This is a genomic window from Amycolatopsis oliviviridis (assembly GCF_014654365.1).
Lineage (GTDB): Bacteria > Actinomycetota > Actinomycetes > Mycobacteriales > Pseudonocardiaceae > Amycolatopsis > Amycolatopsis oliviviridis.
In genome coordinates this window covers 993728-1106630 of the sequence record NZ_BNAY01000002.1, presented here as the reverse complement: position 1 = coordinate 1106630, position 112903 = coordinate 993728, and the positions used below count along the sequence as shown (strand labels likewise).

The 112903-nt window shown below is 70.3% G+C and carries 108 protein-coding genes and 1 pseudogene (1 of these 109 only partly in view); 72 read left to right on the top strand and 37 right to left on the bottom strand.

All coding sequences use genetic code 11. The annotated features are described in order from the left end of the window. From IE302_RS12370 to IE302_RS12325, 10 genes are all read left to right on the top strand, one after another. Positions 1-1119, top strand: partial view of an MFS transporter gene (locus IE302_RS12370; RefSeq protein WP_191254593.1) — the 3' portion only. The gene continues 192 nt to the left of window position 1, outside the view; the window shows 1119 of its 1311 coding nt (coding positions 193-1311); its start codon lies off the left edge, out of view; it ends in the stop codon at positions 1117-1119. 29 nt (positions 1120-1148) lie between these two features. Next, on the top strand, positions 1149-2072 hold the full coding sequence (truB, locus tag IE302_RS12365) for a tRNA pseudouridine(55) synthase TruB (RefSeq protein WP_191254592.1): 924 nt from the start codon (positions 1149-1151) through the stop codon (positions 2070-2072). 40 nt (positions 2073-2112) lie between these two features. After that, a complete protein-coding gene (locus tag IE302_RS12360) occupies positions 2113-3075 on the top strand; it encodes a bifunctional riboflavin kinase/FAD synthetase (protein WP_191254591.1) in 963 nt (320 codons plus the stop codon). 113 nt (positions 3076-3188) lie between these two features. After that, on the top strand, positions 3189-3668 hold the full coding sequence (locus IE302_RS12355; protein ID WP_191254590.1) for a helix-turn-helix domain-containing protein: 480 nt from the start codon (positions 3189-3191) through the stop codon (positions 3666-3668). A 4-nt stretch (positions 3669-3672) separates the two neighbouring features. Next, a complete protein-coding gene (thpR, locus tag IE302_RS12350) occupies positions 3673-4182 on the top strand; it encodes an RNA 2',3'-cyclic phosphodiesterase (RefSeq protein ID WP_191254589.1) in 510 nt (169 codons plus the stop codon). Positions 4183-4310: 128 nt separating this feature from the next. Then, positions 4311-4580, top strand: a complete 270-nt coding sequence (gene rpsO / locus IE302_RS12345; RefSeq protein WP_003084034.1) for a 30S ribosomal protein S15 — start codon at positions 4311-4313, stop codon at positions 4578-4580. A 231-nt stretch (positions 4581-4811) separates the two neighbouring features. Continuing rightward, positions 4812-7061 (top strand): polyribonucleotide nucleotidyltransferase, encoded by a 2250-nt coding sequence (locus IE302_RS12340; RefSeq protein WP_191254588.1) that lies wholly within the window; start codon positions 4812-4814, stop codon positions 7059-7061. A gap of 97 nt (positions 7062-7158) precedes the next feature. After that, entirely contained in the window at positions 7159-8523 is a 1365-nt protein-coding gene (locus IE302_RS12335) for a M16 family metallopeptidase (RefSeq protein WP_191254587.1), read from the top strand. After that, positions 8520-9266: a 4-hydroxy-tetrahydrodipicolinate reductase gene (dapB, locus tag IE302_RS12330; protein ID WP_191254586.1), complete on the top strand. Its 747-nt coding sequence runs from the start codon at positions 8520-8522 to the stop codon at positions 9264-9266. Before IE302_RS12335 ends, dapB begins: the two co-directional genes overlap by 4 nt. After that, complete coding sequence (locus IE302_RS12325) at positions 9263-9712, top strand: tetratricopeptide repeat protein (protein ID WP_191254585.1); 450 nt, start codon at positions 9263-9265, stop codon at positions 9710-9712. The genes dapB and IE302_RS12325 overlap by 4 nt, the downstream gene beginning before the upstream one ends. A gap of 105 nt (positions 9713-9817) precedes the next feature. Here IE302_RS12325 and IE302_RS12320 read toward each other — a convergent pair whose 3' ends face one another. After that, complete coding sequence (locus tag IE302_RS12320; RefSeq protein ID WP_191254584.1) at positions 9818-10339, bottom strand: YqaA family protein; 522 nt, start codon at positions 10337-10339, stop codon at positions 9818-9820. Between the two features lie 149 nt (positions 10340-10488). On the opposite strand from IE302_RS12320, the pseudogene IE302_RS42715 reads away from it, so the two are divergent. Next, a pseudogene (locus IE302_RS42715) lies at positions 10489-10896 on the top strand (GtrA family protein); the annotation flags it as partial. A 66-nt stretch (positions 10897-10962) separates the two neighbouring features. Here the strand turns inward: IE302_RS42715 and IE302_RS12310 are convergent. After that, on the bottom strand, positions 10963-11523 hold the full coding sequence (locus tag IE302_RS12310) for a GNAT family N-acetyltransferase (protein ID WP_229907716.1): 561 nt from the start codon (positions 11521-11523) through the stop codon (positions 10963-10965). Positions 11524-11582: 59 nt separating this feature from the next. Here IE302_RS12310 and IE302_RS12305 point away from each other — a divergent pair, with 59 nt between their 5' ends. Next, positions 11583-12803: a winged helix-turn-helix domain-containing protein gene (locus IE302_RS12305; protein WP_373307956.1), complete on the top strand. Its 1221-nt coding sequence runs from the start codon at positions 11583-11585 to the stop codon at positions 12801-12803. Between the two features lie 240 nt (positions 12804-13043). Here the strand turns inward: IE302_RS12305 and IE302_RS12300 are convergent, their stop codons facing one another. Both IE302_RS12300 and IE302_RS12295 read right to left on the bottom strand, forming a co-directional pair. Continuing rightward, entirely contained in the window at positions 13044-13952 is a 909-nt protein-coding gene (locus IE302_RS12300; RefSeq protein WP_191254581.1) for a DUF4097 family beta strand repeat-containing protein, read from the bottom strand. Positions 13953-13963: 11 nt separating this feature from the next. Next, a complete protein-coding gene (locus IE302_RS12295) occupies positions 13964-14494 on the bottom strand; it encodes a toxin-antitoxin system HicB family antitoxin (RefSeq protein ID WP_191254580.1) in 531 nt (176 codons plus the stop codon). A 133-nt stretch (positions 14495-14627) separates the two neighbouring features. Here IE302_RS12295 and thyX point away from each other — a divergent pair, with 133 nt between their 5' ends. From thyX to IE302_RS12260, 7 genes are all read left to right on the top strand, one after another. Then, a complete protein-coding gene (gene thyX, locus IE302_RS12290) occupies positions 14628-15380 on the top strand; it encodes an FAD-dependent thymidylate synthase (protein WP_005156312.1) in 753 nt (250 codons plus the stop codon). Continuing rightward, positions 15380-15772 (top strand): ACT domain-containing protein, encoded by a 393-nt coding sequence (locus tag IE302_RS12285; RefSeq protein WP_191254579.1) that lies wholly within the window; start codon positions 15380-15382, stop codon positions 15770-15772. Before thyX ends, IE302_RS12285 begins: the two co-directional genes overlap by 1 nt. 83 nt (positions 15773-15855) lie before the next feature. Beyond that, positions 15856-17355 (top strand): serine/threonine-protein kinase, encoded by a 1500-nt coding sequence (locus IE302_RS12280; protein ID WP_191254578.1) that lies wholly within the window; start codon positions 15856-15858, stop codon positions 17353-17355. Between the two features lie 111 nt (positions 17356-17466). After that, positions 17467-18480, top strand: a complete 1014-nt coding sequence (gene dapA / locus IE302_RS12275) for a 4-hydroxy-tetrahydrodipicolinate synthase (protein WP_191254577.1) — start codon at positions 17467-17469, stop codon at positions 18478-18480. Next, complete coding sequence (locus tag IE302_RS12270; protein WP_191254576.1) at positions 18477-20174, top strand: ribonuclease J; 1698 nt, start codon at positions 18477-18479, stop codon at positions 20172-20174. The genes dapA and IE302_RS12270 overlap by 4 nt, the downstream gene beginning before the upstream one ends. A 498-nt stretch (positions 20175-20672) precedes the next feature. Beyond that, positions 20673-21248 carry a pentapeptide repeat-containing protein gene (locus IE302_RS12265; protein WP_229907715.1) on the top strand — a complete coding sequence of 192 codons (576 nt, stop codon included), beginning with the start codon at positions 20673-20675 and terminating at the stop codon, positions 21246-21248. A gap of 234 nt (positions 21249-21482) precedes the next feature. Beyond that, complete coding sequence (locus IE302_RS12260) at positions 21483-23042, top strand: VWA domain-containing protein (protein WP_191254575.1); 1560 nt, start codon at positions 21483-21485, stop codon at positions 23040-23042. Here the strand turns inward: IE302_RS12260 and IE302_RS12255 are convergent. Continuing rightward, the gene (locus tag IE302_RS12255) at positions 22972-24393 is read right to left on the bottom strand and encodes an amino acid permease (protein WP_191254574.1); all 1422 of its coding nucleotides are present in this window, start codon (positions 24391-24393) and stop codon (positions 22972-22974) included. The two genes, IE302_RS12260 and IE302_RS12255, sit on opposite strands and share 71 nt — an antisense overlap. A 153-nt stretch (positions 24394-24546) precedes the next feature. Between IE302_RS12255 and IE302_RS12250 the strand changes: the two genes are divergently transcribed. Beyond that, the gene (locus IE302_RS12250) at positions 24547-25134 is read left to right on the top strand and encodes a DUF305 domain-containing protein (protein ID WP_191254573.1); all 588 of its coding nucleotides are present in this window, start codon (positions 24547-24549) and stop codon (positions 25132-25134) included. On the opposite strand, the gene IE302_RS12245 is transcribed toward IE302_RS12250, so the two are convergent. The 6 genes from IE302_RS12245 to IE302_RS12220 form a co-directional block, all read right to left on the bottom strand. Then, positions 25111-26082 carry an EamA family transporter gene (locus IE302_RS12245; protein WP_191254572.1) on the bottom strand — a complete coding sequence of 324 codons (972 nt, stop codon included), beginning with the start codon at positions 26080-26082 and terminating at the stop codon, positions 25111-25113. The two genes, IE302_RS12250 and IE302_RS12245, sit on opposite strands and share 24 nt — an antisense overlap. Before the next feature lie 138 nt (positions 26083-26220). Continuing rightward, positions 26221-26775, bottom strand: coding sequence for a hypothetical protein (locus tag IE302_RS12240; RefSeq protein WP_191254571.1), 555 nt, complete (start codon positions 26773-26775; stop codon positions 26221-26223). A 68-nt stretch (positions 26776-26843) separates the two neighbouring features. Further along, positions 26844-28382, bottom strand: coding sequence for an alpha/beta hydrolase (locus tag IE302_RS12235; protein WP_191254570.1), 1539 nt, complete (start codon positions 28380-28382; stop codon positions 26844-26846). Then, positions 28382-28687, bottom strand: a complete 306-nt coding sequence (locus IE302_RS12230; protein WP_191254569.1) for a hypothetical protein — start codon at positions 28685-28687, stop codon at positions 28382-28384. The genes IE302_RS12235 and IE302_RS12230 overlap by 1 nt, the downstream gene beginning before the upstream one ends. A 70-nt stretch (positions 28688-28757) precedes the next feature. Continuing rightward, positions 28758-29372, bottom strand: coding sequence for an NAD(P)H:quinone oxidoreductase (wrbA, locus tag IE302_RS12225; protein WP_191254568.1), 615 nt, complete (start codon positions 29370-29372; stop codon positions 28758-28760). A 49-nt stretch (positions 29373-29421) separates the two neighbouring features. Next, complete coding sequence (locus tag IE302_RS12220; protein WP_191254567.1) at positions 29422-30231, bottom strand: lysophospholipid acyltransferase family protein; 810 nt, start codon at positions 30229-30231, stop codon at positions 29422-29424. A gap of 298 nt (positions 30232-30529) precedes the next feature. Here IE302_RS12220 and IE302_RS12215 point away from each other — a divergent pair, with 298 nt between their 5' ends. The 4 genes from IE302_RS12215 to IE302_RS12200 all read left to right on the top strand — a co-directional run bounded on the left by IE302_RS12215 (position 30530) and on the right by IE302_RS12200 (position 35278). After that, positions 30530-32857 carry an FtsK/SpoIIIE family DNA translocase gene (locus IE302_RS12215; protein WP_191254566.1) on the top strand — a complete coding sequence of 776 codons (2328 nt, stop codon included), beginning with the start codon at positions 30530-30532 and terminating at the stop codon, positions 32855-32857. 84 nt (positions 32858-32941) lie between these two features. After that, on the top strand, positions 32942-34171 hold the full coding sequence (locus IE302_RS12210; protein ID WP_191254565.1) for an AAA family ATPase: 1230 nt from the start codon (positions 32942-32944) through the stop codon (positions 34169-34171). Then, positions 34168-34743, top strand: coding sequence for an RloB family protein (locus IE302_RS12205; protein WP_191254564.1), 576 nt, complete (start codon positions 34168-34170; stop codon positions 34741-34743). The genes IE302_RS12210 and IE302_RS12205 overlap by 4 nt, the downstream gene beginning before the upstream one ends. A gap of 43 nt (positions 34744-34786) precedes the next feature. After that, complete coding sequence (locus tag IE302_RS12200; protein ID WP_191254563.1) at positions 34787-35278, top strand: hypothetical protein; 492 nt, start codon at positions 34787-34789, stop codon at positions 35276-35278. Here the strand turns inward: IE302_RS12200 and IE302_RS12195 are convergent. Both IE302_RS12195 and IE302_RS12190 read right to left on the bottom strand, forming a co-directional pair. Next, positions 35275-35916 (bottom strand): nitroreductase family protein, encoded by a 642-nt coding sequence (locus tag IE302_RS12195; protein ID WP_191254562.1) that lies wholly within the window; start codon positions 35914-35916, stop codon positions 35275-35277. The genes IE302_RS12200 and IE302_RS12195 overlap by 4 nt on opposite strands. Before the next feature lie 10 nt (positions 35917-35926). Next, entirely contained in the window at positions 35927-36772 is an 846-nt protein-coding gene (locus tag IE302_RS12190) for an alpha/beta fold hydrolase (protein WP_191254561.1), read from the bottom strand. Between the two features lie 57 nt (positions 36773-36829). Here IE302_RS12190 and IE302_RS12185 point away from each other — a divergent pair, with 57 nt between their 5' ends. Further along, on the top strand, positions 36830-37366 hold the full coding sequence (locus IE302_RS12185) for a CGNR zinc finger domain-containing protein (protein WP_191254560.1): 537 nt from the start codon (positions 36830-36832) through the stop codon (positions 37364-37366). Here IE302_RS12185 and IE302_RS12180 read toward each other — a convergent pair. Beyond that, positions 37363-37890: an amino-acid N-acetyltransferase gene (locus IE302_RS12180; RefSeq protein ID WP_191254559.1), complete on the bottom strand. Its 528-nt coding sequence runs from the start codon at positions 37888-37890 to the stop codon at positions 37363-37365. The two genes, IE302_RS12185 and IE302_RS12180, sit on opposite strands and share 4 nt — an antisense overlap. An 88-nt stretch (positions 37891-37978) precedes the next feature. On the opposite strand from IE302_RS12180, the gene rimO reads away from it, so the two are divergent. From rimO to IE302_RS12160, 4 genes are all read left to right on the top strand, one after another. After that, the gene (gene rimO, locus IE302_RS12175; protein WP_191254558.1) at positions 37979-39427 is read left to right on the top strand and encodes a 30S ribosomal protein S12 methylthiotransferase RimO; all 1449 of its coding nucleotides are present in this window, start codon (positions 37979-37981) and stop codon (positions 39425-39427) included. Beyond that, positions 39424-40065: a CDP-diacylglycerol--glycerol-3-phosphate 3-phosphatidyltransferase gene (gene pgsA, locus IE302_RS12170; protein ID WP_191254557.1), complete on the top strand. Its 642-nt coding sequence runs from the start codon at positions 39424-39426 to the stop codon at positions 40063-40065. The genes rimO and pgsA overlap by 4 nt, the downstream gene beginning before the upstream one ends. Further along, positions 40062-40523 (top strand): CinA family protein, encoded by a 462-nt coding sequence (locus IE302_RS12165; protein WP_191254556.1) that lies wholly within the window; start codon positions 40062-40064, stop codon positions 40521-40523. The genes pgsA and IE302_RS12165 overlap by 4 nt, the downstream gene beginning before the upstream one ends. A 101-nt stretch (positions 40524-40624) precedes the next feature. Then, the gene (locus tag IE302_RS12160; RefSeq protein ID WP_007029354.1) at positions 40625-41071 is read left to right on the top strand and encodes a helix-turn-helix domain-containing protein; all 447 of its coding nucleotides are present in this window, start codon (positions 40625-40627) and stop codon (positions 41069-41071) included. A 60-nt stretch (positions 41072-41131) separates the two neighbouring features. On the opposite strand, the gene IE302_RS12155 is transcribed toward IE302_RS12160, so the two are convergent. Then, entirely contained in the window at positions 41132-41578 is a 447-nt protein-coding gene (locus IE302_RS12155; RefSeq protein ID WP_229907713.1) for a carboxymuconolactone decarboxylase family protein, read from the bottom strand. A gap of 106 nt (positions 41579-41684) precedes the next feature. Between IE302_RS12155 and IE302_RS12150 the strand changes: the two genes are divergently transcribed. The 4 genes from IE302_RS12150 (at position 41685) to IE302_RS12135 (ending at position 46819) form a co-directional block, all read left to right on the top strand. After that, a complete protein-coding gene (locus IE302_RS12150; RefSeq protein ID WP_191254555.1) occupies positions 41685-42575 on the top strand; it encodes an RNA polymerase sigma-70 factor in 891 nt (296 codons plus the stop codon). A 220-nt stretch (positions 42576-42795) separates the two neighbouring features. Further along, positions 42796-43638 (top strand): PspA/IM30 family protein, encoded by an 843-nt coding sequence (locus tag IE302_RS12145; RefSeq protein WP_007029352.1) that lies wholly within the window; start codon positions 42796-42798, stop codon positions 43636-43638. A 70-nt stretch (positions 43639-43708) separates the two neighbouring features. Beyond that, positions 43709-44704: a phage shock envelope stress response protein PspM gene (gene pspM / locus IE302_RS12140; protein WP_191254554.1), complete on the top strand. Its 996-nt coding sequence runs from the start codon at positions 43709-43711 to the stop codon at positions 44702-44704. Positions 44705-45184: 480 nt separating this feature from the next. After that, positions 45185-46819 (top strand): amidase family protein, encoded by a 1635-nt coding sequence (locus tag IE302_RS12135; RefSeq protein ID WP_191254553.1) that lies wholly within the window; start codon positions 45185-45187, stop codon positions 46817-46819. Here IE302_RS12135 and IE302_RS12130 read toward each other — a convergent pair. The 5 genes from IE302_RS12130 to IE302_RS12110 form a co-directional block, all read right to left on the bottom strand. Then, positions 46779-47828, bottom strand: coding sequence for a quinone-dependent dihydroorotate dehydrogenase (locus IE302_RS12130; protein WP_191254552.1), 1050 nt, complete (start codon positions 47826-47828; stop codon positions 46779-46781). The two genes, IE302_RS12135 and IE302_RS12130, sit on opposite strands and share 41 nt — an antisense overlap. Before the next feature lie 23 nt (positions 47829-47851). Continuing rightward, positions 47852-48412 (bottom strand): GNAT family N-acetyltransferase, encoded by a 561-nt coding sequence (locus IE302_RS12125; protein ID WP_191254551.1) that lies wholly within the window; start codon positions 48410-48412, stop codon positions 47852-47854. Positions 48413-48805: 393 nt separating this feature from the next. Next, a complete protein-coding gene (gene add / locus IE302_RS12120; protein WP_191254550.1) occupies positions 48806-49855 on the bottom strand; it encodes an adenosine deaminase in 1050 nt (349 codons plus the stop codon). A gap of 129 nt (positions 49856-49984) precedes the next feature. Continuing rightward, complete coding sequence (locus IE302_RS12115; RefSeq protein WP_191254549.1) at positions 49985-50788, bottom strand: DNA-formamidopyrimidine glycosylase family protein; 804 nt, start codon at positions 50786-50788, stop codon at positions 49985-49987. Between the two features lie 6 nt (positions 50789-50794). Next, positions 50795-51664 (bottom strand): ParA family protein, encoded by an 870-nt coding sequence (locus IE302_RS12110; RefSeq protein ID WP_191254548.1) that lies wholly within the window; start codon positions 51662-51664, stop codon positions 50795-50797. 109 nt (positions 51665-51773) lie between these two features. On the opposite strand from IE302_RS12110, the gene IE302_RS12105 reads away from it, so the two are divergent. The 3 genes from IE302_RS12105 to IE302_RS12095 all read left to right on the top strand — a co-directional run bounded on the left by IE302_RS12105 (position 51774) and on the right by IE302_RS12095 (position 54717). Further along, the gene (locus tag IE302_RS12105) at positions 51774-52508 is read left to right on the top strand and encodes a methyltransferase domain-containing protein (protein ID WP_191254547.1); all 735 of its coding nucleotides are present in this window, start codon (positions 51774-51776) and stop codon (positions 52506-52508) included. A gap of 377 nt (positions 52509-52885) precedes the next feature. Beyond that, positions 52886-54103 carry a DNA polymerase IV gene (dinB, locus tag IE302_RS12100; protein WP_191254771.1) on the top strand — a complete coding sequence of 406 codons (1218 nt, stop codon included), beginning with the start codon at positions 52886-52888 and terminating at the stop codon, positions 54101-54103. A 197-nt stretch (positions 54104-54300) separates the two neighbouring features. Continuing rightward, positions 54301-54717 carry an SCO2097 family morphological protein gene (locus IE302_RS12095; RefSeq protein WP_093935927.1) on the top strand — a complete coding sequence of 139 codons (417 nt, stop codon included), beginning with the start codon at positions 54301-54303 and terminating at the stop codon, positions 54715-54717. A 180-nt stretch (positions 54718-54897) separates the two neighbouring features. Here IE302_RS12095 and IE302_RS12090 read toward each other — a convergent pair whose 3' ends face one another. The 3 genes from IE302_RS12090 to IE302_RS12080 are packed head-to-tail and all read right to left on the bottom strand — an operon-like array spanning position 54898 to position 59784. Beyond that, complete coding sequence (locus IE302_RS12090; RefSeq protein WP_229907712.1) at positions 54898-57408, bottom strand: transglutaminase TgpA family protein; 2511 nt, start codon at positions 57406-57408, stop codon at positions 54898-54900. Then, positions 57405-58679: a DUF58 domain-containing protein gene (locus tag IE302_RS12085; protein WP_191254546.1), complete on the bottom strand. Its 1275-nt coding sequence runs from the start codon at positions 58677-58679 to the stop codon at positions 57405-57407. The genes IE302_RS12090 and IE302_RS12085 overlap by 4 nt, the downstream gene beginning before the upstream one ends. 16 nt (positions 58680-58695) lie before the next feature. Further along, positions 58696-59784 carry an AAA family ATPase gene (locus IE302_RS12080; RefSeq protein ID WP_191254545.1) on the bottom strand — a complete coding sequence of 363 codons (1089 nt, stop codon included), beginning with the start codon at positions 59782-59784 and terminating at the stop codon, positions 58696-58698. 273 nt (positions 59785-60057) lie between these two features. Here IE302_RS12080 and IE302_RS12075 point away from each other — a divergent pair, with 273 nt between their 5' ends. The 20 genes from IE302_RS12075 to IE302_RS11980 all read left to right on the top strand — a co-directional run bounded on the left by IE302_RS12075 (position 60058) and on the right by IE302_RS11980 (position 80587). Beyond that, positions 60058-60411, top strand: coding sequence for a hypothetical protein (locus IE302_RS12075; protein WP_016332663.1), 354 nt, complete (start codon positions 60058-60060; stop codon positions 60409-60411). Positions 60412-60415: 4 nt separating this feature from the next. Next, a complete protein-coding gene (locus IE302_RS12070; RefSeq protein WP_191254544.1) occupies positions 60416-60961 on the top strand; it encodes a DUF3558 domain-containing protein in 546 nt (181 codons plus the stop codon). Between the two features lie 184 nt (positions 60962-61145). After that, positions 61146-61724, top strand: coding sequence for a PE-PGRS family protein (locus IE302_RS12065; RefSeq protein ID WP_191254543.1), 579 nt, complete (start codon positions 61146-61148; stop codon positions 61722-61724). Then, the gene (locus IE302_RS12060) at positions 61721-62473 is read left to right on the top strand and encodes an ESX secretion-associated protein EspG (protein WP_191254542.1); all 753 of its coding nucleotides are present in this window, start codon (positions 61721-61723) and stop codon (positions 62471-62473) included. The genes IE302_RS12065 and IE302_RS12060 overlap by 4 nt, the downstream gene beginning before the upstream one ends. 44 nt (positions 62474-62517) lie before the next feature. Next, complete coding sequence (locus IE302_RS12055; RefSeq protein ID WP_191254541.1) at positions 62518-63045, top strand: YbaB/EbfC family nucleoid-associated protein; 528 nt, start codon at positions 62518-62520, stop codon at positions 63043-63045. After that, a complete protein-coding gene (locus tag IE302_RS12050; protein WP_191254540.1) occupies positions 63042-63365 on the top strand; it encodes a type VII secretion target in 324 nt (107 codons plus the stop codon). The genes IE302_RS12055 and IE302_RS12050 overlap by 4 nt, the downstream gene beginning before the upstream one ends. Beyond that, the gene (locus IE302_RS12045) at positions 63362-64420 is read left to right on the top strand and encodes a WXG100 family type VII secretion target (RefSeq protein ID WP_191254539.1); all 1059 of its coding nucleotides are present in this window, start codon (positions 63362-63364) and stop codon (positions 64418-64420) included. Before IE302_RS12050 ends, IE302_RS12045 begins: the two co-directional genes overlap by 4 nt. After that, positions 64413-64994, top strand: coding sequence for a hypothetical protein (locus IE302_RS12040; protein WP_229907711.1), 582 nt, complete (start codon positions 64413-64415; stop codon positions 64992-64994). Before IE302_RS12045 ends, IE302_RS12040 begins: the two co-directional genes overlap by 8 nt. Before the next feature lie 533 nt (positions 64995-65527). Beyond that, complete coding sequence (gene mraZ, locus IE302_RS12035) at positions 65528-65959, top strand: division/cell wall cluster transcriptional repressor MraZ (RefSeq protein WP_005156436.1); 432 nt, start codon at positions 65528-65530, stop codon at positions 65957-65959. Between the two features lie 204 nt (positions 65960-66163). Further along, entirely contained in the window at positions 66164-67123 is a 960-nt protein-coding gene (gene rsmH, locus IE302_RS12030; RefSeq protein ID WP_191254538.1) for a 16S rRNA (cytosine(1402)-N(4))-methyltransferase RsmH, read from the top strand. Further along, entirely contained in the window at positions 67120-67827 is a 708-nt protein-coding gene (ftsL, locus tag IE302_RS12025; protein WP_191254537.1) for a cell division protein FtsL, read from the top strand. The genes rsmH and ftsL overlap by 4 nt, the downstream gene beginning before the upstream one ends. Continuing rightward, on the top strand, positions 67827-69755 hold the full coding sequence (locus IE302_RS12020; protein WP_191254536.1) for a peptidoglycan D,D-transpeptidase FtsI family protein: 1929 nt from the start codon (positions 67827-67829) through the stop codon (positions 69753-69755). The genes ftsL and IE302_RS12020 overlap by 1 nt, the downstream gene beginning before the upstream one ends. 447 nt (positions 69756-70202) lie before the next feature. Further along, positions 70203-71708: a UDP-N-acetylmuramoyl-L-alanyl-D-glutamate--2,6-diaminopimelate ligase gene (locus IE302_RS12015; RefSeq protein ID WP_191254768.1), complete on the top strand. Its 1506-nt coding sequence runs from the start codon at positions 70203-70205 to the stop codon at positions 71706-71708. After that, positions 71705-73237, top strand: a complete 1533-nt coding sequence (locus IE302_RS12010) for a UDP-N-acetylmuramoyl-tripeptide--D-alanyl-D-alanine ligase (protein ID WP_191254535.1) — start codon at positions 71705-71707, stop codon at positions 73235-73237. Before IE302_RS12015 ends, IE302_RS12010 begins: the two co-directional genes overlap by 4 nt. Continuing rightward, entirely contained in the window at positions 73234-74319 is a 1086-nt protein-coding gene (gene mraY, locus IE302_RS12005) for a phospho-N-acetylmuramoyl-pentapeptide-transferase (protein ID WP_007029326.1), read from the top strand. Before IE302_RS12010 ends, mraY begins: the two co-directional genes overlap by 4 nt. A gap of 3 nt (positions 74320-74322) precedes the next feature. Next, the gene (gene murD / locus IE302_RS12000; RefSeq protein WP_191254534.1) at positions 74323-75726 is read left to right on the top strand and encodes a UDP-N-acetylmuramoyl-L-alanine--D-glutamate ligase; all 1404 of its coding nucleotides are present in this window, start codon (positions 74323-74325) and stop codon (positions 75724-75726) included. Then, a complete protein-coding gene (gene ftsW, locus IE302_RS11995) occupies positions 75713-77212 on the top strand; it encodes a putative lipid II flippase FtsW (protein ID WP_191254533.1) in 1500 nt (499 codons plus the stop codon). Before murD ends, ftsW begins: the two co-directional genes overlap by 14 nt. Further along, positions 77209-78336 carry an undecaprenyldiphospho-muramoylpentapeptide beta-N-acetylglucosaminyltransferase gene (murG, locus tag IE302_RS11990; protein ID WP_191254532.1) on the top strand — a complete coding sequence of 376 codons (1128 nt, stop codon included), beginning with the start codon at positions 77209-77211 and terminating at the stop codon, positions 78334-78336. The genes ftsW and murG overlap by 4 nt, the downstream gene beginning before the upstream one ends. Continuing rightward, a complete protein-coding gene (gene murC / locus IE302_RS11985) occupies positions 78329-79738 on the top strand; it encodes a UDP-N-acetylmuramate--L-alanine ligase (protein WP_191254531.1) in 1410 nt (469 codons plus the stop codon). The genes murG and murC overlap by 8 nt, the downstream gene beginning before the upstream one ends. A gap of 3 nt (positions 79739-79741) precedes the next feature. After that, positions 79742-80587, top strand: coding sequence for a cell division protein FtsQ/DivIB (locus IE302_RS11980; protein ID WP_191254530.1), 846 nt, complete (start codon positions 79742-79744; stop codon positions 80585-80587). 71 nt (positions 80588-80658) lie between these two features. Here IE302_RS11980 and IE302_RS11975 read toward each other — a convergent pair whose 3' ends face one another. Beyond that, the gene (locus IE302_RS11975) at positions 80659-81408 is read right to left on the bottom strand and encodes a TetR/AcrR family transcriptional regulator (protein WP_191254529.1); all 750 of its coding nucleotides are present in this window, start codon (positions 81406-81408) and stop codon (positions 80659-80661) included. 95 nt (positions 81409-81503) lie between these two features. On the opposite strand from IE302_RS11975, the gene IE302_RS11970 reads away from it, so the two are divergent. Continuing rightward, positions 81504-82337 carry an NAD(P)H-binding protein gene (locus tag IE302_RS11970; RefSeq protein ID WP_191254528.1) on the top strand — a complete coding sequence of 278 codons (834 nt, stop codon included), beginning with the start codon at positions 81504-81506 and terminating at the stop codon, positions 82335-82337. Between the two features lie 78 nt (positions 82338-82415). On the opposite strand, the gene IE302_RS11965 is transcribed toward IE302_RS11970, so the two are convergent. Both IE302_RS11965 and IE302_RS11960 read right to left on the bottom strand, forming a co-directional pair. Further along, positions 82416-83231, bottom strand: a complete 816-nt coding sequence (locus IE302_RS11965; protein WP_191254527.1) for a hypothetical protein — start codon at positions 83229-83231, stop codon at positions 82416-82418. Positions 83232-83361: 130 nt separating this feature from the next. After that, entirely contained in the window at positions 83362-85413 is a 2052-nt protein-coding gene (locus IE302_RS11960) for a Stk1 family PASTA domain-containing Ser/Thr kinase (protein ID WP_191254526.1), read from the bottom strand. A gap of 184 nt (positions 85414-85597) precedes the next feature. Here IE302_RS11960 and IE302_RS11955 point away from each other — a divergent pair, with 184 nt between their 5' ends. Beyond that, a complete protein-coding gene (locus tag IE302_RS11955; RefSeq protein WP_191254525.1) occupies positions 85598-85966 on the top strand; it encodes an Rv2175c family DNA-binding protein in 369 nt (122 codons plus the stop codon). Here IE302_RS11955 and IE302_RS11950 read toward each other — a convergent pair. After that, complete coding sequence (locus IE302_RS11950; protein ID WP_191254524.1) at positions 85935-87113, bottom strand: MFS transporter; 1179 nt, start codon at positions 87111-87113, stop codon at positions 85935-85937. The two genes, IE302_RS11955 and IE302_RS11950, sit on opposite strands and share 32 nt — an antisense overlap. 22 nt (positions 87114-87135) lie before the next feature. On the opposite strand from IE302_RS11950, the gene IE302_RS11945 reads away from it, so the two are divergent. Beyond that, positions 87136-87696: a CGNR zinc finger domain-containing protein gene (locus IE302_RS11945; protein WP_191254523.1), complete on the top strand. Its 561-nt coding sequence runs from the start codon at positions 87136-87138 to the stop codon at positions 87694-87696. 59 nt (positions 87697-87755) lie between these two features. Here the strand turns inward: IE302_RS11945 and IE302_RS11940 are convergent, their stop codons facing one another. The 5 genes from IE302_RS11940 to IE302_RS11920 all read right to left on the bottom strand — a co-directional run bounded on the left by IE302_RS11940 (position 87756) and on the right by IE302_RS11920 (position 92730). Further along, entirely contained in the window at positions 87756-88544 is a 789-nt protein-coding gene (locus IE302_RS11940; RefSeq protein ID WP_191254522.1) for an LLM class F420-dependent oxidoreductase, read from the bottom strand. Beyond that, the gene (locus IE302_RS11935) at positions 88541-89470 is read right to left on the bottom strand and encodes a phytoene/squalene synthase family protein (protein WP_191254521.1); all 930 of its coding nucleotides are present in this window, start codon (positions 89468-89470) and stop codon (positions 88541-88543) included. The genes IE302_RS11940 and IE302_RS11935 overlap by 4 nt, the downstream gene beginning before the upstream one ends. Continuing rightward, entirely contained in the window at positions 89467-90942 is a 1476-nt protein-coding gene (crtI, locus tag IE302_RS11930; protein ID WP_191254520.1) for a phytoene desaturase family protein, read from the bottom strand. The genes IE302_RS11935 and crtI overlap by 4 nt, the downstream gene beginning before the upstream one ends. Next, positions 90942-92033 (bottom strand): polyprenyl synthetase family protein, encoded by a 1092-nt coding sequence (locus tag IE302_RS11925; protein WP_191254519.1) that lies wholly within the window; start codon positions 92031-92033, stop codon positions 90942-90944. The genes crtI and IE302_RS11925 overlap by 1 nt, the downstream gene beginning before the upstream one ends. A gap of 133 nt (positions 92034-92166) precedes the next feature. Next, the gene (locus IE302_RS11920; RefSeq protein ID WP_191254518.1) at positions 92167-92730 is read right to left on the bottom strand and encodes a CGNR zinc finger domain-containing protein; all 564 of its coding nucleotides are present in this window, start codon (positions 92728-92730) and stop codon (positions 92167-92169) included. A gap of 48 nt (positions 92731-92778) precedes the next feature. Between IE302_RS11920 and IE302_RS11915 the strand changes: the two genes are divergently transcribed. Both IE302_RS11915 and IE302_RS11910 read left to right on the top strand, forming a co-directional pair. Next, complete coding sequence (locus tag IE302_RS11915) at positions 92779-93447, top strand: AzlC family ABC transporter permease (protein WP_191254517.1); 669 nt, start codon at positions 92779-92781, stop codon at positions 93445-93447. Further along, complete coding sequence (locus IE302_RS11910) at positions 93444-93749, top strand: AzlD domain-containing protein (protein ID WP_191254516.1); 306 nt, start codon at positions 93444-93446, stop codon at positions 93747-93749. The genes IE302_RS11915 and IE302_RS11910 overlap by 4 nt, the downstream gene beginning before the upstream one ends. On the opposite strand, the gene merB is transcribed toward IE302_RS11910, so the two are convergent. Next, positions 93746-94423 (bottom strand): organomercurial lyase, encoded by a 678-nt coding sequence (gene merB / locus IE302_RS11905; RefSeq protein WP_191254515.1) that lies wholly within the window; start codon positions 94421-94423, stop codon positions 93746-93748. The two genes, IE302_RS11910 and merB, sit on opposite strands and share 4 nt — an antisense overlap. A gap of 137 nt (positions 94424-94560) precedes the next feature. Between merB and metF the strand changes: the two genes are divergently transcribed. From metF to IE302_RS11890, 3 genes are all read left to right on the top strand, one after another. Next, entirely contained in the window at positions 94561-95445 is an 885-nt protein-coding gene (metF, locus tag IE302_RS11900) for a methylenetetrahydrofolate reductase [NAD(P)H] (RefSeq protein ID WP_191254514.1), read from the top strand. Positions 95446-95487: 42 nt separating this feature from the next. Continuing rightward, positions 95488-97173 carry a DUF885 domain-containing protein gene (locus tag IE302_RS11895; RefSeq protein WP_191254513.1) on the top strand — a complete coding sequence of 562 codons (1686 nt, stop codon included), beginning with the start codon at positions 95488-95490 and terminating at the stop codon, positions 97171-97173. A gap of 409 nt (positions 97174-97582) precedes the next feature. Beyond that, positions 97583-98464: a DMT family transporter gene (locus IE302_RS11890; protein ID WP_191254512.1), complete on the top strand. Its 882-nt coding sequence runs from the start codon at positions 97583-97585 to the stop codon at positions 98462-98464. Here the strand turns inward: IE302_RS11890 and IE302_RS11885 are convergent. Then, positions 98461-99024 (bottom strand): GNAT family N-acetyltransferase, encoded by a 564-nt coding sequence (locus tag IE302_RS11885; protein ID WP_191254511.1) that lies wholly within the window; start codon positions 99022-99024, stop codon positions 98461-98463. The two genes, IE302_RS11890 and IE302_RS11885, sit on opposite strands and share 4 nt — an antisense overlap. After that, positions 99021-99551: a YbaK/EbsC family protein gene (locus tag IE302_RS11880; RefSeq protein ID WP_191254510.1), complete on the bottom strand. Its 531-nt coding sequence runs from the start codon at positions 99549-99551 to the stop codon at positions 99021-99023. Before IE302_RS11880 ends, IE302_RS11885 begins: the two co-directional genes overlap by 4 nt. A gap of 221 nt (positions 99552-99772) precedes the next feature. Between IE302_RS11880 and IE302_RS11875 the strand changes: the two genes are divergently transcribed. The 4 genes from IE302_RS11875 (at position 99773) to IE302_RS11860 (ending at position 103037) form a co-directional block, all read left to right on the top strand. Further along, on the top strand, positions 99773-100255 hold the full coding sequence (locus tag IE302_RS11875) for an SAV_6107 family HEPN domain-containing protein (RefSeq protein WP_191254509.1): 483 nt from the start codon (positions 99773-99775) through the stop codon (positions 100253-100255). 24 nt (positions 100256-100279) lie between these two features. Next, positions 100280-101044, top strand: a complete 765-nt coding sequence (locus IE302_RS11870; protein ID WP_191254508.1) for a maleylpyruvate isomerase family mycothiol-dependent enzyme — start codon at positions 100280-100282, stop codon at positions 101042-101044. A gap of 127 nt (positions 101045-101171) precedes the next feature. Then, positions 101172-101855, top strand: coding sequence for a VOC family protein (locus tag IE302_RS11865; RefSeq protein ID WP_191254507.1), 684 nt, complete (start codon positions 101172-101174; stop codon positions 101853-101855). Positions 101856-101951: 96 nt separating this feature from the next. After that, positions 101952-103037, top strand: coding sequence for a GNAT family N-acetyltransferase (locus tag IE302_RS11860; protein WP_191254506.1), 1086 nt, complete (start codon positions 101952-101954; stop codon positions 103035-103037). A 65-nt stretch (positions 103038-103102) separates the two neighbouring features. Here IE302_RS11860 and def read toward each other — a convergent pair whose 3' ends face one another. Beyond that, positions 103103-103603, bottom strand: a complete 501-nt coding sequence (gene def, locus IE302_RS11855) for a peptide deformylase (RefSeq protein ID WP_037343240.1) — start codon at positions 103601-103603, stop codon at positions 103103-103105. A 37-nt stretch (positions 103604-103640) separates the two neighbouring features. Beyond that, a complete protein-coding gene (locus IE302_RS11850; RefSeq protein ID WP_191254767.1) occupies positions 103641-108263 on the bottom strand; it encodes an ATP-dependent helicase in 4623 nt (1540 codons plus the stop codon). A gap of 173 nt (positions 108264-108436) precedes the next feature. Here IE302_RS11850 and IE302_RS11845 point away from each other — a divergent pair, with 173 nt between their 5' ends. From IE302_RS11845 to IE302_RS11830, 4 genes are all read left to right on the top strand, one after another. Continuing rightward, the gene (locus tag IE302_RS11845; protein WP_191254505.1) at positions 108437-110341 is read left to right on the top strand and encodes an Hsp70 family protein; all 1905 of its coding nucleotides are present in this window, start codon (positions 108437-108439) and stop codon (positions 110339-110341) included. Positions 110342-110437: 96 nt separating this feature from the next. Further along, a complete protein-coding gene (locus IE302_RS11840; protein WP_016332706.1) occupies positions 110438-110632 on the top strand; it encodes a DUF3046 domain-containing protein in 195 nt (64 codons plus the stop codon). Between the two features lie 206 nt (positions 110633-110838). Then, positions 110839-111879 (top strand): recombinase RecA, encoded by a 1041-nt coding sequence (recA, locus tag IE302_RS11835; protein WP_016332707.1) that lies wholly within the window; start codon positions 110839-110841, stop codon positions 111877-111879. Positions 111880-111958: 79 nt separating this feature from the next. Beyond that, positions 111959-112486, top strand: coding sequence for a regulatory protein RecX (locus tag IE302_RS11830; protein WP_191254766.1), 528 nt, complete (start codon positions 111959-111961; stop codon positions 112484-112486). Positions 112487-112903: the final 417 nt, after the last annotated feature.

Sequence of the window (112903 nt, the reverse complement as noted above, 5' to 3'; positions counted from 1 at the left end):
CCCACCGGCGTCCTCGTCGACCGCTACGGCCCGCGCCGGGTGCTCACCGCCGCCGTCCTCTTCCTCGGGCTCGGCCAGATCCTGCTCGCGATCGCCGATTCGTACCCGCTGGGCCTGCTCGCCCGCGCCGTCGTCGGCTTCGGGGACGCGCTGACGTTCGTGAGCATCATGCGGCTGATCGCCGCGCATTTCCCCGGCCGCCAGTACGCCCTGCTCGCCGCGCTGACCGGGGCCATCGGATACGTCGGCAACCTCGCCGCGACCGTCCCGCTCGGCCTGCTGCTCGACGGACCCGGCTGGACCCCGACGTTCCTCGCCGTCGGCCTGGTGACGGCGCTGTACTCCGCCGTCGTCGCCCTCCGGGTCAAGGACAACCCGGTCGGCGAGCCGGAGCCCGTGCGCGAAAAGGTGCATCCGAAACTGCTCGGCCGCCAGGTCGCCGACGCGTGGCGCACCCCGGGCACCCGGCTGGGATTCTGGGTCCACTTCAGCACGATGTTCGCGCCCAACGTGCTGACCATGCTGTGGGGCGTCCCGTTCCTGGTGCAGGGACAGGGTTTCCCGAAGTCCACCGCGAGTTCACTGCTGATCGTCTTCGTGTTCGGCTCGATGCTCGGCGGCCCGGTGATCGGCGGTCTGATCGGACGGCGCCCGTCGCTGCGGATGCCGCTCGTCGGCGGGTACATCGGCGGCGCCGCGGTGATGTGGGCGATCCTGCTCGGCTGGAGCGGGACGACCCCGATCGCGGTCCTGGTCCCCGTGTTCGCGTTCCTTTCCCTCGGCGGACCCGCGTCGATGATCGGCTTCGCGCTGGCGCGGGACTACAACCCGCTCTCGCGCGTCGGCACCGCGACCGGGGTGGTGAACGTCGGCGGGTTCGTCGCCACGACGATCTCCGCGCTCGCCGTCGGCGTGCTGCTGGAGTGGACGGGCGGCGCGTTCCGCCTGGCGCTGCTGTCGGTCATCGCGGTGCTCGCGTTCGGCACCTTCCGGATGCTCGTGTGGTGGCGGCGCACCCGCGCCGCGCTGTTCGAGGCCGAGGCCCGCGGCGAGCGGATCCCGGTACAGATCCGGCGCCGCCGCTGGGACGCCGAAGCGCCGCTGCCCGTCTCGTCCTAGGCGAAGGCCCGAAAGATAGGGTTCGGCCCGTGTCGCGCCCCAATCAGGCTCAAGCCAAGAAACGTCCCGCCCCGCCGCCCGGTCTCGTCATCGTCGACAAGCCGTCCGGCATGACCTCCCACGACGTCGTCGCCAGGGCGCGGCGCTTCATGGGCACCCGCAAGGTCGGGCATGCCGGCACCCTCGACCCGATGGCCACCGGTGTCCTGGTGCTCGGCATCGAACGCGCGACGAAACTCCTCGGCCATCTCGCCCTGGACCGCAAGACCTACCTCGCGACCCTCTCTTTGGGACTGTCGACGACGACCGACGACGCCGAGGGCGAACCGATCGCCGAAGCCGCCGCGGACGCCGTCGGGAAGATCACCGACGACGAGATCGCCGCCGGGATCGCCGCATTGACCGGTGACATCCAGCAGGTGCCGAGCGCGGTCAGCGCGGTCAAGATCGACGGAAAGCGCGCGTACGCCCGCGTCCGCGCCGGCGAAGAGGTCGTGATCCCGCCTCGTCCGGTCACCGTGCACCGCTTCGATCTGCTCGCCACCCGCCGCGAGGCGGGCCGGATCGAACTCGACGCCGTCGTCGAGTGTTCGTCGGGGACCTACGTCCGGGCGCTGGCCCGCGATCTCGGCGCCGGGCTCGGCGTCGGCGGCCACCTCCTCGCGTTGCGGCGCACCACGGTCGGGCCGTTCACGCTCGCCAAGGCCCGCACGCTCGATCAGCTCGAAGACAAGCCGGAGCTCTCGCTCGATCTCGACGCCGCCGTCGCCGCCGCGTTCCCGCGCCGCGATCTCGACGCCCGCGCGGCGCAGGCGGTCCGATATGGACAGAGGGTGCCCGCGGCGGGGATCGAAGGCACGTACGGGATGTTCGGACCCGACGGCCGGGTGCTCGCGCTCGCCGCGGACGAAGGCGAACTGGCCCGGTCTGTGGTCGTCTTGCTCCCGGCCTAGGGTGGTGACCGGAGCAGGCCTGGAGGAGACGGGGCTACAAGTGCAGCGTTGGCGTGGTTTGGGTGACCTCCCCGGGAGCTGGGGACGGTGCGTGGTGACGATCGGCGTCTTCGACGGCGTGCATCGCGGGCATCAGGAGCTGATCTCGAGGACGGTCCGCGCCGCCGCCGAACGCGGCGTGCCGAGTGTGGTGCTGACCTTCGACCCGCATCCGTCGGAGGTGATCCGGCCGGGCAGCCATCCCGCGCAGCTGACCACGTTGCGCCGCAAGGCTGAACTGGTCGAAGGCCTGGGCGTGGACGTCTTCTGCGTGCTGCCGTTCACCCTCGAACTGTCGCGGCTGACCGCGCACGAGTTCGTGCACGAGGTCCTGGTGGACAAACTGCACGCGGCCGCGGTGATCGTGGGGGAGAACTTCACCTTCGGCGCGAAGGCCGCCGGTGACGTCGACCTGCTGCGCACCCTGGGGAAACGGTTCGGTTTCGTGGCGCACGGCGCGGAACTGCAGGGGCTGCTCGCGCAGGAACAGGCGGACAACGAGATCACGTTCTCCTCGACCTACGTCCGCTCGTGCATCGACGCCGGCGACGTCGTCGCGGCGTCCGAAGCGCTCGGCAGGCCGCACCGGCTGGAGGGCATCGTCGTCCGGGGCGACCGCCGGGGACACGACCTCGGCTACCCGACGGCGAACCTGTCGACGCCGCGGTTCGCGGCGGTGCCCGCCGACGGTGTCTACAGCGCTTGGTTCACCCGTTCGTCGGATCCTGGCCGACGGCTTCGCTCCGCCGTCTCGGTCGGGACGAACCCGACCTTCTCGGGGCGGGAACGCACCGTCGAGGCCTTCGTCCTCGACATCGACGAGGATTTCTACGGACAGCACGTCGCGCTCGATTTCGTTGCCAAGCTGCGGGATCAGGTCCGGTTCCCGACGTCGGAAGGTCTGGTGGAACAGATCGACGAGGACGTCGCGCGGACCAGGGAAATGCTGGGCGAGCAGGACTGACCGGCGCCGGACGGAGCCGGACGAGAATCGACAAACACACCCGTCACGGTGCGTTTCGGTGGCAAGATGTCACGGACCGCGCAGGGCGTTCGACGGTTAGGGGAGCGGACCAGGTGGAGGACCACAAGATCGTCCAGCGGAACATCGCGCTGCAGAGGGAGTGGTACGGGGAGCCACTCGGCGATCGGGTGCGAAGGCTTGTCGTCGCCTTCGACATCTCTCAGGCCTTCCTCGCCGAGGTCCTCGGTATCAGCGCGCCCATGCTCAGCCAGGTGATGAGCGGGCGCCGGGCGAAGATCGGCAACCCGGTCGTGCTCGCCAAGATGATCATGCTGGAACGCAAGGTCCTGGTCCCGGCGGTCGCCGCGGGGGACCGGAAGGCCATGCAGGAGGCCTTGGAAGACGTCCGCGACTCGCGGCCGACGGTGGGCCGGGACAACATCCCGGTCGGCGCCGTCGCCGACGACCAGGGCGTGCTCGTGGCGCTGCGCGACATCGGCGAGGACGAAGACCTCACCGAGGCCGCGAAGCTGCTCGACGACGACTTCCCGTCCCTGGCGGATCTGCTGCGCCGGGCGGCCAAGCACTCCTGACGCCATGCTGCTTTTCAGTGCTCTGCTCCCGCCGGACGGCGTCCTCGACGAGGCCGCGGCCGCGGTGGGTACGCCCGAAGACGACGGTTTCCGCTGGTCGGCGCGTGAGAACTGGCACGTCACCCTCGGTTTCTACGGCGCCGGCGACGCGGCCGAGCGGGGCGAATGGCTGGCCGGAAGGCTGGCCGGCGCGGAGCCGATCGACCTCCGGCTGGAAAAGGCCGCGACATTCCCCGGGGTCCTGTGGTTGAGTGTCACCGGAACCGGGCTCCACGAGCTGGCCGTCAAGGCCGGCGCGGAGAGTGAGGGCAGGCCGTACGTGGCCCACCTGACACTGGCCCGCTTCCCCCGCGACCGGCCGGACGCCGCGAGCGCGTGGGAGGAGCGGCTGGCCGGGTTCACCAGTGAGACTTGGACGGCGACCGAAGCCGTGCTGATGAGCAGTGACCGTGAGCAAGGCGTGTCGCGCTACCGGGTGATCCGGTCGTACGCGTTGAACCACGCCCGCGCCTGAAGCCGCTGATCACGAGGCTGGTAACCTCGATGATCGGGTCCGGCTGCAGTCCGTGGCGGCCGTGACCGTCTCACCCGGCGTGAAGCATCGTCCGGGCCGCACGGCACAGAATATCTAGGAGCACCACTGTGGCTTTGTCCACCGAAGAGAAGAAGTCGATCCTTGCCGAGTACGGCGTGCACGACTCGGACACCGGATCCCCCGAGGCCCAGGTCGCGCTGCTGACCAAGCGCATCGTCGGCCTCACCGAGCACCTCAAGGCTCACAAGCACGACCACCACTCCCGTCGCGGGCTTCTGCTGCTGGTCGGCCGCCGCCGCCGGCTGCTGAACTACGTGATGAAGGTGGACATCGAGCGTTACCGTGCGCTGATCCAGCGCCTCGGCCTGCGCCGATAGCTTGAACCCGAGGGGGAGTGACCACGTCGGTCGCTCCCCCTCGGTCTAAGAAAACACACGGCGCGAGCGCGCACGAGGAACCGTCCGCCGGTCCTCGGTAGTGGTTCCCGGGCAACGGCCCGGGGGCTTCGATCGAAGACCGGCCTCACTCCTCGAGCGTCCGCAGGCGAAACAGGTCCCAGGGTGGGAGACTCGCGCCGTTACAGAGGATCAAAAGAGGAGATACACCCTATGACCGACTCCACCGGAGTCACCGTGCACGAAACCGAAGCCGTGATCGACAACGGCCGTTTCGGCACCCGCACCGTTCGCTTCGAGACCGGCCGCCTGGCCCGTCAGGCCGCCGGCGCCGTCGTCGCGTACCTCGACGAAGAGACCATGCTGCTCTCGGCGACCACCGCGTCGAAGCACCCGAAGGACCACTTCGACTTCTTCCCGCTGACCGTGGACGTCGAGGAGCGGATGTACGCCGCCGGACGCATCCCCGGCGCGTTCTTCCGTCGCGAGGGCCGCCCGTCGACCGACGCGATCCTGACCTGCCGCCTGATCGACCGGCCGCTGCGCCCGTCGTTCGCCGACGGTCTCCGCAACGAGATCCAGGTCGTCATCACCGTCCAGAGCCTCAACCCCGAGGACCCGTACGACGTCCTCGCGATCAACGCGGCCTCGGCCTCGACGCAGATCGCCGGCCTGCCGTTCTCGGGCCCGGTCGGTGGCGTCCGCGTCGCCCTGATCGACGGCCAGTGGGTCGCGTTCCCGACCTGGAAGCAGCTGGAAGAGGCCACCTTCAACATGGTGGTCGCCGGTCGCATCGTCGGTGACGACGTCGCGATCATGATGGTCGAGGCCGAGGGCACCGAGCAGACGCTCGACCTGATCGCCGCGGGTGGCAAGGCGCCGGACGAGATCGCCGTCGCCGAGGGCCTCGAAGCCGCCAAGCCGTTCATCAAGGTGTTGTGCGAGGCCCAGCAGCAGCTGGCCGAGCTGGCCGCCAAGCCGACCGGTGAGTTCCCGGTCTTCCTCGCCTACGAGCAGGACGCGTTCGACGCCGTCGCCGCCATCGCGACCGACGACCTCGCCAACGCCCTGACCATCGCGGGCAAGCAGGACCGTGACAACGCGACCGACCAGGTCAAGACCGCGGTGCTGGAGAAGATCGGCCTGGGCGAGGGCGAAGCCTTCCAGGGCCGTGAGAAGGAGATCGGCGCGGCGTTCAAGGCCCTGTCGAAGAAGATCATGCGCAAGCGCGTCCTCACGGACAAGATCCGCATGGACGGCCGCGGCCTGACCGACATCCGCTCGCTCGCCGCCGAGGTCGCCGTGATCCCGCGGGCGCACGGTTCCGCGCTGTTCGAGCGCGGTGAAACCCAGATCCTGGGCGTCACCACGCTGAACATGCTCCGCATGGAGCAGCAGATCGACTCGCTCTCCCCGGAGACCACGAAGCGGTACCTGCACCACTACAACTTCCCGCCGTTCTCCACCGGCGAGACCGGCCGCGTCGGTTCGCCGAAGCGGCGCGAGATCGGCCACGGCATGCTCGCCGAGCGCGCCCTGGTCCCGGTTCTGCCGAAGCGGGACGAGTTCCCGTACGCGATCCGCCAGGTCTCCGAGGCGCTGGGCTCCAACGGCTCCACCTCGATGGGCTCGGTCTGCGCCTCGACCATGGGTCTGCTGAACGCGGGTGTCCCGCTGAAGGCGCCGGTCGCCGGCATCGCCATGGGCCTGATCTCCGACGAGGTCGACGGCGAGACCCGCTACGTCGCGCTGACCGACATCCTCGGTGCCGAGGACGCCATGGGCGACATGGACTTCAAGGTCGCCGGCACCAAGGACATCATCACCGCGCTCCAGCTCGACACGAAGCTCGACGGCATCCCGTCGGAGGTCCTCGCGGCCGCGCTGAAGCAGGCGAAGGACGCTCGCCTCACCATCCTGGAGGTCATCGCCGAGGCGATCGACGGCCCGGACGAGATGAGCCCGTACGCCCCGCGCGTCACCAGCGTGAAGATCCCGGTGGACAAGATCGGCGAGGTCATCGGCCCGAAGGGCAAGATGATCAACTCGATCACCGAGGAGACCGGCGCCGACATCTCCATCGAGGACGACGGCACGATCTACGTGGGCGCGGCCGACGGCCCGTCGGCGGAGGCGGCGATCGACAAGATCAACGCCATCGCCAACCCGCAGCTGCCCAAGGTCGGCGAGCGCTTCCTCGGCACCGTGGTGAAGACGGCCGCGTTCGGCGCGTTCGTCTCGCTGCTGCCGGGCAAGGACGGCTTGGTGCACATCTCGAAGCTGGGCAACGGCAAGCGGATCGCCAAGGTCGAGGACGTGGTCAACGTGGGCGACAAGCTCCGCGTCGAGATCGCCGACATCGACAACCGCGGCAAGATCAGCCTGATCGTGGTCAAGGAAGACGACGCCGCCGAGAAGCCCGCCGAGGGCGACAAGGCCGAGGCCCCGAAGGCCGACGCGTAGTAGTCCTGCCAGAACCGATGTGAAACATCAGGAAAGGGTCGTTCAGGACATTTTTCGTCCTGAACGACCCTTTCCTGACATGTGAGTAAGGGATCCGTTGGCTCGTCAGATCTCCGGGCACGAACAGCCCATCGGCAGCACCCGCACGCTGGAGTCCACTTCGGACGGTGCGGTGGTCAAGCGCAGTGTGCTCGCCGGTGGCCTCCGGGTCATCACCGAGCACGTGCCCGCGTCCCGGTCGGTGACGGTCGGGCTGTGGGTCGGCATCGGATCGCGGGACGAGCCGTCGTCGGTCGAGGGCGCGGCGCACTACCTCGAACACCTGCTGTTCAAGGGCACCACGAACCGCGACGCCACCCAGATCGCCGAGGAGATCGACGCGGTCGGCGGGGAGTTCAACGCGTTCACCGCGAAGGAACACACCTGCTACTACGCGCAGGTGCTCGACGAGGACCTGCCGCTCGCGATGGACCTCGTCACCGACGTCGTGTTCGAGGCGCTGTGCACGGACAAGGACGTGGAGACCGAGCGCAGCGTCGTGCTCGAAGAGATCTCGATGCGGGACGACGATCCGGAAGACCTGCTGCACGAGACGTTCGTCGGCGCGATCCTGGGCAACCACGCGCTGGGCCGTCCGGTGCTCGGCAGCGAGAAGTCCATCATCGAGATGTCGTCGTCGGCGCTGCGCGGGTTCTACCGGCGCCGCTACACGCTGCCGCGGATGGTGCTCGCCGTCGCCGGGAACATCGAGCACGGCCAGGTGCTTCGCTTGGTGCGCAAGGCTTTGCGGAACAGGCTGACCGGGTCGGCGACACCGGTGCCGCCGCGCGGCGGCCGCGCGCGGATCGCGATGGCGCCGAAACTCGCGCTGCACACCGACGACACCGAACAGGCGCACGTGATGCTCGGCCTGCGGTCGCTGTCGCGGCACGACGACCGGCGGTTCGCGCAGTCGGTGCTCAACGCCGCGCTCGGCGGCGGGATGAGCTCGCGCCTGTTCCAGGAGGTCCGCGAGAAGCGCGGGCTGGCGTACCAGGTGTACTCGTCCGTCGCGAGCTACGCCGACACCGGGCACATGGCCGTGTACGCGGGCTGCCAGCCGGAGAAGCTCGGCGAGGTCGCCGGGGTGATCCGCGAGGTACTCGAACTCGTCGGCAAGGACGGGCTGAGCGAAGCCGAGGTCGCGCGGGCGAAGGGGCAGTTGCGGGGCGGGCTCGTGCTCGGCCTGGAGGACACCTCCTCGCGGATGTCGCGGATCGGCAAGAACGAACTGAACTACGGCCGCTATCTCGGCGTCGACGACACGGTGGCGCGGATCGACGCCGTCACCACCGAAGAGGTCTGTGCGCTCGCTCGCACTCTGCTGCATCGTCCTGGTGGCGTGTCGGCGGCGGCGGTCGTCGGGCCGTACGCTCACGCCGACGACCTGCCGGACGATCTGCACGAGGTGATCGCATCATGACCGCTGGAATTCGCGTCGGTGTGCTGGGCGCACGCGGCCGGATGGGCCAGGAAGTGGTCAACGCCGTCAACGGCGCCGACGACATGGAACTCGTCGCCGCGCTCGACGCCGGGGACGACTTCTCGGCGCTCAAGCAGGCTCAGGTCGTCGTCGACTTCACCCATCCCGACGCGGTGATGGACAACCTGGAGTTCCTGACCGGCAACGGGATCCACGCCGTCGTCGGCACCACCGGGTTCAGCGGGGAACGGCTGGAGAAGCTGCGCACCTGGCTCGCCGCCGACCCGTCGCTCGGCGTGCTCATCGCGCCGAACTTCGCCCTCGGCGCGGTGCTGGCGATGCGCTTCGCCCAACAGGCGGCCCGGTTCTACAACTCGGCCGAGGTCATCGAACTGCACCACAACCGCAAGGCCGACGCGCCCTCCGGTACCGCCGCGCACACCGCCCGGCTGATCGGCGAGGCCCGCGCGGAAGCCGGTCTCGCGCCCGGTGAAGACGCGACGACGTCCGAAGTGGACGGTGCCCGCGGCGCGCTCGTCGACGACGTCCGCGTGCACTCGGTCCGGCTGCCCGGGCTCGTGGCGCACGAGGAGATCCTGTTCGGCGGTGAAGGGGAGACCCTGACCATCCGGCACGACTCGCTGCACCGCACGTCGTTCATGCCCGGGGTGCTGCTCGGCGTGCGCTCGGTGCTCACACGGCCCGGCCTGACGGTCGGTCTCGAGAACATCCTCGACCTGTGAGGGCCCGCAACTTCGCGCTGGTGATGACGGCGGCGCTCGCCGTCTACGTCGTCCTGCTGGCGGGCCGGGGCATCGCGCTGGTGCGCACCGGGGAGACGGTGCCGGTGCTCTTCGGCGTCGGTGTCCTGCTGCTGCCGCTGCTCGGGATCTGGATCATCGTGACCACCTGGCGGTCCGGCGTCCAGATCCAGCGGCTTTCGCGGCGGCTGGACGAAGAAGGCGGCCTGCCCGACGTGTCCGACCTGCCCCGGCGGCCCTCGGGCCGGGTGGATCGCGACGCCGCCGACGCCTGGTTCGACGAGCGCCGGGCCGAGGTCGAGGCGGATCAGGAGAACTGGCGCGTCTGGTACCGGCTGGCCTACGCGTACGAGATCGCGGGGGACCGGAAGCGGGCCCGCGCGACCATGCGGCGTGCTGTGGAACTTGAAGGAAAGTCCCGCACTTAGTCCTCTGAATGCGCGAGTGGGCACCCCGAGGCCCCGCATTTAGAGGACGAAATGCGTGAGGGGGCTACCCGCAGGTCACGCATTTAGAGGACTAAATGCGTGAGGTCAGTAGTGGAACCAGCCGGCGAACAGGGCGGGTGAGGCGGCCAGCAGGCTGAACCGCAGCCAGCGGCCCAGGAAGCCGGTGGCCAGGAAGCTCGCCAGCGGCATCCGCACCAGCCCCGCGAGCACACTCGTGGCCATGTACGGCGGCAGTCCGAGGACCGAACTCACCCCGTACGTGCCCGCCATCCAGTGCGGATGCCGGTGGCAGCGTTCACGCAGCGCGTCGAGCCGGGCCCGCATCTTCTTGGTGCGCGCCCGCCACCGTTCCCGGCGCGGGGTGGGCGGCCGCTCCCGGTGCAGCCGGTCGTGCAGGGGTTTCGGCAGCTTGATCGTGCCCTTCGCGGCGAGGTAGTAGAGCGTCTTCCCGCCGACCTGACCGGCCGCGACGACGGCGCCGAGCAGTAGCCACGGCAGCGTCGGCTCGCTCGCGCACAGGCCGATGAGGAACATCTCGATGCTGACGATGGGAAGGATCGCGGAACCGAAGGCGACGCCGAACGACAGGAGCAACCAGCCCACCATCGTTGCCTCCCCGTTATCTTCGTTCTCTCCAAGTTATCAGTTGAAATACGGGTCGCACTGGGGCCAGCCCCCGTTACCGGACTCCGGCGCGCACCAGAAGATCACCTGTTCGTCGGCTCGCGGCCACCTGCCGCTGCCATGCTGAAGCCGTGGCCGACGTGCACGACGCGGTCCGCGGCAAGGGTTTCGCGGATCGTTTCGCCGACTTCTGCGCGGCCGTGGTCCGGCGCCTCCCCTTCGGGCTTTCCCGGCTGGTGGCGCCGAGTTTCCTCGGTTTCGCGCTCATCAACGGGTTCACCTTCGGGGTCGACCTGCTTCTGCTGACCCTGCTTCGCGGCTGGCTCGGGCTGCCGGTGTGGCTGGCGATCACGCTCGCCTACGGAGTGGCGTTCGGGCTGAGCTTCGTGCTGAACCGCAGCATGAACTTCCGCTCGCACGCGCCCGTCGGCAGGCAGGCGGTGCTCTACGTCATCGCGATCGTCATCAACTATCTGGCGTTCCTGCTCGGCGTCGGCGCGGGACTGGCCGCGCTCGGCGTCGACTACCGCCTTTCCCGGCTCATCGCCGGGGCGTGCGAGGGCGTCTTCATGTACTCGGTGATGCGCTGGGTCGTGTTCGCGAAGTCAGGGAGTGAGTTCGAGGTCGAGGCCGCCGGTGAGCCGGACTTCGCGCACGTTCGTGCTGCCGGTGTCGAGGATGCGGACGGTTCCGTCGGGGGACCAGCCCGCGCGGCGGAAGAAGCCCAGTGACGCGTGATCGGTCTGGGCGACCCAGCTGATCCCGCGGGTGGCGCCGTCCGAGCGCAGCCAGGCGGACGCGTTCGCCAGCAGCCGTCCCGCGTGCCCGCGCCGTCCCCAGCGGGGCTCGACCAGCAGCGAGGTGATGAGCGCGGTCGTCGAGGCGTCGTCGGGGAGCGATCCGTCGGCGGTGGCCACCTCGCTCTCCGGAGCCCGGCCGGCGACGCAGAAACCGACGGTGAACTCGCCTTCGGTGGCGAGGAAGACGCGCGTGCCCGGGTATTCGATCGTTTCGGCCCAGGTCTTTTCGAGTTCCACGACGTCGAGCTCGGCGACGGCCGCTTCGCCGAGCAGCTCCGTGTAGGCGCTTTGCCAGGTATCGCGCTGGATGCGGGCGATCTCGGGGGCGTCGGACAAGACTGCTGGGCGGACTTCGGCGGCGGCCATGGCAGGCAATGTAGCCGGAGGGCCGAAAACTGTCGGTGGCGGATGGCACCATGCGCACGATGAGCACTTCGACCATCAGCGGGCCGGTCGCGCGCCGGATCGCCCTGGCCGCGCAGGGATTCGCCGAAGCACGTCCGAGCGGGGCGGTGACGAGACGGCATCTGCAGCGCGTGCTGTCGCGAACCCAGTTGCTGCAACTGGATTCGGTGAACGTCGCGGTCCGCGCGCACTACATGCCGATCTTCTCCCGGCTCGGTGCGTACGAGCCCGCGCTGGTGGACGACGCGGCGTGGTCCCATTCCGCGCGCAAACCCCGGATGCTGGTCGAATCCTGGGCGCACGAGGCGAGCCTGCTGCCGGTGGCGGACTGGCCGCTGCTGCGGTCCGGGGCGAAGCGCATGGGCTGGTGGACGAACTACGCGCGCGTGCTGGAACAGACGCCTCAGCTGGTGGACGACATCCTCGCCGTGGTCAAGGAACAGGGACCGATCGGCGCGGGCGGTATCGAGCGGGCGCTGGAGAGCGAGTCGGGCGGGTACAAGCCGGGCTCGTGGTGGGAGCGGTCGGAGGTCAAGAAGGCCTGCGAGTGGCTGTTCGGCATGGGGCAGCTGACCACCGGCACGCGCCGGTCGTTCGAGCGGCTGTACGACCTGACCGAACGCGTCGTGCCGCCGGAGATCCTGTCGCGGCGGGTGAGCCCCGAAGAGGGCGCTCGCGAACTGATCACTCGCGCGGCCGTCGCGCTGGGCATCGGTACCGAACCGGACCTGCGGGACTACTACCGGCTCGGCCCCGACGTCAGCAAGCGGGCGGTGGCCGAACTGGTCGACGCGGGGGTGCTGGAACCGGTGACCGTCGACGGCTGGCCCGCCCCGGCGTACCGGCACGTCGCGGCGAAGGCGCCTCGCACGGTCACCGGCCGGGCGCTGCTTTCGCCGTTCGACCCGCTGATCTGGGAACGTGCCCGGACCGAGCGCATCTTCGACTTCTTCTACCGCATCGAGATCTACGTTCCCGAGCCCAAGCGGATCTACGGGTATTACGTGTTCCCGTTCCTGCTCGACGGCGAACTCGTCGGCCGGGTCGACCTCAAATGCGATCGGGCTGCTGGCGTGCTTCGCGTCCAGGGCGCCTTCAGCGAGCCCGGGGTGGACGTCGCGCGGGTCGCGAGTGAGCTGGCGGGCGAGCTGAGGCTGATGGCCGAGTGGCAGGGGCTGGACGGGGTCGCGGTGGGGGATCGGGGCGATCTCGCTCCCGTGCTCTCGCGCCTCGTGCGCTGATCCCGCCCCGCTCCCGGCTGCTATGAAGGGGCCTTTCATAGCAAAATTTGCTATGAAAGGCCCCTTCATAGCGTCTGGGGCGGGGAGCGTCCGGGCCCAAGTGTCATGAAAGGGCCGTTCAGGACGAAAAACGTCCTGAACGGCCCTTTCATGACACTCGTCTGAGCAAGGGACCTTCGCTCCCACCCCCGTGGAAAAGTGAGAGCAAAGGTCCCTCGATCCCCCTGCGGTTCCGCGGCCTCACCGGGCCGCGCTGGTCACCTTCGCGTCGCCGGTGCCGGTACGCGCCCGCACTTTGAGCGAGACCTCGGCAGGCGCGGTCTCCGCGACGTCCAGTTCGCTCGACACGGACCCGGTCGTCGACGAAAGGTCGATCTCCGCCTGGACGCCGCCGCGGATCCCGACCCGGACCTCGCCCGATCCGGTGGTCAGCTCCAGCGACCCGGAGGCGGCGTCGGCCACCGAGAGGTCACCGCTGCCGGTGCGCGCCAGGACCTCGCCCGCGATCTCGCCGAGCCAGACGTCGCCGGTGCCGGTCGCGACCGTGGCCGAGCCGTTCACCGAGGCCGCTTCGACGGAGCCGCTGCCGGTGCGCAGCTGCAGACCGGACAGCGTCGGCCCGAGCTTGATGTCCCCGGTGCCGGTGCGGACGATCGCCGATCCGTCGGCCCGCTCCAGGCCGATCTTGCCGGAGCCGGTCAGGATGTCGGCGCGCCCGGCGGTACCGGTCACCGTGACGTCGGCCGCCCCGGCCCGCACTTCCAGATGCGAACCGGCGGGCGCCCGGACGGTCACGGCGAGCGGGACGTTCTTCAGCTGCCAGGCCTTCGGCGCCTGGACGACGAGCCGGTTGCCGACCTTCTCGATCCGCGTCTGCGCCACGGCGTCACCCACGGACGCTCCCGGCGAAGCGCCGAGCTGGTCGCCGAAGCGTTCCCCGACCCAGCTGAGCAGGCTCGTCATCCCGTCCACCCACGGCTGCTGCTCGCCGCCGTCGCGGCGGACCTCGGCGTGGACGCCGTCCTCGCCGGTCAGTTCGATGGTCACGCGGCCGATGGCCACGCTGACGTCGATCTCGATCGGGCCCTCGGCCTCGAAGTCTTCGACGCGTACGATCTCTTCACCGGCGGGAGTGTTTTCCTCGGTCATTTTCCGTCCCCTCAGCCCTGGACCCAGCCGTGCAGGTGCGAACCGGCACCGCCGCCAGGCTTCTGCTTGTGCTGCCAGTGCTCGCCGCCGCTCTTGCCCAGCGCGCCCTGGACGGCCTGCGAGACGAACGTGTTCAGCGAAACGCCCTGCGAGGCGGCCGCGGCTTCCGCCTGGCCCTTGACCTGCTCGAACAGGCGCAGCGTGATGCGGGTGATGTCGCCCGTGTCCACCTTGGGCGCGCGCGGGGTCTCCCGCGGCGCCTCCTGGCGGGGCGCGGACCGCTCGGCGCCCTCCGCGGAGCCGGAGCCGGTGACGACGACGCGCACGTCGCGTCCGTCGAGCCGGACGTCGACGACGTGCCCCGGCAGCGCCGAAGTCACTTCGGCGGCGAGGTCGGCGAGGGCGTTCATGATGGTCAGGCGGGCGGCGGGCTCCAGCGCCGACGACAGCAGCGCGGCAGCGCGCCGCGTCTGCTCGTCGCCGGCCGAAGCCGTGTTCGCGAGGTCCTCGCGAAGGCTTGTGATGTACGGCGTCAGATCCATGACACCACTATGACGTCATCTGTGACGTCAGTCAAGGCGGCCATGACGTCACCGTGATGTCGCCGGGGTGTCAGTGAGTGCGGCGGTTACGCTGCTTGGAGTCGTGGAGCAGGGGTCGAAAAGGAGTGCGAACGTGGCCGAGACCGTGTCACCCAAGGTTCAACTGATCGCGAAGACGGAGTTCTTCCCGCCGTCGGACGTACCGTGGTCGACCGATGCCGACGGTGGTGAGGCGCTGGCCGAATTCGCGGGCCGGGCCTGCTACCAGTCCTGGAAGAAGCCGAACCCGAAGACGGCCACCAACGCCGGCTACCTCGAGCACATCATCGACGTCGGCCACCTGTCGGTGCTGGAGCACGGGTCCGTCAGCTTCTACATCACCGGGATCTCCCGCTCGCTGACGCACGAGCTGATCCGCCACCGTCACTTCTCGTACTCGCAGCTCTCGCAGCGCTACGTGCCGGAGCGCGACGCCGCGTTCGTCGAGCCCGACGTCATCGCGCAGGACCCGGAGCTGCACGCGAAGTTCCTCGCCGCCTCCCAGGCCGCCGTCGACGCCTACACCGAGCTCCTCGCCGGGCTGGAGGAGAAGTTCGCCGACGTGCCGAGCGCGACCCTGCGCCGCAAGCAGGCCCGCCAGGCCGCCCGCGCCGTGCTGCCGAACGCGACCGAGACCCGCATCGTGGTCACCGGCAACTACCGCGCCTGGCGGCACTTCATCGCGATGCGCGCCACCGAGCACGCCGACGTCGAGATCCGCGCCCTGGCCATCGACTGCCTGCGCGAGCTGCAGAAGGCCTCGGGCAACGTGTTCGCGGACTTCACCATCTCCGCACTGCCCGACGGCACCGAGGTCGCGTCCAGCCCGAAGGTCCTCGAAGGCTGATGCGACGTCTCGCGATCGACGTCCGGCCCGGCGAGTACGCGGTCGCCCGCCTCGCCCCGGACGCGCCGGTCCCGGCGAACCTGCTCGACCCCGGCGAGCCCGTGCTGATCTCCGTCACCCGGACACCCGAGGAACTGTCGGTGATCTGCCCGGCCGGTCTCGCGCCGGCCGGGGCCACGGTCGAGGACGGCTGGCGGCTGCTGTCGGTCCGCGGGCCGCTGGCGTTCACGCTGACCGGCATCATCGCGGCGCTGTCGAGCGAGCTCGCCGCCGCCGGGGTGGCGCTGTTCTCGCTGTCCACCTTCGACACCGACCACGTCCTGGTCCGGGCTTCCGAACTGGAGCGCGCGGTGAAGGCGCTCCAGGAGTCCGGGCACGAGGTCACGGTCTGATTCAGTGAGCGGGTCCGAGGAACCCTTCGGTGCGCGAACGGGTCCGAGTTAGCATCCTGCGCGAACCGAAGGAGCACCGAACCTTGACCGACGAACAGACCCGTCCGTACGGGCCGCCCCAGCAGACGTATCAGGCCGCCGGCGGGCGGATCGTCGCCGGACGGTACGCCCTGCTGGGCGAGCTCGGCCGCGGCGGGATGGGCATCGTCTGGCGCGCTCAGGACCAGGTGATCGGCCGCCAGGTGGCGATCAAGGAGCTGAAGTTCCCGAACGCGCCCGAGGACGCTTCGGTGCTTTCGGAGCGGATGCTGCGCGAGGTCCGCTCCGGCGGCCGTCTCAACGACCCGGCCGTGGTCACCGTGTACGACGTCGTCACCGAGAACGGCGCCACGTACATCGTGATGGAGCTGGTCGAGGCGCCGACACTGGCCGACCTGGTCCGCGAGCGCGGACCCCTGCCCGCGCAGCAGATCGCGCAGGTGGGGGAGCGGGTGCTGTCCGCGCTGCGGGCCGCGCACGCCGCCGGGATCGTGCACCGCGACGTCAAACCGGCGAACATCATGGTCGCGCCGGACGGCCGCGTGAAGCTCACCGACTTCGGCATCGCGCACGCCGCCGACGACCCGCGCCTGACCACCAGCGGCATGATCGTCGGCTCGCCCGCGTTCATGGCGCCGGAACGGGTCGAAGGCCGCGACGCGATGCCCGAATCGGACCTCTGGTCCCTGGGCACGACGCTGTTCTTCGCCGCCGAAGGCATCGTCGCGTTCGAACGGTCGACCACCGCGGCCACCCTGCACGCGATCATGACCGAGGCGCCGTACCTGACCCGGGTTCAAGGGCCGCTGGCCGCCGCGATCCTCGGTCTCCTGGTCGTCAAACCCGAAGCGCGGATGTCGTACGACCAGGTGCGCAGCCTGCTCGCGGCGGCGCAGGGGATCCAGGCCCAGCCGACCCCGCCCTCGGGCGGCACCGCGATGATGCAGCCCGGACAGCCGATGACCCGGCTCGCGCCCGCGCCCGCCAAGCGCAACCTCCGTCCACTGTGGCTCAGCCTGGCCGCGGTCGCCGTGATCGGCGCCCTGGTCGGCGGGATCTTCCTGGGCCGCTGGATGGCCGCGCCGGAGGGGAACACGCAGGCGCAGCCCACGCTGACCTACGGCATCAACGGCCAGGTCAAGCTCGGTTCGTCCGGGGACTGCTACAACGTGCCGCTCAAAGAGGGCATCAACCTGAACGACGGGGTCAGCTGCGACAAGGACCACCTGCTGGAGGTCTTCGCCAAGGGGAACCTGCTCGACGTCGCGTCCTCTTCGGACGACGACGCCCAGGCCGTGACCTATCCCGGCGCGGACGCGGTCAACCGGATCGCCGAGGCGCTCTGCTCGGCGACCTTCAACTCGAACGCCGTGCCGGCGCAGCAGCGGGCGGCCCTCATCTGGCGGCCGGTCGTCCCGACCGAAGCCGAATGGAACCGGCCGCCCAGCGACGAGGACCGGAACTACTCGCGGGGCTTCCTCTGCCTGCTCGCCAAGACCGACGGCAGCCAGATCCCGTCCCAGATCACCACCAAGGTCAAATAGCTCACAGAGAGTTTGCGCCGAGTTCGCCTTCGTCGCGGAAAATCTCCCGCATTCGTAGTGAACGACCACGTCGGCAAGGGGTTCGGCGGTCGCAGGAGGTACCTTCACAGCATGTCCACTCCACCCACCGCAGCGCCGGGAAGACCGTTCGGGCGCGTGCTCACCGCGATGGCCACCCCCTTCGACGCCGACGGGGCGCTGGACCTGAAGCGGGCACAGGAGCTCGCCGAACACCTCGTGGAACTGGGCAACGACGGTCTCGTCGTGAACGGCACGACCGGGGAGAGCCCGACCACGACCGACGCCGAGAAGGCCGAGCTCGTCCGCGCCGTCGTCGACGCCGTCGGTGACCGCGCGACGATCGTCGCCGGGGCCGGCACGAACAACACCGCGCACAGCATCGAGCAGGTGAAGCAGGCCGAAGCGGCCGGTGCCCACGGTGTCCTCGTCGTCACGCCGTACTACTCGCGGCCCAGCCAGGCCGGGCTCTACGCGCACTTCACCACGGTCGCCGACGCGACCGGCCTGCCGGTGATGCTCTACGACATCCCGCCGCGCTCGATCGTCCCCATCGAGGTCGACACGCTGCTGCGGCTCGCCGAGCACCCGCGCATCCTCGCGGTCAAGGACGCCAAGGGCGACCTGATCGCCGGCTCCGAGGTCATCGCGAACTCGCAGCTCGCCTACTACTCCGGCGACGACGGCCTCAACCTGCCGTGGGTCGCCGTCGGCGGCGCGGGCGTGGTCAGCGTGATCGGGCACGTCGTGGCCGGCCGCATCCGCGGCATGATGGACGCCTACGAATCCGGCGACACCTCCACCGCGCGCACCAACCACCGCGGGATGCTGCCGGTGCTGCGGGCGATGTCCCGCGTCGGCGGCGTCGCGTTCTCGAAGGCGGCCCTGCGGCTGCGCGGATTCGACATCGGCGACCCGCGGCTGCCCATCGTGGCCGCGAGCGAAGACCAGCTCCAGGCGATTTCCGCCGATCTCGCCCAGGGGGGCGTGCCGCTCGGCGACAGCGATGCCAGTGACTGGCATGGTGCACGAGTGGCACAAGCAGATTCAGCGGCGGCCTACACGGCGCCGACCTCACACACCAGCGTAGGGACCATGCCTCGGTGAGTTCATTGCCAACCGGACCCGGACCGACCACGCCGCCGCCGGCACTGCCCGAAGGCGCCTTGCGCGTGGTCGCGCTCGGCGGGATCGGCGAAGTCGGCCGCAACATGACCGTCTTCGAGTTCGGCGGCCGTCTGCTGATCGTCGACTGCGGGGTCCTCTTCCCCGAAGACGACCAGCCCGGCGTCGACCTGATCCTGCCCGACTTCCGCGCGATCGAAGACCGCCTGGACGACATCGACGGCCTCGTCCTCACCCACGGGCACGAGGACCACATCGGCGCCGTCCCGTTCCTGCTGCGGCTCGTCCCGGACCTGAAGATCTACGGCTCCCGGTTCACGAACGCGCTGCTCGCGGCCAAGGCCAAGGAGCACCGCCAGCGGCCGAACCTGGTCGAGGTGCGCGAGGGCGAGCGCCGCAAGGTCGGCGCGTTCGACCTCGAGTTCTTCGCGGTCAACCACTCGATCCCGGACGCGCTCGCGGTGGCCATCCGCACGCCCGCGGGGGTCGTGCTGCACACCGGTGACATCAAGCTCGACCAGCTCCCGCTCGACGGCAGGCTGACCGACCTCGCCGGGTTCTCCCGGCTCGGCGACGAGGGCGTGGACCTGTTCTGCGTCGACTCGACCAACGCCGAGGTGCCCGGCTTCGTCATGCCGGAGCGCGACATCGGCCCGGTGCTCGACGACGTCGTCCGCAAGGTCGGGCAGCGCGTCATCGTCGCCTGCTTCGCCAGCCACGTGCACCGCGTCCAGCAGGTCCTCGACGCCGCCGTGCGGCACGGCCGCCGGGTCGCCTTCGTCGGCCGGTCGATGGTCCGCAACATGGGCATCGCCGCCGACCTCGGCCTGCTGAACGTGCCCGACGGCCTGCTGGTCAACCTCGACCAGGCCAGCGACCTGCCCGAGAGCAAGGTGCTGTTCGTGTCGACCGGTTCGCAGGGCGAGCCGCTGTCGGCGCTGTCGCGGATGGCGCGCGGCGAGCACCGGCAGATCTCGATCCGCGCCGGCGACACCGTCGTCCTGGCCAGCTCGATGATCCCGGGCAACGAGACCGCGGTCTTCGGTGTCGTCAACGGCCTCACCCGGCTCGGCGCGAACGTCGTGCACCAGGGCAACGCCAAGGTGCACGTGTCCGGGCACGCGTCGGCGGGCGAACTGCTGTACCTGTACAACGCGGTGCGCCCCAGCAACGTCATGCCGGTGCACGGCGAGTGGAAGCACCTGCGCGCCAACGGCGAACTGGCCGTGCGCACCGGTGTCGCGCCGGAGAACGTGGTCATCGCCGAAGACGGTGTCGTGGTCGACCTCGTCGACGGCAAGGCTTCGCGGACCGGCCGGGTCGAGGTCGGGCACGTGTACGTCGACGGCCTCTCGGTCGGCGACGTCGGCGAGTCGACGCTGTCCGACAGGCTCGTGCTCGGCGAGGGCGGCTTCATCGCCATCACCGTCGCCGTGGACACGAGCACCGGCCGGGCGGTGACCCGTCCGACGGTGTCCGGACGCGGGTTCTCCGACGACCCCAAGGCGCTCGACGCCGTGCTCCCGATGGTGGAGATGGAACTCGCCAGGACCGAGGCCGAGGGCATCACCGACACGCACCGCATCGCGCAGGCCGTGCGCCGCGTCGTCGGCCGCTGGGTCGCCGACACCTACCGGCGCCGCCCGATGATCGTGCCGACGGTCATCCCCGTCTAGGCGCTGTCCTGTAAGTCTGTTCGATGGGCTTCGTGATCCAGGTGGTTCCTGACGGTGCGGGCGGATCGGCCTCGTACCGGGTTGTACTCGGGCGCATCCGCCCGTGCCGTCAGGGGCCGCCTGGGCGCGAAGACCGCGAACATGACTTGCAGGACAGCGCCTAGTTCGAACGCGCGAGAAGGCCCCCTTACTCAGTCGAGTGAGGGGGCCTTCTCGCGCATAATCACCCCATGATGGTGGGGGTTCACGTCGTGGCGGCGCTGGCGGGCGTCGCGCTGGGGGTCGGCGCGGTCTACGTGGGCTGGATCGCGATCGAGGGGATCCGGCGCGACCGGCGGCTGCGGCCCGAGCAAAGGGCTCACGCGCGGCAGGCGGATCACTGGCAACGTCTCGCCGCGACGGTGGACAGCCTCTCCGAGAAGCTGGACAGCGAGGACGCCGCCGAGCGTCTCTCGGGCCTCGGGGACCTGGAGCGGTGCGGGCGCGAAAACCCCCGACGTGCGAGACGAGGTCATCGAGCTGACGTGCGCCTACCTGCGCAGGCCCTTCCGCTTCCCGGTCGAAGACGAGGAAGAGTTCGAGATCCGGCGTGCCGCGCAGGGCTTGCTCACCCGGCACCTCCGGCGATCCGGGGGCGCCGAGTTCTGGGAGGTCGAGGAACTGGAACTCCAGGACGCGGTGCTCGTCGAGCCGGACTTCCAGGACTGCGACCTCAGTGGCGTCGACGTCCGCGACGGCGTGATCGTCGGCGGGAACTTCCGGGGTGCCCGGTTCTTGCGCTTCGCGAACTTCGACCGGACCTGGTTCACCGGCGACACCGACTTCCGCGCGGCGGCCTTCCCCAGGCACGTCAGTTTCAGCGGCGCGTTGTTCGGCGGGACGACCACGTTCGCCGAGGCCGGGTTCGAAGGCCGCGTGGACTTCACGGACGCCCGGGTGGAGCGACCTGACGCCGCGCACTCCTGGCCGCCACCCTGGCGTGCCTGGGCCAACTCACCGGTCGCTCACGCGCGGCTCATCCCGATGAAGACCGACCGGCGGCCGCCGTCAGCAGCAGAGCGAAGGCGATCATGACCGTCTGACCGAAGAGGGCGTTGCGGGCTTTGCGCTGTTCCGCACGAGTGGGCCGGTTCGTCACTGATTCCCCCGGTTTCGAGTGTTTTCCTTACGGGGCAAGTGTTCCGTGATCAGATCTCGGACACCTCCCGCCTTGGTGTGGTTCTTCTACGACGAAAGTCGCAGCCTTCCCCTAGGGGTGCGGGCGGCGTACCCTCGGACGCTCCTCGCACCCCCATGCCGGGAGAGTCGATGGGCCGCCACGCCACCGCCCGGACCCGAAGACGGATGCTGATCCCGCTGCTGGCGCTCGCGCTGGCGGCCGTGCTCGGCGCGGCCACCTGGGTGGCCGTGGCCCGGGCGCGCTCCGATCCCGGCTGCGAGCCCGCCCGGGTGGTCGTGGCCGCGTCGCCCGACATCGCCCCCGCCGTCGTGCGGACCGCCCGTGACCTGCAGCTCGCCTGTGTCGCTTTCGACGTCCAGCCCAGGGATTCCCTTCAGGTGGCGGACGAACTGGCCGGAACCGCGCCGCGGCCCCAGGCCTGGATCCCGTCCTCGACGCTGTTCCTGCGGCGTGCCCACGGGGTTCCCGTTTCCGGCCCGTCGGTGGCCAGTTCGCCGGTGGTGCTCGCGGTCGCGGAGCCGGTCGCGGCCGGGCTCGGCTGGCCCCGCAAACCGCTGACCTGGCCGGAAGTGCTCGGCAGCACCGGAATCGTGGGCGGTATGCCGGATCCGGTACGCGACCCGGTCGGGGTTTCCGCACTGCTGGCGCTCCGTGACGTCGCCGGCGAAGCCACGGATCCCACCGGCGCGTACGTGGCCTTGCTCCGGAAGTTCACCGCCACCGCTTCCGGCGCGACGGTGTTCCCCGCGTCGGAGAACGCCGTGCTGCGGCACAACGCGCAGCTCTCCGCCGGCGGGACCGCCTTGGTGGCCGCGTATTCCCCCGCGTCCCTCTCGCTCGACTACCCGTTCGTGGAGATCGCGAGCGCGACGGAGCAGCAGGGCAGGGCCGTCGCCGCGCTGAAACGGGCTCTGCTCCAGGGTTCGGCGACCGGCACACCGGCCGGTCTCCGTGCTCCGGGCGGGCAGGCGTTGCGGTTGACCGAAACCGATCAGCGCGTCGAGGCGCAAGGACAGCGCAGCGCCGAGATCCCGGCCGCCGAGGAGGTCGACAAAGCGCTCACCCAGTGGGCGGGGGTGAACGTGACCGCCCGGGCCCAGGTGCTCATCGACGTCTCCGGGTCGATGAGCGCGCCGGTCCCGGGAACCGGCAAGTCCCGGCTGCGGGTCACGGTGGAGGCGGCGGAGAACGCGCTGCATTTGTTCAAACCCGCGTCACAGATCCGTTTCCTGGCGTTCGCGACCAAAATGGACGGTGAGCGCGACTACCGGGAGATCCTGCCGATGGCGCCGGTCGGACGGCAGCTGGCCGCGGTGGAGCGGCTGCGCGCGGTCCGCGCCGTCCCGGACGGGCGGACCGGGCTCTACGACAGCGTCCTCGACGTCTATCGGCTGGCACGCAAGGAATGGGCGCGGGGGCAGCTGAACCTGGTCATCGTGATGACCGACGGCCGCGACACCGATCCCGCGGGCGTCGGCCGCCAGAACCTGATGGCGGAACTGGGAAAGCTGCGTGACCCGGACCGTCCGGTGCCGTTGATCGCCGTCGGGATCGGCCCGGAGGCCGACGAGACCGAGCTCGCGCAGCTCGTCGCGCCCACCGGCGGCCAGGTCTTCCTCAGCCGTGATCCCGCGAAGATCGGAGAGGTGTTTTACGGGGCTCTCGGCCGGATCGCCGGCGCTGGATGAAGTAGACACCGAGGATCACCGCCAGGCTGATCAGGCTCAGGTACAGCTGGGCGCGGGTGTCCGCGTCCACGAACAGCATGGACGCGACCACCGCCAGCGTCCCGGCGAGGGTGAGCCAGCTCAGCCACGGGTAGCCCCACATGCGCAGTTTCAGCCGTTCCGGTGCCTCGGCCTCCAAACGGCGCCGCATCCGCAGCTGCGAGCCCGCGATGATCGCGTAGACGAACAACGCGACCGCGCCGGCGGAGTTGATGATGAAGTAGAAGATCTTGTCCGGTGACACGAAATTCATCACCACGGCCACGTAACCGACCGAGGTGGACACCAGGATCGCCTTCCACGGCACGCCACGCCGGTTCGTGTCCGCGATCCACTTCGGGGCCCAGCCGTTGCCGCGCAACGCGAACAACATGCGGGAAGCGGTGTACAGCCCTGAATTCAGCACCGACAGCACCGCCGTCAGCACCACCGCGCTGACGATCGTCTCGGCGGCGGGGATGCCGAACCGGCCGAACGCGGCGGCGAACGGGCTCGTCGTGGTCGGGATGTCACGCCAGCCGGTGATCATCACCAGCAGCGTCACCGAACCGACGTAGAACACGATGACGCGCCAGACGATCGACGAGGTCGCCTTGCGCACGGCCGTTTCGGGCTCCCGCGATTCGGCGGCGGCGATGGTGACGATCTCCGCGCCGAAGTAGGAGAAGATCACGATCACCACGCCGTGCACCACCGAGAACGGGCCGTTGGCGAGGAAGCCGTCCTGCGCGATGTTGCCGACCGAGAACGATCCTCCTGGCCAGGCCCCGAGCACGAACAGGATGCCCACCACGAGGAACACCACGATCGTGGCGATCTTGACCGACGCGAGCCAGAACTCCGTCTCCTCGAACGACCGGGCCGAGGCGAGATTGGTCGCGGTCAGCAGCAGCATCAGCACGAGGGAGAAGATCCATTGCGGCACAACGGGAATCCAGGTCTGCAGGATCTTCGCCCCGGCGACGGCCTCGAACGCGACCACGCCGACCCAGAAGTACCAGTACAGCCACCCGACGGTGAAACCCGCCCAGCCGCCGAGCGAAGTCCTCGCGTATTCCATGAACGAACCCTGGGACGGCGAGGCGGTCGCCATCTCGCCGAGCATCCGCATCACCAGCACGACGATCAAACCGCCGATGGCGTAGGAGAGGACGGCCGCCGGGCCGACGGTGTGGATGACCGCGCCGCTGCCGATGAACAGGCTCGCGCCGATGATCCCGCCGAGCGCGATCATCCGGACGTGGCGTTGCCGCAGGTCCGGGCGCAGGCCCGCCCGCTCGGTCGTCCGTTCGGGGGTGGTTTCTGCGCCCATTCGCGGTTACCTCCTGTCGGAGTGGCGGCGGATCGCGGGATTGTCGCACCGTGAGCGCGAGAGGAAAAGTGTTTGCGCAACCCCCGGTGAACAGGCCGAAGTGGACTCTGCCAACCTAGGCACCTCCACCGCGCGTTTCCGAGGAGCTCTTCGATGCCGCACGCCGTCCTCCGATCCCTGGCCACCGCCCTGGCCGCCGTCGTGCTCGCGGGCTGCTCGGACGAGGCACCCCAGTCGCAGACGGCGCCTCCCGGGACCTCGCCCGTGGCGCAGCAGGCGGCGGTTCCGTTCAACGACGCCGACCTCACGTTCGCGCGGCAGGCCCTCGCGCATCACCAGCAGGGCGTGGATCTGGCTTCACTGGCGGAAACCCGCGCGGGGAACGAGCAGCTGAAGGCCCTCGCGAAGCGCGTCATCGACACGCACGAGCCGGAGATCGCGCGGCTTTCCGGGCTCATCGAGTCCTGGGGCCAGCCCGCGCCGGACGATCCGAACCTGGAGCACGTCCAGCGTGACGGGTACATCAGCCCGGGAGACCTGGCGCAACTGGCCGGACTGTCCGGAAAGGACTTCGACCGTCAGTTCGTCTCGCGGCTGCTGCGTCAGCGCGAGGCGGGGGTCCGCATCGCCGAGGCCGAAACCCAGCACGGCCGCAATCCCGACGCCCGCGATCTCGCCGCGACGACGGCGCGTTCGCAGCAGCAGGAGATCACGGACCTACGGGGCCTCCAGAACGGTTGAGTCCGTCTGGACGACGTTCGTGGTCAACTGGACGATGTACGCGCCGGTCAGCAGCACGACCGCGCCCGCGGCTTGAACCCAGCTGAGCGCTTCGCCGAGCAGCAGCCAGGCCGCGGCCGCCGCGATCAACGGTTCCACCAGTCCTACGACGCTCGCCACCGACGCCGGGAGATGACGCAGCGCCGCCATGCCCGTCGCGTAGGCGAGGACGGTCGCGATCAGCACCAGCGCGACCAGCAGCGACCACACCGGCGGCCGCCACGGCCCGAACGCCGTCTCGTCGCCGAGGACGCCCCACGGAATCGTCCACGGCGGGGCGACCGCGCAGACGAGGACCGCGCCGATCGTCATCCCCCAGGTGACCATGCCGAGCGGATCCCGGTCCGCGACGCCACGCTCGCCGAGCAGGAAGTAGCCCGCCGAACAGACGGCCGCGCCGAGCCCGGCGAGCAGCCCGACGACGTCCAGGCTGAGGCCCTCCCAGACCTGCGCGACCAGGACGAGCCCGGTCATCGCCAGCGCGATCCCCGCCCACATCGCCTTCGGCAACCGCACCCGCCGCACGAACCGCACCCACAGCGCGATCAGCACCGGTGAGGTGAACTCGAGCAGGATCGCGATCCCGACCGGGATCCGGCCCGCCGCGAGGAAGTACATGAGCTGGACGCCGGCGACGCCGAGCGACCCGTAGGCCAGCAGCAACGGCCATTCGCGCTTCGTCACCCTGAGCAGCTTCGGCCGGAAGACCGCGACCAGACCGAGGAGCACGAGCGCGGACAGTCCGATGCGGATCGCCGCGACCTGCTCCGGCGACAGGCCCGCCTGCATCGCCGGTTTGCCCAGCACGCCCGAGGTCCCGAAGAACAGCGCGGCGAGCAGGATCAGCGTGATGCCCCGGCCGCGATGCGCGACGTGGTGCGTGGGGGCGGTGGCGAGTTCGGCGGTCACGGCCGGAGGGTAGAGGCCGGGCGTCGCCGCGGCGACCCGTTTTCCCAGCGGCTGGTTTCCGCTCCGAATGCTCCGGGTGTCCCGGGCGCCACGCTCGGGACAGTGAGCGTCTCAAGCGTGGCGCTCGGGACGTCCGGGTCAGTAGGAGGTGCCGCCGTCGGTCCAGTCGGTCTGCGCGAAGTCCTCGTCGTCCACGGGGGCGCGACGCGGTTTGCGCGCCGGTTCCGGTTCGGGTTCCGGGGGAGCGGCGACCGGCTGCCCGGGTTCGCCGGCTTCGAGGGCCTGGGGTTCGGGGGTGCCGTTCGGCCAGACACAGGGGGAGGTCGCGCCGAGGTAGAACTTGCCGAGATCGTTCGCCTTGAGCGACATGTCGAAGGCGTCACCGGTGTTGCGCGCGAAGACGTACTGATCCGTCGGCCGGGCGTCGGTGAGGATCTTGAACTCGTGCGACTCCCACCACTGGATGACAGCCGTGAAATTCTCGGGGAAGTGGGCCGGGTCCAGGCCGGTGATCTCGTAGGTCGCGGAGATCTCGAACCGGCCCTGCGGTCCTTTGTCGGTCGGGTCCGTGCACTCCGAACGGTTGCGCGTGAACGGCTTCAGCTCGGCCTCGGCGGGCAACGCCGACAGCGCGCCTTGGATGTACTGCTCGACCTTGTCGCGAGCCTGCTGCTCGGTGATCGTCGCTTTCATGTCGTCTCCAGATGAACAGGCCGCCGAGAGCATCAGCAGGACGAGGGTCGAGGCGAGTGCCCGGCGAGTCACGTCGTCGGTTTCCCGGCGATGATCTGGCCGAGATTGTTCAACGACGGGTTGTTGTCTTCCCAGTATTCGCTGTGCGCCTCCGTGCTGTACCCGCCCCATCCGTCCGTGCCCGGCGCCGAGGTGAACACCTGCCCGCCGAAGTCCGCGTCGGTCGGGTCCTGGCCGAGGATCGGGTCGTATCCGGCGATCTCGACGTTGGCCAGGTTGATCATGTCGTGTTCGGCGACCGTCGAGTGCACGTGCTTGCCGGTCTCGCCCGGATCCACCCCATCGAGGTGCAACTGGCTCACGTCGTGCGCGCCGACGCCGGGGCTCGCCACGAAGACGAGCTCGTCCGCGGCGAGACCGCCGTCGCGAGCCGCGTGACCGACGACCGTGGTGCCGTAGCTGTGGCCCATCACCGTGTTGTGCGACGGCGGTCCTTGATGCGTTTCCCGCAGCCCGTCTTGGAATCCGGCGAGCGCGGCCTTGCCGCCGTCGGCGTACTTGGCGCTCGCGGCGTCGGTGATCTCGTTCGGCGCGTCGTAGCCGAGCCAGGTGATCACGGCGGTCGACGGGGAGCCCGAAGTCGTCGCCGCGGCCCACATCTTGTCGGACCGGTTGAGATCGCCGCCGATCTTCGACAGCTCCGAACCGGTCCCCGGCACATACGTCGCGACATTCACCGCGGTGTCGGGGTTTCCCGCCGAAACGATCGCCTTCCCGTCGCCGCCGGTGTCCAGCCCCAGCAGGAACGCCTGCGGGTCCGACCGGTCCAGCCGCTGCTGGATGGCTTCCAAGCCTCTGAGCTTGGGATCGCCTTGGAGCCGTGCGATCTCACGGGCGAGGACGGCTCGGTTGGCGGCGTCGCGGTCGGCCGCCGGGATCCCGTCGAGATTGCCGACGAGTCCCGGATTTCCTTGCAGCAGAGCGACTTTCGCCGTGTCCGACAGACTCGCCCACCACGCCTTGTTGTCACCGGGGGAGCCGTTCTCCGGCGGGCCGATGATCGACAGGCCGCTTTGCGCGGCTCCGGCGTCCGCCGCCTGCGCGAGGGTGTCGCCACCCTGTTCGGTGATCTCGCCCCGCAAGGCCCGCCGCATGATGTCCGCGAAATCGGCGTCGACGTCGGTGGCGCGGCGCAGCAGCTGCTCGATCCGGTCGGCGAGTTCCGCCTTCACCCGAGGCTGATCCGGCCGCGCGGAACCACCCGAAAGCGCGATCTCGCCCCCGGCGCCGATGAGCAGGCCGTGCCGGGAAGCGAGTTCGTCGGTCTCCCGCACGAACGCGACGATCCGGTCCAGCGCGATCTGCACCTCGTGCGCGCCCCGCCGGACCGCGGCCGCCTCGGCGACCAACCGCTCCAGGGTGGAGGTCAGTGATTCGCCCCGCGTCAACGCGGCCGTGGCGGCGTCCCCGGTCCAGCCCGTCAAGCGGGCCATGGCTTCGACGTCGTCGTTCGCGGCGATGATCCGGGCGCAGCCGACGTTGAGCGCGTCGGCCACCCGCCCGATCGCGGCCGGATCCCACCGGCGCACGTCACCCCAGGTGAGCATCAGACCGGTGTCCCGGTCGCGCGCAGGTCTTTCGACGCCTCTCGCTCGTTCGAGCGGTAGCGGACGGCCGCCTCGTCGAGCCGCGTCGCGTAGTCCGACGTGTTCTCGGCCCAGCCCGGTGCCGCGCGGCCCCAGGCGTCCGCGAGCAGCCGGGCCGCTTCACCCGACACACCACCGGGCAAACCCGCCGCGACATCGGCGAGCGTGGCCGCGAGGTCCACCTTCCCGACGTCGTCCGAAGCCCGTTTCGCCGCGCCTGACGCGGCGCCGATCGTCTCCAGGACCACCTCGTACCCGCCGGCCATCCCGCTTCCTCCCCGTGGAGTGACGCTGTGTGACCACACTACGACGCGGGAGACCGGCGCGCGGTTCCGTTCACCCGTCCTTGAAAAGGCCGTCGGCGACGTAGCGCGAGACGGTGGCGAGCCGTCGGCCCTGCAGGCGGAGGGCGTCCAGGGCGAGCTCGTCGGGTTCGGCGGATTTACGCGAGACGAACGAGCCGCCGTACGGATTGCCCGATTCGAGCAGCCGCGGATCGGTGTAGCCGAGCGGCAGGACGATGGCGCCCCAGTGGTAGAAGACGTTGTTGGTCGCCAGGACCGTCGCTTCGAGCCCGCCGTGCGCGGTGGACGCCGTGGTGAACGACGTCGCGACCTTGTTCACCAGCTTTCCCTTGGCCCACAGGCCACCGGTGCTGTCCAAAAAGGACTTCAGCTGCGCGGCGGGGCCGCCGAAACGGGTCGGGCTCCCGGCGGCGAACCCGTCGGCCCATTCCAGGTCTTCCAGTGTCGCGAGCTCGTGGTGCGGCCCCGCGTCCACCCACGCCTGCCAGCGCGGATTGCTCGCCACCGCACCGGGCGGGGCGGTTTCGGGAACCGTGCGGACACGGACGTCGGCCTCGGCCTCACGGGCGCCGTCGGCCAGGGCCGACGCCAATTTCGCGGTGTTGCCCGTCGCGCTGTAGTAGACGACGAGGATGCGGGTGCTCACGTCCGCCGACCTTAGGCGAGCGTGAGCACCCGTCCCATGATCCGGAACTTCAGTGCTTCTTCCAAGGGCTGACCGTGTCCGTCGGCCGCGTCGGGTCGTGGAACCGCGGCTTGTCCAGCTCGTCACGGCGCAGCGGGACCAGGCCGTCGGTGATCGCCTGCATGATCTTGGCGTGCGCGCGGACCCCGGCGCCCGGCCGTTCCGGCTCGACGTCGGAAAGGTCCACCGGGTCGCCGAAGTGCACCTTGAACCGGGGGCGCCGCATGGGCGCGCTCAGCCCGGACTTGGCGAGCGGCACCAGGTCGGCGGGCCCGTTGACGGTCTCCGTCCCCCAGTACACGGCCTCGTGCGCGCCCCACTGGCTGATCGGGATCACCGGGACGCCTGCCGCCAGCGCGAGCCGCGCGGCGCCGGTCTTGCCCCGCTCCGGCCACAGGCCGGGGTCGTGGCTGATCCGGCCTTCGGGGTAGACGATCAGCGGGTCGCGGGTGGTCCGCAGCGCCTCGGTGGCTTCGGCGAACTGGCCGATGGCCGTCGAAGCCTCCTTGCGGTCGACCCGCAGGTGACCGCTGACCCGCAGCGCGGGGCCGATGACCGGCGCGTCGAGGATGCCGCCCGCCAGCATGAACCGCGGGTTGATGCCGATCCGTTTGCAGGCGGCCATCAGCACGAAGGCGTCGAAAACGCCGATGTGGTTGGCCGTCATGAGCAGGGGTCGCCGTCGCAGTTCCGCCGGGACACCGCCGGTCACGGTGAGTTTGCCGACGAAGTTGACCAGCCCCCGGTCGATGTTCAGCATCGTGCGCCAGATCGCGGGGGCGCGGCGAGCCGAATTCTCATCCTGATGCAGCGCGAACATGGGGCAGAGCATGTCATGAACCGCATTTCACCCGGATGGCCGCTCAAGCTGTGACCTGAGACGAATGTTCCGAATGTGCTCCGAGTGGCAGCCGGGGCTGGAGGGTCGAGGCGGTTACCGTGGAGGCATGGCTAGCGGGTCGACGACCAGGAAACGGAGTACGGCGCGAAGCGGCGGCAGCAAGGGGCCGGCGCGAAAGCCGCGTACCCCGGCGAAGCCCAGGTCAACGGCTGCGAGGAAGCCCGCTCCACGGCGTCCGGCGCCCCGGAAGCGCTCGTCCGGCACGTTCGCCAAAGGCGTGCGCGGCACCTGGAACCTGCTCGCGAAGGGCCTCGGGACCCTGGCGCGGACGGTCGGGCGCGGCCGCGAACTCGAACCCGAGCACCGCCGCGACGGTCTCGCGCTCGGCCTGATCGCGCTGGCGCTGGTGATCGCGTTCGGCGTCTGGTGGCGGGCCGCGGGCCCGATCGGCGGCTGGGTCGAGGTCGGCACCCGCTCACTGCTGGGAGCGGGCGCGGTGACGCTGCCGCTCGTGCTCACCGTCGTCGCCGTCGCGCTGATGCGTTCGGAACCGGTGCCGGAAGCCCGGCCGCGGATGGTCATCGGCACCATCCTGGTCGTCCTGGCCGTGCTCGGCCTGCTGCACATCTTCACCGCGCTGCCCGAGACCAACGACGGCCGGATGTACGCCGGCGGGGTGATCGGCGCGTTCTCCGGTGGCCTGCTGACCATGGGCGTCACGACGTGGGTCGCCATTCCGCTGCTGGTGCTGGCGCTGCTGTTCGGCACGCTCGTGTTCACCGGGACCCCGGTCCGGGAGATCCCGCACCGGCTGCGCAACTGGGGTCTCGACCCCGAAGAGATCGAAGAGGCCGAGGCCGAGCGCAAGGCCATCCACGAGGAACGCGACGCCGTCACCGAGGCAGACCCGAAATCGGTCCGCCTGCGGAAGCCGTCGCGGCGCCGCCAGGCCTCGGGTGACCAAGACGGCGAGCAACTCGACATCGAGGCCGCGCTGGCCGAAGCTCCGACGCCGCTGCGCCCGCCGAAGCCCGCACCCAAGCCTGTCGAAGAGAAGAAGCCGAAGAAGGCCGAGGCGCCACTGGCGGTCACCAGGACCGTCGAAGGCGACTACAAGCTCCCGCCGCCGGACCTGCTGAAGCTCGGCGACGCGCCGAAGTCCCGCAGCAAGGCCAACGACGCCATGATCGAGGCGATCACCGGCGTGCTGGAGCAGTTCAACGTCGACGCGCAGGTAACCGGCTTCACCCGGGGCCCGACGGTCACCCGGTATGAGGTCGAGCTCGGCCCCGGCGTGAAGGTCGAGAAGATCACCGCGCTGACCAAGAACATCGCCTACGCGGTGGCGACCGACAACGTCCGGCTGCTGGCGCCGATCCCCGGCAAATCCGCGGTCGGCATCGAGGTCCCGAACTCCGACCGCGAGATGGTGCGCCTCGGCGACGTGCTGCGCGCGCCGTCGACGGTCAAGGACAACCACCCGATGGTCATCGGGCTCGGCAAGGACATCGAAGGCCATTTCGTCACCGCGAACCTGACGAAGATGCCGCACCTGCTGGTGGCGGGGTCCACCGGTTCCGGTAAGTCGAGCTTCGTGAACTCGATGCTGGTGTCGCTGCTCGCACGGTCGACGCCGGACGAGTGCCGGATGATCCTGATCGACCCGAAGATGGTCGAGCTGACCCCGTACGAGGGCATCCCGCACCTGATCACGCCCATCATCACCCAGCCGAAGAAGGCCGCCGCCGCGCTGGCCTGGCTGGTGGAGGAGATGGAACAGCGCTATCAGGACATGCAGGTCAACAAGGTCCGGCACATCGACGACTACAACAAGAAGGTGCGCTCGGGCGAGATCACCGCGCCGCCCGGCAGCGAGCGCGTGTACGCGCCGTACCCGTACATCATGGCGATCGTCGACGAGCTCGCCGACCTGATGATGACCGCCCCGCGCGACGTCGAGGACGCGATCGTCCGGATCACCCAGAAGGCGCGGGCCGCCGGTATCCACCTGGTCCTGGCGACCCAGCGCCCGTCGGTCGACGTCGTGACCGGCCTGATCAAGACCAACGTGCCGTCGCGGCTGGCGTTCGCGACCTCCTCGCTCACCGACTCGCGGGTCATCCTCGACCAGCCCGGCGCGGAGAAGCTCATCGGTATGGGTGACGCCCTGTACCTGCCGATGGGCGCCGGGAAACCGGTCCGTATCCAGGGCGCCTTCGTCGGCGACGAAGAGATCGCCGCGGTGGTGAATTTCGCCAAGGAACAGGCGCAGCCGGACTACCAGGACGGCGTCACCGCGGCGAAGGCGGGCGAGAAGAAGGAGATCGACTCCGACATCGGCGACGACCTCGACGTGCTGTTGCAGGCCGCCGAGCTGATCGTCACCTCGCAGTTCGGTTCGACGTCGATGCTGCAGCGGAAGCTGCGGGTCGGCTTCGCGAAGGCCGGGCGCCTGATGGACCTGCTGGAGAGCCGCGGCGTCGTCGGCCCCTCGGAGGGTTCGAAGGCGCGGGACGTGCTGATCAAGCCGGAGGAGCTGGAGTCGGTGCTGTTCATGATCCGCGGCGGCGGGGACGCGAACGGCGGCGACGTCTCCGACGACTGACCTGGCCCTGGGTGGTGCTTCAGGTCGTTCTGTGCGGTTTACTGGTACGGAACGGCCTGAAACTTTGCCAGGGAGGTGGTCAGGGTGCTCCGAAGCTTCCGGTTGGGTAACCATCGCTCGTTCCGTGACGAGCAGGAGCTGCTCCTGATGCCCGCGATGCCGGGGGACGAGCGTGGGGCGGTTCCGGTGGCCGCGATCTACGGGGCGAACGCCTCCGGCAAGTCGAACCTGCTCGACGGGCTCATCTACATGGCCGCGGCGGTCGTCGGGCTTCGGATCGTCGGTAACGGCCGCGGTGTTTTCCGGCTTGACCCCGAGGCTGCGGAGCGTCCGACGACATTCGTGGTCGAGATAGTGGCCGACGGGGGCCGGTATACCTATGGTTTCAGCGTCGACGACGACGGAATCGAGGACGAGTGGCTCTACGCCTACCCGGCAAAGCGTCGGCGTGTGGTGTTCGAGCGAAGCCGTGATGAGCTCAAGTTCGGGTCCACGTCCTCGGATCTGCGAGGCAAGTTCGCGGCGTTGGAGGAGCTTGTCCGGGGGGACGTGCTCATCTTGAGCTTGTGCTCGGAGCTTGAGCTCGGGCCCTTGATGCCTGCCTACCGCTGGTTCGAGCAGTGGCTCCGAATCGTCAGGGTCGACTCAGCCTGGGCCTCCGGTGAACTCGCGAACGGGGTTGGAGAATTCCTTCGGCGCGACGCGCGTAATGGCCGCCGCCTGCTTTCCCTTCTGGCAGCGGCCGACGTGGGGATCACCGATGTCATCGCGGAGTCGATCGAGGAGCCGGTCGAGCACCGAAGGCCGCAGTTCACAGCCAGACGAGCTGCCGGCGTGGGGTTGCATCGGCCACGGTGGAGGCTGACCTTCCGGCACAGTGACGCGGACGCGGCTTTCGAATTGCGTGACGAGTCCGCGGGTACGCGAAACTGGCTCGGCTTGCTTCCGACCGTTCTGGATGTTCTCGACGAAGGCTGGGTTCTCGTGATCGACGAGATCGACGCGAGCCTGCATCCCATGCTGACTGCGGAATTGGTAGGCCTGTTCCAATCAGAAGAGACCAATCCCCACGGCGCCCAGCTCATCTTCACCACGCACGACACGAGCCTCTTGGGCACCATGCTCGGCGACAACGTGCTGGACCGGGACCAGATCTGGTTCGTCGACAAGAACGCCGAAGGCGCCAGCGAGCTTTACCCGCTCACGGACTTCAAACCGCGCAAGGATCAGAACACCGAACGGCGCTATCTCGCCGGTAGCTACGGGGCCGTGCCGGTACTGGGCGATTTCACCGAGGCAGTGCTGGGCAGATGACCCGCCGGGAGAACAGCGGCCGGAGGCGATCGGCGTTTCGGGAACAGCGCACGTCGATCCTCGTCGTCTGTGGCGCCGAGGCCACGGAGCCCGCGTACTTCGAAGGGCTCAAGCGGGCTCGTCGGAACCCCGCCATCACGATCAAGATCAAAGCGAAGCGTGGCGACCCGGAAGCCGTGGTCAAGTACGCGGCGGGAATGCGCGACCGTGCCGAGGGAACGCACGACGAGGTGTGGTGCGTGGTCGACGTCGACGAGTTCGACCTCGACAAGGCGGCCGCGACCGCGCGCCGCCTCCGGGTCAGCCTGGCGATCTCGAATCCCTGTTTCGAGTTCTGGCTGCTGCTGCATTTCGAGGCGTGCTCGGCGCCGTTGACCTGCTACGGAGACGTGGCGAAACGCCTGGTCAAGCATGTTCCGGGGTTCAGCAAGTCGGCGTTGCGGTTCGCGGACTACGAGAGCGGGATCGGATCCGCGGTCCTGCGCGCGAAGAAACACGACGTCGAGCTGGGTTCCGAGCACGGCCGCAACCCGTCCACCGGTGTCTGGGCCCTGGTCGAAAAGATCACCTGAAACCCGATGCAACGGACCGGAGCCTCCGTTACGTCCTGACTCCGTGGACCCCAAGAAGCTGCTCGTCGTCCTCTGCGCCCTGGTCGGCCTCGCCTGCGGGGCCGGCAGCTCGGCCGCGCGCGAACAACCCGCGGCGGACCGGCCCACGGTGACCCAGCCCGCGCCGGTCCAGCAGCCGGTCCCCAAGCCGCAAGAAAAGCCGCAAGAGAAGCCCCAGGGCACCGTCGAGCTCGGGGAGACCGTCGTCCTCAAGGTCGGTGACACGACCGAGGTCGCGTCGAAGGACGTCAGCATCCGCTTCGCGCGCCTGGTGTCCGATTCTCGTTGTGCCGCCGGAATGGTCTGCGTCTGGGAAGGGGAGGCCGTGGTCGAGCTGACCCTGGCCGAACCGGGACGCGGGGAGCGGACGACGGCGGTTGTCGCCTCCACCGGCCGGAGCGGCAGGCAGTCCGTCGAGTTCGCCGCCTGCCGGGTGGACCTGGTCGCTGTGAGTTCGGGGGGCGACCAGGTCACCCTGCGGGTGTCGAAAGCCTAAAGCGCGTTACCCCAGCCATCGAGGTACGCGACCTCCGGCAACGGCACGCGCGACGCGGGCTTGAAGTCCGGCACCGTCGTGTAGGCGACCGGCAGCAGCCCGACCTGCGTGACGTCGGCGGGGATGCCGAGGATCTCGGCCGCCTCCGCCTCGTGGGTCAGGTGGTACGTCGTGAGCGTCGAGCCGAGGCCTCGCGACCGCAGCGCCAGCTGGAAGTTCCACACCGCCGGGAAGATCCCGCCGTAGAACGCGGCGTCGGTCGCGTTGTCGCCGCTCGGCCTGCCGGTCAGGCACGGGATGACGTACACCGGGACCCGGTCGATCACGTCGATCAGGTGCTGCCCCGAAGCCAGCGCCCGCGCCACCGAAGGCTCGTTGATCGCCTCGCCGAGCGCGGCCGCGTTCGTTTCCAGGTACGCCTTCCCGACCCGCCTGAACAGCTCGGACAGCCGGTCCTTCACCCCTTGGTCCCGGACGACGAGCCAGCGCCACGCCTGCTGGTTGCCCGGCGTGGGCGCCTGCAACGCGAGCCGCAGGCACTCTTCGAGCACCTCGGGTTCCACCGGCCTGTCCAGGTCGAGCTTGCGGCGGACCGCGCGCGTCGTGCTGAGCAGGTGATCGGTGACGGAGGTGTCCATGTGCCGCCTTTCAGTGATGCGCCGCCAGGAAGCGGTCGATCAGCTCGCTGATCGGTTCGAGATCCTCTTCCAGCGCGAAATGCCCGGTGTCGAAGAAGTGAACCTCCGCCGAGGGAACATCATTCCGGAACGCTTCGGCCCCCGCCGGGATGAAGAACGGGTCGTTGCGGCCCCACACGGCGAGCACGGGCGGCTGGGCTTCCCGCAGCCACGCCTGGAACTTCGGGTACTCGGGAGGGTTGTTCCGGTAGTCCCAGAACAGGTCGAGCATCGCGTCCGCGCGCCCGGGGCGCTGGAGGAAGTACTGGTCCAGCTGGTAGTTCGCGGGATCGATCGTCTCCGGATCGCGGGCGCCGGTGTACTGGTACCTGATCTGCTCCGGTTCGAGGATCGCCTCGAACCCGCGCCGTGCCTCGGCTTCGTCCGTCAGGGAAGGGAAGTCCGGCATCGCGGGCCCGAGCCCTTCGACGTAGGCGTTGCCGTTCTGCGTGATCAGCGCCGTGACCTGGGACGGCCGCGAGACCGCCAGCCGCAGGCCCGTCGGGGCGCCGAAATCGAAGACGTAGAGCGCGTACCGGCGCAGTTCCAGTGCGTCGACGAACTCGCCGACCACCTCCGCGAGCCGGTCGAAGGTGAACGTGAATCCCTCGGGCGTGACGGTCTCGCCGAACCCGGGCAGGTCCGGCGCGAGGAGCCGCCACCGCCCGGCGAGGCGGCGCATCAGCCGCGTGAACTGGTGCGATGACGTCGGGAAGCCGTGCAGCAAGAGCAAAACCGGCGCTTCGGGATCGCCGGCCTCGCGATAGAAGACCTCGACGTCGCCGAGCTGGACGGACCGGTGCCGGATGGTCGTCATGAGCACTCCTAATGGCTAGAACTGTCTTGAACCATTAGTACCTGATAGTGTCAAGGCATGCTCGATCTCGACTCGCTCCCCGGTGACGATCTCGCGGTGAACCTCGCCGACACCGTCATGCTGGCCGTCTCGCCGTCGATCGATCTGCTCGACGACGGCCACGCCAGGTTCTGGGCGACTCAGGCGGCGCTGCTGCCCGAAGGCGCCCGGCCGCCGTCGGCCGAGCAGACACGGCGGCTGCGGTCGGCGGTGCGTGAGGTGCTGGAGGCGGCCGTGGCCTCACGGGAGCCTGAGGCGTGGGCGGTCGAGCGGGTCAACGCGGCCGCGGCCGCCGTCCCCACCAGTCCGCGGCTGACCGCCGAGGGCGCCGAGACGACGTGGCATGGCGAAGACGGCGGTGAGATCGCCCTCGCCGCCGTCGCGGTCGCCGCGATCGACCTGGTGTCCGGGCCGCGCGCCGACCGGCTGCGGCGATGCGGCGCGCATGACTGCTCGATGTTGTTCGTGGCGGCCAACAGCAGGCGGGTCTGGTGCACGCCTTCGCTGTGCGGCAACCGGGTCCGGGTCGCCCGCCACGCGAAGAAGGCCCCTTAAAGCTCCAGCAGCATCCGGCTGTTGCCCAGGGTGTTCGGCTTCACGTACGGCAGGTCGAGGAACTCCGCGACACCGGGATCGGCCGAGCGCCGCATCTCCTCGTAGACCTCCTGGGTGACCGGCGTGCCGTCGATCTCGACGAAGCCGTGCCCGGAGAAGAAGTGGGTCTCGAAGGTCAGCACGAACAGCCGTTTCAGCCCGATCTCGCGGGCGAAGCCGATCAGCTGGTCGACCAGCGCGTGCCCGATCCCGCGGCCCCGCGTGTCCTTGTCGACGGCGATGGTGCGCAGCTCGGCGATGTCCTCCCACAGCACGTGGAGCGCGCCGCAGCCGAGCACGTCGTCACCGTCCTCGACCACCCAGAACTCCTGGACGCTCTCGTAGAGGGTGACGAGATCCTTCTCCAGCAGCACCGTCCCCGCGTCGGAGTCGACCAGCGCCTTGATCTTGCGGACGTCCGCGATCCTGGCCCGGCGGACGGTGGGACGGCGGTGGAGGAGAGGCTCTGACGGCACGTCCACCATTAAGCCATCCCTGGGGCCCGACCCGGTCGAGGGCTCGCCCGAGCGAGCGATCGCCGACCCGGCGAACAGGCCAGCTACCCTAAGGCACGTGCCTTCTCCCACCACTGATCCTGTCGCCACTCGCCGCGTGTCCTTGCTGACCCTCGGTTGCGCCCGCAACGAGGTCGATTCCGAGGAACTCGCCGGACGGCTGGCGGCGGGCGGCTGGGAGCTCGCCACCGAGCCCGAGGACTCCGACGTCGTGGTCGTCAACACCTGCGGCTTCGTCGAGTCCGCCAAGAAGGATTCGGTCGACACCCTGCTCGCGGCGTCCGACACCGGCAAGAAGGTCGTCGCCGTCGGCTGCATGGCCGAGCGCTATGGCAACGAGCTGGCCGAGAGCCTGCCCGAGGCCGACGCGGTCCTGGGGTTCGATCACTACGCCGACCTCGCCGAGCGCCTCGACGACGTCGTGGCGGGCCGCAAGGTCGAGTCCCACACGCCGTCCGACCGCCGCAAGCTGCTGCCGATCAGCCCGGTCCAGCGCCCGACGGCCGCCGAGTCGGTCGAGGTGCCGGGACACGCGCAGCACGGCTGGGGCCCGCGCGTGCTGCGGACCCGGCTCGACACCTCCCCGGTGGCCGCGCTGAAGATCGCCTCCGGCTGCGACCGCCGCTGCTCGTTCTGCGCGATCCCGTCGTTCCGCGGCTCCTTCGTGTCGCGGCAGCCGGACGAGATCGTCGCCGAGGCGATGTGGCTCGCGGAGAACGGCGTCAAGGAGGTCTTCCTCGTCTCGGAGAACTCCACCTCCTACGGCAAGGACTTCGGCCGCGACGGCGCCCGCGCGCTGGAACTGCTGGTCCCGCGCCTGGCCGCGGTGCCCGGCATCGAACGCGTCCGCGTCTCCTACCTGCAGCCCGCCGAAACGCGCCCCGGCCTGGTCAAGGCCATCGCGACCACGCCGGGCGTCGCCGACTACTTCGACCTGTCCTTCCAGCACTCCAGCGAGACCGTGCTGCGCCGCATGCGCCGCTTCGGGTCCACGGACTCGTTCCTCGCGCTGTGCCACCAGATCCGCGAGCACTCGCCCAACGCCGGCATCCGGACCAACGTCATCGTCGGATTCCCCGGCGAGACCGAAGAGGACGTCGCCGAGCTGGAGCGCTTCCTCAACGGCGCGCGGCTGGACGCGGTGGGCGTCTTCGGCTACTCGGACGAGGACGGCACCGAGGCCGAGACCTTCGACGGCAAACTCGACGAGTCCGTGGTGGCCGAACGGGTCGCGCGGATCTCGGCGCTGGTCGAGGAGCTGACCTCGCAGCGGGCCGAGGACCGCATCGGCGACTTCGTCGACGTCCTGATCGAGCAGGCCGAGGACGGCGAGGACCCGATCGGCCGCGCCGCGCACCAGGCCCCCGAGGTCGACGGTGAATGCGTCCTGATCGAAACGGACGACCTGCCCCGGCTGGCGGTGGGGGACTTCGTGCGCTGTGAGGTCGTCGACTCCGAAGGTGTCGACCTGATCGTGCGGCCCGCGCCGCCCGAGGCCGACCGGTGAATGCCGCCCCGAGCGACGCCGGGGCCGGTGAGGGAACGGGCGGCGAGCACGCCCGGGTACCCGAGGCCACCCCGGTCCCGACCCTGAACTTGGCGAATCTGCTCACGATGTCGCGGCTGGTGCTGGTGCCGCTGTTCGTGATGGCGCTGTTCACCGGGGACGGGGCGGACACCTTCTGGCGGGCGATCGCCACCGCACTGTTCGCGATCGCGTCGTTCACCGACCAGGTCGACGGCTGGGTCGCGCGCAAGTACGGGCTGATCACCGACTTTGGCAAGATCGCCGATCCGATCGCGGACAAGGCGCTGATCGGCGCCGCGCTGATCGGGCTGAGCGTGCTCGGCGAACTGGGCTGGTGGGTCACCATCGTCATCGCGATCCGCGAGATCGGCGTGACGCTGCTGCGGTTCTGGGTGATCCGGCACGGCGTCATCCCGGCCAGCCGGGGCGGCAAGGCCAAGACGCTCGCGCAGATCGCGGCCATCACCGCGTACCTGCTGCCGCTGCCCGTGTCCGCCGAGCCGGTGCGCTGGGTGCTGATGGGGCTCGCGCTCGTGCTGACCGTCGTGACCGGACTCGACTACGTCGTGCGCGCGGTCCGGCTGCGCTCGGCCGGGAGGCGTGCCGCGGGCGCATGAAAGCTGAGACCTTGATCACTCACCTGATCGAGCGTGGGGAGACGGTGGCGACGGCCGAGTCGCTGACCGCCGGGCTGGTCTGCGCGACGCTGACCGAGGTCCCCGGATCGAGTGCCGTCGTCCGGGGCGGGCTGATCGTCTACGCCACCGACCTCAAGGCCTCGCTCGCCGGGGTCGACGCGGACCTCCTCGCGGCGCACGGCGCGGTTCATCCCGAGGTCGCGGCGCAGTTGGCCGCCGGCGCCCGGGAGCGGTGCGGTGCCACCTGGGGCCTCGGCCTGACCGGCGTCGCGGGTCCGGCCGGACAGGACGGCGTCGCACCCGGCACCGTCCATGTCGGGCTCGCCGGGCCGGACGTGCTCACCGTCCGTACGCTGCGCTTGAGCGGCGATCGAGCCTCGGTCAGGGACGGTGCGGTCCGCGGCGCGTTCGCCCTGCTGGGGGAACATCTCGCATGATCGCCGCGTTCGCCCTTGGCGTATTGCCGTGTCAACACCTGCGCCCGGGGCACCGCTCTGGGTAACGTAGGGGGTAGTCAGTCCTGGAAGGGAGGCGCGTGATGACCGTGCTGTTGCGCGAGGCGATCGGCGACCGGCTCCGACACGCCCGCACGAACCAGCGTCGAACGCTGCGGGACATCTCCCGCGCCGCCAGGGTGAGCCTCGGCTACCTTTCCGAGGTCGAGCGCGGGCAGAAGGAGGCGTCCAGCGAGCTGCTGGCGTCCATTTGCGAGGCCCTGGACCTTCCGCTGGGCGAACTCCTGCACAAGGTCGCGGCGGACGTCTCGGCGATGGACAACGTCGAGGTCGCCCCGGTGGACGAGAAGGTCGAAGCGGGCAAGCGGCGCGCTCCGGAGCGGGAAAGCGCCGAAGCGGGCCTCGAGGGCGGCCGACTGGTGTCCGAGCTGATCGGCAACGACCTGGCCGACCTGCGGATCTCGCCGCCGCCGCGGATGAGCCCCGCGCTGCGGACGACGATCTCCGCACCGAAGATGGTCGCCGCTTAACAAGCTCGAAGCGGGAAGGCCCCAGGCGAATCGCCTGGGGCCTTCCCTCGTTCGCCCTGGTCAGCTCGCGGCGCTGTCGAACGTGCCCGCCTGGTAGGAGCCGCCCTTGGTATGCGTGATCACGAGCAGCCGGTTGGCGGCGTTGATCATCGCGACCAGGTAGATCAGCGCGGCGACCTGATCGTCGTCATAGTGCTTTCGCACCAGTGCCCACGTCTCGTCCGAGACGCCCTGGTGCGCGTCGGCGAGCCGGCTGCCTTCCTCCGCGAGCGCCAGCGCGGCCTGCTCGGCCTCGGTGAACACGGTGGATTCGCGCCAGGCGGCGACCAGGTTGACGCGCACCGCGGGTTCGCCGGCGGCCGCCAGGTCCTTGGCGTGGGCGTCGACGCAGAAGCCGCAGCCGTTGAGCTGGCTGGCCCGCAGCGACACCAGTTCCTGGGTGACCTCGTCCTCATTCGTGGTCGTCGGCTGAAGTGAACGACCACCAGATGCCGGTGACCGGGGCACGCTGACAGCGGGAGGACGTGACGTGCGCCACGTCGTGGACGTGTCAGAAACCGGCGAGTCCCGGTGTCCGGTGGAGGACAGCGTCGAGAAGGAACAGGAGCCACCCATGTCCGACGAGCGCGATCCCGCCACGGAGGCGTTCGTCGCCCACCGCAATCTGCTCTTCACCGTCGCCTACGAGATGCTCGGCTCGGCCGCCGACGCGGAGGACGTCCTCCAGGAGACCTGGCTGCGCTGGTCCGGCGTCGACCTCGGCACCGTGGAGAACCCGCGGGCGTACCTCGTCCGCGTCACGACCCGGCAGGCGCTGGGCAGGCTGCGCACGCTCGGCAGCCGCAAGGAGTCCTACGTCGGCCCTTGGCTGCCGGAACCGCTGCTCACCACGCCGGACGTGGCCGACGACGTCGAACTGGCCGACAGCGTCTCGATGGCGATGCTGCTGGTGCTGGAGACGCTCACCCCGACCGAGCGCGCGGTGTTCGTGCTGCGCGAGGTGTTCGACGTGGCCTATGGCGAGATCGCCGAAGCCGTCGGCAAGACCCCGGCCGCGGTCCACCAGATCGCCCACCGTGCCCGGGCTCACGTCGCCGCCCGGCGGCCACGGGGCGCCACGTCCCCGGGCGAGACCCGGGACGTGCTCGACGCCTTCCACCGGGCGGTCCGGACGGGTGATCTGCAGGGCCTGCTCGACGTCCTCTCGCCCGACGTCGTCTTCCTCGGAGACGGGGGCGGCGTGGTGCAGGCCGTGCTGGAACCGGTGGTCGGGGCCGCACGGGTCGCGCCGCTGCTGGCCGCGAGCCGTCCGGTGCGGGACGACGCGGTGTCGATGCGAACCGCGCAGGTCAACGGGCATCCCGCGCTGATCCTCCGGTTCGGCGGCGAGGTCGACACCGTCGTCGCGCTGCGCGTGGAGGACGGCCTCATCACCGGTCTGTACGCCGTGCGCAACCCCGAGAAGTTGTCACGCATGGAAGAGGAGACCGCGCTGCGCCGCTGAATCCGGCCGTCTTCACCCAGGGTCACCGGACGGTGAACCCGAAAGGTCGTGGACATCACAGTCAGGGGGATCCCTGAATTCCGTCGGGGTCGCCTGGAACGCGGGACGCCGACCTGACACGATGGAACTCAACGCCGGGGTCGGGACGTTGCAACATCACAGAGGGGACGCCCCACCTCGAGGTAACAGCCCGTGGGATGCGAGAAGGCAGGCGGAGGAGATGGCCAACCCGTTCGTGAAGTTCTGGAAGTACATGATGGCGGCGTTCTCGTCGAAGATCGACGAGCACGCCGACCCGAAGGTACAGATCCAGCAGGCCATCGAGGAGGCGCAGCGCAACCACCAGGCGCTGACCCAGCAGGCCGCCTCGGTGATCGGTAACCAGCGTCAGCTGGAGATGAAGCTGAACCGCCAGCTCGGCGACGTGGAGAAGCTGCAGGCTTCGACCCGTCAGGCGCTGGTGCTCGCCGACGAGGCGCGTGCCAAGGGTGATGAGCAGAAGGCGACCGAGTTCGAGAACGCGGCGGAGAGCTTCGCCGCGCAGCTCGTGACCGCCGAGCAGAGCATCGAGGACCTGAAGACCCTGCACGACCAGTCGCTTCAGGCTGCGGAGCAGGCGAAGAAGGCCGTCGAGCGCAACGCGACCATGCTGCAGCAGAAGCTGGCCGAGCGCACCAAGCTGCTCTCGCAGCTGGAGCAGGCGAAGATGCAGGAGCAGGTCTCCGCTTCGCTGAACCAGATGAGCCAGCTGGCCGCGCCGGGCAACACCCCGTCGCTGGAAGACGTTCGCGACAAGATCGAGAAGCGCTACACCACGGCGCTCGGCTCGGCCGAACTCGCACAGAACTCCGTCCAGGGCCGGATGATGGAGGTCCAGGCCTCCACGACCCAGCTCGCGGGGCACTCGCGGCTGGAGCAGATCCGCGCGTCCATGAAGGGTGACTCCGTCGCTCAGGTGACCGACGGCAAGACCGCCGCCGCGCCGAAGGCGTCGAGCTCGGCGGACATCCAGCGTGAGATCCAGGCACGGGTTCAGGCCGAACAGGGCAAGAACCCCGCCTGATACGACAACGGGAGCCGGTCCCGCGCCCGCGGTGCGGGACCGGTCTCACCTGAAGACAGGGGAGAGGGCAATGGGGCAGGGCAGGCGCAAGGACTTCGGGGAGTTCACCGCCAAGCTTGAGAAGCACATCGAGAAGCTGCCCGACTACGCCCAACGCGCGCAGGAGAAGCTGCAGCGCTACATCCCGCCCTCCGAGCAGGGCTCTTCTCCACGCCCCGCCCAGCCTCGGCCAGCCCAGCCGCCGCGGCCGCGTCCCCAGATGCCGCAGATGCCGGCCATGCCGAAGATCTCGCAGCAGCTGACGTCGATGGCGTCGGGGCAGATCCCGGTGGTCGCCGAGGCGAAGGCCAAGTGGGCCCGCTGGAACGAGCCCGCCGCCAAACTGGAGAGACAGAAGCGCCGCACGTCCCGTGCGCTGACCTTCTGGATCCTCCTCACCGTCCTTTGTGGACTGTTCGCGTTCGTCGCGGGCGCCGGCCTGCTGAAGGCGGGCCAGGCCGACGTCCTCCAGGCCATCGCGGGCGGCGCGTTCACCATCATCTTCGGCACCTTCGGGGTGAAGTCGGGGCTGCGGCTGCGGACGCTCAACCGCACCGTGCTGCCCGCGGCGCCCGCCGCCCCGCCGCCGCTGCCCCCGGCACGGTCCGTCGCACGGGAGCCGATGGAGCGTCTCGCCGAGAGCGAGGCTTCGCTGGCGGAGCTGCTTCGCCAGCTTTCGCAGCCGACGTCGCTCGGCACCATGCCGGTCTCGGAGATCGCCGTCGCGGACGCCCGGACCACCGCCGCTGAGGCCGCGCAGGCCCTGCGCGGCCTGGCGGGCCGGATCCAGGCCATCGAACGCGGCCGCGACGCCGCGCCCGAGCGGGAACGCGGCGCCCTCGACGCCGCCGTCAAGCAACTGCGCGAGCAGCTCGACGACGGCCTCGACGGCTACGGCGGTCTCGTCGCGGCCGCCGGGCACACCGTCGCCGCGAGCTCGGACGGCATGACGTCGTCCAAGGAATCGCTCTCCGACGCGACCGACAAGCTCGCCGGACTCGCCATGGCCCTGCGCGAACTCTCCTGAACCCGGAACTCGCGTGCTTGAACCCGTGACTCGCGTGCTCGGACACGGATCTCGCGTGCTTGAAGGCGGATCTCACCGGTGCCTGCCTGATCACGCGAGATCCGCTTACAATCACGTGAGTCACGCCTCGAATCACGTGAGTCACGCCTCCAATCACGTGAGTCACGGCTTCAAGCACGTGAGTTCGGTCTTCGAGCACGCGGGCTGAGCAGGCGCTTTCCTGGACAATCGTCTCATTCGTCGCCGCTAATACTCCATTGCGTAACGACCTGCTCACTGTGTGATACCGAAACGCTCGCGTAAGCCGAAACCGCTGGTGACGGCAACTCGCGATGCTTAACGTTTCTCTCATGCACGCAGTGCTTTTCCCAGCTCGGGCCTGAACCCAGCCCGCGTGAGCGGGCGTTCCAGGGTGGTGGACCGGACACAGTGGATCTCGCGCAGTGGTCTTTCTCGTCCCCGCCGAGGAAAGGACGCCCAGTGACGACGCTTCCCCCGGAACCAGAGCCGATCCCCGCACCACCTCCCAGCTCGTACCAGCGCGTCATCGCCGCCTACGACCGGATCGCCGAGGTCGACCGGCCCGACGTCTGGATCGCCCTCCGTCCCCTGGAAGACGCCCTCGTGGAGGCGAAGGCGGTCGATGAACGGGTCCGCGCGGGCGCGGACCTGCCGCTCGCCGGAACCCTGGTGGCGGTCGCCGACGTCATCGACGTCGCCGGTCTTCCCGGGGCGGACGACGAGCTCTGCTGTACCGGTGCCACTTCCGTGTCGCGGCTGACCGCGGCCGGGGCGGTGGTGATCGGCAAGACCAACTGCGACCGGTTCGGCAGCGATCTCGACCACACCCGCAGCCCGTACGGCGTCGTGAGCGCAGCGCTGAACACCGCCCGCGTCTCCGGCAACGCGAGCAGCGGCGCGGCCGTCGCCGTCGCGCTCGGCCTCGTCGATCTGGCGGTCGGCACGGACACCGCGGGAGCGGGCCGGGTTCCCGCGTCGCTCAACGGGATCGTCGGGTTGAAGCCGACGCTGGGCCTCATCCCCAAGACCGGTGTCGCCCCGTGCGGCGGGATCGCGGTGTTCGCGCGCAGCCTCACGCTGGGCCAGCGCGCGCTGGGGTTGATGACCGGTCCCGACGGGGCCGACCCGCTCGCGCGGGACTGGCCCCCGGACGTCCGGCTTTCGGCGGGGGACAGGCCGAAGGTGGCGATCCCGGGCTCCGGGACGCTCACCGGACTGTCCCTGCAGTCCCGATCCGCTTTCCTTGGCGCGGTTTCCGCGCTGCGGGCATCCGGGGCGCTCGTCGAGACGGTGGAGGTCTCGGCACTGCTGGCGGTGGGCGAGCTGATCCACGACGACGGCTTCATCGCCGACAGGCCGCGCGTCGCCGAGGCCGGGATGCTCGCGCTCCGGATGCTGTCCGAGTACGACGCCCTGGTCCTCCCGACCGTCGCGGACCATCCCGAGGTCTCCGAGGCGCTGTCCGATCCGGACGGCGTCGCGAGCAGGCTGGAGCGGTTCACGGCGTTCGTCAATCTGCTCGACCTCGCCGCGGTCACGGTGCCGTCGTCGCCGTCGGACCTCGGTCCGTACGGGGTTTCGGTGGTGGTGCGGCCGTTCGACGACCAGGTCGCCATCGACCTCGCCGCCGTGCTCACCGACGAACAGGCCGATTTCCCCTACCCCGCACCGGGTGCGGATCTCGTGGTGTTCGGCGCACATCTGCGCGGGCAGCCGTTGAACGAGCGTCTGGTCGGCGCGGGGGCGCGGTTCACCGGGCTGGTCCAGACCGGCGAGGGCTATCGGATGGTGTTGCTGCCCACCGAGCCACCCCAGCCGGGTGTGGTTCCGGTGAGCGCCGCGGGCGAACACACGATGCTTTCGGGTGAACGCTGGCGGCTCTCGCCCGCCGCGCTCGGAGCCTTCGCGGCCACGCTGCCCGAACCGTTCGTCCTGGGCCGGATCCGGCTGGAGAACGGCGACACGCCACTCGCCGTCCTTTGTGACCAGTCCGCCGCGACGACGGCGACGGAGCTGACGCGGTACCAGTGCTGGCGGGCCTATCTGCGGTTCGTCAGTACGGCCGGGCCGCGAGACCTCGGGCGACCCGCTTGACCAGACCGGGTCCGTGCAGGGCGAAACCGGTGTAGAGCTGGACGAGACCGGCGCCGGCGTCGAGCATCCGTGCGGCGGCGCCGGCGTCGAAGATCCCGCCGACGCCGATGATCGGCAGCTCGCCGGCGGTCTCGTCGTGCACGAACCGCACCACCTCGACCGAGCGCGCGGTGAGCGGGCGGCCGGAAAGCCCGCCCGCCTGCTCGCCGACGGAAGCCTCGGGCGGCGCGATCCCTTCGCGGGACAACGTCGTGTTGGTCGCGATCAGCCCGGCGACGCCGTGGTCGAGGCAGACCTCCAGCAGTTCCGCGAGCGCTTCGTCGGTGAGGTCGGGGGCGACCTTCACCAGCACCGGTGTCGGTTTCTTCCCACCCGCGAGTTCGGTCGAGGTCTTCCGCAGCTCGGCGAGCAGTTCCGCCAGCGCGGACTTGTCCTGCAACGCCCGCAGTCCCGGCGTGTTCGGCGAACTGACGTTGATCGCGAAGTAGTCGGCGTACGGGTACAGCGCCTGTAGCGAGAACCGGTAGTCCTCGACGGCTTCGTCGAGCGGGGTCACCTTGGACTTGCCGATGCTGACCCCGAGCGGCACCGGCGGCTTCCCGCCGGCGGCGAGGCGGGCGGCGAGCGCTTCGGCGCCTTCGTTGTTGAAGCCCATCCGGTTGATCACCGCGTCGGTCTCGGCGAGGGTGAACAGCCGCGGCTTGTCGTTGCCCGGCTGCGGATGCCGGGTGACCGTGCCGACTTCGACGAAGCCGAAGCCGAGCGCGGGCCACGCGTGCAGCGCGCGGCCGTTCTTGTCCATCCCGGCGGCGAGGCCGACCCGGTTCGGGAAGCGGAGCCCGAGGAAGGTGACCGGATCGTCCGTCCGGTAGACGCGGCCGAGCGCGGCGAGCGCGGGGGAGACCCGGCTCAGCCTGGCGAGCGTGCCGATGGTGCGTTCGTGCACGGTTTCGGGGTCGCTGCCGGAGACCCGGTAGAGAGCGGGGCGGACGATCTTGTCGAAGAACACGGCCCCATCATGCCTGGTGAGCTCTAGCCCCTTGCCTTCCACTCGTCTTCGAGCATCGCGAAGACGAGTTCGTCGGTCCACTCGCCCTTGACGACCTCGTTCTCGCGCAGATGCGCTTCCTTGCGCATGCCGAGGCGTTCCATCAGCGTGGCCGAAGCGAGGTTGCGTCCGTCACAGCGGCCGATGATCCGGTGCAGGCCCAGGTCTTCGAAACCGAGCCGCAGCAGTTCGGTGGCGGCCTCGGCGGCGAACCCCTTGCCGTGGTGATCGGGATGGAAGACGAAGCCGATCTCGCCCTGGCGGTGCTCGCTGCTGAGGTATTCGAGGTTCAGGTCGCCGATCAGCTGCCCGGTCTCGGTCAGTTCCACGGCCACCGCGAGGAGCTGGCCTTCCTTCGACAGGCTGCTGCTGTGCACCCGTTTGGCGAGCGCGGCGGCGGATTCGGCCCGGCTGCGCGGACCCCAGTAGAGGTAGCGGGCGACGTCGGCGCGGGACTGGAAGGAGTTCAGCTCGTCGAGATCCGCCGATGTGAAGGCGCGGAGGGTCAGGCGCGGGGTGGTGATCGGGAAGTCGGGCCTCAACATGGCGTCAGGTTATCCAGTCTGCGGGGTCCCCGGGGCGGGAACAGCGGCGGACGGTTCTCCGGGGCGGTGGGTGGTCCCCACCGACCTCGCAAAAGGGGCAACAACTCGGAAAAGGGCCGGAAATAAGGGTACCCCCGAGGCGGCTCCCGGACGCCGGAATCGGCGGCCGGGCCCGAGCCGGACCGGTGCTCGGGAACCTCGGGGGCCCGGTGACTGCCTGGTATTCGCTATCAGGCACCACGCGAAAGCAGAGACGACGAGCCGAAGGTGGCTCCAACTTGCGTTGTATCGCTGCTCGAAAGTCCTACGCGTGCAGTCCGCTAGCGGACAGTCACCTCACGAGTCCTGTTGGAATACAACTTTGGACCACCTCCTCTCTCGTGTACCGCCACGCTATGCGAGGAGTTCGGGGTCCTGCAACAAGATTTCTTCGATCTCCGCCAGCAGGGCGGTCTTGTCCGCCGACGGCAGAAAAGACGCTTCCACGGCGTTCTTCGCGAATCGGGCGATTTCGCCCGCGGTCAGGCCCAGGGTTTCGGCCACCGCCACATACTCGCCGTCGAGGGTGGCGCCGAACATCGGCGGGTCGTCGGTGTTCAGCGTGACCAGCACGCCGTGATCGAGCAGGCGCCTTACGGGATGCGCTCCGATCGACGGGAACTGGCCGGTCCTGATGTTCGACGTCGGGCAGACCTCCAGCGGGATCCTTTGCGTGGCAAGGTGTTCCAGTAACGCCGGATCGGTGTACGCGCCGACGCCGTGCCCGATCCGCTCGGCGCCGAGATCGTGCACCGCCGACCAGACGGTGGCCGGTCCGGTGGTCTCGCCCGCGTGCGGGACGCTGTGCAGCCCCGCCTCCCTGGCCGCGGTGAAGAACGGGGCGAACTGCGCGCGGCCGACGCCGACCTCGGGGCCGCCGAGCCCGAAGGACACCAGTCCCTCGGGGCGTTCGCGGAGCGCGAACACGACCGTTTCGCGTCCGGCGATGATCCCCTTCTCACCGGGAATGTCGAAGCACCAGGCCAGTTCCACCCCGTGGTCCGCCCGCGCCGCCGCGCGGCCGGTGGCGAGCCCGGTGAGGAGATCGTCGGCCGGCATGCCGTCGAGGACGTGGTTGTACGGAGTCACGGTCACTTCGGCGTAGCGGGCGTTCTGCGCGGCGAGATCGGCCGCCAGCCCGGTGACGAGGGTGTGGATGTCGCGGGCGTCGCGCACCAGCGACGTCACGGCCAGGTAGTTGCGGAGGAAATGCGGGAAATCGCGGAAGGTGAAGAACTCGGCGAGGTCCGCGGGCTCGGTGGGCACCCCGGCGGACGGGCGGCGGCGGGCCAGTTCCAGCACCGTGGGCAGGCTTGCCGAACCGACGAGGTGGACGTGGAGTTCGACCTTGGGCAGGGCGTGCACGAACGCGCGCAGCGCCTCGCCCGTGAGGATTCCGGGCATGACAAAGCTCCCTGGGAAAGGAAAGTGAAGGGTGACGTGCGGAGGGAGCGGACGGCTCAGGGAGCGAGGTCGCCGCGTTCGGTGTCGGCCCCGTAGAGCGGGAGCTTGAACAGCGTCACGAGGCCCAGTTTAACCGCTGGGAGCGGGGCCAGACTGGCATTTCGGGCAGAACCAGGTGGGCCTCGCCTGGTGTCCCGGCCCTTGGGACGCGACCTTGAGCCGCCCTCCGCAGCGGAAGCAGCCCAGCTTGGTCCGCTCGTAGACCCAGTGCTCACGGCCACGCCGCAGATCCCCGGTGGTGGTCTGCGACGTGCGCCAGGCGTTGGTCTTCAACAACTTGCGGCCGAGCGCGACGGCTCTGGCGGGGTCCACTTCGGACACCGGCGTCCACGGGGTGACGCCGAGCAGGAAGCACATTTCGACCTTGTACATGTTCCCGATGCCCGCCATGATCCGCTGATCCAGCAAGGCGTCGCCCAGTTCGCGGCCCGGGTCCGCGGCCAGCGCGGCCGCCGCCCGCTCCGCGAGTTCGTCCGTCCATTGTGGATCGAGGAGATCCGGGCCGAGGTGCCCGACCAAGCGGTCTTCCTCGCCGGTGGGCACGAGTTCGAGATCGTGCACGCGGAACCCGATCGCCTGCAGATCCTCGGTGGCGAGGATGACCCGCGCCTGATGCGCCGGGCTGCGCCAGCGCGCCCCCGTCCGGTAGACGTCCCACTTGCCGTCCATGCGCAGGTGGCTGTGCAGGGTGAGATCGCCGGAGAAACGCGTCAACAGATGTTTGCCGACCGTGCCGACGCCGAGCACTTCGCGTCCGGCGAGATCCGACGTGGCCAGCTGCGGGACCCTGAACTCGCCTCGGACGAGCGTCTTCCCGGCGAGTGCCTTGTCCAGCACCTTGCCGGCGAGGAAGACGGTGTCGCCTTCGGGCATCGGCGCCTACCCCGTGCCGGTGTCGCTCAGCTTGGCGGACTCTTCGGCGGTGGTCTCGGGCTCTTCCTCGCCGCGGACGCGATGCCGTCCGGCGCGGCTGGAGCGCAGGACCTTCGCCAGCACCATGTTGAAGGTGAGCGCGATCTCCTGCGCGCCGGGGGAGTGCCACTCGTGGATCGGGCTGCACGCGCCCTGCGCCTGCTGCACGGCGAGCCTGTCCGGGATGGCCGTCGGCATCACCAGCGGGCCGAAGTTCTCCCGCAGTTCCGCCACCCGGAACTGGTGCTCGTAGGAGCGCACGCGGAGCTTGTTGACCACGACGCCGATCGGGCGCAGGCCCGGGTTCTGCTCCTCGCGGATCTTCTCGATCGCGTCGAGCGCGCGGCGGGCGCCGGAGACGGCGTACATCGTCGGCTCGGTGACGATCAGGGCGCTGTCCGCGGCCACCAGCGCCGAGCGGGTCAGCCTGCCGAGCGATGGCGGGCAGTCGAGGATCACCAGTTCGTACGGTTCCTCGCGCAGCGGGTTCGTGTGCAGTTCGTCGAGCGCGCGGGAGAGGTTCTCCAGGCGGCGGCTGTCGGCGTCGGGCTCGTTGAGCATCTCCAGCTCTTCGGCCCCGACGAGGACGTCGATCTGGTCGCTCCACACGCTGGGCGCGATCGCCCGTTCGAGCACCGAGCGCACCGGCGTCTCCAGGACGTCGGCCAGCGTGCGGTCGGTGAAAGGCGGGTCCAGCGAGGTCGTGGCGTTGCCTTGCGGGTCGAGGTCGGCCACGAGAGTCCGGGCGCCCCTACGCAGCGCGGCGGACGCGACACCGAGGGCTACCGTCGTTTTACCGACGCCACCCTTCAGGCTGAGAACAGCGACCGTGTGCACTCGATACAGCCTACGGGCAGTCGGCGGGGCGGCTGCTCGGCAAGGTGTCGAACACCGCATCGGACTACACCCGTCGGCGCCCGGAAGGCGGGCATTACCCTGTGCGTTTATGAAGACGGACACCGTGGCCACGCGGGGATCGGGGGCGGTTCGCCGGGTTCTCGAAGCAGAACTCCGGGCCGCCCGGGCGCGAGGCGAACACCAGCCGCACGTCGTCGACGTGGGCGGCGGCAGCGGCGGCTGGGCGGTGCCGCTGGCCTCGGCGGGCTGCCTGGTGACCGTGGTCGAGCCCAATCCCAACGCGCTGGCCACCCTGCGCCGCCGGGCCGAGGAAGAGGGCGTCTCCGGCAGCATCACCGTGATCGCCGACGACTCCGACGCGCTCGGCGCCCACGTCGAGGCCGGATCGGCCGACCTCGTCCTCGCGCACGGGCTGCTCGAAGTCGTCGACGACCCGGCGCTGGTGCTCGCCGCGCTGGCCGCCGCGGTCAAACCCGGTGGTGCGGTCTCGGTGCTGGTGGCGAACCGCCACGCGGCGATCCTGCAGCGCGCGCTGGCCGGACGGCTCGGCGAGGCGCGGGAGCTGCTCGCGGCCGAGAGCGGTGTGCTGGGCGGCGGCCGGGAGACCGTGCTGCGGCGCTTCGACGCCGAGGCCCTCCGCGCGCAGCTGATCGCCGTGGGGCTCGACGTGACGTCGCTGCAGGGCGACGGCGTCGTGGCGGACTTCGTGCCCGGTGGGGTGCGGGAAGAGGATCTGGCCGAATTCGAGCTGGCGGCCGCTTCGGTGTCGCCGCTGCGGGACATCTCCAGCCGATTGCACGTCCTCGCCCGGCGCCCGGCCTGACCCTCGGCCCCTGGCCTGACCCTCGGCGCCTGGCTTGGCGCTCGCGGACGCGCTTCTCCGGATGTCATGAAAGGGCCGTTCAGGACATTTTTCGTCCTGAACGGCCCTTTCATGACACTCGGGGAAGGGTGCGTGGCACGCCGGAGCCGAAACTGTCGGTGGTCCGGGCTAGCGTGCCCGCAAGGTCGCCGGAGGGCGCCCCGCGCCCGACGGTGACTTCACCGTCGCGCGCCTCTTTTGGGCCGAAGGCCCCCGGAAACGGTTTGGCAGGGCGCTTGCATGGCTACCGCGGCTGAGATCGACAAGATGCGCCCTGCCGGGGCGTTTCTGGCAGCGCGCGACAGATAATGGGGAGGAACACCGAGTTGCCGGGCGGGATGGCCCGCTACCGGGTGACGACCGGGGCCACCACCTGGCCCGACGACACCGGGTGCGGCCTGCTGCACGTCGACATGGACGCCTTCTTCGTGTCCTGTGAACTGCGTACGCGCCCGGAGCTGGAGGGCAAGCCCGTGGTCGTTTCCGGCGGCGGCCCGAGGTCGGTCGTCGCGGCGGCGAGTTACGCGGCGCGCGAGTTCGGTGTCCGGTCGGCCATGCCGTTCTCGACGGCCAAGCGGCTCTGCCCGCAGCTGATCTGCATCACCCCCACGCCCGGCCTCTACGGCGAGGTCTCCCAGGGGGTCATGGGGATCTTCCGCGAGCTGACGCCCCTGGTGGAGCCGCTGAGCCTGGACGAGGCCTTCCTGGACGTCAGCGGGGCGCTGAAGCGGCTGGACTCCTCGCCCGCGCGGCTCGGCGCCTGGATCCGGGAGCGGGTGGCCGCCGACTTCGGGATCAGCTGCTCGGTCGGTGTCGCGAAGGTCAAGTTCGTCGCGAAGCTGGCGTCCGGGATGGCGAAACCGGACGGCATGGTCGTCGTCCCGGCGGCCGAGACGCTCGCGTTCCTGCACCCGCTGCCGGTGTCTGCGCTGTGGGGTGTCGGCAAGCGCACCGAGGAGCATCTGCGGCAGCAGGGCCTCGACACGATCGCCGACGTCGCCACCGCGCCGCTGCCCCGGCTGCGGCGCTCGCTCGGCCGGGCGCTGGGGGAGCACCTGTGGGCGCTCGCGAACGGGCACGACGAGCGCGAGGTGGTCCCGGAGACGCCGGACAAGTCGATCGGCGCCGAGGTGACCTTCGACGTCGACCTCCACGACCGCTCGGCGCTCGGGCTGGAACTGCTCCGGTTGTCGGAACGGGTCGCCGCGACCCTGCGCCGCCGCGGGCTGCGCGGGCGGACGGTGTCGATCAAGGTCCGGTTCGCGGATTTCAAGACCATCACCCGCGCCAGGACAACCGCCGTCGGGGTGGATGTGGCCCGCGACATCCACCGCACCGCCGTCGAACTCCTCGCCGAGCACGCGCCGACGGGCGCAGTCCGCCTGATCGGCGTAAGAGTCGAAGGATTGGACACGGAGAGTGATGGAGAGCAGCTGCTTTTCGACTCACCCGAACCCCGTTGGCGGGATGCGGAAGTGGCCGCCGACGTCGCGAGGTCGAAGTTCGGCGCCGCGGCGGTGCGGCCCGCGTCACTGCTGACCCCCCGTGACCAGTGACATTGCCTGCTCGGCCGTCTTCGAGAGAGCCGAGTCGGGTGGTTTCGGCCAATTCGATCCCTTCCGGATACGGGATCGGGTAGTCGGACGAGCGCGGGGCTCGTATCCTGGACAGAGACACCCCGCCTGGGGTTGTCTGTTGGGTCCATGACGTTGCGCGGCCCGGCGCCCGCGACAGCTGTGCCGGAGGAGGAAAGATGCCACTCTCCGAGCATGAGCAGCGGCTGCTCGATCAGATCGAGCGCGAGCTCTATGCCGAGGACCCCAAGTTCGCATCCACGGTGCGAGGCACCCGGTTGCGCCGCCCCGCCCGCCGACGGCGTTTGCAGGGCATCGCCCTGTTCGTAGTGGGCGTCGCACTGTTGGTGCTCGGCGTGGTGGTCAACATCCGTGTTGCCGAGATCCCAGTGATCAGCGTGCTCGGGTTCCTCGTGATGTTCTTCGGAGTCATGATGGCCGTCACATCGATTCGGCACGGAGCCGAATCGGAAGGCGGTAAGGAAAGCGGTGGCCCGGGAGCCGGCGGAGGTGGCGGCGGTAAGTCGTCCCCGCGCCGGAGTTCGTTCACCCAGCGCATGGAAGAGCGCTTCCGCCAGCGCTTCGAGGAGCAATAGCTCTCACACACGCGAACATGCCGACGGGGCCTCGCCCCGTCGGCATGTTCGCGTTGTCATGCGCGTTCCGCCGGCTACTCGCGTACTCCCAGCGCTCCGAAGCGCGTGAAGGCCCCCTTCCCTCGGCTCAGCCGAGGGAAGGGGGCCTTCACGCGCTTCGGGGGCCCCGCAGGCGGTCGGCTACTTGTCCCGGCGTCGCAGCGACCGCGGGAACAGGCGGCCCTTCCACGACATGGGCGCGTTCCGCTTGAGGCTCTTGCGGACCTCGTCGAAGGCCGGGCCCAGCGCCTGGCCGTCCGCCGGCTTGTCCGAGTACCAGGACGTCTCCACGACGCCGATGACCGTCCGCAGTCCGGAACGGCCCTCTTCGTCGAGGCGGTGCTTCTCGACGACCTTCCGGCCCGCCGCGCGCACCGTGTCGCCGTCGGAGAGCGGCAGGCCGCGGTCCGCGCACTCGTCCATCAGCTCGCGCCACGCCGCGTCGGCCGCGGCGGGGGAGTGGGACGCGATCTTCTGCAGCCGCAGCCGCCGCTTGATCTCCCGGATCGCCGTCGGCGTGCCGAGCCCGCCGAGGACGAGCACCAGGGCCAGCGCGAACCACCACGAGACCCACGCCGCCAGGAACGCGAACGCGGCCACCCACAACCCGATCGCGATCAGCGGCAGCCAGTTCGTCACGTTCTGGTTGTCCAGGAACCCGTGGTCCGGGGCGGGCGAGTCCGGGGACGACGACGAGCGCATCAGCGCCCGGTATCTCAACCGCGACCGCACGATCGCGACGACGGTCAGCGCGGCCGCCAGTCCGCCGAGGATCCCGGCGAGGATCGCGGGCCACAGCGGCTCTTCGTCCTGCTGGTCGCCGGTGCCGTCCGCGCCGAGGTCCGCGCCCGGGTCACGGGGCGTGCCGGTCGCGGGGGCGCTCGACGCGGGCGCGCTCGGCACTTCCTGGGTGTCGTTGGTCGCGGAGCTGCTGGCGTCGGTCTGCAGGTACGGCGGGACGACCGCGCGACCGTCGATCAGCGGGGTCGGGTCGAAGCTGACCCAGCCCTTCGTCTGGAAGTAGACCTCGACCCACGCGTGCGCGTCCTCGGAGCTGATCGAGAGGTGATCGCCCTTGGGAGTCCCGGACGTGAAGCCGATGGCGACCCGCGACGGGATGCCGACCGCCCGCAGCATCACGGCCATCGCGGACGCGAACTGCTCGCAGAACCCGCGTTTGCCGTTGAGGACGAAGTCGGCGAGCGCGTCCGAGTCGGTGGCGTCGGCGGTCTTGGTGTCGTAGACGAAGCCGTTCTGCGCGGTGAAGAACGACCAGATCGCCTGGGCCTTGTCGAAGTTGTTGGACTCGTTCTCCGTCAGCTGTTTGGCCTTCGCGGCCACCCGGGGGTCGACGCGGTCGACCTGGACGAACTGCTGCGGCACCTCGGCCAGGTTCGGATCGTCGTTGCGGAGTTCGTCCTTCGACGGTTCCTTGATGGCCGCGGTCTCGGTGTAGGCGGGCGCGCTCTGCTTGGTCGTGGTGAACACGGCGCCGCCGACGGGGTCGTACAGCCAGTTGTCGGCCAGGCCGTTGAGCATCCGCGGCACCCCGTAGATGGGCAGCCAGTTGTCGACCCAGTTCGTCGGTTCGATCCGGATCTCGCGTCCAGGACCGGTACCGTCGTCGCCCCTGACCTGCGGGAGCGGCTGGTTGGCCTGCACACCCTGCTGGGCGCGGCCGTTCTGCGCCAGGCCCCAGCCCTTGTTCGGCGTGTAGGTGTCGAGGGTGAACGCGCGCAGCAGCCGCTTGTCCGCACCCATCCCGTAGACCTTGAACAGCTCCACGTTCTCGCCCTGGTCGAGCAGGCCGCGCAACTGTGTGAACGGTTCGACGCCGAAGCCGCCCGCCCCGCCGCGGCCGGATCCGTCGGCGCCGGGGAGCCTGCCGACCGTGCCGACACCGGTGACGGCCGTGCCGATGACCAGTCCCATCGCGATCGCGGCGGCCACGACGCCGACCGGGGCGGACAGCGTGCTCGCCGAATTGCCCAGCCCGGGCGCGTCGCGGTTGCGCCAGCGGCGATGCCGGTGGTTGCCGTCGACGGCGAGGAGCCCGGCGAACGCGGCCGCGCCGAGCAGGAACGTCCACCACGGCAGCATGTCCTCGGCCAGCGCGGCGGGAACGGCGTAGACGCACAGCAGCACCAGGCCGGTCGCGGCGGGCGCGGCGGCGGCCACGGCCAGGGTGTCGACCAGCACCGCGACCAGGCCGATCGCGATGGTGATCAGGCACAGGATCGGCGGCGTGCCCTCGACCGGTGGCAGTCCGACCCGGATCTGCTCGGCCGCCGCGCCGAGTACGCCGCGCAGTTCTTCGAGCGCCGCCGGGCCGGGGACGATCTTCAGGATCCCGCTGGTGGTGAACGCCCCGGTGATCAGGAACAGCAGCACCAGCAGCTGTGCCAAGCCGACGACGATGGTCGGCGCGCGCAGCGAGCGCAGGGCGAGCCCGGTGGAGGCGATCAGCACGACGGCGACCAGCAGGTAGCCGAACCACGCCCAGCCGGAGACGACGCCGGTGAGCGAGGTCGAGGCGAACAGCGTGGCGAGCCCGGCGGCGATCGGCGCGAGCACGCTGCTGGTCCAGACCGGCGGTGGCGCCGGGGGCCGCGGTTTGGGGGTGTGCGGCAGGGGTGGCGCGGTCGCGGTCACAGGCCGCCTCCGATCAGCGTGCCCCGGCGGGTCGCGGTCTGGCAGAGCTCGGCCCAGACCTGCTGCATGGGCGATCCGGGACCGGCGACGACCACGCCCCAGCCCGCGGCGCGGAGCAGCGCCACCGATTCTTCGGTGGCGGCGGCGCGGTTTTCGGGCCGGTTGACGCCGGAGGACCAGCCGGGGGTGTCGAGCAGCACGGCGAGGCTCCGGATCCCGCGCGGGCGGTACCGGGACAGCTCGTGCACGGATTCGTTGCTGACGGTGCCGAGCACCGCGATGAGTTCCTGTCCCTCGGCCGGGTCGTGGCCGAGGGTGATGTCGCGCTGGTGCGCGGGCTGGAGCGCGGCGAGGACGTCGAGCACGACGTTGTCGTAGTGCTCGCCACCCTCACCGGGGGTGTCGGCCAGGGTCTGGCCGTGTTCGGTGATCAGCCGGACGCGGTGACCGGAGCGGCGCAGGTGCAGCGAGACGGAAGCGGCGAAGGAGACCGCCCATTCGAGGCTCGCGGCGGGGCCGGTGCCGTGGTGCGCCGCGGCGCGGTGGTCCAGCAGCACGGTGGTGCCGCCACGCCACGGCTTCTCCTCGACGCGGACCATGATCTCGTCGCGGCGGGCGGTCGAACGCCAGTGGACCTTCCGCAGGTCGTCGCCCTGGCGGTATTGCCGGACGATCACGTCCGCCTCGCCCTGCCCGGCGTGCAGGCGGATGCTGCCGTCGTCGCCGGCGCCGATCCCGGCACCGCTGGGCAGGCCCCACAGGCCGACCACCTTCGGCACCACGACCAGCCGGGAATGCCCGATGAGCTCGCGTTCGAACTCGCACAGCCCGAACGGGTCGGTGATCGTCGCCCGCAACGGGCCGACCTGCTGGATCCCGCGCAGCACCGGCTGGAGCGGGTACCGCAGCGCGACCCGCCGGTCGTGCGGCAGCCGTTCGACGACGAACCGCGGCCGCGTACCCAGCGCGTACGGCACACCGTCTTCGAGCAGCACCTCGCCCGCCGGGAGCCTGCCGTTCCGCCAGAGTTCGAGCTGGACCTCGCCGGGCGCGCCGACCGAGACCCGGTCCGGGCGCAGCGCGCGCGCCGCGCCCAGCTTCAGCCGGGTCGCCGAGATGAAGAAGGCGACCAGCAGCGGCAGGGCCACGACGAAGATCGCGACGCGCAGCAGGTCCCGTTCGTTGAGCACGAACGAGCACACCGCCGCGGCGACGCCGGCGGCGAGGAGGCAGCGGCCGCGTGTGGTGAGGCCGGACAGAGCACGCAGCATGCGCCGTTTTCCTTTGTCAGCGGTGGTTCGTGCCCGAGGAGCCCTGCGGAACGGGGACGCGGTGCAGGATCGCGCGGACCACGTCGGTGGCCGAACGGCGGGCCGCGTGCGCCTCGGTGGTGAGCACCATGCGGTGCGCCAGCACCGGGATCGCGACCGTGTGCAGGTCGTCCGGGACGACGAACTCGCGGCCGGAGAGCGCGGCCTGCGCGCGGGCGGCGCGGACCAGCTGCAAGGTCGCCCGGGGCGAGGCGCCGAGCCGGATCTCCGGTGCCTGCCGGGTCGCGGAGACCAGATCGACGGCGTACCGGCGGACCTCCGGCGACATGTGCACCGACCGCACCGTCTCGATCAGCCGCTGCACCGACTCGCGGTCGGAGACGGGCTCGAGGTCGGCCAGCGGGTTGTGCCCGGCGTGCTCGTCGACCATGGCCAGCTCGGCCTGCTGGTCGGGGTAGCCGATGGACACCCGCGCGGTGAACCGGTCCCGCTGGGCCTCGGGCAGCGCGTAGGTGCCTTCCATCTCGATCGGGTTCTGGGTGGCGATCACCATGAACGGCTCTTCGAGGTGGTACGTCGAGGTGTCGACGGTGACCTGGTGCTCTTCCATGCATTCGAGCAGCGCCGACTGCGTCTTCGGCGAGGCGCGGTTGATCTCGTCGCCGACCACGATGTTCGCGAACACCGGGCCGGGCCGGAACTCGAAGTCGCCGCTCTGCCGGTTGTAGATGGACACCCCGGTGACGTCGCTGGGCAGCAGGTCGGGGGTGAACTGGATCCGGCTGACGGTGCAGTCGATCGAGCGGGCCAGCGCCTTGGCCAGCGAGGTCTTCCCGACCCCGGGGACGTCTTCGACGAGAAGGTGGCCTTCGGCGAGGAGGGTCACGAGCGCGATGCGGATGACGTCGGGTTTGCCGACCAGTACCCGCTCGACGTTGGCGGCGATCCGCCGCGCCGTCTCGTGCAGTTCGTCCAGCGACGCGCGGCCTGCCCGGCCGTTCTGCAGTCCGCTGACCGTGCCCGCGGCCGTGGGATACGGCGCTTGCCCGGTTGCCTGCTCGCCCTGCTGTTCGCCGGGCGTCGCAGACTGGATTCTCGACGTCACTCGACCTCCTGATGCCGCGTGGCTGGATGTCCGCTGGGTCAGCTGCCGGACCGATTCGGGTCCCCCGGGCAGCGGTCAGCCTCCCACGAAGTGTGTCAAACTCGGGCGAACTCGTGGGGGGAACCCCGCCAACCCCAGTCGATGACTCTGTGCAACCAAAGACCTTACCTCGATCGGGTGAGTTGAGCGCGTTTTCAGGTGCTCCCGCTGACGCCGGGTTTTGTCGTATGCTCCGATGCGAGGTCGTCCGACTACGGAGAGGCGTATTCGCATATGAGCGAGGTGAGTACCGCCAAACCGAGGTTCGATCTGAGCGGGTTCGCGGTCGCCCCGGAGCTGGCGGCGGACGCCCACGTGAAGATCTCCGCCCTGCAAGACGTGGTCGGGCAGATGGTCCGCGAAGCGAAGGTGCTCGGCCGCACGGTTCCCCTCGGCGGGGGATACGCGGACGAGGTCGGCAAGTTCATGGCGCAGTACGGGATCGGGGCCGAAGGCTCCGCGGTCGAGGCGCTCACCGCATTCGGCAAGGAACTCGAGGCGCTCAAGAACCGGATCGAGAAGGCGCTCGCCCGGTACACCCGACAGGATGAACAAGCGGCGGCGGACGTGGACTGTGTCGGCGGCTGACCCCATGCGCTCCCGCCTCCCTCTCCTCGTCCTCTCCGGCGCGCTCGCCGTCCTCACAGTGTCCGCCTGCGGGCAAGGGGCCGCAGGCCAGGCGCGGATTCCGGCCGCCGACGGCGGTGCGGACCCGGCTCCCTCGTCCTCGGCGCCCGCGCAGAAGGCCGGGGTGGATCCGTGCACGCTGCTCGATCCGATGGACCGGTCGACGGCCGGGGTGAACGTGCTCGGCGTGCCGAAGGAGATCAACGGCGCCCGCGCCTGCGACTGGACGGTGCCCGCGACCTTCGGCGTCACCATCACCGTGGACGAGCGGAACGGGCTGGCGGATCTCGAGATCGCGCGCAAGACCGCTACCAAGACCAAGGTCGGCGACCGGGAAGCACTCAAGGTCGCCGACAAGAAGGCCGCCGACGGGACCTGCGCGGTCCTGCTCGGCATGGGGGACAAGGCGAGCGTCCAGATCGACGTGAGCAACACGAACTTCACCGACACCCCGCTCGCCTGCGAGCGCGCGGTGAAGGTGGCGGGACTGGCCGAACCCAAACTGCCTTAGCGCCCGTCGGCGGAGCTGAGGACGAACTCGGGAGATGACATGACGCGTGAACCCGCCAGGCCGAAGGCCCCGCTATCGCGGTGGCAGGGCGCCTTTGTCCGCGGTCGTGAGAGGTCTGACCAAGTAGCGCCCTGTCGACGTGATCGCGGACGCGGGTTCACCGCCGATAATCAGGAGAATTGTCGTGCCTGAAGGAGAGACGCCGGGCCGCGAGGTCCCGGTCGCGGCCACGCGGTACGAGGCCTACAGCCACGAGGCGCTGGCCGCCGAAGTCGAAGCGGGCAACGATCCCGAGGCGGCCGGTGGCATCGGCGCAGCCTGGGACGCGCTCGCGCGGCGCATGCACGACGCGACGTCCGACCTGGCCGGGCTGGTCGGCAGCAGCGAAGAGAACTGGCGTGGGGAAGCGGGTGACGCGCTCCGCGGCGTGCTCTCCACGGCGTCCGGCTGGCTGACCTGGTCCGCCGATCTCTCGTCCGTGCTCGGGCAGGCGGTCTCCGGTCAGGCCGAGGCCGCCGCGCGGGCTCGCGCGGACATGCCGCCGCCGGTGGACTACGACCCCGGCGCGATGATCCGCGGCGCCGCCGCCGGTGGGAACCTCGCCGCGCTCGCCGCGCTCGCCGACGAGATGGAGGCCAAGCACGCGGAGGCCGAGGCGGCCCGCCGCAAGGCCGTCGACGTCATGAACACCCGCGATGCCTCGCTGCGTTCGCTGACTCCGCAGGTCTCCTTCGGGAAGCCCCCCGAGCTGGGGCGGTCTTGATCCGCGTTTCCGCGTCGGCGTTCGACGTCCTCTGGTCCGACCTGGGGCACGCGGCCCCGCCCTGGCCGCTGTCCGTCCGCAGTGTCGGTGCCACGGAGGCGGAACGCGACGAGATCCGCGGCGTGGTCTACGACAACCTCGCCGAACGAGGCCTTTATGACGGGGACCGGCTCGACGCCGCCCTCGAAGCGCGCTTGGACCTGCTCGCGCGCGCCGAGGTCTACGTCGAATGCGAAGCGCTGGCCGACATGACGGCCGAGGCCCCGTTCCGCGCGGTCGCGGCCGCGCGCGGGCGGCACGGCGTGCTGGCCACCCAGCCCGAACAGACCATCGCGTTGTCCGGGATCGGCGACGGCGAGGTGTTCGGCGCGATCGTCGACGTCCTGCCGGAGCTGCGGCCCGGTCCCGGTTACGGGATCAGCCTGCCCGCCGCGCGCTTCGGCGGTGACCTGGAGGATCCGGTGTTCGGCGACGGCGGCCGGTCGTCGGCCTCGGACAGTCAGCTGCGCGAGGTGCTCGCGATCCAGGCGCGGCCGGTCTACAGCGCGGGCCAGTTCACCGTGCGGACCCGCGACCGCGACGGCCGCTCGCACCGGGCCGGCGGGCTGACCTGGTTCGACACCGACGTCGGCGCGTACTGTGCCGCGCGGACCGAGGGGCGCGGCGGGCAGGCGTGGGTGAACGTGTCCCCTGTGGACGGTCCCCGGCTGGCGGCGCGACTGGCGTCGCTGCTGGACCAGGACCGCTAAGTTGTCAGGAGCCCGAGAAGCCTTCGGGGAAGAGGGGGTCCGGAATGACGGTGCCGTTCGGCGGCCAAGTGCGTGATCCGCGGGAGTGGATGCGCGAGCAGGAACAGCGCAGTGCGGCGCTGCTCGCCAAGGCGGAGCAGGCGAAGTCCGAGCTGGAGAACAACGTCGTCACCTTGAGCAGCCCGGACCGGCTGGTCACCGTGACGGTCAACCCCGGCGGTGGCCTGATGTCGCTCGCGCTGTCCCCGCAGGCGCAGGAACGGCCGCCCGCCCAGCTCGCGTCGCTGATCATGAGCACCTACCGCAAGGCGACGACGAGGGCCGCGGACCGGACTCTCGAGATCATGGCCGGGCTGACCGGCGAAGACTCCGACGCGGTCGACTTCATCAAGAGCACGCTGCCGCCCCGGGAAGAACCCCAGACCGCTCCGGAACCGGACGACTCCGCGCGGTTCATCGCGCCCGAGGCGCAGCCCGCGCCCGAACCGCCGAAGCGCCGTCCTTCCCGTCCCGCGTCCGATGAGGACGACGGCGAGGACTTCCAGAACGTCGACTGGACCGGCCGCTCGTGAGCGGGCCGGGATACGGCGTCTCGCCGGAACGGCTGAAGGCGCACGCTGACCAGGTCTCCGATCTCGCCGACCGCATCCGCGGCGCGGCGTCGGCGGCGAACCAGGTCGGCATGGGCGGCTTCGCGGGCTACGGCCTGCTGTGTGCGGTGCCCGTCGGCGGCGTCCTGCAGATCGCCCAGGGCGACGCGGACGAGCTGATGACCAGCGCGGCGAACCTCGGCGACGCGTTGTCCGACGCGCTGAAGAAGGCGGCGACAGACTACACGAAGATCGACGACGACGCGGCGCAGCTCAGCCGGGACCTGGGGAAGAAGCTGTGAGCGAGGACCTGGTCGCCAAGAAGGAGGAGAAGTCCGAGCCGTTCAAGGGCGGAGGCGTCTTCGACAGCGGTGCGAGCGTGGTCGGCGACATCTACAAAGGGGCGAAGGGCGAAGATCTCGACGCGTTCGCGGTCGCGATGGACGGCGTCTCCTTCGGCTTGGACGTGTTGTCGATGGTCCTGAACCCGCTGGGTGAGCTGGTGAAGGCCGGTGTCGGCTGGCTGATGGAGAACCTGGACTTCATCCGCGAGCCACTGGAGATCCTCACCGGTGATCCCGAGTCGGTCCAGCAGGCGGCGCAGACCTGGAACAACATCGCGGCCGAACTCGAAGCCGTGGCCGGTGACTACGAAAGTTCCCTGAGCACGACCTCCGGCTGGGACGGTGACGCGGCGATCGCCTATCGCCGTGTCGCGCTTCAGTACACACAGTCTTTGCGTGACGTCGCCGCGGAAGCGAAGGACTCGGCGCAGTGGATCACCACCGGCGGCATGGTGGTGGCCACCGCGCGGGCACTGATCTTCGACATCATCGCAGGCTTCATCAGCGACGTGATCACTCGCGCGCTCCTCGCGCTCGCGTCGTCGTGGTTCACCCTCGGCGGTTCGGTCGCCGCGTTCACCGCGAGCATCTTCGCCGACGCGGTCAAGGTCATGGCGAAGATCCAGAAGAAGCTCGGCAAGCTGCTGGGCGCCATCCAGCGGTTCGTGAAGCGGTTCGAAGGTTCGAGTGAGCGTGCCCGAGAGGCCGCGCGAGCGCTGGGACGGAAGTCCTCCGAGCTGGGGCGCGAGGCGAACAAGGCGATCAAGGCGAGTGACAAGACGCTGGACGGACTCAAGGGCGACAACCTCAAGTACCTCCGTGGCGCGAAAGACCGGATGGAGAACACCGTCGGCGGCAAGATCGCCGAGAACACCGGTCTGAAGGTCGCCAAGGAAGCGGGAAAAGCGGCCGCCGCGGACTACAACCAATACGACGGTGGCTCGTCCGAACGCGGCCGCGTCACACCGCCCACCAGCGGCCGGATCAGCGGCTCGCTCGACGACGATGACTGATCTGCCCGGACAACCTGTCAGGGCCCGGCGCACCCGGTGGTGGCCGCCCGGCGTGATGGGCGCCTTCTGTGTTCTTCTCACGCTGTGGCTGATGTTCTCCCTGCAGTGGGTGGTCGGTTTCGAGCCCTGGGGCACGCTCACCAGGAGCGGCACCGCCCAGGTCGAGCGATGTCAGAGGACCGCGGTCCACACCTGGATGACGTACTCGTGTCAGGCGGAAGTCCGGTGGGACGCCGTTTCCCCTGGTGGCGAAAAGGTCTCCGGTACGACGGTCACCTCGGTCTCCGCGCTGACCGGCCGTGTGGCGGTCGAAGAGTTCAAGTACTGGAAGAAGAACAGCTCGCGCAGCGGACTCTCCGTGGTCCCGGTCGACCGGCCGTCGTGGCCGATCGCCGACGGCTGGTGGATCCTGCTCGTCTTCGTGAGCGTGATCCCCGGCTGGCTCGCCGGGTTCTGGGTGGGCGGCCGCGTCGACCGGCTCCTGCCGGAACCGAAGGAGAAGCCCAAGGACTGGCGCGGCGTCAACCGTCGCACCGCGTCCGGGATGAACGGACGCCGCAGGCGCAGACGCTGAGGTGTCCGATTAGGACGAAGCAAAACCTGGGATGAACCGACGACGTCGCCGGCCGCGTCGGGCTCGTGAACGGCCAGCGCGGTTCTAGCCGTCATTACCACTCACGAGGCTCGTTGGCAACGATCGTCCTTTGCCGACAGGCGGGTTTCGAAGGGCGTGGAAGTCCCACCAGGTACGGAATCCGTCGTGGGCGACGCTCCACAATGCCCCCACCGCTCCCCACCGGATTCCCCCACTTTCGCCCCCACTCCGCCCCACGGCAGGGTTCCGGCTGCCGATATCCGGACGCATCAGGCATGGGTGAGGTTGCTTCGATACCCGCAGAGGGGGATCTTGGCCACCGTCCCCCACCACGCCCCCACCTGGCCCCACCTGGCTGACCAGCGAAAACGTCTGACACGACGGAGTGGTGGCGGCTTTTGCCGCGTTGACTGTGGTGAAAAGTGGGGTACGGTGGTGCGCAGTGGGGCAGAAGGGAGCCCCGTGGCCGAGCTCGGTTGTTCGCATCCGGGATCGGTAGGGAGGTGGAGCCGGTGTTCCTCGGCACCCACACCCCGAAACTGGATGACAAGGGGCGGCTCACGCTGCCCGCGAAGTTCCGCGACGCGCTCGCCGGTGGGCTGATGGTCACCAAGGGACAGGATCACTGTCTCTTCGTCTTTCCCCGGGCCGAGTTCGAGCAGATGGCGAGAAAGGTCGCCGACGCCCCGTTCACGAACGAGGCGGTCCGGGCCTATCAGCGTTATCTCTTCGCCGGGACGGACGAACAACGCCCGGACGGGCAAGGACGTATCGCGATCGCGTCCGAGCTCCGGCGCTACGCCGGGCTGAACAAGGAGTGCGTGGTGATCGGGGCGATCACCAGGCTGGAGATCTGGGACGCCCAAGCGTGGCAGGGCTACCTGGACGAACACGAGGACAGCTACGCGAAGGCTCGAGAGGAAGTTCTGCCGGGCGTCTTCTAGACGTGACCGAGGAAGCACCCACGCCGTCGGGGGGCGCGGGTTCACGCTTCGGGCACGCCGGGAACCGCCCACACGGATGCCGTGAGGCCTCTGTCCGCTCAGTGGCCCTGGTACACCTTCCCCGGTACCAGGTCAGCAGGCGGGCGGACAGGGACCTGACGGCATCCGGCATCTTCCCCGGCACTACAGGAAAGGGGGGAAGACATGGCAGACGAACACGAGCACGTCCCCGTGCTGCTCGACCGAATCGTCGAGCTGTTCGAGCCGGTCTTCTCCGACCGCGAGGCCGTGCTGGTCGACGCGACCGTCGGACTCGGCGGTCATTCCGACGCGCTGCTCACCGCGTTCCCCTCCTTGCGCCTGGTCGCGCTCGACCGTGACCCCAACGCGCTGGAACTCTCCGCGAAACGTCTTGCGCCGCATGGTGATCGCGTCGACTTCGTGCACGCCGTCTACGACGAGATGCCGTCCGCGCTGCAGGGTCTCGGACTGTCCAGAGTGGACGGGATCCTGTTCGACCTCGGCGTTTCCTCGATGCAGCTGGATCGCGCCGAACGCGGTTTCGCCTACTCCAAGGATTCCCCGCTCGACATGCGGATGGACCCGACCACCGGGATCACCGCGGCCGACGTGCTCAACACCTACGCGCCGGGCGAGCTGATCCGGATCCTGCGCGACTACGGCGAGGAACGCTTCGCCCAGCGGATCGTCAAAGCCGTTGTGGCGGAACGAGAGAAGGAACCCTTCACGCGTAGCGGGCGGCTGGTGGAACTGCTGTACGACGCGGTCCCCGCGGCCAGCAGGCGCACCGGCGGCCATCCGGCGAAGCGCACCTTCCAGGCGCTGCGGATCGAGGTCAACGGCGAACTGGAGGTGCTGCGGCGGGCGATGCCGCGGGCGCTGTCCTCACTCGCCGTCGGCGGCCGCATCGTCGTCGAGTCCTATCAGTCCCTCGAGGACAGGCTGGTCAAGCAGGCCTTCGCGGAACTGGCGAAATCCCGGACCCCGGAAGGGCTTCCGGTCGAACTGCCGGGCCACGGCCCGGAACTGAAACTGCTCACCAGAGGGGCCGAGAAGGCCGGCGAGGCGGAGACCGAACAGAACACACGGGCCGCCTCCGTGCGGCTGCGAGCCGCCGAACGGATCGGAGACCGAGCACGATGACCGCTCCCGCGAAGTCCCGCGGCCGCCGGACACCGGCGCCCGGACGGCGTGCCCGCGCGACCAGCACGGTCGAGGAAACGCCGGACACCACCGAGACCACGAAGTCCACCCGCGCCTCCCGCGGCCGGACGTCGGCGGCGGAACGCGCCTACGCCCGCCGCGCCCAGCGTGCCGATCTGCTTCAGCGGGACCAGCAGCGCAACCGTCCCGACGCCGAAGGCGGTGCGGGCAAGGAAGAGCCGAAGAAGAAGCTCAAGCTGCGCTGGCCGCGCTCGCGCGCGTCGTTCGTGCTGATGATGATGGGCATGCTGGCCGTCGGCGTGGCGTGCACGTTGTGGCTGACCACGCAGGCGATCGCCGACTCGTACCGGCTCGAACAGCTCCGCACGGCCAACGCGGGGCTCGCCGAGACGAAGGAACGGCTGCAGCGCGAGGTCGCGAAGGCCGAGTCGCCCGCCTCCCTGGCGCCCAAGGCCAGGGAACTGGGCATGGTGCCCGGCGGCGACCCCGCGCACATCGTGGTCGCCCCGGACGGGCAGTCCACTGTGGTCGGTGAGCCGAAGAAGGCCACCGGCGACGCGCCCGCCGCTCCGCCCGTGACGGTGCCGCCCGCCGAGGGCACGCAGCAGGGCGCGCCCATCGAAGGTGACCAGCCCGCGGTGCCGCAGGAGAACGCGCCGCCCCCGGCGCAGGGAGGTCAGTGATGTCACCCGGCCGTCCGGCGCAGGCCAGGGCCCGGTCGGCGGGGAGTGCCCGGCGGACCTACGCCGCCGGGACCCGTCGCGCCACCGCCCGGCGGGGCAACGGGGGTAACCGGAGCCGGTTCACCGGCGTCCGGATCCTGCTGATCGTCGTGATGGTGCTCGCCGGCCTCAAACTGGTGCAGGTGCAGTGGTTCGAGGCCGGCGCGCTGTCCGAAGCCGCGGAACGGCAGCGGGCGTCCGTGATCGAAAGTCCCGCGCAGCGCGGGTCCATCCTGGACCGCAACGGGACGAAGATCGCGTTCAGCATCGAGGTGCGGACCCTCGCGGTGAGCCTGAACTGGCTCCACAAGACCAGGGAAGACTTCGCCGTGAAGAACCCGGCCAAGGGCAATACCTTCGAGGCCGACGTGGCGGCCGCGGCGAAGGTGATCGCGGCCAAGCTGCCGGGCGTGATCACCGAGAAGGAACTGCTGGACAAGTTCCACAAACCGGACGCGTTCACCTATCTGGTCCACGACATCGAGCCGTCGGTCGCCGACGCGATCGTCAAGCAATTCCCCTGGATCAGCGTCGAGAAGCGCTCGAAGCGGGAGTACCCCGGCGACTCGGTGGGCGCGAACATCATCGGTTACGCGAACTGGCGCACCGACGACAAGGACGTCTCCAAGCACAACCTGCACGGTGGCTACGGACTCGAAGCCTCCCGGGACAACGACCTCGCCGGGACACCGGGCCGCAAGATCGTCAACACCCGGAACGGCAACGACAACCTCGTCATCCCCGGTACCGAACGGGACATCCAGAACGCCGTCCCCGGTTCGGACCTGCAGCTGACGATCGACACCGATCTGCAGTACGAACTGCAGCGGCAGCTGAGCGAGTACGTCGTCAAGTCGAAGGCCAAGGGCGGCCAGGCCGTCATCATGGACTCCAAGACCGGCGAGGTCTACGCGCTGGCCAACGACAAGACGGTCAACCTCAACGACCCGGCTTCGCGCAGTGAGACGGAGAACCTCAACAACCGCGCGGTGACCACGCCGTTCGAACCCGGTTCGGTGAACAAGATCGTCACCGCCGCGGGCGCGATCGACGCGGGTATCACCACGCCGGAGTCGTCACTGGCGGTACCGGGTTCGCTGCAGGTCGCGGACAAGATCGTCAAGGACGCCTGGCACCACGGCACGCAGCAGTTCACCACCACCGGCATCTTCGCGAAGTCGTCGAACGTCGGGACCCTGCTGCTGGCGCAGAAGCTCGGCGAGGACAAGTACGCGGACCTGCTCAAGAAGTTCGGTCTCGGCCAGCGCACCGGTCTCGGCCTCCCCGGCGAGAGTCCGGGCGTCGTGCCGCCGCGGAACCAGTGGTACGCCACGACTTTCGGGAACCTGCCGATCGGGCAAGGGCTCTCGATGACCGTCGTGCAGATGGCCGGGATGTACCAGGCCATCGCGAACGACGGGCTCCGCGTGGAACCGCGGGTGGTCAAGGCGAAGGTCAACCCGGACGGGACCGTCGTCCCCGAACCGGCGCCGAAGACCGTGCAGGTCATCAGCCCGGAGGCGGCGAAGACGGTGCGCGACATGATGCGCGCGGTGACGCAGAGCGGCCGAGGGCAGCAGAGCGGCACCGGGCCGAAGGCGGCGCTGGAGGGTTACCAGATCTCGGGCAAGACGGGCACCGGCCAGCAGGTCGACCCGCAGACGAAGAAGTACAGCAACCAGCTGTACAACATCACCTTCGCCGGGATCCTGCCCGCCGACAACCCGCGTTTCGTGGTCGGCATCCGGCTCGACGCGCCGGACACCACGCTGCCGGGCGGGGGCTCGTCCGCGCCGCTGTTCCACTCGGTGGCCGCCTACCTGGCGCAGCGGTTCCAGATCCCGCTGTCGAACGGCCCGTCGCCCCAGGTGCCGCTGGTGCTTTCCTGACGTAACACGCGTGCTTGAGGCCGGAACTCGTGTGCTTGGAGCCGGAACTCACGTGTCTCCAGCCGGATGAGCGAGTTCCGGCTTCAATCACGCGAGTTTCGGCTCCGGCGGAGCGGTGTGGTCGTCGCTGTGCGTGAACACCTTCCCGGTGCCGGGCACCGTCCGGAAGACCGGACCGGGAGTCCTCAAGCGACAGTCGGAAGCCCTTGCGTGCCAAGGAGAGCTCGCGCAACCCATTACCACGGGCATGATCGTCACGCTCACACCCCGCACCGCTTCAGTCACCCGAATGCCACGCCGGTAACCTCCTTGGCTGTGTCGGTGCCTACTTCAGATCCCCGCAGCGGTCCCGCCGTCGAAAGCGGGTCCGGCGCGACGGCTGCCCAGGTCCCGGACAGCCCGGTCAAGGCCGTCGCCGCGCCCCCTCGTCCGGCCAGGATCGAGCCGATGCCGCTGGGCACACTGCTCGCCAGGGCGGGCGCCCGGCTCGTGGTCGGTGACGACGACTACACGGCCGCGGCCGAGCTGACGGTCACGGGCAGCACGCTGCGCGCGCAGCACGTCCTCCCCGGTGACCTCTTCGCCGCGCTTCCCGGCGCCCGCGCCCACGGCGCGGACTTCAGCGACCAGGCCATCGCCGCCGGTGCGGCCGCCGTGCTCACCGACGAGGCCGGTGCCGAGCGCCCGGTCCTGCGCGACGCGGGCGTGCCGATCCTGGTGCACCCGGACCCGCGCGCCGCCCTCGGCGAGATCGCCGCCTGGATCTACGGCGAGCCGTCGCTGGAGCTGTCCGTCCTGGGGATCACCGGGACGTCCGGCAAGACCACGACGTCGTATCTGGTCGACGCCGGGCTCAAGGCCGCCGGGCTCACCACCGGCCTGATCGGCACGGTCGAGACCCGGATCGCGGGCGAGCGGCTGGCCAGCGGGTTCACCACCCCCGAGGCGCCGGATCTGCAGGCGCTCCTGGCGGTCATGGTGGAACGCGGCGTCACGCACGTCCCGATGGAGGTCTCCAGCCACGCGCTGTCGCTGGGCCGGGTCAACGGCACGCGGTTCGCGGTCGGGGCCTTCACCAACCTCTCCCAGGACCACCTGGACTTCCACAAGGACATGGAGGAGTACTTCGCCGCCAAGTCGCTGCTGTTCGACGGCCGCTCCACCGCCGAGGTGATCGTCGTCGACAGCGCCTGGGGCCAGGCGCTGCTCACCCCGCACACGGTGACCGTCTCCACCGAGCCGGGCACGGACGCGCTGTGGCGCGCGACCGAGCTGACGCCGACGCCGGCGGGGGAGCAGACCTTCGTCCTCCACGGCCCCGACGGCCTCACCGCGCCGGCGAAGATCCCGCTGCCGGGCGAGTTCAACGTGGCGAACGCCGTGCTCGCGGCCGCGATCCTCAACACCGCCGGCGTCCCGCTCGAAGCCATCGTCGCCGGGCTCGCCTCGGTCGAGGTCCCGGGCCGGATGGAGCGGGTCTACCTCGGCCAGCCGTTCACCGCGGTGGTCGACTACGCGCACAAGCCCGCCGCCGTCGCGCAGGGGCTCGACGCGCTGCGCGCCCGCACCGAGGGCCGGATCATCACCGTCCTCGGCTGCGGCGGGGACCGCGACACCGCGAAACGCCCGGTGATGGGCGAGGCGGCGGTCCGGCGCAGCGAGGTGCTGATCGTGACCGACGACAACCCGCGGTCGGAGGATCCGGCCGCGATCCGGGCGGCCATGCTGGCCGGTGCCCGCAACGCCGGGCCCGCCCTGGGCGGCGAGATCCTCGAAATCGCCGACCGCCGGGACGCCATCGTCCGCGCGGTCGAGCTCGCCCAGCCCGGCGACATCGTGCTCATCGCGGGCAAAGGCCACGAAACCGGCCAGGAGATCCAGGGTGTCGTGCACCCGTTCTCCGACCGGGAAGAGCTGGCCTCCGCCATCCGCAGACGTCTGGAGACAGTGTGATCGTGCTCAGCCTGGCCGAGATCGCCGCCATCGTCGGCGGCAGGCTGCATCGGACCGACGGGACAGCCGAGGTCACCGGAAGCGTCGAATTCGACACCCGCGAGATCACCCCCGGCGGCCTCTTCATCGCGCTGCCCGGGGCGAAGGTCGACGGCCATGACTTCGCCGCGCGGGCGGTCGAGTCCGGCGCCGTCGCCGTGCTCGCGGCCCGCGAGGTCGACGCCCCGGCCGTCATCGTGCCGCCACTCGACGCCGGTGTCGCCCACGACCGGGCGTTCGCGCTGGTCTCGGACAAGGACGGGGCGGGCGCCGCGGTGCTGGCCGCGCTGGCGAAGCTCGCCCGGCACGTGGTCCGGAAGCTTTCCGGGGACCGCCTGACCGTCGTCGGGGTCACCGGTTCGGCGGGCAAGACCTCGACCAAGGACATCATCGCCCAGCTGCTGGAGCCGCTCGGCCCGACGGTGGCGCCGCCGGGATCGTTCAACAATGAGCTGGGCCACCCCTGGACGGCGCTGCGGGCCGACTCCTCGACCCGGCAGCTGGTGCTGGAGATGTCCGCCCGCGGACCCGGCCACATCGCCGAGCTGGCCGCCATCGCGCCACCGCGCATCGGGGTCGTGCTCAACGTCGGCACCGCGCACGTCGGCGAGTTCGGCTCGCGCGAGGGCATCGCCAAGGGCAAGGGCGAGCTCGTCGAAGCGCTGCCGAGCGCCGAAGACGGCGGTGTCGCGGTCCTGAACCTCGACGACCCGTACGTCGCGGCGATGGCGAGCCGGACCACCGCGCGGGTGGTGTTCGTCGGCGAGAGCGCGTCCGCGCAGGTCCGCGCCGTGGACATCACCCTCGACGACGAAGCACGCGCGTCGTTCCGTCTGGTCACCCCGGACGGCGAAGCGCCGGTGAAGCTGCCGCTCTACGGCGAGCACCAAGTCGGCAACGCGCTCAGCGCGGCCGCCGTCGCGCTGGAGATGGGCTCGACGGTCGAGGAGGTCGCGGCCCGGCTGTCGAGCCTCGAACGGCGCTCCGAGCGGCGCATGGAGGTCACCACGCGCGCCGACGGCGTCACGGTGCTCAACGACTCCTTCAACGCCAGCCCCGAGTCGATGCGGGCCGCTCTCAAGGCGCTCGCGTCGATGAGCGCGACGCGCCGGTCCTGGGCCGTGCTCGGCGTGATGGGCGACCTCGGCCAGGACTCGGTCACGGCGCACGACGGCATCGGCAGGCTCGTCGTCCGGCTCAACATCGACAAGCTCGTGGTCATCGGCGAAGCCGCCGCGGCCACCCACCAGGGCGCCCAGCAGGAGGGTTCCTGGGGCGAGGAGTCGGTACTGGTACCCGACGTCGAGGCCGCCATCGCCCTGCTGCATGATCAGCTCCGCGCGGGAGACGTGGTGCTGGTGAAGGCGTCCAAGGCCGCCGCTCTGTGGCGGGTGGCCGACGCCGTGCTCGCCGCTCCCGCAACCGATGCTGAATCCCCTGTAGTACCCCCTTCCCCCTCTCAAGAACGCTCGAACGGTGGTGACGCGTGATCAGCATCCTGATCGCGGCCGCGGCGGGCCTGCTGGTCTCCATCCTCCTCACTCCCTATCTGATCCGGGTCTTCTCCCGGCAGGGCTTCGGCCAGGAGATCCGGGAGGAAGGACCGCAGGGACACAAATCCAAACGCGGTACCCCGACGATGGGTGGTGTCGCGATCATCGTCGCGATGGTCGTCGGGTATTTCGTGGCTCATCTGATCAGCGCGCTCAGCGGCGGCAACGGCACCGGCGGCCCGTCCGCTTCGGGGCTGCTGGTCCTGCTCCTGGCCGTGGGCCTCGGCCTCGTCGGGTTCCTCGACGACTTCATCAAGATCCGCAAGCAGCGCAACCTCGGGCTGAACAAGACCGCGAAACTGGTCGGCCAGCTGGTGGTCACGATCGCCTTCGCGATCCTGGCGCTGCAGTTCGCCGACGAGCGCGGGCTGACCCCGGCGTCGGAAAGCCTGTCCTACGTGCGGGACCTCGCGCTGATCACCTTCCCGTCGGTGTTCTTCGTGATCTTCTGCTACATCGTCATCTCGGGCTGGTCGAACGCGGTGAACTTCACCGACGGTCTCGACGGTCTCGCGGGCGGCACCGCGGCGATGGTCCTGGCGACCTACGTCGTCATCGCCTTCTGGCAGACCCGCCTCTCGTGCGCGGTCACCCCGCAGACCGCCTGCTACGACGTCCGTGACCCGCTGGACCTGGCCGTGGTGGCCGCCGCGGCGACCGGCGCCTGTGTCGGGTTCCTCTGGTGGAACGCGGCCCCGGCGAAGATCTTCATGGGTGACACCGGTTCGCTGGCCCTCGGCGGTCTCGTCGCCGGTCTGTCGATGACCACCCGCACCGAACTGCTCGCCATCGTCATCGGCGGCCTGTTCATGGTCGAGATGATCTCGGTGGTCGCGCAGATCGCGGTGTTCCGCACGACCCGGCGACGGCTGTTCCGGATGGCGCCGTTCCATCATCACTTCGAGCTGGCGGGCTGGGCGGAGACCACGGTCATCATCCGGTTCTGGCTGCTCTCGGCCATCTGCTGCATGTTCGGCCTGGGCCTGTTCTACAGCGAACAGCTCAGCTTCGGGGGTTAAGAAGTGGAGCTAGCCGGGCGTCACGTCCTAGTCGCCGGAGCCGGGGTCACCGGCAAGTCCATCGTCCCCGTGCTGCGGGACCTGGGCGCGCGGATCACCGTCACCGACGGCAACGCCGAACGGCTGGCGGAACTCGAAGGGCTCGGCGCGGAACTCGTGCCGGGCCTGACGGAGCCGCCCGAAGACGTCGAGCTGGTCGTGACCAGCCCCGGCTGGAAGCCGACGTCGCCGCTGCTGGTGGCGGCGGCCGAGGCGGGCCTCGAAGTGATCGGCGACGTCGAACTGGCGTGGCGGGTCGGGCAGCTGCGCGACAAGCCGCCGGTGTGGCTCGCGATCACCGGCACCAACGGCAAGACCACCACGGTCGGGATGCTGGAGTCGATCCTGCGCACCGCCGGTGTCGACGCCGTGGCCTGCGGGAACGTCGGTTTCGCGGTACTCGACGCGGTGCGGGCCGGGCACGAGGTGCTCGCCGTCGAGCTGTCGAGCTTCCAGCTGCACTGGTCGTCCACGCTGGCCCCGCTCGCCTCGGTGGTGCTGAACCTCGCCGAGGACCACCTCGACTGGCACGGCTCGATGGAGGAGTACGCGGCCGCGAAGGGACGGGTCCACACCCACTCCCGGAACGTGGTGCGCAACCTCCACGAGGACTGGTCGATCCGGCTCGCCGAGGAGCACGCGCCCGCCGGCGCCCGCCACGTCGCCTTCGGCATGGACACCCCGCGTTCCGGCGAACTCGGGATCGTGGAGGACCTGCTGGTCGACCGCGCCTTCGTCGCCGACCCGGCGACCACCGCGGACGAACTCGGCACCCTGGCCGACGTCCGTCCCCCTGGTCCGCACAACGTCTCCAACGCGCTCGCCGCGGCCGCGCTGGCCCGCGCGTACGGCGTCACCGGCGAGGACGTCGCCAAGGGCCTGCGCGAGTACCGGCCCGCCCCGCACCGAGCGGAGGAGATCGGCGAGCTCGACGGCGTCCGCTACATCAACGACTCGAAGGCGACCAACCCGCACGCGGCGAGTGGCTCGCTGCGCGCGCATCTCTCCGTCGTCTGGATCGCCGGTGGCCAGCTCAAGGGCGCTTCCGTGGACGAGCTCGTCGGCTCGATCGCCGGAAGGCTGCGCGGAGTCGTCCTCTTCGGCGTGGATTCACCCGTGATCGCCGCCGCTGTTGCGCGACACGCGCCGGATGTCCCGGTCAACAGCCTCCCTTCGGGTGACGATGACACCATGACTGCGGCGGTGAAGGCGGCCCGCGTCCTGGCGCGCCCTGGAGATGTGGTGCTGCTGGCCCCCGCCGCGGCGTCGTTGGACATGTACCGCAGTTACGGCGAGCGCGGCGACGCGTTCGCGCGTGCGGTCCGTGTCCTGCGCGACGGTGCGGGGGAGACCAGTGACGGCGGTTGAGGAAAGAAAGCCCGAGCCCGGCAAGCCGCCCCGGCAGCGCAAGTCTCGTGACCGGCGGGAGCGCAAGGAAAGCCCGTTCGTCGCCTTCCGCACCGCGCTGACGGCGTGGCTTTCGCGGCCACTCGCCTCGTTCCACCTGGTGCTGGCGCTGACCGGCGTGCTGACCGTGATCGGCATCGTGATGGTGCTGTCGGCCTCGTCGGTCGCCTCGGTCAACCCCAAGACCGGCGCCGGTGTGTACGCCCAGTTCAGCAAGCACATCATGTTCGTCGCCATCGGCGCCGTGGTGTTCTGGATCGGGCTCCGGGTCCCGCTGGAACGCGTCCGGCGGCTGTCGGCGACGGCGACGGTGATCTGCCTCGGGCTGCTCGTGCTGGTGCTGACCCCGCTCGGGTCCACGGTCAACGGTTCGCAGGGCTGGTTCCGGCTCGGCGGGTTCGCCTTCCAGCCGGTCGAGGCGGCCAAGGTCGCACTGGCCTTCTGGGGCGCGCACATCCTGGTGATCAAGTACAACATCATCAACCAGTGGCGGCATCTGCTCGTCCCGGTCGTGCCGATCGCGCTGCTGATGTTCGCGCTGGTCATGATGCAGCCCGACCTCGGCGGCACGGTCACCCTCGCGGTGGTGCTGCTGGCCCTGCTGTGGTTCGCGGGCGCGCCGAAACGGCTGTTCGGCGTCATCCTCGCGGGTGGTCTCGTCGGGGTCCTGGTACTGGCCATCATCGCCCCGTACCGGCTCGCGCGGGTCATGTCGTTCGTCTCCGGCGACCCGGACACCAGCGCGGACGGCTTCCAGGCCAACCAGGCGAAACTCGCCCTCGCCGACGGCGGGTTGTTCGGCAAGGGCCTCGGCCAGGGACAGTCCAACTGGGGCTACCTGCCGAACGTGCAGAACGACTTCATCTTCGCCCTGATCGGCGAGGAACTCGGCTTCGTCGGCTGCGCGGTGGTGCTGGGGCTGTTCGCCGGGGTCGCCGTCGTGGGCCTGCGGATCGCCACCCGGAACCTCGACCCGTGGATCCGCATCGTGGCGGGCACGCTGACCGTCTTCCTGGTCGCGCAGGCGGGCATCAACATCGGCTACGTCGTCGGCCTGCTGCCGGTCACCGGGGTCACGCTGCCGTTGATCTCCTACGGCGGGACGTCGCTGGTGATCACCATGCTCATCATGGGGATCCTCGCCAACGCCGCCCGGCACGAACCGGAGGCGGTGGCCGCACTGCGTTCGCAGGGGCCAGGTAAATTCGGACGCCTGCTGAGGCTTCCCGCGCCCGAGCCGTACCGCCCGCCCGCCAAGCGGAAGGGCACCGCGGCCCGCGGAGGCGCCACCAAGGCGGCGAGGCCCGCGCCGAGGACGGCGAGGCCTTCGCCCGCCCAGGAACGGCGCCGGTCGGTGCGGGAGCCCGGCAGGAGGACGGCCGCGCGAACCGCGGTGAGCCGCGGTACCGCGAAACGGGGTACCGCAAACCGGAGAGGTCATAGGTGAACAACCCCGTCAGAGGTGGCGCCGGAGCCGAAGTCGAAGGCAAGGCGCCGGTGGTCGTGGTCGCCGGCGGCGGTACCGCAGGGCATATCGAACCGGCACTCGCCCTCGCCGACGCGGTGATGCGCCTGCGTCCCGACGCGAAGGTGGTCGCGCTGGGCACCCAGCGCGGGCTGGAGAACAAGCTCGTCCCGGCACGCGGCTACCCGCTCGAGCTGATCCCGCCGGTGCCGATGCCGCGCAAGCCGACGCCCGAACTGCTCAAGATGCCGCTGAAGGTCCGCGACTCGGTCAAGCGCACCCGGGAGATCCTGGAGCGCGTCGGCGCGGACGTCGTCGTCGGCTTCGGCGGTTACGTGGCGCTCCCGGCGTATCTCGCCGCGCGCGGGCGCACGCCGATCGTGGTGCACGAGGCCAACGAGAAGCCCGGCCTGGCGAACAAGGTCGGCGCGCGGTTCGCCGCCCGCGTCGCGGTCGCCGTCCCGGGGACGCCGCTGGCGAAGGCCGAGGTCGTCGGCATCCCGCTGCGCCACTCCATCACCGCGCTCGACCGGGCCGCGCTGCGCGCCGAGGCCCGCGAGCACTTCGGGCTCGACCCCGACGCCCCGACGCTGCTGGTCTTCGGCGGTTCGCAGGGCGCGGTGTCGATCAACGGCGCGGTCTCCGGCGCGGCCAAGGAGTTCGCGGACGCCGGTGTCGGTGTCCTGCACGCCCACGGGCCGAAGAACACACTGGTCGTCCAGGAGTTCCCCGGAAAGCCCCCGTACGTCCCGGTGCCGTACCTGGAACGCATGGACCTCGCCTACGCCGCCGCCGACGCGGTGCTGTGCCGTTCCGGCGCGATGACCGTCGCCGAGGTCTCCGCCGTCGGCCTGCCCGCCGTGTTCGTCCCGCTGCCGTACGGCAACGGCGAACAGGCGGTCAACGCCCGGCCCGCGGTCGACGCGGGTGCCGGGCTGATGCTCGCCGACGCCGACCTCTCCGCCGCCAAGGTCGCGGAACTGGTCATCCCGCTGGTGTCCGACGCCGACCGGATCGCGAAGATGAGCGCGGCCGCGGTCGGCCTCGGCCACCGGGAGGCCGACGAGACCCTTGCCAAGATCGTGCTGGAGGCCGCAGGTGCCTGATCAACTCCCCGACACGCTGACGCGTGCCCACCTGATCGGGATCGGCGGCGCCGGGATGAGCGGCATCGCCCGCATCCTGCTCGCCCGCGGGGCCCAGGTCTCCGGGTCCGACGCCAAGGAGTCGCGCGCGTTCCTTTCGCTGCGTGCCCAGGGCGCCGAGATCGCGGTCGGCCAGAGCGCCGAGAACCTCGACGCGTTCCCCGAAGGCCCGTCCTCGGTGATCGTGTCGACCGCCATCAAGGACGACAACCCGGAACTGGCGGCCGCGCGGGACCGCGGGATCACCGTGCTGCACCGCGCGCAGGCGCTGGCCGGGCTGATGGAGGGCCACCGCGTCGCCTGCATCGCCGGGACGCACGGCAAGACGTCGACGACGTCGATGCTCACCGTCGCGCTGCAGCACTGCCGTCTCGATCCGTCGTTCGCCATCGGCGGCGACCTCAACGAGTCGGGCGCGAACGCGCACCACGGCGAGGGCGGGCTGTTCGTCGCCGAGGCCGACGAGAGCGACGGGTCGTTCCTGGCCTACTCGCCGTCGGTCGCCGTGGTGACCAACGTCGAGCCGGACCACCTGGACCACCACGGCACGGCCGAGGCCTACGTCTCGGTGTTCACCGACTTCCTCGGCCGGATCGAGCCGGGCGGGCTGCTCGTCGTCTGCGGTGACGACGAAGGGGCCGATCGGCTGGGCGCGCAGGCGGAGGAACGCGGCATCCGCGTCCGCCGCTACGGGCGTTCGGTCACCGGCGCGGACGATGCCAAGGTCCTGGACTTCGTGCCGACCCCGGACGGCGGCGTGGTCCGGATCTCCTTGCAGGGCGAGGAAATCGCCCTGCAGGTCGCGGTTCCGGGCGAGCACATGGCACTGAACGCGATCGCCGCCCTGCTGGCCGGGATCGAACTCGGCGCCCCGGTCGACGGGCTGGCCGACGGGCTCGCCGCGTTCGGCGGGGTCCGGCGGCGGTTCGAGTTCAAGGGCCGCTCGGGCGACGTGCGGGTGTACGACGACTACGCGCACCACCCGACCGAGGTCGACGCGCAGCTGCGCGCGGTGCGGACGGCCGCCGGCCAGGGCCGGGTCGTCGTGGTCTTCCAGCCGCACCTGTACTCGCGCACGAAGACGTTCTCGAAGGAGTTCGCGGCCGCGCTGTCGCTGGCCGACGAGGTCGTCGTGCTGGACGTCTTCGGGGCCCGCGAGAAACCGGAACCCGGGGTGAGCGGCGCGCTCATCGCCGACCAGATCTCCGGTGTCCCCGTGCACTACCAGCCCGCGTTCGACGTCGCGGCGAAGCTCGCGGCGGATCTGGTCAAGCCCGGCGACCTGCTGGTGACCATGGGCGCCGGCGACGTCACGCAGCTCGGCCCGGAGATCCTGGCCGAGCTGGACCGGCGGGCAGGCTGACGGATGACACAGACCGGGGAACGCCGCCGCCCGGCCGAACCCGGTCGGCGTCCGCGCTCTGAACGCTCCGAACGGGTCAAGCGGACTCCGCGGGCCGAACGGACTCAACGGCTGAAGGAGCGGCGCGGCAGGCGGTCCGTGTACGACCGCCGCCGCACCGCCCGGCCCGTGAGGCGCAAGGAGATGCGGCGGCGCTGGGTCGCGCTGCTTTCGGTGCTCACGGTCGCCGCGCTGGTCTATCTGCTGTGGTTCAGTTCGATGCTGGGCGTGCAGCAGGTCGACGTCGTCGGGGCGAGTTCCGTTCCGGCGGACCAGATCCGCGGCACGGCGGCGGTACCGGACCAGAAGCCGATGCTGCGCCTGGACACCGACGAGATCCGGGACCGGGTGGCGCAGATGCCCGGCATCGCCACCGTCGACGTCGCCCGATCCTGGCCGAACACCCTCGAGATCACCGTGACCGAACGCGCCGCGATCGCGTTCTTCGACAGCGGGCCCGGCGGCGACGGCGTGCACCTGGTCGACGGCGCGGGCGTCGTGTTCAAGACGGTCAAGGAACGGCCCGCGGGGCTGCCCGAGCTCAAGCTGCCCTCGGTGTCGGCCGACGATCCGGTGACCCGCGCGGTGACCGGCGTCCTCGGCGTGATCCCGCAGCAGCTGCTCAAGCAGGTCACCACCGCGACGGCGAAGACGCCCGGCAGCGTCGAGTTCGCGCTGGCCGACGGGAAGACCGTGCGGTGGGGGACCTCGGCCGACACCGAACGCAAGGCGAAGGTCCTGGCCGCGCTGCTCACCCGCGAGGGCAAGGTCTTCGACGTCTCCGCACCGGATCTGCCCACCGTCTCCTGACGCGTTTCGTCCTCTGGATGCGGTAGTTCGCGTTACCGACTACCGCATCCAGAGGACGAAACGCGGGGCGCTCAGTGGGGGATCAGCGCTTCGATGCCGTCCAGCATGCGCTCCAGCCCGAAGGTGAAGGTCTCGTCGGCGGCCTCGCAGGTCTCCGCGTCGTAGCCGCCGGTTTCCCAGATCCGGGTCATCGCCGGATGCCGCTCGACGTCGAAGTACTTCTCCCAGAACACCGACCGCTGCCCCCACCAGGCGTCCGTCGACTGCCCGGTCTGCTGCTCGACCTGCACGGTCTCGGCGAACAGCGTCGCGTTCGCCTGCACGTAGATCTCGATGCTGTTCGCGGCCGCGGCCGCCTTGCGCGGCGCCAGCCCGATGTCGGACACCGCCGCGATCAGGTACTCCTGGCCCGCCATCAGCCCGGGTCCGAGCACCGGCCGCACCATCGACGTCGAACGCAGCCACGGATGCGCCCGGAACACGGCCAGGGTGCGTTCGGCGTAGAGCCGCACCTGCTCGCGCCAGCCGTCCGGCCGGGGATCGCCGGGACCGGGAAGGCCCCGTTCGGCGAGCACCGTGTCCACCATGAGGTCCAGCAGTTCGGTCTTGCCGGGGACGTAGGTGTACAGCGTCATCGTGCCGACGCCGAGTTCCTCGGCGATCCGGCTCATCGACACGGTCGCCTCGCCCGCGCCGTCGGCGAGCGCGACGGCGGTGGCGATCACCTGGCCGAGGGTCAGTTTCGGCTTCCGCCCCCTGGTCGGCTGCCGGGCCTCGCCGCGGTCACGCCACAACAGTTCGAGGCTGCGCTCGAAGTCCATCCACACTCCACTCGGCCGTGAAACTGGATTCTACATTCCCGTATCAGGTACGGTTAACTCATTCCCGTAGGACGTACGAAAAGGAGTGGGGAATCGTGACGATCCTGGTGACCGGAGCGACCGGAAGCGTCGGCAGGCTGCTGGTCGACGAACTGGTGCAAGCCGGGGCGCCGGTGCGGGCGCTGACCGTCAACCCGGCGAAGGCGGCACTGCCGGCGCAGGTCGAGGTGGCCAAGGGGTATCTGGGCAAGCCGGAGACGCTGCCGGCAGCCCTCGAAGGCGTCGAGACCGTGTACCTGGCGCCGCTGGCGGACACGGTGGACGACTTCGTGAAGCTGGCGAAGGAGGCCGGGGTGCGCCGGGTGGTGGCACTGTCGGGCAGCAACGCCGACGACCCGTCGGAGGGCTCGAGCGGCGTGGCGTACGCGATCATCGAGAAGGCGATCCGGGAGGCGGAGTTCGACTGGACGTTCCTGCGGCCGGGCGCGTTCATGAACAACACCCTCGGCTGGGTGGAGACGATCAAGGCCGAGCGGGTGGTCCGCGAGGCCTACCCCGAATCCAGGACGACGCCGATCGACCTCGGGGACATCGCCGCCGTCGCGGCGCACGTCCTCCTGACCGAGGGGCACGTCGGCAAGAAGCACACGCTGAGCGGGCCCACGGCGATCAGCCAGCGCGAGCAGGTCGCCGCCATCTCCGCCGCGCTCGGCGAGGAGGTGACCTTCCAGGAACTCACCCGGGAGGAGGCGAACAAGCAGTGGGCCGACGCCGGGATCCCGGCGGAGATCGCGGAGTGGTTGCTCGACGGCTTCGCGTACTTCACCGAGAACCCCGACAAGCCGACGGGCGTCGTCCAGGAGCTCACCGGACGGCCCGGGGTCACGTACGCGGAATGGGCCGTGGCGAACGCCGACGCGTTCCGCTGACGCACCCGCGCGTTTAGTCCTCTGGATGCGGTAGTTGGCGTCGCGAACTACCGCATTCAGAGGACGAAATGCGGTGGGTCAGCGAGCCCGGCGGGGGAGGCGGGTCGGCAGCGGCGCACCACGCCGCGGCTGGTCAGCCGTCGCCTGAACGGGAGCTTGAACGGGAGCCTGGGCAGGCGGCGAGGACGGCGCTGACGGTCGTTTCGGCTGCGGCAGCGGAGGCGGCGCCTGCGACTCGCGCGGCCAGGCGGGGGTGATCATCGCCTGCGTCCCGACCCGGCGGAACGGCAGCCCGTGCGCCTCCCTGGCGGGCAGGCCGGGCCAGATCTCGCTCGCTTCCTTGGCGGCGTCGCGGATCGCGGTGCCGTCGAGCGAGGTGTGCGTCTCCTCGATGTCGCGGTCGAGCCACTGGACGATGAACTCCAGCGGCCCGTCGGGCGGCAGCGGCCACAGGAAGATCTCGTGGTCGACGTGGAACGCCGAACCGCCCAGCCCCTGCGCGCGCAGCACCGGCTGGTCCGGTTTGGCGGCGGACGGCACGGAGATGGTCTCCGAACTGGCCCGGCGGCCGTCGGGGAAGAGCACCCCGACCAGCAGCGCGTTGTAGTCCGGGACCCGGCGGTGGTCGATCAGGCCTTCGCCGGGTTCGTCCAGCAGGAGATCCCGCGCGTACACCGACAGCTGAAAGGACACCGACTCCGGCCACACCTCGATGCCGCGCAGCGCCACGATGGTCCGTTCGGCCCGCCCCAGCGGCATCGACCAGGGCAGGATCGCCGGGACGATGTACTCGTGCGGCGGCTCCACCCAGGGGCGGCCGTTGTAGCCGAACAGCTCCTGTTCCGGCACCGGGAAGAGGGGACGGCTGCGCGGACCGTCCGTGAAGAAGCTCATCGTGGTCCGGGCGCGAACGAACGCGAGGTGAACCTGTCCGACCTGCCGCTCACGCCGTCAACGACCACCATGCGGTTCACGGTATCCGATGAACAGGCCGGTACTGAACGGTTTCACCGCACCTTTCGCGTCACCCGAAGCCCCTGAGCTTCACTTTCGTGCCCTTCGGCACCTTCGTGCCCGGCTGCGGATCCTGCTGCAGGACGAAGTCGAAACCACCGTTTCCGCCGCCGTGACCGTTGCCGTTGCCCCGACCCTCACGGTCGGCGTCCAGACCCGCCTGGCGCAGGATCTGGATGGCCTCTTCCATCCGTTTGAAGGTCACATTCGGTACTTCGACGGCGTTCGAAACGAACACCCCGATCCGGCGGTTGCTCGCCTTGCCGCCGCCCTTCGGGTCGGTGCGGATCACCTGGCCTGCCGCGAACTGGTCGGAGAACTCCTCGCCCGCCTGGAACGGCTGGAAGCCCGCCTGCTGCAGGATCTGGAAGGCGGCGTCCTTGGCCTGGCCGGTGACGTCCGGGACCGGCGGCAGCGGTTCGGGACCCTTCGACAGGATGATCGTGACCTGCCCGCCGATGTTCAGCTGCGAACCGGGGCTCGGGTCGACGCGGATCACCTTGCCCTTGGCGACTTCGCTGTACTCCTGCTCGCCCTGAGCCGGGGTCAGCTGGGCGGCCTTGATCGCCGTCTCCGCGTCCTGCTGGCTGGTGCCGGCCTGGATGTCCGGCACGATCGGGCGGCCCTTCGACAGCACGACGTTGACCGTGGCGCCCGGCGCGAGCGACGTGCCCGCCGCGGGGTCGGACCGGATCACCGTGTGCTGCGCGGCGGTGTCGCTGTACTCCTCGGTGTAGGCCGGGGTCAGCTTCGCCGTCCGGAGCGCGTCACCGGCGGCGGCCTGGTTCATCCCGGCCAGCTTCGGCACCGACGACGAGGTCGGGCCGGTGTCGTTGAGGATGAAGGCGAACGCGCCGATCAGACCGCCGAGGACCAGCGCCGCGGCCGCGATCATCACGTAGAGGCGTTTGCGCGACTGCGGCTGGTCGTCGTCCGCGGAGGGCTTGGGACGCGGGGGAGGCGTTCGCGGCGGCTGGACGGCGGGGAACTGCTGCTCCCGCTGCATCGCCTGCGTACCGCGCGGCCCAGAGACCGGCATGGTCGCTTCGGCGACCGGGGTCAGCACCGTCGTCGCCGCGGTCGGGCTCGCCGGGACGGCCGGGATGCCGGGGGTGGTGCGCTCGGCGTCGGACTCCCGGTCGGCGTCCGCGGGCAGCGGTACGGGCACCGGGACCGCCGGGATCCCGACGGCGGTGCGCAGGTGGTTCAGTTCGGCGAGGAACGCGGTGGCGTCGGCCGGGCGCTGCTCGGGGTCGCGCCGGGTGGCGCGCAGGATCAGCTCGTCCAGCATCGGCGGGATGTCCGGGCGCAGCTCGCTCGGGCGCGGGACGTCGTCGTTGACGTGCCGGTACGCCACCGAGAGGGCGGTGTCGCCGGTGTAGGGCGCGCGTCCGGTGAGCATTTCGTACAGCAGGATCCCCGCCGAGTAGACGTCGCCGCTCGACGTGGTCGCGCCGGTGGCGACCTGTTCGGGGGAGACGTAGGCGACGGTGCCGAGGATGACGCTCGAACTCGTGGTGCCCGCGCTCGCGATCGCGCGGACCAGGCCGAAGTCGCCCACCTTGACCACGCCGCCCGAAAGCGCCGTGCCGCCGCGGCCGATGAGCACGTTCTCCGGTTTGACGTCGCGGTGCACCAGTCCGGCGGCGTGCGCGGCGGCCAGCGCGGAGAGCACCGGTTCGGCGATGCTCAGCGCGAGCGCGACGTCCAGCGGGCCGCGTTCGGCGAGCAGTTCGCGCAGGGTCCCGCCGTCGACGAGTTCCATGACCAGGAACGCGCGGCCGGACTCCTCACCGCCGGGGGTGTCGAAGCCCTGATCGTGCACGGCGACCACATGCGGGTGGTGCAGCCGGGCCGCCGACCGGGCCTCCCGTTCGAAGCGCTCGACGAACGATCTGTCGTCGGCGAACCGCGGGTCCATGATCTTGATGGCGACCTGGCGGTCCAGGCGGGTGTCGACGCCGCGGTACACCGACGACATCCCACCGCGTGCGAGCAGCTTGTCCACCCGGTAGCGGCCCTCGAGCAGAGTGCCCACCAGCGTGGGGTCCGTGCGTGTCACGGCTATGGATCGTACGGAAGTGCCCATGTTCTGGTGTACGGGACCTGGCTCGCCGGGGATCACGATTCGCGGCATTTCGTCGAATCGGCGGTATACGTGATCGGCTGGGCACTCTCCGTGTTGGCGACGTCGTCACCCATGCGTACTAACGGAGCCGGAGACGGAATGTGGCACAGTGTCACCTGTGAGTGGTATTCCCGTCGCCGACGACGTTCTCGACGCAGATGTGGCCGTTCTCCCGCTTCCGGAGGTCGCGACCGCGCTGAACGTTTCGGCCAACAAGGTCCGTCAGATGCTGCGCGACGGCCATCTGATCGCGGTCCGGCGCAAGGGCGAGCTGTACGTCCCGGGCGACTTCCTGGTGAAGGACGGCGTGGTCAAGGGCCTGGCGGGCACCATCACGGTGCTCGCGGACTCGGGCTTCAGCCGGACGGAGATGCTGCGCTGGCTCTTCGCCGAGGACGAGACGCTGCCGGGGACCACGCCGGTCAACGCGCTCCGCACGAGCCACGGAACCGAGGTCAAGCGGCGCGCGCAGGCGATGGCGTTCTAGTCCGGCCGGACGTTCTGACCAGTACATACGTCGCAGCCGCGAGCAGCTGACAGCCCGCCGCCGCGCACAGTGCGGCGGTTACGGAGAGTGTGCTCAACGGCCCCGCGGCCGCCGCTCCCGCCGCGAGCCCGGTGATCTTCACGCTCGCCGCCGTCGTGAAGACCTGCGCCCGTACGGCCGCGGGCGCCTCACGGTGCCGGATGGCGAAAAGGGACGAAAGTTGTGGTCCTTCGGCGAAACCGGCGAGTACGGCGGCGGCCAGCAGGGTCACCGTGTCGTGCCCTGCCGCCGCGAGCAGGAAACTCGCGCCCAGCAGGACGGTGGTGGCGAGCACGGTGCGGTCCGGCGGTGGCGGCTTGCGGGCCAGCACGGCGTTCGCGGCCAGTGACGCGGCGGCCAGCACGGTGAGCAGGAGCGCGCCGAAACCCGGGTTCCCCAGCCGTTGGGCGCCGAGCAGCGGGTAGCAGACCACGGCGATCCCGATCCCGGCGAAGGACACCGTGGACGTCGCGGTGGCCCGGAGCAGGAAACGGTTGCGGAAGAGGACCGAGAAGCCGTCGGCGAGCCGGCGACGGATCGGTTTTGCGGGCTTCGCCTCGACGGCGGGCAGCGACCAGGCCGCGGGGACGGCGGCCGTGACCAGCGTGATCGCGACGGCCATCGCGGCCGGAGCACCGGCGTACGCGGCCACGAACCCGGCGAGTCCCGGTCCGGCGAGGCTCGCGGCGGTGAACGTCATCGCGTCCAGCGCGCTCGCCCTCGCCAGTGGCGTCCGGCCTCGGACGTTGGGTACCTGTGCCGTCCATCCGCCCGCCAAGGCCGGGTTGAGCAGCCCGGCCGCGACGGCCACCGTGATCGCTGCGGGGACCTCGACGAGCGCGAGCACCGCGCCGAGCCCGCCCGCGTAGGCGAGCAGCGCCCATGCCAGCAGGCGTCCCGGCCGGGGACTGCGGTCGAGCAGCGCGCCGAGCAGTGGCCCGCCTGCCGCGGCCGAGATCGTCAGGCCCGCGAGCAGCGCGGACCCGGTTGCGGCCGAGCCGTCGACGCTGAGTCCCAGCAGGAGCAGCGCGGGCCCGGACAGCTCGTCGCCGGTCCTGGCGAGCGTCGCGCCGGTGAGATAGACGGCGAGCCTGTAACGGCTTCTCATTTCTGAGACGTTACAGTGGGGTATGACTTCAGCGCAGCGGGATTTCCTGCCCGGTCGTTCGGCACGGGCGGCGGCGCAGCGGGCGGTGGACTTGCTGGCAGTCCTGCTCGTGCCGGAGCCCTCGGTTCCGGCCGTCCGGTCGGTGCTGGAAGCGCACGGGGAGACCTTCGTCGAGCTGGGGCCCTCCGACCTGACGTCGTTGCGTGAGGCGGCTTCGGAGCTGCGTGACGTCTTCGCGGCACGGGACGCCGCGGAAGCGGCCGGGGTGCTGAACCGGCTGCTGGCCCGGTACGCGCACGCGCCGAGGCTGACCGACCATGCCGACGGGTTCGGCTGGCATCTGCACGTGGACGCCGACGACGACGGGCCGTGGGGCGCATGGCTGGTGACGTCGTCCGCGCTGGCGCTGGCGGTGCTGCTGGCGGACCGTCAGGCTCCGCCGGGTGGATTGTGTGCCGCCTCGGGCTGCGGGAAGCCTTTCGCGCACTTGGGCGGGGGGAGTCCGCGGCGGTACTGCTCGACGCGGTGCGCCACCCGGGAGCGGGTGGCGGCTCACCGTCGCGATCGGTCCCGGATGTCATGAAAGGGTCGTTCAGGACAAGAAACGTCCTGAACGGCCCTTTCATGACACTTGCGAGCGGGTCAGGACTGCTGCTTGTCCCGCCACTGGATCCAGGACCGCAGCTTGTCCAGGTTGTAGTCCGGGCCACCGGTCGCCACGGTGAACAGCGAGACACCCTGCTCCAGCAGCTTCGGCCCGAGCTCCTCCGGCTCGCCTTCGACGGCGACCGAACGCTCGATCTCCTTCGGGTCCCGGCCGACGTCGGCGCAGTGCTGGTCGAGGATCTTGACCTTGCGCTCCACGACCTCCGGGTCGCCGAAGCCGTGCCAGATGTCGGCGTGCTTCGCGACCAGGCGCAGCGTCTTCTTCTCGCCGCCACCACCGATCAGGACCGGGATCTTGCGGGTCGGCGCCGGGTTCAGCTTGCCGAACCGGCTCTCGATCCGCGGAAGCGCCTCGGCGAGGTTGTCGAGCCGCCCGCCGGCGGTGCCGAACTCGTAGCCGTACTCGTCGTAGTCCTTTTCGAACCAGCCGGAGCCGATGCCGAGGATCAGCCGTCCGTCGGAGATGTGGTCGACGGTGCGGGCCATGTCGGCGAGCAGTTCGGGGTTGCGGTAGCTGTTGCACGTCACCAGCGCGCCGATCTCGACCCGCGACGTGGACTCCGCCCAGGCGCCCAGCATGGTCCAGCACTCGTAGTGCAGTCCCTCGGGCTCGCCGTAGAGCGGGTAGAAGTGGTCCCAGTTGAAGACGATGTCCACACCGAGGTCTTCGGCCTCCGAGGCCGCCCGGCGGATCGCCTTGTATTCGGCGTGCTGAGGCTGCAGCTGGACGCCGATCCGGATCTTCCTGTTCGCAGCAGTCGTCATGATCGCACTCTAAGCCTGGAGTTGCTCCAGACGCTCGCCAGCAGTCTCGGAAGGGCGACCGCCAGCCGACGGCGACGCGGCACGACGGCGCGGGTGTCCAGCACGTCGTAACCGAGGGCCGCGATCTCGTCGAGGATGCCTTCGTAGAGCGCGAGCGCGGTCCGCACACAGTCCCGGGATTCCTCACGCAGCAACGGGATTCCCGCTTCGGCGCGGCGGTACACCGCCCGGTTGCGCGCCACCGCCACCGCGAGCGCGCGCCGCACGCGCCGGTCCGGCAGGCCTCGGGCGCGCGACCATTCGAGCAGCTCGCGGTCGACGCCGAACGCGGCCAGTTCCTCGGTGGGCAGATACAGCCGTCCCCGGTCGAGGTCTTCGCCGACGTCGCGCAGGAAGTTGGTCAGCTGGAACGCTTCGCCCAGCGCAGCGGCGCCGGGCACGGCCTCTTCGACCGGGACGACGGTGCCGAAGACCGGCAGCATCTGCAGTCCGATCACCTCGGCCGAACCGTGGATGTACTCCTTGAGGTCGGCGTAGGTCGCGTACTCGGTGATCTTGAGGTCCATCGCCATGGACCGGAGGAACGCGTCGAACAGGTCGCGGTCCAGGTCGTGGCGGCGCACGGTGTCGGCGAGCGCGGCCAGCACCGGATCGGCGGGGGTGCCGCCGTCGAAGACCTGTCCGACCATGACGGCGACGTCGTCCAGTGCGACGGCGGGATCGGTGCCGGGCGCGGGGTTGTCGACCACCTCGTCCGCCATCCGCGCTAAGCCGTACAGCGCGTGTGCGAACGGCCGCGTCCGCGACGGCAGCAGCCGGGTCGCGAGGAAGAAGGTGCGGCCGTAGTGCGCGTTGATGCGGCGGCATTCGGTGTACGCGGCCCGCAACGCCGGTTCGGTGATGCCCGCGGCGTCGAGTTCGTTCATCGGCCGGTGACCCTTCCCGCCGCGAGCCTGCCGGAGATCACCACCGGCGGGATGCCGACGCCCGGTGTCGTCCCGCAGCCCGCCAGCACGACGTTGTCCGCCGCCCGCAGCAGGTTCCCCGGCCGGAACGGTCCGGTCTGGGCGAAGGTGTGCGCGAGCGAGAACGGGGTGCCCGCGGTGAGCCCGCGCTCCGCCCAGCCCGCCGGGGTGATCGTCTCGTCGACGGTGAAGCCGTCCGCGAAGCCGGTGAGGCCGCGCTTTTCCAGTGTGCGCAGGAGTTCCGTGCGATACGCGGGACCGACCCGGCCCCAGTCGATCTTCCCGCGGCGCAGGTTCGGCGCCGGGGCCAGCACCGAGATCACCTGGTCGCCGCCGGGCGCGAGGCCCGGTTCGGTCGCGGTCGGCCGGGTCACCAGCAGCGACGGGTCGCTCATCAGCCTGCCCTCGCGGATGATCTCCGAGAACGTCTTTTCCCAGGCCTGACCGAAGAAGATGGTGTGGTGGCCCAGATCCGGCCACGATTTCGGCGCGTGCCCGTGCAGCACGACGGCCGACGGCGAGTACCGCAGCGGCAGCGGACGCCGCGGGCGGGCGCCGAGCAGCCGGTACGCGGTGCCGAGTTCGGTCGCGAGAACCACGGTGTCGCAAGGGATCCGCTCGCCGGAGCGGGTCCGCACCGCGCGCACCCGCGAGGAAACCCTTTCCAGCCAAGCGGCTTCGGTGCCGAACCGCACTTCCGCGCCCGCGCGTTCGGCCGCTTTCGCCATCGTCCGCGCGATCTCGCCCATCCCGCCCGACGGGTAGTAGACCCCGCCGACGGTGTCCATGTAGGAGATGACGCCGTACGCGCCGATCGCGCGGGCCGGGTCGAGTCCGGCATAGAGCGCCTGGAAGGAGAACAGCCGGCGTACCCGGTCGTCGCGCAGGAACCCGCCGATCTTCGGGCCGAGCCGCCCGAATCCGCCCAGCGCGGCCAGTTTCGCCAGTTCCGGGCGGACGAGATCGAGTGGGGAGTCGAAGTTCGCGCCGATGAAGTGGTCCTTCTGCGCCGCGTACAACTCGGTCAGCCAGCGCCGCAGCCGGCGGTACCCCTCGGCCTCGGCCGGACCGGCGGCCGCGCGGATCTCGGCCTCCATCGCCGCCGCGTCGGTGTGCACGGCGATCGTGCTGCCGTCGGCGAACCTCGCGCGGTACGCCGGGTCGAGCCGCGTCAAGGTCAGGTTGTCCGCCAAGGTTTCGCCGACCGCCGAGAACGCTTCGTCGAGCAGTTCCGGCATGGTCAGCACGCTGGCCCCGGTGTCGACGGTGTTGCCGCCGAAATCCGCCTGCCCGGCCCGGCCCCCGGGAGTCTTGTCCTGCTCCAGCAAGGTCACCCGGCGTCCGGCGCCGAGCAGGTGCAGCGTCGCCGACAGCCCGGCGAGCCCGCCACCGATCACCACCACGTGGTCACTCGGACCGGTGACAGTGCGCATCAGTACGTCCGCTGGGTCGCCTTGACGACCAGCCCGGTCAGCGCGGCGGGAGCGGGTTCGGCCAGGTGGGCGCGGTCCAGCGCGGCCATGGCGGACTCGGTGAGCTCGTCGATGCGGCGTTCCACCGCGTCGACGGCGCCGACGTCCTGCAGCGCCTCGCGCACGGTCTCGACGGCGTCTTCGGACAGGTGCGCGTCGCCGATGGCGTCGGAGATGACCTTCGCCGCGGCGTCCTTGCCCTGCTCGGCCGCCCGCTCCAGTCCCAGTGCGACCAGCAGGGTCCGCTTGCCCTCACGCAGGTCGTCGCCCGCGGGCTTGCCGGTGACCGACGGGTCGCCGAACACGCCGAGCAGGTCGTCGCGCAGCTGGAACGCCACGCCGACCTCGTCGCCGAACTCGCGCAGCGTCGCGATCAGGGCGTCGTCGGCGCCGCCGAGCGCGGCGCCGAGGTGCAGCGGGCGCATGACGGTGTACGCGGCCGTCTTGAGCTTGCAGATGTGCAGCGCGGCCTCGGGGGAGGCGTCGCCGGTGGCCTGGGTGCGGACGTCGAGGTACTGGCCGGCGAGTACTTCGGTGCGCATCGCGCGCCACGCCGGCCGCGCCGCCGCCAGGGCCGCGGGCGGGAGCGGGGCCTCGCCGAACATGTCGTCGGCCCAGGCCAGCGCGAGGTCACCGACCAGGACGGCGGTCGCGAGTCCGAACGTGCTCGGCGAACCCAGCCAGCCGCTGTCGGCGTGCAGCTTCGCGCCCGCGATGTGCACGGTCGGGGAACCGCGGCGCGAATCGGAGGAGTCGATGAGGTCGTCGTGGATCAGCGCGCACGCCTGGATCAACTCCAGGCTCGCCACCGCCTGCAGCACGCCTTCGACGTCCGGCCCGGCCGGATCGCCGCCCGCGCCGCGCCAGCCCCACCAGGCGAACGTCGGGCGCAGGCGTTTGCCGCCGCCCAGCACGAACCCGGCCAGCGCGTCGATCCCGGCCCCCACGGTCGGTTCGGTGCGGCGGATCTCGGCACCGGCGCGCTCGAGGAACCCGGCCAGCGCCCGCTCGACGTGGGCGGGCAGATCGGCGTCGTAGGCGGACGTGTTCATGAGCACATCCTCCGTGAAGGACGCCGCCGTGACCCAGTCGGGTGCCTCCGAATGTGGCGAATCAGACGCACCCCCGCTCGCGTTTAGTCCTCTGGATGCGGTCCTTGCGCGCGCAAGGACCGCATCCAGAGGACTAAACGCGGCCCTTGTCGCGTGCTTCCTTGTCATAGTGCCGCTTGGCCCGCGCCCGGTTTCCGCAGTCCGACGAGCTGCACCAGCGCCGCGACCGGTTGCGCGTCCGGTCGGTGAAGATCCAGCCGCACCCCGGCCCCTCGCACTCCCGGATCCGTGCCAGGTCCCCGGAGCGCAGCAGTTCCTCGGCCTCCAGCGCGAGAAAGTGCGGCAACGCGGTGTCGTCGTTCAACGGCACCGTCCACTTCAGCGGGAGAACAGGCGTGAGTTCTGCGTACCGGTACGCCGCGAGCAGCGGCTTCCGCAGCGCCGTGACATCCGGTGGATCCGACACGAGGACGCCATAGAGCGTCTCGCGGAAGGACCTCACCTCCTCGAGGACGGCCTCGGAGATCTCCAGCCGTTCGGTGCCCGCACCGACCAGGACGACCCATTCGGACAGTCGTTCCGGAGTCGAAAGCCGATCGTCCCGCCTGGCCGGATCGCGTCGCCAGGAAACGGTGTTGACCAGGTCCAACGGCACACTCCCGCCGATGCTGTCGTACCCGTCCCAGTGGCCGTCCACAGATCCTCCTAATGGTCAAACTCAGTTTAGCTTGTTAGGGTCGAAGGCATGACAACGCTCCGGCGGAACTACCTGGCCGGCGCCCGCGTGGGGCTCGGGCTGGGTGTCGCGACCTTCGTCCTCGGCGTCACCTTCGGCGCCTACAGCCAAACCCTGGGCTGGGGGATCGCCGCCCCGATCGTCGCGTCGATCCTCGTGTTCTCCGGCTCGGCCCAGTTCGCGATGGCGACCGCGCTCGCGGGCGGCGGCAACCTCGCCGTCGCGGTCGGCGCCGCGGCCCTGATCAACGCCCGTTTCCTGCCGATGGGCGCCGCCGTCGCCGCGGACCTGCGTGGCGGGCGCCTGCGCCGCGCGTGGGAGGGCCAGGCCGTCGTCGACGGCTCGTGGGTCGCCGCCCACCTCGGCGAAGGCCGCTTCGACCGCGAAAAACTCATCGGCTGCACGCTCGTCCAACTGCCCGCGTGGGTGCTGGGCACGGTGCTCGGCGTCCTGGCCGCGCCGCCTCCGGACGTCGTCGCGCGGTTCGGGCTCGACGTCGTGTTCCCGGGCTTCTTCCTAGTCCTGCTCGTCGACGAGCTGCGCCGTTCGCGCCAGGCGATCCGGACCGCCGCGCTCGCCGCCTGCCTGGCCGGGATCCTGGTGCTGTTCGTGCCGGTCGGTCTCGCGCTGATCGGCGCGTCGGCCGCCGCGCTGGTGGGCCTGGGGGTGCGGCGATGACGCTCTGGCTCGGAATCGTCCTCGTCGCGCTGATCAGCATCGGGTTCAAGGCGGCGGGCCCGGTCCTGCTCGGTGACCGGGAGATGCCGCCGCGCGTGGCCGGCGTCATCGCGCTGCTCGCGCCCGCGCTGCTAGCCGGGCTCGTGCTCACCGAGGTGACCGGCCCGGCCTGGTCGGGCGTCGACTGGACGCTCTGCGCGGGACTGGCCGCGATCGCGGTGACCTACGTGTTGCGCGTGCCGGCGCTCGCCGCGATCCTGTGCGGCGTCGTCGTCACCGCCGCGCTGCGGTTCCTGATCTAGCTCCAGAAGGGGCCGCTCAACCCGGCCTGGTCGAAGTACGCGGCCGCGGCGGCCGGGTCCCGGCGGGTGTAGCCGTGGTCGAGCCTGCCGTCGTACCAGCCTGCCGCGAGCCGCCACAGCGTCCGCAGATCCATCACGTAACCCTTGGCTTGCCCCGTTTCCGCGAGCCATCCGTCCACACAGGACTCACCGCAGAAAAGGCGCTGGTTGCCGCAGGTGTGCACGACGTCGTCCCACATCCGCGCCGCCGGGACGAGGAAATGCGCGACCAGATCACCCGGCGGCGGGGTCTGGGCGTCGACCATCAGGGCCTGCGGTTCGCCGCAGCCGCGGCAGCGCGTGGCCACCAGCACCTCGGGTTCGGCCTTGACCAGATGCGGGATCGCGAACGCGTCCCACGCGCACCCGCCCCACCACAGCGTGTTGGCGCCCATCACGGAGAACCCCAGCGGGATCGCCGCGAACGGGTGAGCCATCACGACGTGTTCGCAGTCGTCGAGCACCACGTGCCGTTGCTCCGCGAGCCGGTGCAGCGCCTGTTTCGCCACCGCGAGCGATCCGTGGGCGGCGTCGGCCAGTTCCGGCGCCGTCGGCGGCCTCCCGTGCTCGGCGAACGCGCGGTAGACCGCGACGCGGACGTCCTCGTCCCAGCTGGTGTCGTGCTCGGCGCTCATGGCGGCTCCCTGTGTCCGCCCCTGAGTCTCCCCAGGCGAGCGCCACTCGGCAACCGCTCGGAAGTGGCTGAAGTCGCACGCCCATAGCCTGAGAGGGGGCTCCCAGCCAGCGGACTTTCCCCCTTAACATGGGCGGTATGACGTCCGTGGTCGAGCGGTTGCAGGGTGATGGACCCGTGTTCTCCATCGAGTTCTTCCCGCCTCGGGACACGGCTGACGAGGCCGTTCTGTGGAAGTCGATCCGGGAACTCGAGCCACTGGACCCGGCGTACATGTCGATCACCTACGGCGCGGGCGGCTCCAGCCGCGACGGCACCATCCGCAGCATCGCCCGCGTCGCCACCGAAACCACGCTGGTGCCGATGGCGCACCTCACCGCCGTGAACCACTCGGTCGCGGAGCTGCGCAACGTCATCGGCTGGTACGCGGCCGTCGGGGTGCGGAACATCCTCGCGCTGCGGGGAGACCCGCCGGGTGACGTCTACGGCGACTGGGTCCCGCATCCGGACGGGCTCAACTACGCCGAGGAGCTCGTCGAACTGGTGCGTTCCCTCGGCGACTTCTGCGTCGGAGTCTCGGCCTTCCCGTACGGCCACCCGAGGTCGGCGAACCTCGAAGCCGACACCGAGTACCTCGTGCGCAAGCTCCGCGCGGGCGCGGATTTCGCGATCGCGCAGCTGTTCTTCGAGCCGGAAGACTTCCTCCGCCTGCGGGACCGGGTCGCGGCCACCGGCTGCGAGGCGCTGGTCATCCCCGGCATCATGCCGCTGACCACGCTGCGGACGCTGCACACGTCGATCAAGCTGTCCGGCGCGCCCGCGCCGCGGCGGCTGCTGGACCGGCTCGAACCGCTGGCCGACGACCCGAAGGCGTTCCGCGCGGCGGGAATCGACACGGTCACCGAGCTGTGCGAGCGGCTCATCGCCGAAGGCGTCCCCGACCTGCACTTCTACACGTTCAACCGGTCCAAGGCCACGCGCGAGGTGGTCAGCAGGCTCGGGCTGGTCCCGGCCCGGGCGTAAGTCTGTACCGGAGGTACCCGCGGTCCCGGTAGCGTGCCGGTCATGGCTTCAACTGCGCAGGGTGTACACCAGATCTGTGACCGGTACGTCGAGGAGATCGCGGCGGCGGACCCGGTCGCCGCGACGACGTACGGCATCGCCGGATACGACGACCAGCTGACCGATTACTCGCCCGCCGGGCACGCGGCGCGGTCCGCCATCGCCGCCCGTGCGCTGGCCGACATCCAGGCGGCCGAACCCGCCGACGACGGCGAACGCGCGGCCAAGGCGGTCTTCGCCGAGCGGATCGGGTTGCAGCTGGAGATCCACGAGGCGGGGCTCGACCTCGCGGCGTTGAACGTGATCGAAAGCCCCGTGCAGGAACTGCGCATGGTCTTCGACTTCATGCCCACCGACACCGCGCAGGACTGGGCGACGATCGCCGCCCGGATGGCGAAGGTGCCCGAGGCGCTCGACAGTCTCCGTACCGGGCTGCTCGCGGCCGCGGGCGCCGGCCGCGTGTCGGCGTTGCGGCAGGTCGGCAAGGTCGCCGAGCAGGCCGAAACCTGGGCGGGGCTGAAGGACGACGCCGGTTTCTTCGAGAACCTCGTCTCGGGCGCGAAGGACATCGACGAGAAGCTCCGCGCCGAACTCGGCCAGGCCGCTCACGCCGCTCAGGAGGCGTACGCGGAGTTCGCCGGATTCCTCCGCGCCGAGCTCGCCCCGCTGGCCCCGGTCAAGGACGCCGTCGGCGCCGAGGTCTACAAGCTGTGGTCCCGGGTGTTCACCGGCGCCACCCTCGACCTGGACGAGGCCTACACCTGGGGCTGGGCCGAATTCACCCGCATCGAAACGGAGATGCGCGAGGTCGCCGGCCGGATCAAGCCCGGCGCCACCCTCGCCGAGGCGGCCGCCGCGCTCGACGCGGACCCCAAGTACGTCGTGCGCGGCCGGGCGGAATTCCAGGCCTGGATGCAGAACCTGTCCGACAACGCGCTGAAGTCGTTGCGGGGCAAGCACTTCGATATCTCCGACCAGGTCATGGGGCTGGAGTGCAAGATCGCCCCACCGGGCGGGACCGTCGGCGCGTACTACACCGGCCCCAGCGAGGACTTCTCGCGCCCCGGCCGCATGTGGTGGTCGCTGCCGCAGGGCCGGGACGAGTTCACCACCTGGCGCGAGGTCAGCACGGTCTATCACGAGGGCGCGCCGGGCCACCACCTGCAGATCGCGACCGCCGTCGACCAGTCGGGCTCGCTCAACAAGTACCAGCGGCTGCTGGCGTTCACGTCCGGGCACGCGGAGGGCTGGGCCCTGTACTCCGAGCGGCTCATGCAGGACCTCGGTTTCCTCTCCGACGACGGTGAGCTCTTCGGCATGCTGTCCGAGCAGCTGTTCCGCGCCGCGCGCGTGATCGTCGACATCGGCATGCACCTGGAGCTGGAGATCCCGGCAGGCCCCGGTTTCCACGAGGGCGAGCGGTGGACGCCCGAACTGGGCCTGGAGTTCATGCTCACCCGGACCGTCACCGACCCGGCCCACGTGCACGACGAGATCGACCGCTACCTGGGCTGGCCCGGGCAGGCGCCGTCGTACAAGCTCGGTGAACGCCTCTGGCTCGCCGCACGCGACGAGGCCCGCGCCCGGCAGGGCGACGCGTTCGACATCAAGCAGTTCCACACGCGGGCGCTGGCGCTGGGCGGGATGGGCCTGGACACCCTTCGCGAGATGCTCGCCGCCCTCGACTGAGCTGAAATTTCTGTCGAGCGCTGACGAAAACCCGCCGAAGGGGCGCCGAGCCGCTTGCAACTCACGTTGTTCGCGGAGGCGCCCCTTCATCGTGTTTTCGTGGGCCTTCGGCCCGAAAGAGGGCGCTCGACGGTGAAGTCTCCGTCGGGCGCGGGGCGCCCTTGGGGAGACCTCTTGGGCGAGTCCCTTCGCTCAAGACGGGGTGCCGCAATTCACGTGCCTCCGCCACCGGAGCCTTGATACGTTCCCCTCGTGCACCGGATCTTTCTCGTCACCCCACCCCCCGCCTCCTGAGCGGGGTGTCTCCGGCCGCGTGGCGTTCCCGCCGCCCGGCCGATCCGTGCTGCACTGAAGCACCCCGCGTCGTCGACGTCCTTTCCGACAGACACAGACGCAGGAGCGTTTCCCCATGTCCGTTGCCGTACCCACGCGCGCCCGATCGTCGGCCGCGCTCGTCCTCGCCGGCGTCCTCTGGGGAACCGGCGGCCTCGCCGGATCCCTGCTCGCCTCCCGCGCGGGGCTCCATCCGCTGAGCGTCGCCGCGTACCGGCTGCTCATCGGCGGCGTGATCGCCACCGGCTATCTCTGGCTCACCGGAGGTCTCCGCGGTCTTCCCCGGACTTCCCGGGTCCGCCGCCGTCTGCTCACCGTAGGCGGCCTGTTCGCCCTCTTCCAGACCAGCTATTTCGCCGCGGTCTCCCTGAGTTCCGTGAGCGTCGCGACCATGACCACCATCGGCAGCGCACCCGTCCTGCTCGCCGTCGCGACGTTCGTCAAAACGCGCAGCCTTCCCGGAGCGTGGACGGCGGTGTCCCTGGCCGGTTCCCTCGTCGGACTCGCGTTGCTGCAAGGGACACCGGGGGAGAAGGTCAACGCCGCCGGAGTGTTCTTCGCGCTCCTCGCCGCGGCCGGGTTCGCCGCGCTGACCCTGGTGACCGCGACCCGGGTCGAAGGGCTGGATCCCTTGCCCACCACGGCATTCGGCTGCCTGATCGGCGGAGCCTTGCTCACCCCTGCCGCATTGTGGTTCGGGATGGCCGTGCCGTTCCAAGTCGACGTGCTCGCGCTGGTGCTCTACTTCGGCGTCGTGCCCACGGCGCTGGCGTATGCCGCGTACTTCCGCGGCCTCGAAGGCGCGCATCCCGTGCTCGCGGCGTTGTCCGCCCTGCTCGAACCGCTGACCGCCGCGCTGCTGTCGATGGCCGTGCTCGGGGAACGGCTCGGCGCCGTGGGCTGGTGCGGCGCGGCGGTGCTCATCGCCGCGCTCGCCGTCGCCTACTCGAAACCCTAGAGCGGCAGCGTCCGGCCGAGGATCGCGAACGCCCGCGGATCCCCGGCGAAGTGGTAGTCCCGCAGCACATCGACGAATCCGACGCGCCGGTACAGGTTCCAGGCCCGGCTGGTGCCTTCCGGCGTGGAAAGGAGGACGTGGGCGCTGGGCACGCCGTCGAGCAGCCGTCGCAGGAGGTCCTCGCCGATCCGCTTCCCCTGGCTTTCGGGGCTGACGTGGATCTCGGTGAGCTCGAAGTAGTCGGACATCCAGTGCTCGGCGGCGGCCTGGCCGTCCCGGCGGGTCAGGCCGTGGCGGACCTGTTCGTGCCACCACTGGCCGCCGCGGCCCTTGTATCCGTAGGCGAGCCCGAGCAGGACGCCGTCCGCGTCGAGCGCGGCCATGCAGCGCCAGCCTTCGCGCAGCGCGTGCGTGAGCCACATCGGCGCGCGCTGTTCCGCCGTGCCTTCGGGGTAGCGCATGGCGTTGACGTAGATGGTCAGCGCCTCGGGGAGCCGGGCGCGGAACTCGTCCGCGGACAGCTGGACGAAACGGGTGCATTCCGAGGACATCGCGGTCACGGGCGCCCATCCTGCCCGTCGCCCGCGACGTCCGCGGGAGTGCCCCCGGTCAGCGAGACGAGGGCGTCGAACGTGGTGGGGTACACCGACTTCGGATGCCCGGCGGCGGCCCAGACGACGTCGTGGGCGCGCAGCGCGGTGTCGACGAGGGTGGGCAACGCCGTCGGGTGACCGACCGGCGCGACGCCGCCGATCGGCTGGCCGGTGTGCGCGCGGACGAAATCCGCGTCCGCCTTGCCGATCTCGTCGGCGCCGGTCAGCGAGGCCAGGAGCCCGGTGTCGGCGCGGTGCGCGCCGGAGGTCAAGGCGAGCAGGGCGGTCTCGGTGTCACCGGTGCGGCTGCGGAACACGAGGCTGTTCGCGATCGCGCCGACCTCGACACCGAGCGCCTCGGCGGCCTGCGCGGCCGTGCGGACTTCGGCGGGGAGGATCCGGATCCCGTCCGCGGCGGCCTGCTGGCCCGCTTCGGCGAGCGCGGCCGCGACCTTGGCCACCGAGGGATGACCGGACTGGTCGATGGTGCTCATACGCCTATGAGATCACGTGGCCGATCCCGTGTCCCGCGCCACATGCGGCGATCACCCCGCTACGGGGTTGAAGAAGTGGGCAGGTCGGGGTTACATTGGTCTTGTTCGAACAGACGTTCGACATTCGGTGAGCGCGCACCGGTAGGTGCCCGGCGCGGGGGCGGGGGAAGCGCCTCGGCTCCGGGCACCGGCCGGCGCTCACGTACAGGAGGAGGGTCGTCATGTCCGTTTCGGTCGTGTCCCCCGACGAAGCCGAGAGGCCGGGGGGCACCGCGCAGCCCGCCCTGCCGATGTCGTTGCGCCCGCCGGCACCACCCGCGGCGGTCTCCTTGTACGCACAGGCGAGGCGGGGTCTCGCCGAGGCAGAGCGGGAGAGCGATCCCGCGGAGCGGTTCATCGGGGCCTATCTCGCCGCGCTGCGGGGCGCGGCCGCGGTCCTGGAGGCCCGCGGCCGTCCGCACCGGGGCCGCGCTCGGCCGGCGAGCGGCTGGGTGCTGCTCGACTCCGTCGCACCCGAGTTGAAGGAGTGGGCGGCGTTCTTCGCGGCCAACTCGGCGACGCGGGCCGCCGCGCAGGCCGGGATCACCGGCAAGGTCACCGTCGAACTGGCGGACGAGCTGACACGCGCCGCCACGGTGTTCCTGGAACTGGTGCGGCGGGTGGTGCACGGGATACCGATGGATGACTCGGCGCATGTCGCCTGAATCACCGCGGAGAGGGGGTGCCCGATGGCCGGGCAGGCCATGATCGACCAGGGCAGGTTCCTGGAGGTGATCGGCGTCGAAACCGAGCTGATGGCTCAGGTGGCGCACACCGCGTCCGCCGACGCGCCGGTCCCGACCTGCCCCGGCTGGACGCTCGGCGAGGTCCTCCGGCACGTGGGCAGCGTGTGCCGGGTCACCCGCCGCTGGATCACCGACGGGCGGCGTCCCGAGCACTGGCAGCGCAAACCGGGGCCGGGACAGACTCTGGAGGAGTACTTCCGCGAGGGCCGGGACGAGCTCGTCGCCGAACTTTCCGCGCACGACCCGGACGAGCTGGCGCCGACCTGGTGGCCGGCGGACCGCAGCTACGGGTTCTGGCGGCGGCGGACGGCGCACGAGACGACGATCCACCGGATCGACGCGGAGAGCGCGGCGGGCCGGGAGGTGTCGGAGATCCCCGAGGACGTGGCACTCGACGGGATCGACGAGGCGCTGGTGCTCTGGTTCGGCCAGCGGCTGCCGTTGCTGGGACTGTCCGGTACCAAGACCGGCTCGGTCGGCGTGCGCACCGCGGGGCACACCTGGATCGCCAGAGCCGGGCCCACGGAGACGATCGCCTGGCGGTGCTCGGCCGAAGAGGCCCGGCGAGCGGACGATCTGATCACCGGGCAGCCGGACAAGATCTACCGCTGGCTCTGGGGCCGGGCGGGTCCGACGGCGGTGACGGTCAGCGGAGACCAGGACATGGCGGGACAACTCTGGGCCCTGTTGCGGCTCGCGACCCGATGACCGGTCGGTGGGGAAGCCAAACCGGTCAAAACCAGTCGGCGGAGTCGAAGATGTGCCGGAGAGGTGACCGTACGCGGGTTCACCCAAACGAATAAAAGTGTCAGAGGTTCCGTCTAGGTTCACCGGTGTGACTTCGCAGCTGGTGAACCTGGTCTTCGACTCGGCCCTTCCCAGAGATCTGGCGGGTTTCTGGGAAGGGCTGTTCGGCTGGGACGCCCCGTTCGAGCTCGCCTTCCGCTCGGAGGCGGGCCCCAAACAGGGCAAGAACCGGTTGCACCTGGATCTGGCGAGCCGGTCGCCCGGGCACCAGGCCGAACTGGTGGACCGTGCGCTGTCCCTCGGCGCACGGCACATCGACGTCGGCCAGGGCCCGCCGGAGGAGAAACGGGTGCCGTGGGTGGTGCTCGCGGATCCCGAGGGCAACGAATTCTGTGTCCTGGAGCCTCGTGAGCAGTACGAGGGCACCGGTGCGATCGCGTCGGTCGTCATCGACGCCCTCGACCCGGAGCGGCTCGCGCGGTTCTGGGCGGCCGCGCTGGGCTGGGAGATCGGCGTCCGGGAGGAGTCGATCGTGGGCCTGCGGCCGCCGGACGGCCGCGGTCCATGGGTGGAATTCCTGGCGTCCCAGGACGATAAACTGCGCCGGAACCGGTTGCGGTTCGAGATCGCGCCGCGACGGGGCGGAAGCCGGGCGGCCGAGGTCCGGCGCCTGCGGGCGCTGGGCGCTCCCGGACAGGGCTCGGCGAGGCACGGTTCCGTGGCCATGGTGGATCCGGAGGGCAACGAGTTCAGCGTGCTCACGCCACGCTGAGTTGTTTCGTCCGGGTTGCGTCGCGGCGCCGAACGCTGACCTGCGCGAAACACGCGTGCCGTGGGCAGGCAACAACCGGCCGGGACCGTTGAGGTCATGGAGACCTATCGAGTCCGGCCCATCGAGATCCACCCCGGCGAAGAGACGGCGGCCGCGTCGGCCTGGCGTGTCCGGATCCGCGTGGACGACCGGCCCGGCACCCTGGCCAGGATCGCGATCCGGCTGGCCGATCTCGAGTGCAACATCCTCGGGCTGTCGGTGCTCCCGGTCCCGGGCGGCGTGCTCGACGAGATCGTCCTGCGGCCGGCCACCGGCCTGCCGCGGCAACTGCTCATCGACGCGATCCGCGACGAGGGCTGCGAATGCTCCGCCGTCATCGACGCGGATCTGGCCGAACTGGTCGATCCGGCCACCGCGACCCTCACCGCGGCCAAGAGAGCCGTCGAGGAGCCCGGTGGCCTCGCGGAAGTGCTGCGCGGTGTCCTCGCGGCCGACGTCGTCACGAAGGTCCCGTCGATCGAGGCGAACCCGGCCCGGACGGAAGGCGGGCACCGGGCGGTGTTCCCGGCGGGGGACGGCACCGCGTTCGTCGCGCGCCGCCGGTGGTCGCCGTTCGTCGAACTGGAACTGAGCCGGGCCGTCGCGCTGACCGGGCTGATGACCGCCGTCCGCGACAACGTGACCGGTCCGATCGTGCTCGACCGGTCCGACGGCGCCGCCGTCGTCCTGCGCAAGGGTGTCCCCGGTGACGCGGAGGCGGTGTCCGCGCTGCACCAGAGATGCTCGATGACCACGCTCTTCCACCGCTATCACACCGGAATGCGCGCTGTACCGCGTCGCTGGCTGCACCGGCTCCTGATGCCGCCGCGCGGGATCAGCCTGCTCGCTGTCTGCGGCCGTGACGTGATCGGTCTCGGCCAGCTGATCCCGTCGGCCGACGGCGGTGCGGCCGAAGTCTCGCTCCTGGTCGAGGATTCCTGGCAGCGCCAAGGCATCGGCACGGCCCTGCTGACCCGGCTCGCCGTTCTCGCGGTGGCCAACGGGGAGCGTGAACTCGCCGCCGTCTGCCTGCCCGGCGACGACTCCCTCTACCGCACGGCCACCCGCGTGGGGCTCCGCCCCGAACGCGCCCCCGGCGACCCCGGCACCCTGCGCTTCCGGCTCCCCGGCCCCCGCGTTTAGTCCTCTGGATGCGGTAGTTCGCGCTACCAACCACCGCATTCAGAGGACGAAATGCGGGAAGTGGGTCAGCGGTTCCAGAACCAGTCTTTGCCGCGGGCCTCGCCCAACGCGCGCTTCTTGCGTTCGGGCGTGAGCCGTTCCAGGTACAGCTTGCCGTCGAGGTGATCGGTCTCGTGCTGCAGGCACTGGGCGAGCACGTCGACGCCTTCGACTTCGACGGGTTCGTTGCGCAGGTCGACCCCGCGCACAACAGCGTGCTTCGCGCGGACCACCGGGAACCACAGCTCCGGCACGGACAGGCAGCCCTCGCCGATCTCGTGCGTCTCTTCGGACAGTTCGACGATCTCCGGGTTGATCACGTACCCGCTCAGCCCGCCGACGTCGTAGCTGAACACCCGCAGCCCGACCCCGATCTGCGGCGCCGCGAGACCCGCGCGCCCGGCCGGTTTCACCCCGTCCATCAGATCGGTCACCAGCGACTCGATCTTCTTGTCGAATGTCGTGACCGGATCGCATACGGTCTTGAGCACGGGATCCCCGAAGTAGCGCAGGTCGCGCATCACCATGTTCGAACGTCCTTCTCCGCAGGTCTGAGCGGCAATTCTAGGCCCGTAGCCGCAGCCCCTTGGGAGTCGCCCGGAATCCCGCCTCCTGAAGGACCGTCGAAAGCTCCGAGGTGAGCGCCACCTCGCCGTCGGCCTTCTGCACCGCGAGCTGACCCAGCCAGCCTTCCCGCACCGCGGTGGACAGTGCCCGCGCGGCCGACCGCAGTGTCTCCTGATCCTCGGTGAAGCTCAGCAGCGACCGGCCGCCGCGTTCGACGTACATCGCCGGGACACCGTCCACGAGCACCGCCAGCGCACCCGCTTTCCTGGCCGGACGGTGCTTCGTGTCGCCCGTCGCGGCGGGCCACGGCAACGCGGCGCCGTAGGGCTGGGCGGGGTCGGCGGCGGCGAGCACGACCGCGCCCTCGGTGGTGGTGCGCTGGTTCCCGGACTGCGCGCGCAGCCTGTCGACCGCGCCCTTCGCCGCGAACTGCGCGGCACCGAGCCCTTCCACCACGTAGCCCCGGACGACCTGGCCCGAATCCTCCATCCCCCGCAAAACCTTGTAGATCCCGGAAAAACCGCCGGTCACCCGCTCGGTGTCGAGTGCTCCCCGGGTGAGGACGCCGTGCCGTTCCAGGAACGCCTCCGTTCGCGCGTGCGCCCGCCTGGTCGGATCCGGTTCGCGATCCGGGGCCAGCGCCCAGCGCCCCGCCACCGTCGGCGGCCCGGTACGCGAGGGCATCGCCGGACGCCCGGCCCGGAGCCGCGCGTACCGGCCGCGCGGAGCCTGACGGCGGGGCTTGTGCGCCGCGCCGGAACCGGAGACCTGCGCCCGCAGCGGGCCCAGCGTGTCGCCGGTGACCAGCCCGGCCCAGACGAGATCCCACAGCGCAGCGACGACTTCGCCGTCGTTGGGCGGGGTTTCGGCCAAGGGCGACGCGCGTTCCACGAGCTGGCGGAAGAACTGCGCCCCACCCTCCAAAGTGGACAGAATGGCCCGGTGCAGCGGACCGGAGGGCAGATCGTCCTCCAGATCGGGCAGCAGCAGATCGGCGACGTCCGTGGGCGCGAGCGCCAGCCAGCCGTCCCCGCCGGACAGGGAACCGCAGCCGCACCAGGTCACCTCGCCCGCCGTGGTGAGTTCGTCCAGCAGTGACGGCGTATAGCCGGGCAGTCTGCTCGGCAGGATCAGTGATTCGACCGCGCTCGCCGGCAGCGGCGCCCCGGCCAGTTGCTCGACCACGGACAGCACGTCGTCCGCCGTCGGCGCCGACCGCACTCGCGCACCGATGCCGTGCCACGACGGCAGGAACCGGCCCAGCGCCGCCGGTTCGACCGGCTCGACCTCGGCCCGCAGCCGGGCCAGCGACGCCCTCCGGAGCCTGCGCAGCACCGAAGCGTCGCAGAACTCCAGCCCGACGCCGTGCGTCTCCGGATGCCCGACCGGGCTCAGCTCGCCCCTGACCAGCCTGCCTTGAGCGGTCAGCCTGTCCAGCACGCCGGTGACCACGGCCGTCCCGAGCCCGAAGCGCTCGGCGGCCTGACGGGCGCTGAACGGGCCGCGGCTGCGCGAATAGCGGGAAAGCAGGTCTCCCACGGGATCCTCGACCGGTTCGGTGAACGCTTCCGGCACGCCGACGGGCAGCGCGGTGCCCAGCGCGTCCCGCACCCGGCCCGCGTCCTCGATGGCGATGAAGCGTTCGCCACCGCCGATGCGCACCCTGATCACCCGCCGCGCGGCCTCCAGCTCCTCCAGCCATTCCCGCTGGATGCCCCGGGCGGCGGCCTCCTCGATCGAGAGATCCCCGAGGAACCGCAACAGATCCGCGGCCTCTTCGGCGTTGCGGGCGTGCCTGTCCGGGTCGAGGCGCTGCAACGAGCGTTCGACTTCGGCGACGACCTCGGCGTCCAGCAGTTCCCGGATCGCCTCGGTGCCGAGCAGCTCGGCCAGCAGCGTCGAATCCAGCGCCAGCGCCGCCGCGCGCCGTTCCGCGAGCGGGGCGTCCGTCTCGTACAGGAACATCCCGACGTAGCCGAAGAGCAGGCTGCGCGCGAACGGGGAGGCCGACGGAGTCTCGACTTCGACCAGCTTGACCTTCCGCGACCGCACGTCGGCCATGAGTTCGCGCAGCCCGCCGACGTCGTACACGTCCTGCAGGACTTCCCGCATCGCTTCCAGCACCACGGGGAACCGCTCGTACTTGGCGGCGACCGAAAGCAGCTGCGACGCGCGCTGCCGCTGCTGCCACAGCGGTGTGCGGCGGCGCGGATCCCGGCGGGGGAGCAGCAGCGCCCGCGCGGCGCATTCCCGGAACCGCGCGGCGAACACCGCCGAGCCGCCGACCTCGGCGACGATCAGCTGCTCGACCTCTTCCGGATCGAGCAGCACGTCCTCGACGCCGATGGTGACCTCGGCGCCGTCCATGTCCAGCGCCTCGGGAAGCCGCAGCACGATGCCGTCGTCGGAATGCGCCACCTGGGCGTCGACCCCGCGGTTCTCCCGCAGCCGGGCCGCGATCGCGAGCGCCCACGGCGCGTTGACCTGCGCGCCGAACGGCGAGTGCAGGATGACCCGCCAGTCACCGAGTTCGTCGCGGAACCGTTCCAGCAGCACGGTCTTGTCGTTCGGCACATGCCGCGTGGCCGACTTCTGTTCTTCCAGATACGCCAGCAGGTTGTCGCACGCGTACTCGTCCAGCCCGGCGACGGCGGCGCGTTCCCTGGCCGCCGACGGCTCCGAAGTGGACAGTTCGCGGACGAACGCGCCCAGCGCCCGCCCCAGTTCCAGCGGACGGCCGGGGGCGTCGCCCTTCCAGAACGGCATCCGGGCGGGCTCACCCGGCGCGGGCACCACGATCACGCGGTCGTGGGTGATGTCGGTGACCCGCCAGGAGGAGGTGCCGAGCAGGATCGTGTCCCCGACGCGGGACTCGTAGACCATCTCCTCGTCGAGCTCGCCCACCCGCGACCCGGGTTTGTCGTCGGCGCCCGGCGTCATGACGGTGAACAGGCCGCGGTCGGGGATCGTGCCGCCGGAGGTCACCGCCAGCCGCTGCGAACCCGGACGGCCGTGCAGTTCGCCGCTGACCCTGTCCCAGGTGATCCTGGCGCGCAGTTCCCCGAATTCCTCGCTGGGGTACCGGCCGGCGAGCATGTCGAGGACGGCCAGCAGCGCGTCGTCCGGCAGGGACGCGAACGGCGCGGCGCGGCGGGCGAGGGCGGCCAGTTCGTCGACCGTCCACGATTCGAGCGCCACCATCGCCACGATCTGCTGCGCCAGTACGTCCAGCGGGTTCCTCGGATACCGCACGGCCTCGATCGCCCCGGACGCCATCCGTTCCGCGACCACCGCACAGGAGACGAGGTCGCCCCGGAACTTCGGGAACATCACCCCGCTCGACACCGCGCCGACCTGGTGCCCGGCCCGGCCGACCCGTTGCAGTCCCGAAGCGACCGTCGGCGGCGCCTCGATCTGCACGACGAGATCGACGGCGCCCATGTCGATACCCAGTTCCAGGGAGGACGTCGCCACGACGCACGCCAGCCGCCCGGACTTGAGTTCCTCTTCCACGTGCGTGCGCTGCTCGCGGGACATCGACCCGTGGTGGGCCCGCGCGATCACCGGTGCCGCGCCGGTGGTGAGCCCGGACTGGCCGATCGCCTCGGCCGGATACCGCTGCTCCGGCTCCAGTTCGCTCTGTTCCGCGACGAGTTCGTTGAGCCGGGCGGTCATCCGCTCGGTGAGCCGCCGCGAGTTGGCGAACACGATCGTCGACCGGTGCGCCTGGATCAGTTCGAGGACCCGCTCCTCCACCGCGGGCCAGATCGACGGCCGCCGCGGTGTGCCGTCGGCCTCCTCCAGCGATCCGGGGAGCCGTGCGAGGCCCGCGTCGAGGTCTTCGTTCTGCTTCGGCCCTTGCGGACCGTCGAGATTGGACATGTCTTCGACCGGGACCTCGACGCGGACCTCGATCGTCTTCGCGAGTTTCGGCTGGACGATGGTGACCGGCCTGCCGCCTGCCAGGAACGAGGCGACCTCGTCGATCGGCCGGACCGTCGCCGACAAGCCGATCCGCTGCGCGGGTTTCTCCAAGAGCGCGTCGAGCCGTTCCAAGGACAAGGCGAGATGCGCGCCGCGTTTGCCGCCCGCGACCGCGTGCACCTCGTCGACGATCACCGTCTCCACACCGCGCAGGGAATCCCGCGCGGACGAGGTGAGGATGAGGAACAGCGACTCCGGCGTGGTGACCAGCACGTCCGGCGGGGTCTTGCCGAACGAGCGCCGCTCGGCGGCCGTGGTGTCACCGGTGCGCATGCCGACGCCGATGTCCGGCACCGGCAGCCCCAGCCGTCGTGAGGCCTGCGAGATCCCGGCCAGCGGTGCCCGCAGGTTGCGCTGGACGTCGACCGCCAGTGCCTTCAGCGGCGAGACGTAGAGCACACGGCAGCGTTTCCGCGGCTCGGACGGCGGCGGCTCGACCGACAGCCTGTCCAGTGCCCAGAGGAAGGCCGAGAGCGTCTTGCCGGAGCCCGTCGGGGCCACGACCAGCGCGTGTTCCTTCGCGTGCGCGGCACGCCACGCCCCCTCCTGCGCGCGGGTGGGCGCGGCGAAGGCCCCGGTGAACCAGTCCCTGGTCGCGGGGGAGAAGAGGTCGAGTACGTCTGCCACGCCCTCCATACTGCGCCGGACCACCGACAGTTTCGCTCCGGGCCCGGTGACCCGGCACTCGGTCGGGGACCAGTTCGGCGGGTTCCGCACGTGCGGCGACCTCGCTCGTGGGAGCATCACGGCCAGCGCGGCCGGATCGGTACTGGGGCGGCCGCCGTTCGTCTGTTGAAGGGGTATGAGCTGTGCGGATCCTGTCGGTGGACCTCGGGACGTCCAACACCGTGGCCGTCCTTTCGGCGCACGGGAGGCCGCCGCGGGTGGTCGAGGTCGACGGTTCGGCCAACATGCCGTCCGCGGTGTTCGCCACCGAGGACGGCACGATCATGGTCGGCCGGGACGCCGAACGCCGTGCCCGCCTCGACCCGACCCGGTTCGAGCCCAACCCCAAACGCCGCATCGACGAGCAGACGCTCCTGCTGGGCACCGACGTCATCCCGGTCACCGAGGTGCTGGCCGCGATCCTGCGCCGCGTCCTCGACGAGACCACCCGCCAGCTCGGCGGCGAACTGCCCGACGAGGTCCGGCTCACCCACCCCGCGCAGTGGGGTCAGACCCGCCGCAACGTACTGCTGTCCGCCGCCCGGCTCGCCGGGATGGGCGGCAACCTGGTGCTCGTGCCCGAGCCGGTCGCCGCGGCGGCGCATTTCGCGTCGTTCCCCGGCAAGACGCTCGCGCCCGGTCAGGCCCTCGCCGTGTACGACCTCGGCGCCGGCACCTTCGACGTCGCGATCGTCGGCGCGACCCCGAACGGCGGCTTCACCGTCGTCGCCGAAGACGGCCTTCCGGACCTCGGCGGCCTCGACGTCGACCAGGCGTTGCTGGTGCACGTCGGCCGCGAGGTCTCGCACAAGGATCCCCAGCGCTGGCAGCGGGTCCTGCGGCCCGAGTCCACTCCGGACCGTCGTACGCGACGCGCGCTGCAGGAGGACGTGAAGGCGGCGAAGGAGGCTCTGTCGCGGCACCCGCAGACCGAGGTCCCGATGCCGGAGCCGTTCGAGGACGTCCTCGTCACGCGAGGCGAACTCGAAGCGCTGGTGCGGCCGTCGATGCTGCGCAGTGTCGAGCTGATGTCGCGTGTGGTCCGGTCCGCCGGGATGACCCCGGACCGCCTCGCCGGGATCTACCTCGTCGGTGGTTCGAGCAGGCTTCCGCTGGTCGGCAGCCTGATCGCGGAGAAGCTCGGCGTCGTCCCCGGCAGCCTCGACCAGCCCGAGACCGCGGTCGCGCTCGGCGCGCAGCACGTCGCCTCCGACGGCATCAGCACGCGGACGCAGGGTGTCGAAGGGCAGGTCGCGGCGGGAACCGGCGCGCACCAGGTCGGCCCCGGCGCCTCGGGTCCGTACGCGCCGCCGGTCGCCTCGATCCCCGGTTATCAGGCGGGCGGTCCCGGCCAGTCCGGCGGTTTCCCCCAGTCGGGTTACCCGAACAGCGGCCCGCAGCAGGTACAGCAGCCCGCGCCGACGAACTTCCCGACGTACTCCCTCGCCGGGCAGACCACGGCGGAGAAGGCGCCCGCGAGCAAGAAGAAGCCGCTCGTCATCGGGGCCATCGTGGCCGTCGTCGTGCTGATCGCCGCCGGGCTCGCGTACTTCCTGACCTCCTCGTCGGTGACGACCTACACGGCCGACGAATGCAAGACACCCGCCGCGGCCGACGACAAGGGCCTCACCGGCTGCCTGCGCCAGCTCGCCGGGAAGATCGCCGACACCGGCGACTGCAAGCCCGGGATGGGCAACGGGCCAGCGAAACCGGCGGAAGATCTCGGCGTGACGTCGACCTGCTCCGCGCCGGGACGTGCCGGGACCCAGGTGACCTACCTGCAGAGCGCCTCGGCGGACAAGCTCAAGGCCTACACCGACGGACTGCTCAAGTCGGCGGGCGGCGACCGCACCGAGGCCAAGTGGACGGGCAACGCCCTGGAGGGCCAGTACTCCTCGGCCGCCGGGCGGAACGCGGCCGTCCTGGTGTTCACCGTGACCGACCGGCCGCTGGTCGGCTTCATCTACCAGGTCCCGGCCGAAGGACAGACCCCGACGCCGGGCGAACTGGCCGACTACTTCGAGAAGAGCGTCCAGCCGGGCGAGTAGCCCCGGTCGCGCGTGAAGGCCCCCTTCCCTCGGCTGAGCCGAGGGAAGGGGGCCTTCACGCGTTTCCCGCCGGGTGCCGGGCTAGACTTCCGCTCGATGCGTATCACGGTCTTCCGGCGGCTGATGGCCGACGAATTCGGTCCCGGACGTGCGGAAACCCTCTCCAGGGATCACGTCTTCGGTGAACTCGGGGGCCGGACCGTCGAACAGGCCCTCGACGCGGGAACCTCGGCCAAGGACGTCTGGCGGGCGGTCTGCGACGCCTTCGAGATCCCGCCGGAGCGGCGCTGACCTCGGTGAAAGGGCAAGAACTCTAGCGCAACGGCGTGTCGGCCACGGCCTCGAACACACGTTCGTCTATGGTGTTGTCCACAACGGGGTCAGCGATCCACAGCTTGGGCGCGAGGCCTGGAATTGTCGGTGGTCGCCCGTAGCGTCGGACCCGACAGCTCAGAACAGAACAAGCCCTACCCGGCTCAACCAACGAGGTGGACTCCATGGCACCAGCAGCACCCGACAAGGACAAGGCGCTCGAACTGGCCCTCGCCCAGATCGACAAGCAGTACGGCAAGGGCTCGGTCATGCGCCTGGGCGAAGAGGGCCGCGCGCCGATCGAGGTCATCCCCACCGGCGCCATCGCCCTCGACGTCGCGCTCGGGATCGGCGGCCTGCCCCGCGGCCGGGTCATCGAGGTCTACGGTCCGGAGTCCTCCGGTAAGACCACCGTCGCGCTGCACGCGGTCGCCAACGCGCAGAAGAACGGCGGCATCGCCGCGTTCATCGACGCGGAGCACGCGCTGGACCCGGAGTACGCCAAGAAGCTCGGCGTCGACACCGACGCGCTGCTGGTCTCCCAGCCGGACACCGGTGAGCAGGCGCTCGAGATCGCGGACATGCTGATCCGCTCCGGCGCGCTCGACATCCTGGTCATCGACTCGGTCGCCGCGCTCGTGCCGCGCGCCGAGATCGAGGGCGAGATGGGTGACAACCACGTCGGTCTGCAGGCCCGGCTGATGAGCCAGGCGCTGCGGAAGATGACCGGTGCGATGAACAACTCCGGCACCACCGCGATCTTCATCAACCAGCTGCGCGAGAAGATCGGCGTCATGTTCGGCTCCCCGGAGACCACGACCGGTGGTAAGGCGCTGAAGTTCTACGCGTCGGTCCGCCTGGACGTCCGCCGGATCGAGACGCTGAAGGACGGCGGCGAGCCCGTCGGCAACCGCACCCGCGTCAAGGTCGTGAAGAACAAGGTCGCGCCGCCCTTCAAGCAGGCCGAGTTCGACATCCTCTACGGCAAGGGTGTCTCCCGCGAGGGTTCGTTGATCGACATGGGTGTCGACCAGGGCATCCTGCGCAAGTCCGGCGCCTGGTACACCTACGAGGGCGACCAGCTGGGCCAGGGCAAGGAGAACGCCCGCAAGTTCCTGCTGGACAACCCGGACATCGCCAACGAGATCGAGAAGCGCATCAAGGAGAAGCTCGGCATCGGTGCCGCCGTCGACGCCGAAGCCGCCCCCGCGCCGGTCGACTTCTGAGTTCCGCGCCCGCCAAAGGGTGAAGGTGGCCGATCGATCGTTTCGACTGGAGTGATAGCTGAAAATGCGAGCGCCCAAGGTGGATCCGGCGGAACTGCCGCCGGACGAGCGGAGGAAGAAGGCCAAGGAGATCTGCTTCGATCTCCTGGCCGCGCGCCCGCGCTCCACGGAGGAACTGCGTCAGGCCCTCAAACGCAAAGGCTTCGACGAGGAGACGACGGAGACCCTGCTCGGTAAGCTGGACCAGGCAGGGCTCATCAATGACGCCGAGTTCGCCGAGATGTGGGTTCGTTCCCGCCATGCCAACATGGGCCTGGCACGGAACGCACTCGTGGCCGAACTCAAACGCAAAGGAATCGATGGGGATATCGCCGTCCAGGCCGCCGACGAGGTGGACCGAGAGGCAGAGGAGCAGCGCGCCCGAGAGCTGGTACGGAAGCGCATGCGCTCCTTGGGCAACGTCGACGAGCAGACGGCGATCCGCCGCTTGCTGGGCTTCCTCGCCCGCAAGGGCTATTCCCAGGGGCTGGCCTACACCGTGATCCGCGACGAACTTCGCGAGTTCGACGCCGAATCGGCACTCCTGGACGACGCCGCCCTCGACTGAGCTCCTCTTCAGACTTCCCGAAGTACATGAAGGCCCCCTTCCTGGCGCCAGACGCAAGGAAGGGGGCCTTCATGTACTCCAGGTGAGTGAGGGCGGCGGGACCGAGTCGGCCGGGTGGGTCGTGAGTGGTAAGTGGCGTTAGAGCGGACCTGCATTTACCTACCTACGCCTGAGCTGCGCGAGGGTGGCGGTTCCGCCGCTGCCGGGCTCGACGGTGCGGGAATTGGGACGTTGGATGTCTCAATTCCCGCACCGTCACCAGGGACGCCCCGGCGCGGACCTTGATCAACGGAAGATCCGGGACACTCAACGTCCCCGATCCTCCGTTGATCAAGGCCGTGCCGGTCACGACCGGTGGCAGACGAGGTGACGGGGGAAGATTTCGAACGTTCAACGCCCGGAATCTTCCCCCGTCGA

What these genes read in the sequence shown, in the direction of transcription:
- IE302_RS11875 (WP_191254509.1), top strand. Translation starts at nt 99,773, where the DNA reads ATGTCCGTTTCGGTCGTGTCCCCCGACGAAGCCGAGAGGCCGGGGGGC.
- IE302_RS12145 (WP_007029352.1), top strand. Translation starts at nt 42,796, where the DNA reads ATGGCCAACCCGTTCGTGAAGTTCTGGAAGTACATGATGGCGGCGTTC.
- IE302_RS12250 (WP_191254573.1), top strand. Translation starts at nt 24,547, where the DNA reads ATGCCGCACGCCGTCCTCCGATCCCTGGCCACCGCCCTGGCCGCCGTC.
- IE302_RS12085 (WP_191254546.1), bottom strand. Translation starts at nt 58,679, where the DNA reads ATGCTGCGTGCTCTGTCCGGCCTCACCACACGCGGCCGCTGCCTCCTC.
- IE302_RS11880 (WP_191254510.1), bottom strand. Translation starts at nt 99,551, where the DNA reads ATGAGCACCATCGACCAGTCCGGTCATCCCTCGGTGGCCAAGGTCGCG.
- IE302_RS12160 (WP_007029354.1), top strand. Translation starts at nt 40,625, where the DNA reads ATGACCGTGCTGTTGCGCGAGGCGATCGGCGACCGGCTCCGACACGCC.
- dinB (WP_191254771.1), top strand. Translation starts at nt 52,886, where the DNA reads ATGGCCCGCTACCGGGTGACGACCGGGGCCACCACCTGGCCCGACGAC.
- IE302_RS12295 (WP_191254580.1), bottom strand. Translation starts at nt 14,494, where the DNA reads ATGGATCTGACGCCGTACATCACAAGCCTTCGCGAGGACCTCGCGAAC.
- IE302_RS12260 (WP_191254575.1), top strand. Translation starts at nt 21,483, where the DNA reads ATGGGCCGCCACGCCACCGCCCGGACCCGAAGACGGATGCTGATCCCG.
- IE302_RS12115 (WP_191254549.1), bottom strand. Translation starts at nt 50,788, where the DNA reads ATGCCCGAAGGCGACACCGTCTTCCTCGCCGGCAAGGTGCTGGACAAG.
- IE302_RS11950 (WP_191254524.1), bottom strand. Translation starts at nt 87,113, where the DNA reads ATGAGAAGCCGTTACAGGCTCGCCGTCTATCTCACCGGCGCGACGCTC.
- IE302_RS12340 (WP_191254588.1), top strand. Translation starts at nt 4,812, where the DNA reads ATGACCGACTCCACCGGAGTCACCGTGCACGAAACCGAAGCCGTGATC.
- IE302_RS11935 (WP_191254521.1), bottom strand. Translation starts at nt 89,470, where the DNA reads ATGAACGAACTCGACGCCGCGGGCATCACCGAACCGGCGTTGCGGGCC.
- IE302_RS11980 (WP_191254530.1), top strand. Translation starts at nt 79,742, where the DNA reads ATGACACAGACCGGGGAACGCCGCCGCCCGGCCGAACCCGGTCGGCGT.
- dapB (WP_191254586.1), top strand. Translation starts at nt 8,520, where the DNA reads ATGACCGCTGGAATTCGCGTCGGTGTGCTGGGCGCACGCGGCCGGATG.
- merB (WP_191254515.1), bottom strand. Translation starts at nt 94,423, where the DNA reads ATGAGCGCCGAGCACGACACCAGCTGGGACGAGGACGTCCGCGTCGCG.
- dapA (WP_191254577.1), top strand. Translation starts at nt 17,467, where the DNA reads ATGTCCACTCCACCCACCGCAGCGCCGGGAAGACCGTTCGGGCGCGTG.
- metF (WP_191254514.1), top strand. Translation starts at nt 94,561, where the DNA reads ATGACGTCCGTGGTCGAGCGGTTGCAGGGTGATGGACCCGTGTTCTCC.
- IE302_RS11940 (WP_191254522.1), bottom strand. Translation starts at nt 88,544, where the DNA reads ATGACGACTGCTGCGAACAGGAAGATCCGGATCGGCGTCCAGCTGCAG.
- IE302_RS12310 (WP_229907716.1), bottom strand. Translation starts at nt 11,523, where the DNA reads ATGGCCGCCGCCGAAGTCCGCCCAGCAGTCTTGTCCGACGCCCCCGAG.
- IE302_RS12105 (WP_191254547.1), top strand. Translation starts at nt 51,774, where the DNA reads ATGAAGACGGACACCGTGGCCACGCGGGGATCGGGGGCGGTTCGCCGG.
- IE302_RS12125 (WP_191254551.1), bottom strand. Translation starts at nt 48,412, where the DNA reads ATGTTGAGGCCCGACTTCCCGATCACCACCCCGCGCCTGACCCTCCGC.
- recA (WP_016332707.1), top strand. Translation starts at nt 110,839, where the DNA reads ATGGCACCAGCAGCACCCGACAAGGACAAGGCGCTCGAACTGGCCCTC.
- IE302_RS12165 (WP_191254556.1), top strand. Translation starts at nt 40,062, where the DNA reads ATGAAAGCTGAGACCTTGATCACTCACCTGATCGAGCGTGGGGAGACG.
- def (WP_037343240.1), bottom strand. Translation starts at nt 103,603, where the DNA reads ATGGTGATGCGCGACCTGCGCTACTTCGGGGATCCCGTGCTCAAGACC.
- IE302_RS11910 (WP_191254516.1), top strand. Translation starts at nt 93,444, where the DNA reads ATGACGCTCTGGCTCGGAATCGTCCTCGTCGCGCTGATCAGCATCGGG.
- IE302_RS12075 (WP_016332663.1), top strand. Translation starts at nt 60,058, where the DNA reads ATGAGCGAGGTGAGTACCGCCAAACCGAGGTTCGATCTGAGCGGGTTC.
- ftsL (WP_191254537.1), top strand. Translation starts at nt 67,120, where the DNA reads ATGACCGCTCCCGCGAAGTCCCGCGGCCGCCGGACACCGGCGCCCGGA.
- IE302_RS11915 (WP_191254517.1), top strand. Translation starts at nt 92,779, where the DNA reads ATGACAACGCTCCGGCGGAACTACCTGGCCGGCGCCCGCGTGGGGCTC.
- IE302_RS11870 (WP_191254508.1), top strand. Translation starts at nt 100,280, where the DNA reads ATGGCCGGGCAGGCCATGATCGACCAGGGCAGGTTCCTGGAGGTGATC.
- IE302_RS12190 (WP_191254561.1), bottom strand. Translation starts at nt 36,772, where the DNA reads ATGACGACCATCCGGCACCGGTCCGTCCAGCTCGGCGACGTCGAGGTC.
- IE302_RS12180 (WP_191254559.1), bottom strand. Translation starts at nt 37,890, where the DNA reads ATGGTGGACGTGCCGTCAGAGCCTCTCCTCCACCGCCGTCCCACCGTC.
- IE302_RS11860 (WP_191254506.1), top strand. Translation starts at nt 101,952, where the DNA reads ATGGAGACCTATCGAGTCCGGCCCATCGAGATCCACCCCGGCGAAGAG.
- IE302_RS12070 (WP_191254544.1), top strand. Translation starts at nt 60,416, where the DNA reads ATGCGCTCCCGCCTCCCTCTCCTCGTCCTCTCCGGCGCGCTCGCCGTC.
- IE302_RS12150 (WP_191254555.1), top strand. Translation starts at nt 41,685, where the DNA reads ATGTCCGACGAGCGCGATCCCGCCACGGAGGCGTTCGTCGCCCACCGC.
- IE302_RS11890 (WP_191254512.1), top strand. Translation starts at nt 97,583, where the DNA reads ATGTCCGTTGCCGTACCCACGCGCGCCCGATCGTCGGCCGCGCTCGTC.
- IE302_RS11850 (WP_191254767.1), bottom strand. Translation starts at nt 108,263, where the DNA reads ATGGAGGGCGTGGCAGACGTACTCGACCTCTTCTCCCCCGCGACCAGG.
- IE302_RS12195 (WP_191254562.1), bottom strand. Translation starts at nt 35,916, where the DNA reads ATGGACACCTCCGTCACCGATCACCTGCTCAGCACGACGCGCGCGGTC.
- IE302_RS11925 (WP_191254519.1), bottom strand. Translation starts at nt 92,033, where the DNA reads ATGAACACGTCCGCCTACGACGCCGATCTGCCCGCCCACGTCGAGCGG.
- IE302_RS12235 (WP_191254570.1), bottom strand. Translation starts at nt 28,382, where the DNA reads ATGCTCACCTGGGGTGACGTGCGCCGGTGGGATCCGGCCGCGATCGGG.
- IE302_RS11965 (WP_191254527.1), bottom strand. Translation starts at nt 83,231, where the DNA reads ATGAGCTTCTTCACGGACGGTCCGCGCAGCCGTCCCCTCTTCCCGGTG.
- IE302_RS12240 (WP_191254571.1), bottom strand. Translation starts at nt 26,775, where the DNA reads ATGAAAGCGACGATCACCGAGCAGCAGGCTCGCGACAAGGTCGAGCAG.
- IE302_RS12220 (WP_191254567.1), bottom strand. Translation starts at nt 30,231, where the DNA reads ATGTTCGCGCTGCATCAGGATGAGAATTCGGCTCGCCGCGCCCCCGCG.
- IE302_RS12320 (WP_191254584.1), bottom strand. Translation starts at nt 10,339, where the DNA reads ATGGTGGGCTGGTTGCTCCTGTCGTTCGGCGTCGCCTTCGGTTCCGCG.
- IE302_RS12205 (WP_191254564.1), top strand. Translation starts at nt 34,168, where the DNA reads ATGACCCGCCGGGAGAACAGCGGCCGGAGGCGATCGGCGTTTCGGGAA.
- IE302_RS12255 (WP_191254574.1), bottom strand. Translation starts at nt 24,393, where the DNA reads ATGGGCGCAGAAACCACCCCCGAACGGACGACCGAGCGGGCGGGCCTG.
- thpR (WP_191254589.1), top strand. Translation starts at nt 3,673, where the DNA reads ATGCTGCTTTTCAGTGCTCTGCTCCCGCCGGACGGCGTCCTCGACGAG.
- IE302_RS12305 (WP_373307956.1), top strand. Translation starts at nt 11,583, where the DNA reads ATGAGCACTTCGACCATCAGCGGGCCGGTCGCGCGCCGGATCGCCCTG.
- IE302_RS11895 (WP_191254513.1), top strand. Translation starts at nt 95,488, where the DNA reads ATGGCTTCAACTGCGCAGGGTGTACACCAGATCTGTGACCGGTACGTC.
- IE302_RS12185 (WP_191254560.1), top strand. Translation starts at nt 36,830, where the DNA reads ATGCTCGATCTCGACTCGCTCCCCGGTGACGATCTCGCGGTGAACCTC.
- IE302_RS11945 (WP_191254523.1), top strand. Translation starts at nt 87,136, where the DNA reads ATGACTTCAGCGCAGCGGGATTTCCTGCCCGGTCGTTCGGCACGGGCG.
- IE302_RS12285 (WP_191254579.1), top strand. Translation starts at nt 15,380, where the DNA reads ATGCGACGTCTCGCGATCGACGTCCGGCCCGGCGAGTACGCGGTCGCC.
- crtI (WP_191254520.1), bottom strand. Translation starts at nt 90,942, where the DNA reads ATGCGCACTGTCACCGGTCCGAGTGACCACGTGGTGGTGATCGGTGGC.
- rsmH (WP_191254538.1), top strand. Translation starts at nt 66,164, where the DNA reads ATGGCAGACGAACACGAGCACGTCCCCGTGCTGCTCGACCGAATCGTC.
- IE302_RS12015 (WP_191254768.1), top strand. Translation starts at nt 70,203, where the DNA reads ATGCCGCTGGGCACACTGCTCGCCAGGGCGGGCGCCCGGCTCGTGGTC.
- IE302_RS12300 (WP_191254581.1), bottom strand. Translation starts at nt 13,952, where the DNA reads ATGACCGAGGAAAACACTCCCGCCGGTGAAGAGATCGTACGCGTCGAA.
- IE302_RS12040 (WP_229907711.1), top strand. Translation starts at nt 64,413, where the DNA reads ATGACTGATCTGCCCGGACAACCTGTCAGGGCCCGGCGCACCCGGTGG.
- pspM (WP_191254554.1), top strand. Translation starts at nt 43,709, where the DNA reads ATGGGGCAGGGCAGGCGCAAGGACTTCGGGGAGTTCACCGCCAAGCTT.
- IE302_RS12055 (WP_191254541.1), top strand. Translation starts at nt 62,518, where the DNA reads ATGACGGTGCCGTTCGGCGGCCAAGTGCGTGATCCGCGGGAGTGGATG.
- IE302_RS12230 (WP_191254569.1), bottom strand. Translation starts at nt 28,687, where the DNA reads ATGGCCGGCGGGTACGAGGTGGTCCTGGAGACGATCGGCGCCGCGTCA.
- IE302_RS11975 (WP_191254529.1), bottom strand. Translation starts at nt 81,408, where the DNA reads ATGGACTTCGAGCGCAGCCTCGAACTGTTGTGGCGTGACCGCGGCGAG.
- IE302_RS12020 (WP_191254536.1), top strand. Translation starts at nt 67,827, where the DNA reads ATGTCACCCGGCCGTCCGGCGCAGGCCAGGGCCCGGTCGGCGGGGAGT.
- IE302_RS11840 (WP_016332706.1), top strand. Translation starts at nt 110,438, where the DNA reads ATGCGTATCACGGTCTTCCGGCGGCTGATGGCCGACGAATTCGGTCCC.
- IE302_RS12095 (WP_093935927.1), top strand. Translation starts at nt 54,301, where the DNA reads ATGCCACTCTCCGAGCATGAGCAGCGGCTGCTCGATCAGATCGAGCGC.
- add (WP_191254550.1), bottom strand. Translation starts at nt 49,855, where the DNA reads ATGCCCGGAATCCTCACGGGCGAGGCGCTGCGCGCGTTCGTGCACGCC.